The following is a 115,343-nucleotide window of genomic DNA, read 5'->3' on the forward strand; positions in this document are numbered from 1 at the left end:
AAAATCTCGCGATTCTATTACTCTTATTCTTTTGTTCTAACATCTCTGTTAAAACGGCTGTCAATTCAATATGTCTAGGAACGTGTTCTTATCTTATTTCTCGCCTCGTTAGCATGTTAAACATGTTTCTCGAAGCGGGTGCAAAAGTAATAAACTCTTTTAATTACCACAAGCTTTTTTTGAAAATAATTTGAAAATAAATTTTCAACTCTTTTCGTATTGCTTGCCATCATGTAAAGAACTTATGCGCTGTTGCGGGTGCAAAAGTAGGTAGTTTAAACCGATAAACAATACTTTTAAATCACTTATTTTTGACATTTGTTCAACCCCAGCTTTAACTCACTGGAAATGCAAACTTTGTGAATTAGTCTTTTTTAAAGTTTTTAATAATTGTAGGAATTGTCGATATTATTAGCGCTCCATTTATTCTGTACCCGCCGTCTTCAGCGCTTCTATTAAATGTATTTACTCGTAAAAGCTTTTTCTATAACTGCTCTTGGATTAGGAGCGCCATATAAAGTTGCCCAATTCCTTAAACAATGGGATTTCTTCGATTTGTAAATGACAAAGTATGGATCAATCCCTTAGTCCTTATATATAGGTATCAAAATCACATCTCCTACTCTACTACATTAGCCCTGATAGCAGCGGCATCCTCTAGTGGCGGGGTTCGCCACTAGAGATACAGCGGAGAGCAGGAAATAGCTCCTGAAATTTATTATTGAACTATCCTTATATATAGGTACGGATTAATTTACTCTTTATAGACTAAGCTAAATAATAATGAAACAATCCTAACATATATATTGGATGTGCTTTTGTAATGGTTTATATTTGCATTCTTAAATTAACAAACAATGATTAAGATTACTTTGCCCGATGGGTCAGTTAGAGAGTATGCACAAGACGTTACTCCGATGGATGTTGCTAAAAGTATTAGCGAAGGTTTTGCTAGAAATGTAATTTCGGCATCATTTAACGGGACAACCGTTGAAACAAGCACTCCTTTGACAACGGATGGTAGTCTTATATTATTTACATGGAATGACGAAGGTGGTAAAAAAGCTTTTTGGCATTCAACTTCGCACGTCATGGCACAAGTTCTTGAGGAAATGTACCCTGGTATTAAATTGACTCTTGGACCTGCAATTGCTAATGGATTTTATTACGATGTAGATTTTGAAGATCATAAAATTACAGAAGCCGACTTTAAGAAGATTGAAGATCGTGTTCTTGAAATATCAAGAGGAAAACACGAGTTTAAATTACGTCCAGTTACGAAAGCAGAAGCTTTAGATATTTACAAGGACAATGTTTATAAAACAGAGATGATCACTAATCTTGAAGACGGAACGATTACGTTTTGCGATCACGATACTTTTACCGACTTATGCCGAGGTGGTCACATTCCAAATACAGGAATTATTAAGGCTATGAAAGTCATGAGTGTTGCCGGTGCGTACTGGAGAGGTGATGAAAAAAACAAGCAGTTAACACGTGTTTACGGAACATCATTCCCTAAACAAAAAGACCTAACTGAATATTTACTTTTGCTAGAAGAAGCAAAACGTAGAGACCATAGAAAACTAGGTAAGGAACTAGAATTATTTGCTTTTTCTCAAAAAGTTGGTCAAGGTCTACCATTATGGTTACCTAAAGGAGCCGCTTTAAGAGAACGCTTAGAGCAATTCCTTAAAAAAGCACAAAAGAAAGCAGGTTACGAACAAGTAGTTACACCACATATTGGTCAGAAAGAATTGTATGTGACTTCTGGACATTATGCTAAATATGGTGCAGATAGCTTCCAACCGATTAGTACACCGCATGAAGGTGAAGAGTTTTTATTGAAACCAATGAATTGCCCTCATCACTGTGAAATCTATAATGTAAGACCGTGGTCATACAAAGATTTACCTAAGCGTTATGCTGAATTTGGTACCGTATACCGATACGAGCAAAGTGGAGAATTACATGGTTTGACCCGTGTACGTGGATTTACACAAGACGATGCGCATATTTTTTGTACTCCAGAACAGCTAGATGAAGAGTTCAAAAAAGTAATTGACTTGGTACTTTATGTATTTGGTTCATTAGGATTCGAAAATTTTACCGCTCAAATTTCGTTAAGAGACAAAGAGAATAGAGAAAAGTACATTGGTACAGATGAAAACTGGGAAAAAGCGGAGAATGCAATTATTAACGCTGCAGCCGATAAAGGATTAAACACCGTAATAGAATATGGTGAAGCTGCTTTCTATGGTCCAAAATTGGATTTCATGGTTAAGGATGCTTTAGGAAGACAATGGCAATTAGGAACGATACAGGTAGATTACAATTTACCAGAACGTTTTGATTTAACATACAAAGGATCTGACAATGAACTACACAGACCTGTGATGATTCATAGAGCACCATTTGGTTCTATGGAACGCTTCATTGCTATCTTACTAGAACACACTGCAGGAAATTTCCCACTGTGGTTAATGCCTGAACAGGCTATAATCTTGTCTTTAAGCGAGAAATATGAAATTTATGCCAAAAAAGTTTTAGATTTGCTAGAAAATCACGAAATTCGCGCATTAATAGACAACCGAAACGAGACAATTGGTAAGAAAATCAGGGATGCAGAGATGCAAAAAATTCCTTTTATGATTATTGTAGGAGAAGAGGAGGAGAAAAACGGAACTATTTCTATACGTCGTCATGGACAAGAAGGTAAAGGTAATATCACTATATCGATAGAAGAATTTGCTGCTATTGTTGACGAAGAGATTAAAAAAACATTAAAAGTATTTACAGTTTAACTTAAATTATAAAGTCATAGCAATAAGAAGCAACAGAGGTTACCAACCTCGCGTAGAAAAAAAGGATGCCCACAGAATAAATAATCATATTCGTGGTATACAAGAGGTACGTCTTGTAGGTGAAAACATTGAGCCTGGAGTTTTTAAACTTTCAGAAGCACTACGTTTAGCGGATCAATTTGAACTAGATCTAGTTGAAATTTCACCAAATGCTGAGCCGCCAGTGTGTAAAATCATGGATTACAAGAAATTTGTTTACGAGCAAAAGAAACGTGATAAGGTTTTAAAGGCAAAATCAACACAAGTAACTGTGAAAGAAATTCGTTTTGGTCCTCAAACAGATGAGCATGACTACGAATTTAAAAGAAAGAACGCAGAAAAATTCTTGAAAGAAGGTGCTAAGCTAAAAGCTTTTGTATTCTTCAAAGGACGTTCTATTATTTATAAAGATCAAGGTCAAATCTTATTATTAAGATTAGCTACAGATCTTGAAGAGTATGGTAAAGTCGAAGCGATGCCGGTCCTTGAAGGAAAAAGAATGATTATGTTCATTGCTCCTAAGAAAAAAAAATAGTTAATAGGCAAAAGTCAGAAGGCAGTAGTGTAAAACTATTGGCAAGTGACTAATGGCTAATTACTCAAAATAAGTAAGTAAGAATAAATTAAAACACTAGGAAAAAATGCCTAAAATGAAAACCAAATCTAGCGCCAAGAAACGTTTCAAAGTTACTGGTTCTGGAAAGATTAAAAGAAAGCATGCTTTTAAAAGTCACATCTTGACTAAAAAGTCTAAAAAACGTAAATTAGCTTTGACACACTCAGCGTTAGTTCACAAAACAGATATGAAAAGTATCAAACAACAATTAAGAATTATCTAGGAAGCCATTAGTAAAAAGACATTAGCTATTAGTTTGCAAAACTTATGCCTATCGCCTTTTAACTTTTGCCTAGATAATCTTGAGGTTAAAACAATTTAAAATAACCTTGGAGTATGGCCATTAAGTGCTTTTGATTTAATTCAAGCCGCCTGCTACAAAAACACATAAAAATTATGCCAAGATCGGTAAATTCAGTTGCTAAAAGAGCAAGAAGAAAAAAAATAATGAAGCAAGCCAAAGGTTTCTTTGGTAGACGTAAAAACGTTTGGACAGTTGCTAAGAATGCGGTAGAGAAAGCAATGTGCTACGCTTACCGTGATAGAAAAGTGAATAAAAGAAATTTCCGTGCATTGTGGATTCAACGTATCAACGCTGGAGCTAGATTGGAAGGAATGTCTTATTCTCAATTCATGGGTAAAGTGAAAAAGAACAATATCGAATTGAACCGTAAAGTTCTTGCAGATTTGGCTATGAACCACCCAGAAGCTTTCAAAGCAATACTTAATAAAGTAAAATAAACGTTTTATCAACTCAATTTAAGACTACTTACTTATATAAAAGCCCTAATCGAAAGATTAGGGCTTTTTTTATATACGGTATTAGATATTAGTTACCCTTTTAAGATACCTCATAGCTCAATCGATACGTTACAATTTCATCAAATCACACTCCTGCATCACTTCGAGCTATTCTATAATGTTAAGTCACATGGACTCGTTTAGAGTTATCGAAACAATTGCAATCTACACTTTACTTCAACTGAAACTTTTGGTTCTTATAGAGCACTCTATCACAATCTACAGGCACGTTATTTATATAAGCAGCGATAAAACCTACCAACGTTATGTTTAGCTAGACTCACATTTAAACTGTTTGTAGATTAATTTGCGAAAAGGAATAATCACAGTTATGTATTTCACTCTTTACCACAATTTTACCTAACTACAGGCTAAGAGATAAGTAAACTGTTTACGGCAAATAAACCTTTAAAAGTGATAAGTATACAGCCAACTAACATTTAACCATAAAAACTATTGCAGCACTTAAACAAGTACTAAAGTGTATATATTCATATTCAATACGTCTAGCACTAGCGTTAGATTAGATAAAATTGACTCAAAAAAAAAAGGACTGTCAAAATTGACAGTCCTTTTAATATATAATGTAATTTAGATTTAAGCGATTTCTTCTTCATGTAACTTTTCAACACGGTCTTTATCAGCTTGTGATATAGTATCCACTAATACTGGAGTCGCAATAAATAAAGATGAATATGTTCCTACTACAATACCTACTAACATCGCAAAGATGAATCCTCTAATTGATTCTCCACCAAAAATGAACATGATTAATAAAACCACGATCATTGTCAATGATGTATTAATTGTTCTAGACATTGTAGTATTAATAGACTGGTTTACAATATCAGCAAAATTCCCTTTAGTTTTACCAGCTAAGAACTCACGAACTCTATCAAATACAATTACAGTATCATTCATAGAGTACCCGATCACTGTTAGAATTGCAGCAATAAAATGCTGGTCAATCTCCATTCCAAATGGCATAAATTTATAGCATAAAGAGTAGATTCCTAATACAAAAATAACATCATGCGCAACAGCAGCAATTGCTCCTAAACTATATTGCCATTTTCTAAAACTGATCATCAAGTACAAGAACACTAATAACATAGCCCCTAATACAGCCCAGTAAGCATTAGTTTTAATATCCTGTGCAACAGATGGACCTACTTTTGAAGCTTGAACAATACCAATAGTTTTACCATCGTAAGCGTTTACAAACTTTTCATAAGTCAATCCAGCACTATAATGATGCTTAAGAGTTTCAAACAATAGTTTATTAACTTCTCCATCAACTTTTACTCCGTGATCTTTAACTTTGTACTTCGTAGTAATTTTTAATTGGTTATTATCACCAAAAACTTTTACTTCTGCACTTCCATCAAAAACTTTAGACAATTCTTCTTTTACAACATCTGTTTCAATTGGTTTTTCGAAACGAATTTGGAATGTTCTTCCTCCCACAAAATCAACTCCTTCATCAAGACCATTAGTTGACAATGAAATAATACTTACAACAATTACAATACTTGAGAACAAATACGTCCATTTTTTCATTCCTAAGAAATTGAAGTGGAAATTGTTAAATATCTTTTTAGAAAAATTAGTTACAAATGTTAGATCATTTTTAGTTTTCAAGTTTCTATCTAAGAAAATTCTAGCGATAAAAATAGAAGTAAATAATGACGTAGCGATACCAATTAATAAAGTAGTAGCAAAACCTTTAATTGGTCCTGAACCAAAAATAAACAACACAGCACCAGTTAAAACGTGTGTTACATTAGCATCTGTAATAGATGACATTGCACCTCTCCAGCTATACGATGTTTTGATTGCTTCTTCTAATGTTTTACCAGCGCGCAACTCTTCTTTAGCTCTTTCATAGATAATGATGTTAGCATCTACCGCAGTACCCATTGTTAAAACGATACCAGCAATACCAGGCAAAGTCAATACAGCACCTAAACTTGCTAAAATTCCAAAAAGGAACAGTAAGTTAACCGCTAATGCAATATTAGAATACCAACCTGCTTTACCGTAGTAAACCATCATCCATAACGATACAATAAGTAAACCTACAATAGCAGAATTAGTTCCATTATCAATAGCTTCTTGACCTAATGATGGCCCTACCACTTCTGATTGTACAATATCTGCAGCAGCAGGAAGTTTACCAGCTCTTAATACGTTAGCTAAATCTTTAGTTTCTGTAACATCAAATGCACCTGAAATCTCTGATCTACCACCAGCAATAGGTCCACTAGAAACACCTGGAGCAGAGTAAACAATATCATCAAGAACGATAGCGATATTACTTTTTTGAGTATATGCCTTTCCTGTTAATTCTTCCCATGCCTTAGCACCTTGTCCGTTCATTTGCATAGAAACAGATGGCTTACCAGATTGATCAAATGAATCTTTAGCGTCAGTTACAACTCCACCACCCATAGCAGCAATATTGTCTCTATTTCCTTTTAAAGCGTATAATTCTACAACTTCTACATCTTTATCTTTAGCATCTTTAATTGTAGTTGTTTTACCCCATACAAATTTAGCATAACGCTGCTCTGCAGGAAGCAATATTTTAATATCAGCTCTTTTAAAATATCCATTTACAACAGCGGTATCCTTAGGTGAAAACATACCTAAAACTGGACCACCACCTTGAGCAAGGATTTTATCAAATAAAGGATTATTTCCTTTTTTTACAGCAGCAGTATCTTTAACATCACTTAGTAAAGCACTCAATGAATCCTTAACAACTGTATTTGTTTCAACTTTGTTAATTTCAGTTTTCTTCAATGCTTCGTTTGCAGAAACTAAAAAGTTACCTATTTCGTCAATTTTATAAGTTTCCCAAAATTCTAACTGAGCAGTACTTTGTAATAACTTCTTAATTCTATCAACGTCTTTAGCTCCGGGAAGTTCAACAAGAATTTTTCCAGACTCTCCTAATTTTTGAATATTAGGTTGCGTTACACCAAATTTATCGATACGTTTTCTAAGTACTCCAAAAGCACTTTCTACAGACTCGTCTACTTTTCTTTTAATGATCTTTTGAACTTGAGAATCGGTCATTTGATAATCAATACCATCTTCACCTTGCAAACTTCTGTTTGCAAAAATTTCAGGTGATGCTAATTTCACTGTACCTTTTGAGTTTGCGTCAAATGCTTCAAAGAAAGCATCAATATACGTTTGATTTCCTCTTTGATTAGCAGTAGCATCAGCTAATGATTTGTTGAAAACTGGATTTTTAGAATTATTAGATAATCCTTTCAAGATATCCTTTACAGATATTTGAAGCGTAACGTTAATTCCACCTTCTAAGTCAAGACCCTTGTTTATTTGCTTGTCACTTACTTCATTAAATGTGAAGTCTGTAAATCCAAGATCAAAAACTTTTTCTTTACCAATAGAATCTAAATACTTAGCTTCTTTGTCAGGATTCCCACCTGCAAATGCTTTCGCATCGTTTTTGACTTTGCTTGCAACAAATGTGAATGATAGTTGGTAAATACTTACCAATGCAAATAGAATTGCGAAAAATTTAATGAGTCCTTTATTCTGCATTATTACTAAAAATTAATTATTTTATATTTATTTATTCTTGTTTTTAACTCTTTTTAAATAAGTTGTAATCCTAAATTATTTCCATAAAAACAATCGAAATCAATCTCCTGTTTTTTATAAACCGAGCAAATATATAATTAAGGTTAAGATTAACCAATTTATTTATTAATTAATCTCAAAAAAAAGACTGCAATTGTGCAGTCTTCTTTGTTCTATAACACTTATACTAAGCTAAAATCGATTTTAAAGCGTCATTCATGTTCCTAACAGCATCTGCGCTCTTAGCAAACAAAGCCTTTTCAGCATCATTCAATTCAATCTCAACGATTTCTTCAACACCGTTTTTCCCGATAATACAAGGAACACCAATACAAATATCGCTTTGACCATATTCTCCATCAACCATAACAGAACAGGCAATCATCTTCTTTTGATCATTTAAGATACTGTCAACTAAAAATGCAACAGACGCACCAGGTGCATACCATGCAGATGTACCTAATAAACCAGTTAATGTCGCTCCTCCAACCATTGTACTTGCTGCAACTTTATCTAATGCTTCTTGAGATAAGAACTGAGAAACCGGAATACCATTATAAGAAGCTAATCTTGTTAAAGGAATCATCGTAGTATCGCCATGCCCTCCTATAACCATAGCAGCAACATCGTTAGCTGGCTTGTCTAATGCCATAGATAAATAGGTTCTAAAACGAGAACTATCTAATGCACCACCCATACCTATAATTCTATTTTTAGGTAAACCAGTAGCCTTCAATGCTAAGTAAGTCATAGTATCCATAGGATTAGATACAACAACAATTACAGCCTCTGGAGAAAATTCCAATACACTCTCTGCAACGCTTTTAACAATTCCTGCATTAATACCTATTAATTCCTCTCTAGTCATTCCTGGTTTTCTAGGAATTCCCGACGTAATAACGACTACATCACTATTTGCTGTCTTAGAATAATCATTAGTAACCCCTGAAACCTTAGTATTAAAACCTGTGTTTGTAGCACATTGCATAATATCAAGAGCTTTACCTTCAGCAAATCCTTCTTTTATGTCTAGTAACACTACCTCACTTGCAATTCCTCTATAAGAAATAACGTCCGCACAAGTGGCTCCTACATTTCCTGCTCCTACAATAGTAACTTTCATATTTTTGAGTTTATTTCGGTTAATCGTTAACGGTTATTTTTAATTATTCGATGCTCTAATTCGCACCATTTCTTCCGCCTTTACTTAAGCGTCAATATTTGCATACACTGCATTTTTCTCAATGAATTCTCTTCTCGGTGGTACTTCATCACCCATCAACATAGAGAAAACTCTATCTGCCTCAGCTAAGCTATCGATAGTTACTTGACGTAAAGTTCTAAATCCAGGATCCATTGTAGTTTCCCACAATTGTTCAGCATTCATTTCTCCAAGACCTTTATAACGTTGAATCGCAGCACTACCGCCCATTCTTTCATTAGCTTGATCACGCTGAACGTCATTCCAAGCATATTCTTTCTTTTGACCTTTTTTAACCAAATATAATGGAGGTGCAGCAATGTAAATATGACCTTGCTCAATTAGTTCCTTCATAAATCTGAAAAAGAACGTTAAGATTAAAGTAGAAATGTGACTACCATCGACATCGGCATCACACATAATAATTACTTTATGGTAACGTAACTTAGAAATATTCAAAGCTTTACTATCCTCTTCAGTACCTACCGTAACCCCTAGAGCTGTAAATATGTTACGAATCTCTTCATTTTCGAATACCTTATGATGCATTGCTTTTTCAACATTCAAAATCTTACCACGTAATGGTAAAATAGCTTGAAAAGCACGGTCACGACCTTGTTTAGCCGTTCCCCCTGCCGAATCTCCCTCAACAAGATACACTTCACATTTTGCTGGATCTTGCTCTGAACAGTCAGAAAGTTTTCCTGGTAATCCACCACCACCCATTACGGTTTTGCGCTGCACCATTTCACGTGCTTTTTTAGCCGCGTGACGTGCTTGAGCTGCAAGAATTACTTTTTGAACAATGATTCTAGCGTCATTAGGATTTTCCTCTAAATAAGCTTCAATCATATCTCCTACAGCTTGACTCACTGGCGAAACTACTTCTCTATTTCCAAGTTTCGTTTTCGTTTGCCCCTCAAACTGTGGCTCTGCAACTTTTACAGATATAATTGCTGTTAATCCTTCACGGAAATCATCTCCCGAGATATCAAATTTCAATTTATCTAACATTCCAGAAGCATCAGCATATTTCTTTAATGAACGCGTAAGACCCGTTCTAAAACCTTGCAAGTGCGTTCCTCCTTCATGTGTATTAATATTATTCACATAAGAAAAAATATTCTCTGTATAACTTGTGTTGTAAATCAACGCAACCTCAACAGGAATTTCTCCTTTATCATTATCCATAGAGATTACATGACCAATAATTGGCTCACGATTACCATCTAAATAACGAATATATTCTTTAAGACCTTCTGTCGAATGAAAAACTTCACCAACAAAATTCCCGTCTTTATCTTTTTCTCTTCTATCAGTAAAAGTGATCGAAATCCCTTTATTCAAAAAAGACAATTCACGCATACGTGCCGACAAAGTATCGTATGAATACTCAATAGTCTGCGTAAAAATACTTGGATCTGGATAAAAAGTTACAATCGTACCTCTCTTTGTCGTTTCTCCAATTTGTTTTACTGGATAAAGCGCCTTCCCTTTTTCATATTCTTGCTCGTAAATCTTTCCATCACTACTATGAACGGTAGCTCTTAAGTGATTAGAAAGCGCATTTACTACAGAAACCCCAACACCGTGAAGCCCTCCAGAAACCTTATAAGAATCTTTATCAAATTTTCCACCAGCACCAATCTTGGTCATAACAACTTCTAGAGCCGAAACTCCTTCTTTTTTATGAATTCCTACCGGAATACCACGACCGTTATCTTCTACCGAAATGGAACCATCTTCATTTATATCAACTATAATGGTATCACAGTGACCCCCCATAGCCTCATCGATAGAGTTATCGACAACTTCATAAACTAAATGGTGTAGACCTCTTACACCTACATCTCCAATATACATCGACGGACGCATTCTTACATGCTCCATTCCTTCTAATGCTTGAATACTATCCGCTGAATAATTGCTCTTGTTGATTTCTTCGCTCATATAATTTATTCTAAAATGTAATTTTGTCTAACACGCAAATATATAAAAATGTAAACTATTGTACCGTTAAATTCCCTATTTAAGCGGTTAAGTTATTAACATATTAGCCACAATAACTGATAAAAAAATGAGAAAGCAGCTATTTAGTCCGCTATTTTTTTTAATTATTTACACAAGCATTATTTCTTAAACAAAAACTTCCCTTCAAACATATTATTTCTGTTCGATTTTTATTCGAAAAAAAATATTTCTGAAGCCTAAAAAATAGCGGTTTTAATCGAGTACCCAAACTAACGAATTAAAAAAAAAGCAAACGCTAACTCTACCTCTTGTAAAATTAGCGTTTGCTTTAAAAAAAAACCTTATTCAATTATAAACTAATAAATTAAACACTTTTTTGAACAGAAATTATAACTGTTTTTGATGTTGGTTGATTGCTTATTCTAGCCACACTTTTCAACGGTACTAATACATTTGCCTCTGGAAAATAAGTAGCTGTACAACCACGAGGAATACTATATGGAATGACAATGAATTTCTCAGCTAAACGCTCTTGCCCTTCAAAATGGCTAATCAAGTCCACCACGTCGTCTTTTTTAAGACCGGCCTCATCAACATCTTGTGGGTTCATAAATACCACTCTTCGTTCATTCAAAATCCCTCTATAACGATCGTTCAAACCGTAGATAGTTGTATTGTACTGGTCGTGTGTTCGTATCGACATCATCAAGTATTGCCCTTCCTCAAGCACAATATCACTTAATTCATTAATCGTGAAATTTGCTTTCCCAGTATGTGTAGGTGTAAAATCATTATCTCGTGCATTATTAGGTAAATAAAATCCTCCTGGCACTCTCACACGCTCATTATACTTAGCAAAACCCGGTATTGTAGCCTCAACAGCATCCCTTATTAAATCATAATTACCAGCTAGTGCATCCCAATCTACCTTAGAATTTTTTAATGTGGCTTTAGCAATTCCCGCAACAATGGCAGTTTCACTTTTTAAGTATTCAGATAACGGAGTTAGATGCCCCACAGACTGTGCAATCACACCCATAGAATTTTCTGTCGTTACAAATTGCTCACCTGACGCTTGCTTATCTACCTCAGTACGGCCTAAACAAGGTAGTATTAATGCCTCTTTACCATGTACTAAATGACTTCTATTAATTTTTGTAGAAATATGAACTGTCAAATCACAATTGCGTAATGCTTCAGCAGTAAACTCGGTATCTGGAGTAGCAGAGTTAAAATTCCCTCCCATTCCTAGAAAAAAACGAGCTTCTTTTTTATGCATGGCATCTATCGCTTTAACTACATCATAACCATGTTTTCTAGGCGACTTAAAATCAAAATACGCATCTAAACCGTCTAAGAATTCTTCTGGCATTTTCTCCCAAATTCCCATTGTGCGGTCTCCTTGCACATTTGAATGCCCACGCACAGGACAAGTTCCTGCACCAACTTTACCAATACTTCCTTTCAATAAAAGTAAGTTGACCACTTCACGTATGTTATCAACTCCATTTTTGTGTTGGGTTAACCCCATTGCCCAGCAAACGATAATTTTCTTATTATTTGCGATCATCTCAGCTGCTTCTGCGATTTCATTGTACTGCAATCCTGTTTGAGCAACTAAGTCGTTTAAGTCATAATTTTGTATGTCGTTTATAAAATCCTCATAACCTGCCGTTTGTTCTGCAATAAATTTATGATCAAATACAGTTCCTGGATTGGTTGTTTCTTTTTCGAGCAAGAGCAGTAAAATAGCTTTTAGCAGAGCTACATCACCATTTATTTTTACTTGCAAAAATAAATCTGATAATTCAGTTCCACTACCCAACCATTTTAAGGGATTTTGTGGTTCGATGAAGTTTTTCAAACCTACCTCTGGTAATGGATTTACACTAATTATTTTTCCGCCATTTGCCTTAGTTTCCCCCAGAGCAGTTAACATTCTTGGATGATTTGTTCCTGGGTTTTGTCCCATTACAATAACCAAATCGGCGTGTTTAAAATCATCTAATATTACAGAACCTTTCCCTATTCCTACGGTTTCTGAAAGTGCTGAACCACTTGACTCATGACACATATTTGAGCAGTCAGGTAAATTGTTTGTTCCATATTGCCTAGCGAATAATTGGTACAAGTAAGCCGCCTCGTTACTGGTACGCCCTGAAGTATAAAATACGGCCTCATCTGGAGAATCTAATCCATTGAGGGTTTTACCAATTAATTTAAAAGCATCATCCCAGCTAATTTCTTCATAATGACTAGCTCCTTCTTTTAAATACATTGGATTTGTAATACGTCCTTTCTTCCCTAATTCATAATCAGAGAGCGTTCCTAAGTCAGCTACACTATTTAGCGCAAAAAACATAGGAGAGACACGCATTTTAGTAGCTTCCTCGGCAACTGCCTTTGCACCATTCTCACAATACTCGGCTAGAAAAGAACGCTTTTCATCAGGGTCTGGCCAAGCACAACCCGGACAGTCAAATCCATCTTTTTGATTTAATTTGGCTAAAAGCCCTACTCCTTTCACGATTCCAACTTCCTCGGCAATATGCGTTAATGCTGATTTAATCGCTTTAAAACCTACTGCAGAATGCGGTATCTCAGTTTCCTCAATACCTGTAAATTTTTCTGGTGGTTGTGCTATTGTTTTCTTTATCATTGTACTCTTATATTTTGAAGTAAAAAAAATATTTTCTACTATTATGGATTTGAATATATTGTGGCTTTACTTTCTCTAGAGAAACCAATTAAGCAAATGCCGAACTCCTTAGCATAATCTACCGCTAATGATGAACAGGCAGAAACAGCAACGATTGTACCTATTTTAGCAAAAAATGCTTTAGTAATAATTTCGTACGACACTCTTCCGCTAACTAGTAAAAAAGTTCCTTCCTTAATTTTTTTATTCTGGATTAGATCACCCACACATTTATCAACTGCATTGTGCCTCCCTATATCTTCTCTAATGGTTAGCATATCGTAATGGGTGTTAAAAATTGCTGCTGCATGGGATCCACCGGTCAAACTAAATGTTTTTTGGTTCTCTCTCATTTGTTTAAAAAGCTCTGGCAACTTGTTTAAGTTAATCGATTGTTGCTTTTCTAATTTAGCTTTAGGACTATCAAAGTCTTCTAGTTGTTGCTTACCACAGATGCCACAAGAAGAAACTGAAAGCAGCGACCTTTTATTGAGATAACCTACCCCAATTAAGTTTTCGGGGATAGTTACTTCCACTTTTGTAAAAGCGTTTTCAGTATGCGATAGCACTTGCATCTCGAGATCATCTAGACTTCGATAGATATCTTCTACGTAAAGTAATCCTCTTATTAAATCAAAATCATTCCCAGGTGTGCGCATCACGACAGTAAATGGCGTTTCATTAATACTGATTTCGAGTGGCGCTTCAACTACAAGATGATCGGTAATCAACTCCTTGCCGTCTGCATTTTTCTTGATCCCTTCGTAGGTGACAGTTTGCATTTATTGTTGTTTTATACTTGTAAAGTTAGCTAAAAAAGAAAAAATGAGGGTTTAAGCAATTGCTAAATAAAGCATAAAAATATTTTTATTCGAATACTTTAAAGATAAGAACATTATAGTTATTTTACTAGCAACAGGCACTAAAACAGGGGCTTTTGTACTCTTTTCTAAATCTATATGATAAAATAAAAAAGCAAGAAAACCATTATTACATGACTTTCTTGCTCTTAATTATTATAAACCGTAGTAGGTTACACAGTGACTTTTGCTCTTGAAATAGCTGTATCTGCTTTTAAATGTGCATCGTTTGCTCTACCGCTTGGGTCAAGGTTATCTTGCCATTTTGGTATCCACTTTCTAACAGTTTGCGCAGCGCTCAATTGCGGATAAAATTTTTGAAAGATTGAGCGGTATAAATACGCCTCCTTAGTAGTTGGAGAATTATAAGGGAATTCTATTGCCGCACCTTCTAACTGATCATCTGTAACTTGCGTCGCACAATAGGAGATTAATTCATCAATCCAACTGTAACCCACACCATCTGAAAATTGTTCTTTCTGTCTCCATAAAATCGCCTCTGGTAAATAAGGGTCATCTGGCGTGTCAAATGCTTTTCTTAAAATGTATTTCTCTTTACCATCATGATTTTTCGGTTGTTTCTCTTCAGGTTTTATTCGAATAGCTACATCTAAAAATTCTTGATCTAAAAAGGGTACTCTAGCTTCTAAACCGTGTGCCATAGTCGATTTGTCTGCACGAAGCAAATCGGCAGTAAACAGTTTTTGAACTCGTTCAATGGTTTCTTTTTGGAATTCCTCTGCTGTAGGAGCATTATTAAAATACAAATATCCTCCAAATATTTCATCGGCGCCTTCACCTGATAAAACTACTTTTATACCTAAATCTGTAATTGCTTTAGATAGAAAATACATAGGCACACTTGCCCGCACCGAAATCACATCGTAAGTCTCGATTTGCCAGATCAATTTTTCTAAAATAGCAATACCGTCTTGCACATTGAAAAACACTTCATGATGTTCTGCACCTAAAAAATCAGCAACTTGTCTAGCAGCAACTACATCTGGTGCATCGGCATCTAATCCTATCGAAAAGGAATGCAGTTTCTTCCCTTCTTCTTTTAATAATCTCGCAGCTATTGAGCTAGTTAAAGAAGAATCTAAACCTCCTGAAAGCAAAACCCCAATAGGCACATCAGACATTAATCTTTTTTTTGTCGCCGCGGTTAACGACGATCTAATCAATTCGTAATCTACTTGTTGATCTGCCTTAGCGTAATATTCATATTCGGGCCTGTAATACTTTACAAAACCTGTTTTTGCTGTGTAATAATGTCCAGGAGGAAAAGTAGAAAATGTTTTGCATTGATCAGCGATTGCTTTCATCTCTGAAGCAAAGTAGATTCTCCCTCTCTCGTCTAGACCATAATATAATGGTTTAACTCCTAGCGGGTCTCTTGCCGCCATGTAGTCATCACCGTCGATAATCACAAAAGCAAAATCACCATCTAATTTATTGCAAAAATCATAACCAAACTCTTCATATAAATGTACGATAACCTCAGAATCTGATTTGGTTTTAAAAGTATGCTCTTTTAATACTCCTGTGCGAAGTTCTTTATGATTGTAGATTTCACCGTTATGTATCATATAAGCCGATGCACTACCTTTTATTGGTTGCTTCCCCGAATTCAAATCTATAATCGAAAGTCTTTCATGACTTAAAAAATGCCCTTTGTTTGTACTATGTAAATCATTTTCATCTGGACCACGATGCGCCATTCTCTTTGACAGCTCTCGCACCAACTGCTCTTCTTTTCCTTTTCCTATAATTGCTAATATCCCGCACATAATTTTAATTTTATCTTAACCGTATTCTAATAATCAAACAAATATGCGATATCGCCAACATTCTTAAAATAAAAACACAGCATCACATTATAAATTAAATCAAAAGCACCATTTCTTCCATAAATAGCGAACTATAATACTACTTTTACATTACAATTTGAAACATTTAAGCACATTCTCTATTAGAATTTTTACTTCACCTTGGCTCCTTTAATATACGTACTTACTGGTTTTAAATCTAGCAGATCACTCTCTCTAATTTTCATAATGTCTTTATCGTAGATTACAAAATCAGCTCTTTTCCCAACTTCCAGACTTCCTTTTTCTTTTTCTTCGAAGTTAGAATAGGCAGCCCAAATTGTCATGCCGCGCAATGTTTCTTCTCTACTTAGTGCATTCTCTTTCTGAAAACCGCCGTTAGGATATCCCTTACTATCCTTACGCGCTACTGCAGCATGAAATGTAAGCATGGGATCTACTTGCTCAACAGGAAAATCAGTTCCTAGTGCCACTATCCCAGCCTTATCTAGTAATTTTTTATAAGCATAGGCATTTTTCAAACGCTCTTTTCCTATCCTTTTCCCGGCCCAATACATATCCGAAGTAGCGTGTGTAGGTTGAACAGATGGTATTATTCCTGACTTGAAATAATCAAAATCTTGCTCTCTCATTATTTGAGCATGTTCGATTTTCCATCTACGGTCTTTTTTGCCTGCCAGTACTTCTTTGTATATCTTTAATAAAACCGTATTAGCAGAGTCTCCAATCGCATGAGAATTCAATTGGAAATCAGAATTAGCAATTTGCTGTGCTATAGCTTTTAATTTTTCTGGAGTCGAAAGCAAAGCCCCAAACTGCTGTGGCATATCAGAATATTCTTTGTGCAGACAAGCACCACGAGACCCTAAAGCGCCATCACCATACAATTTAAAAGACCTAACATTTAAATTCTCTGATTTATAAATCCCTTTTTTAAGATATAAATCTATGTTCTTTTGGCTTGCAGAGACCATAGCATAAATATTCAATCGCAACGCTTTAGCCTTTTGTAAACTATCCATTAACTGTATAATATCAGGGTCTAGTCCCGCATCGTTTATTGTCGTCAAGCCATAATCAAACATAACTTTCTCTGCATCTAGCAACGCAGCGATTTGTGTTTTCCTAGATGGCTTAGGGATAATATTCAGAACTAATTTCATAGGATTATCAACTAAAATCCCCGTAGGTTTCCCATCTTTGATTTCGATTTGCCCTCCCTCAACAGGGGTGTCCTTTGTAATACCGGCAAGAGCCAGCACTTTACTATTAACAACAATGGCGTGACCATCGACACGATGTAAAACAACGGGAGTGTCAGGGAAATATTTATCTAAAATCTCTTTACTAGGATACTCTTTTACCTTCCAGTCGTTTTGATCCCAGCCATTACCAATAATAAAACTACTCTTTTTCTCTTTTTGAAATTTCTGAATTCGTTGTATAACCTCCTCCATACTATTAGTACCTCTCAAATTAACCTGCTGCAATGTGAGTCCGTATTCATAATAATGGCAGTGCGCATCAATAAGTCCCGGGTAAATAAACTTCCCTTGAGCGTGTACTGTTTTCTCTGATTGATAATCATTAGTAATTGAACTATTTGACCCAATTGCGATAATTTTACCATCAGTAATAGCAATAGCAGCAGCTTTATCAAAGTTTTTGTCTACCTGATAAATGGTTGCATCGGTAATAATCAAATCTACAGTCGTTTTATTCTTTTTTAAACATGAGCTTAGTAGCATTAAACCCAAAAACAATATACAGCGTTTCATAATTTTTCATTTGATAGGCTAATATAGTTAAACAACCGCAATATAAAAATAGCCTGTTACTATAAAAATAAGGCATAAAAAAAGGCGCCAACAAATTGTAGCGCCTTTAATATGCAATAATACTATACTATGCTTTTACGTAAGCATCATCGTGAACACTAGCCACTGCTCTACCAGATGGATCATTCATGTTTTTAAAAGCTTCGTCCCATTCTAGCGCAATTTGTGTACTACAAGCTACACTTGCTTCTTGAGGCACGCATAAAGCTGCTGCATCGCTTGGGAAATGTTCTGCAAAGATCGAGCGGTAATAGTACTCCTCTTTTGATGTAGGTGTTTGTAAAGGGAATTTGTATTTAGCGTTAGCTAATTGCTCGTCTGAAACCTCTACGGCAACTACTTCTTTTAATTTATCAATCCAGCCATACCCTACACCATCGCTAAACTGTTCTTTTTGTCTCCATGCAACACTTGGTGGCAACATGTCTTCAAAAGCTTTACGCACAACCCATTTTTCCATTGGGTGTTCTTTGTTAATCATTTTATCTTGCGGGTTGATGCGCATGGCCACATCCATAAACTCTTTATCTAAGAACGGCACACGCCCTTCAATTCCCCAAGCAGCTAAACTCTTGTTTGCTCTCAAGCAATCGTACATGTGTAATTTACTCAATTTACGTACGTTCTCTTCATGAAACTCTTGTGCGTTTGGCGCTTTATGAAAGTATAAGTACCCTCCAAATAACTCATCTGCACCTTCACCAGACAATACCATTTTTATTCCCATTGATTTAATAACTCTCGCCATTAACCACATAGGAGTCGATGCTCTAATTGTAGTCACATCATACGTCTCCAAGTTGTAGATTACATCCTTAACTGCATCTAATCCTTCTTGAATAGTAAATTTGATTTCGTGATGAATCGTTCCAATGTGATCTGCTACAATTTGTGCTGCAGCTAAATCTGGAGAACCCTCTAATCCCACAGAAAATGAGTGTAATTGCGGGTACCATGCATCTGCGGTGTCCCCTGACTCAATTCGTTTTTGAGCATATTTTTTGGCTACAGCCGAAGTAATTGAAGAATCCAATCCTCCAGATAGTAACACTCCGTAAGGAACATCACTCATTAATTGTCTGTGAACTGCCGCCTCTAAGGCTACTTTAATATCTTCAATGTGTGTTTCGTTATCTTTTACGTTGTCATATTCAGTCCAATCTCTTTTGTACCATTGAACAAATTCTCCATCTTTACTAGTCATATAGTGTCCAGGGGGGAATAATTGAATTTTAGTACAATATCCTTCTAAGGCTTTTAATTCAGAAGCTACATAGAATGTTCCGTGTTGATCCCAACCTATATATAAAGGAATAATTCCCATGTGATCACGTGCGATAAAATATTCATCTTTTTCTACATCGTAAATCGCAAACCCAAAGATTCCGTTCATTTCGTCTACAAAGTGTGGCCCTTTTTCTTGATACAATGCTAGGATAACTTCACAATCACTCTCTGTTTGAAACTTATATTTCCCTTCAAATTGTTTGCGTAATTCTCTATGGTTGTATATCTCGCCATTTGCAGCTAGCACAAATTTACCATCTTCACTAAACAATGGTTGTTTTCCTGATGCAGGGTCTACAATAGCTAGACGTTCATGCGACATGATTGCCTTCTCATTACTATAGATTCCGCTCCAATCTGGTCCGCGATGACGGATTATTTTAGACATTTCTAATACTTGAGGTCTTAAGGCTTCCGCTTTTTGTTTTAGGTCAAAGGCACATACTATTCCACACATAACGATATATTTTTAACTGTTTATTTAATTTGATAAAGCAAAGATGCAATAACAGTTACAATCCAAAAACACAAAAGCAAAATATAGTTACATTTGACAACTAAAAATTAATATTTAAGCAAATACTGTAATAAAATAGATGTTGTTTTTACTAAAAACTTTCAAATAGAAAATTCAAGCTTATAATTTGTAAGCTTAATTTACTGGATCTCTTCTATAGTATAGGTTGTAGTGTTGATTGCAAAAGTAAATCCTACCTTGTTTCCCATCAATTTACTTCCTAAAGGAGACTGAGGAGAAAGCGCAATTATATTAATACCATCGATTGTAATTTTTGGCAAAGCCAAAGAGAGATACAGGAAAATTCCGTTTGCTTTTACTAAGCTGCCTCTTATAATAGTTTCTGAAACTACATTGGGATCCATTTTTTCAAGAACAGCATGTTGATCTAACACTTCTTTTAACTTAGTATTTAATTTCTCTTGCTCCAGATGCATCATTGATAGTGCAGTTTCATGCTTATCACCAGCCGAGCCCTTGGCATCGTTTTTAGAATCTTCTGTAAGCGCGCTAATCATGTCTCTAAAAACATCTACTCTATCTTGAACGAGTAATTTATAACGACTGTATATTTGGTTTTTGAAAGTCATATTTATCAAAATTTAAAAAAGTAAAGTATATTTATACACATGATTTTATCTCATGAAAGAGGCCAAAGTTAGCCTTTTATTATAGCTGGCTACCAGAATCTTTTCTAAAATTTAACACCCTTTGTGATAATTTTAAAGTCACAATTGATAATTTGCGATCAAATTAATTTAAAACCAACTTATGAAAAAATCAACACTTGTTGCCGCAATGGCTTTTAGCATGACTACTTTACTGTCTATTAGTGCTACAGCTCAAAAATTTCCTGACTTAGACAAGAGTCCTATGGATGTTGCAGCATACCCAAATGACTACAAAGACGCTGCAAAATTAGCTAAAGTAACTTACAGCCGTCCACAATTAAAAGGACGCAGCCTAGAAGAATTAGCACCATCAGGAAAAGTATGGAGAACTGGAGCAAATGAAGCTGCAGAAATTACTCTTTATAAAGACATGAAATTAGGTGACACAAAAGTAAAAGCGGGAACATATACAATGTATGCTATTCCTGAAAAAGATACTTATACTATTATATTGAGTAAAGATCTTAATGTATGGGGTTCTTATTTCTATAAAGAAGAAAATGATGTCGCTCGTTTAAAAGTACCTGCAACACAAGCAGCAGATTCACTAGAGAATTTCTCAATGGTTTTCACAAAAGCCGACAAAGGAATTGTACTTAACTTAGGTTGGGACAAAACTAGAGTTGCTGTTCCTTTTACAGAATAATTCTATTTCTAGACGATATAAAAAATGGCTTCCTAAATTTAGGAAGCCATTTTTTTATGCTGTCGTTTTGGCTTAAAGCCAAATTAAAAATCAAATTTATAATTTGCTCCTACCATAATCTGGAAACTTTGAACCTCGTAGTTCAACCATTTTTGATACGCTTGACTACCTATGTTGTTTGCTCTCACAAAAGCAGTTAAACGGTCATTGTATTTATAACCTACATGCGCATTTGCATCAAAATAACTTTCTAGAGTAATAGGTGTATTGTTAACTACAAAACGAGTATTTGATTGAAGATCTTTACGTTCTCCCACATAAAATACAGTAGCTCCAGCATACCATTTTGGTGTAATATTGAAATCAACGTTTGCATTTAATTGAATCTCTGGCAAGTTCCATGCTTCTTGTTGAACATCATTAGTATAACTATTAAAAGTTCCTCCTATTCCCACACTAACATTTTCTGAAAAAGCAGCTTTTAAATCTCCTGTTAGACTCAAAGTTCTCATATCATCGTAAACCACCTGGAAAGAATTCCCAAAACCGTACGCACTATTACTTGCGTTCTCACTGTAGTCATTGCTTTTAAACAACGCTTTGTTTCTTTCGTTTTTATAAGATCCTTTTACATTATAACTCACATTATTTGTAAGTCTACCTTTTAAACCCGCAAATACATCATATTGTTTGTCTGTAGGTTTGATTCCTAATGTAGGAGATAAAAAAGTATTTTGATTAGCAAAATCACTGTATGAATTTTGCTGTAAACCACCTTCTGCTCCAGCATAAAAAATCATTAAATCACCAACAACTTTGTAAGAAGCATTGATTTGTGGATAAACAAAAAATTGATTATCGCTATTCTCTTTATCTATACTATAATACAATCCTGCTCCTATATTTAAAGTCCAATCATCTTGCTGTACTACAAAACTTGGTTCAACACCTAGGTTTGTATAACCATACTTAAGTTCAGTAAGATTGTTATTTGTGTAATTATTTTGGAAACTACCACCCACATAATCAACGATGAAATTCGTTTTCACAAACTGATCAAAAGCATCAAATTGCAAAGTTGGTTTTACATAAAATCTATTTTCTACAGAACCAAATGAGTCTGAAAAGTGATTGAATTTTACCGAAGCTTTATTTAAAATCCCCTCTGTAAAAGCAATTTTACCTCCCGCAGAAAAATTATTGTACGTATGCTGCGGATCAATTGAGCTAATTAAATTAGCGCGGTCATTACTAGATAAGCTATTCCCAAATTCCGCTGGAAGACCGTACCAGTTGTAAATTTGGTTTTGATACCCTAAATCTACGTTCCACGACAGGTCTTTATAATTTGAACCGTACGTTAAGTCAATACTTGTGTCGTAAAATTTATCGTCTAACTCAACTCCTGAGATTCCTCCTTGAGAAGACAAATGACGAAACATTCCGCCCACGTAATCGTTATCACCTAATTCTTGATTTACAAAAAGTTCTCCGTTTACTGTACCGTAACTTCCAAAACCTAATGTTGCGTAATTATTAAACATACGTGCTTTTTTTGTACGCTCTACTCCTTCAGCTTTTCCTTTTGAAGGTGTGAATGTCGAAGCAACTGGAAAAGAAAATATAGTGTATTTTACATTTTCTTTTTTTGCGTTTCCTTCATCATCAAGTACAGCTGTCTCAGGCACTTTAAAAGCATCTGAAATTGTAGCGGTATATGGTTTTACTACGTTAACCACTTCAGACCCTATGGTTTCCTCTTTCTTTTGAGCAATCGTAAATTGAAAAGCCATCAAAAGTCCCCCTAGGATAATCTTATTTTGAAAATTAAAATTCATGTTTATTTTTTTTATTATACTAAACGCTCGTTGTATGTTGCCAGCCAACTTCGCATTTTACATTTACTTATTGTATTGCTAATTATTTCTTTATTACACTTCCCATTCGCCTTGAGCGATATACTTTGTACTACCACCTATATTGATGTCATACACTTCATTTTCTAAATGACCATCAAAATGAATTTGAGAACTACGATTTATGAATTCCCCTTGATTATTAATCAAATTAATTGAACTGCTATGATACTTTAATAAAAAGGCTTGTAAACAAGTACTCGCACTTCCTGTTGCAGCATCCTCTATTAGCTGGTCATTTTCAATGCACATCATGCGACTCGTTAATTCGCTTTCTTCGAGACAAAAAAAGTACAAGGCTTTATGGGCCGTTTTACAATTTTCTTCTAGCCATTTTAACGTCTTTTCTTTATCGATTTTAATACGCCTTAAAACTGCCTTATTTTTTACAGGAACCATTACAAAGGCGCTTCCTGTAGTTACCTCTTGTATTTCAAATCGATGATCAAAGTCGGCTATTGCCAAGTTACTAAAATGTGTAAACTCCTCTTTTTTCAAAACTTCAAAAAACTCAGGTTGTGCCGCTTTTAACCAAATCAATTCTTCTCTTCGTGAGACTTTAATTCCGCCAATAGCTACTTGTAATTCTAGAATATCTGCTTTTTTTTCGAAAATCTTATTTAGTAAAACCCAAGACGTTCCTATGATAGGATGTCCTGCAAATTTCATTTCGTGAGCAGGAGTAAAAATTCTCATTGCCGCAGTATTATTTACGGCATCTACTGCCGTGATAAAAGTGCTCTCAGCAAAATTAATCTCTCTTGCAATTTCCTGCATTTGACTTGTTGTAAGAGAAGCAGCATTCTTAAAAACAGCTAATTGATTTCCAGCATATTTTGTATTTGTGAACACGTCGACAATATAAAACGGAATAGTCATTTATAATGTATTTTAAATTCGGTTTCTTAAAAGTGTTGCAATCGCTAGCTTATTATCTTCCAATAGATGAATTTGTTTTTGCCTCTTCTGCTTTAATCATTGTCAATTCCTTTTGTGCTTCGGCAGTGACATCTTGATAATCACTGAAGTTTTTAATGACGTTGTCTAATATATAAGTCGCTTGAAAACTATCTTTTAACCCGTAGAAATTCTTTGCCATTACCACTAGCCCTTTTGCACCGTAATATCTATAACTAGAATAGTTTTTAGCTATTTTTTGCACTACAGCATTCGATAGTTCAAATTTTCCGTCTTTATTTTTAAAGTAAGCGTCATAGTATAATGCTTCTGCCGCTAACTCTCCTTTTGCAATTGTAAGAACTTTTGCATATCCTGCTCTAGCCTTAGCCTCGTCACCCGTTTTAATTGCAGATCTTGCTATGATAATTTGAGCATCACTCTTGATGTTATCATCAATTTTTGGACTATTCAATACTTTTTCAGCATAGATTACTGAGTTAGAATAATCTTTATTATCGTAATACAATTTCATCATATTAGACTGAGCAAAAACTTTGTTTTGAGCAAAGTTTGCTTCATTTTCTAATCTTGCTAAAACAGGAATCGCTGCCGATTTATCATTACCGTCTAATAAAATTTGAGACAAACGAGCTAGTGCTTGTTCAGTAAATTCACTTCTAGGTTCGTTAATTACAAACTGGTAATTAGGAATTGCTTTGTTCTTTTGTCCTTCTGAAAAATAGGCTTGAGCCAAATAGAAGTTTGCTTTAAGCGAGTTAATTCCTCTTGGAAAACTAGAAATATATCCTGAGAATCCTGAAATCGCTTGTTTGAAATTATTTTGTTCAAATTGCTTCACTGCAGATTCATACGTGTCGTTATCTAAATCAGCATCTGTAACAGCAACAAAATCTAATGTACGTACCCAACTTGCATATTCATCTACACGACCACCATCAACATAAATCAACCTAGCCGAAGAAACTGCTTCAAGCGCTTCAGGTGTTTTAGGATAAGAGGCAGCGACCTTTTTAAATTTGGCTAAAGCCAACTCATTTTTATCTCCATTGTAATACACTAAACCTTGACGCAAAATTGATTTTGCGGTATAGGTTCCGTTTTTACTCTCGGCAATTAAGCGGTCAAATGTTTTTAAAGCTAAGTCTTGCTTGTTACTCGCAACATAGGTATTTGCTAATTCATACATGGCGTCATCACGGTAATTAGACTTAGGATACAATTGTAAATAATTGTTCAGCTCTGTGATTTTAGTATCATTTCGAGAAACAAAACCATAGCAAAGTGCTTTTTGATAATAAGCATAATCAGCATCGACAGACTTAGCATCAATCACCTTATTATATGCCTCCATTGCAGGCCAGTATTTTGACGTCACAAAATAACTATCAGCTAAACGTAAATACGCATCATTTTTTCGATCAGTATCTAGTTTCCCTCCATCAATTTGTTTTTGGAAGTAAGCAGCAGCTTGCTCGTAATCTTTTAATTTAAAATAGGCGTACGCAATATTATAGTTGCTATTTTTATATTCAGGTGTGCTTGCCGCACTTGGGGCAACTACAAATTGTTTGTAACTCGATAAAGCAGTTTTAAAATCTTGTAAAACATACTCTGTCTCTGCTTTCCAAAAAAGTGCTCTAGCTGTAAAAGTCGCATCTGTAGCTCCTTCTAGCGAACTCTTGAACATCGTAGCTGCTTCAGTATAGTTTCTACTCGTGTATAATTCTAAACCTCTATAAAAAGTAACTTTCTGGTAAGCTAATTTATTTTCTGGCCCTTTGTTTTTTTCTAAAAGCACTAATGCCTCCTTATAATTCTTTGACGAAATATAAGAGTCAATCAACAACCTTTCAACATCAGGACGACTTGGATTATTAGGGTATTTTTTAACAAATCCCAATAAAATTTCAGGCACTGTTTGATACGAGTTTCCTATCTCGTAACTCAACTTAGCATAATTCAAACTTGCATCTTCTTGAATTGATGCGTCAAAAGTCATTTCTGAAGCATTTTTAAAAGCATTCAAAGCTTGCTGCTTTTTGTCTACATTTAAATAACTTTCTCCAAGGTGATAGTACGCATTTTGCGCTACATAATCATTCCCGTTAATTATTTTATTAAATTGAGAGATCGCATTACCGTAATCTTTCTGCTTGTAATAAGCGTATCCCAACTGGTAAAAATCTGTATTATTCCATTTTCCTTGTTTTCCTTTATACTGCGACAAATAAGGAATTGCTTTATCATATTCCTTCAAGTTAAAGTAACTCTCCCCTATGATTTTATTTAATTCAGATTTTTCTACAGGATTTGATTTTGCCATGGCTTTTTGCCCTAGCTCAATTGCTTTTTGAAAACTTCCTAGTTTAAAGTTCATGTCGGCTTGATAGTACGACAATTTCTCTTTGTATTTTTCTTCACTAGACACCTCGTCAAAATAACGGGTTGCTTCCTTATAATTATCACCTTCATAAGCCATGAAACCTAAATAATATTTGGCTTGAGAACCAAACTCTTTAGAATTAACTACCTTATTGAAGTAGGTTGTCGCTTCTTTTTTATCTTTCGAATTAAAAAAAGCATACCCTTTTTGGAAATTAAATTTATCTCTATCAGCAGCACTTAGTTGGTTTTCATCCACTCGATTAAACCATTCTAATGATTTGACATAATCACCTTGCTCAAAATAATAATGAGCAACTTCAATGTACGCTTGATTACTTCTTGCACTTGTAGGGTAGTCTTGAACAAACTTTTCCATCAGTACATCAGCGTTTGCTTGCCCTATTCTAATGGCACAATTTGCCTCATAATAAGCACAATCAGATTTTACTTCCTCATTAATAGTATCCTCTTTTACCTTATCAAATAAGATTTGTGCTGATGCGTATTGCTGCTCTTTGAATAAGTAAACTGCTCTATCAAAGTCTTTTAACTCATGTGTATATATTATCGATTTTTGCGCTGACATAGAAAATGAACCAGCTAAAAACAGGGAATAGTAGAACCAGGAAAATTTATGCATTTTGTTTTTGATTTTTTTAATATTCAAATGTATTATAATCTATTGTTTATAACGAAATTCTTGGGCTTTTTATTATCAAAAATATGGAAGAAGCATTTTTTATTTAATTCCTTTTATTCTTATCGAGTAATTATAATCCGTTGCGCTTAATTTCCAGCGAGAAACAATTATTATAATGATGAAATTTATTTTGAATACAAGCGTTAACTTACTACTTTTACAACTTAAATAAATGCAAATTATGTCTCAACCAGTACTGTCTTTAAAAGGCGCAACCATATATCAAGAAGATAGAGTAATTTTATCTAACATTAATTTGGAAGTCAACCACGGTGAATTTTTATACATCATTGGAAAAACAGGTTCTGGAAAAAGTAGTTTAATGAAGACTCTTTATGCAGATATGCCATTAACCGAAGGTGAAGGTCATGTTGTAGAATTTGATTTAGGAACTTTAAAAGAAAATGACATTCCCTATTTAAGAAGAAAAATAGGTATTGTATTTCAAGACTTTAAATTGCTACCAGACCGTACTATTAAAGACAATATGTTATTTGTTTTAAAAGCAACTGGCTGGACAGATAAAATTGATATGGACCGCAAGATTGACGAAGTTCTTGATAAAGTAGGGATGAAAGTCTACGCTTCAAAGATGCCGCATCAAATTTCAGGAGGAGAGCAACAACGTGTCGCTATTGCAAGAGCACTACTTAATGATCCTGAATTAATCCTTGCTGATGAGCCTACAGGAAACTTAGACCCGCAAACAAGTGCTGAAGTAATCGAAGTTTTAAGAAACATCAACGCAAACGGTAAAACAATCATCATGGCAACGCACGATTATGCTTTGCTAATGAAATACCCATCTAAAACCTTAAAATGTGAGGATGCTAAAATATTTGAAGTTGTTCAAAGAACAGTTTAAAATACACCCACAAGTACAATAATTTTCAGGCTTTCGCCAAAGTAAAACTGCTTTAAAAATTAGGTTCTCTAGTCAACTAGAAAGCATGATTTTTAAAGCAGTTTTTTTTTTCGAAAGAAAATACTATTTGTGTTCTAATGTTGGTAAATACCATTTCCATTTTACAGCCATCAAGCGCACCGAAATAATAACAATCGAAGTGATTAAATACAGTACATCGCTATCTAGATTAAAGCGTCTAAGTATAAAAAATACTGCACCTCCCAGAATACAAATGGTAGCATAAATCTCTTTCCTAAAAATTACTGGAATTTCGTTGCATAAAATATCTCTCGTAACCCCACCAAAACAGGCTGTCATTGTACCTAATGCTATACATATAATAGGATGTAATCCCACATTGATTCCCTTTTCAAGTCCGATTAGTGTAAAAACACCCAATCCAATGGTATCAAATAAAAATAAAGACGTACGAAGTTGATCAAATCTTTTTCTGAACAATAAGGCTAAGACGAAACCTATCGAAATCATAAAGACATACTCTAGATCTACCATCCACCCCACGGGAGTTCTACCTATTAATATGTCTCGCAAAGTTCCGCCACCCACGGCAGTTACAAAAGCAATGATGTAAACCCCAAATGGGTCCATCCTTTTACTCATAGCCGTTAAAGCTCCTGACATTGCAAATGCCAATGTACCAATGATATCTAATAAATGAAACATGATTTTTTAATTAGGAAGTAGCGCGTTGCCACGTACTGCAGCAGCAAGTTTGCAAAACTATAAAAAATACTTCTTTTAAAGGGATGTTATAGTATTTATTAACGATTGTGTTTGTAAAACTTAAATATTGTAGCCCAAATTTATAAAACTGCATTTTCTCTATGTATCTTTGCCTCTTACAGTACTAACTAAATTTTAGAGTCCCTTGAAACAAATTTCATCCGTTCAAAATCCTTTTATAAAGTCACTTGTATTATTGCAAGAAAAAGCTAAAAACCGCAAGCAAACCGGAACATTTTTAATGGAAGGCCAACGCGAAATAACACTGGCTTTAAAAGGAGGATATATCTTAGAAACCGTTTTATTCTATCCTGAAATTTGCACAGAAATTGAAGCTAAGAAAATTGCTCCTAATACTGCTTTGATCGAAATCAACAAAGAGGTCTTTCAAAAATTAGCTTACCGAGATACTACCGAAGGAATTCTGGCTGTAGCCAAAACAAAATCAATGCAGTTAACCGACTTAAAACTGTCTGACAATCCTTTAATTTTAATCGCCGAAGCTCCTGAAAAACCAGGAAATATAGGCGCACTACTACGTACTGCCGATGCTGCAAATTTAGACGCCGTAATTATAGCTAACCCCAAGAGTGATTTATACAACCCTAATATTGTGCGCTCTAGTGTAGGCTGCCTTTTTACTAACCAAATTGCATCTGGAACTACTGATGAAATTATTAGCTACTTAAAAAAACAGCAGATAAATTTTTACTGTGCTACCTTACAAAATTCAACTTCTTACCATACGCAAGACTACACTACTCCTACCGCGCTTGTTGTAGGAACCGAAGCAACGGGCCTAACACAAGAATGGCGCGATGCTGCTACTCAAAATATCATAATCCCCATGCAAGGTGAAATAGACAGCATGAACGTATCTGTTGCTGCTGCAATTTTAATATTCGAAGCAAAAAGACAAAGAGGTTTCTAATTACTTTATCTAAAAAAATCAAAATATTTAAACATCACAATTATGAAAAATAGCTTTTTTGTTGCCCTAAGTTTCCTAACTACAACGCTTAGCTTTGCTCAAATAACCGCCCCCGAAGTAGACAAATTAGTCAATAGAACTTTGACCGCTTTCAATGTACCGGGAATTGCTGTTGCCATTGTAAAAGACGGTAAAGTAGTTCTAGCAGAAGGATATGGAGTAAAATCTATTGCAAGTAAAGAGAAAGTAGATGCAAATACGCTTTTTGGGATTGCTTCAAATAGTAAAGCTTTTACTAGCGCAGCACTAGCTATGCTTGTCGATGAAGGTAAAATAAAATGGGATGACAAAGTAGTGAAGTACCTTCCTAATTTTAAAATGTATAATGATTATGTTACTCAAGAATTTACTATTCGTGATTTATTAACACATAGAAGTGGCTTGGGTCTTGGCGCAGGAGATTTAATGATATGGCCTGACGGTAGTGACTTCACAGCGCAAGATATTATTGTGAATTTACAGTATTTAAAACCCGTTTCGGCTTTTAGAACAAAGTACGATTATGATAATTTATTGTACATCGTGGCCGGCGAAGTGATTCACGTAGTTAGCGGAAAAAGCTGGGCCGCCTTTATTGAACAACGCATCATGCACCCACTCCAAATGAACAATAGTGCAGCTTCATTTGTGCGACTTAAAGATTCTACCAATATCATCGCACCACACGTGCCTATTGACGGAAAATTAAAAGTGATTAAAAGATACCAAAACCAACTCTTTGATGCCGCTGCCGGAATTTATTCTAGCGTAAATGACTTGAGTAAATGGGCGATCATGCAAATGAACAATGGAAAATATGGTACTGAAAACAAACAATTATTTTCAGAAAAACAGCACGACGAAATGTGGCAGTTACAAACCATCATACCTACAAAAACAAGAGCGCCGTACAACACCCATTTTAACGGCTATGGTTTAGGGTGGTTTTTAAGTGATGTTAAAGGCTACAAACAAGTAACGCATACGGGAGGATTAGAAGGTATCGTAACCCAAACAACCTATATTCCTGAGTTACAATTAGGAATTATTGTATTGACTAATCAGCAATCAGGAGCTGCTTTTAATGCCATTACAAACACGATAAAGGACAGCTATTTAGGAATCACCTCTGATGACTACGTGACTACTTATAGCAACCAAATGAAAGCGCATGCAGCATCAGCTGACAAAGTAACTGAAGAGGTATGGGCGGTAGTTGCTCAGAACCAGAAGGACAAAATTAAAGGCGACTATAAAGCAATTGTGGGAACTTACAGAGACAATTGGTTTGGAGACGTCGTAATTTCTGAGAAAAAAGGCCGTGTTTACTTTGCTTCAAAACGCTCTTCACAATTAAAAGGAGAGGTTTTCTTTTATAAAAAAGGAAATTATGTAGTGAAGTGGGACAACGCTTATTTTCATGCTGACGCTCATCTTTTATTCGAAACAAATGATGCTGAAATAGTTAGCGGATTAAAAATGAACGCCATCTCTGAACTAACTGACTTTAGTTACGATTTTCAAGATTTAGACTTTAAAAAATTGGCATTATAATAGTGGTATAAACGTGCTATTAGCACTGCTTAATTCGAGTAATTTAGAGCTTGCATATATGCAAACTTATCGTTATTTTTAGAAAATGAACCCTGCTGCCATGACAGAAATAGATATAGAAAAAGAAAATAAAGCAATTGCACAAGAGTACAAAGAATTGCTTCGTATTAGTTATCAAACGCTTTCTACAGAGGATAAGAAACTCATTAGAAAAGCTTTTGATGTTGCAGTAGACGCGCACAAAGACCAACGTAGAAAATCTGGAGAAGCTTACATATTCCATCCCATTGCTGTCGCTAAAATTGTTGCTTCAGAGATTGGTTTGGGAGCGACTTCTATCGCAGCTGCTTTGATGCATGATGTAGTTGAAGACACTCCTACAACTGTGAAGGATATTGAGCGCATGTTTAATCCTAAGGTAGCACAACTTGTTGAAGGGCTTACAAAAATATCTTTAGTACAAAAAGATATGAATGTATCGATGCAAGCAGAGAATTTTAGAAAAATGCTACTGACTCTTAACGATGACGTACGTGTAATTTTAATTAAAATTGCTGACCGCTTGCACAACATGCAAACCATGGAATCTATGGTAGACTATAAGCAGGTAAAAATAGCTTCAGAAACACTGTATATTTACGCGCCTCTAGCCCACCGTTTGGGATTATATAATATTAAAAACAAACTTGAAGACTTAGGTTTAAAATATACTGAACCGGCTATATACAATGATATTGTAAGTAAAATTAGAGAGACTAAAGAACAACAAGATGCCTACATTAAAGACATCTCTGACATTATAAAAGCATCACTTGATATAGAGAATATCGACTATGTAATTAAAGGAAGGCCTAAATCTATTTACTCTATACGTAGAAAAATGAAAGCTCAAAATGTAACCTTTGATGAAGTTTATGATAAGTTTGCTTTGCGTATTGTTTACAAATCGCCTCCTAACGAAGAGAAATTTGTCGCTTGGAAAATCTATTCGATCGTTACAGACCATTACAGACCAAGTCCTAGCCGATTAAGAGACTGGATTTCGTCTCCTAAATCTACAGGTTATGAAGCCTTGCACATTACTGTTATGGGACCTAAAGGGCGCTGGGTAGAAATTCAAGTGCGTAGTGAACGTATGGACGAAATAGCCGAAAAGGGTTATGCTGCACACTACAAATATAAAAATGGCGCTACCGAAGAAAGCGGACTCGATGTATGGCTGAATTTACTAAAGGAAGCCCTTGAAAACTCTGAAACTAGTGCGGTAGACTTTGTTGAAGATTTCAAAATGAATTTGTATTCGAAAGAAATCTACATTTTTACCCCAAAAGGAGATATCAAGTCCTTGCCTAAAGGAGCGACCTCATTAGATTTTGCTTTTAGTATTCACTCAGAAATTGGAATTAAAACGCGAGGAACACGTGTCAACGGAAAGCTAGTTCCTTTAAATTACGAACTAAAAAGTGGTGACCAAGTTGAGATCATTACCTCTGCAAATCAAAAACCAACGATCAACTGGCTTGACTACGTAACGACATCGCGCGCAAAAAATAAAATACGTAACGTATTAAATGAAAATACTAAGAAAATAGCCGAGGAAGGAAAAGAAATCCTGACACGTAAATTAAAGCACCTTAAGATTACTGTTAACGAATCGGTAGTGAATGAATTAGTTAATTTCTTTCAGTTAAAAACAAGTTTAGATTTATTTTACCGTGTAGGTGTAGGTTCAATTGAGAATCAACAACTAAAAGATTATGCTGCTCAAAAAAGCAATACATTAATCAATTTCTTCAAAAATAAAATGAAACGTAGCGGACAAACTGCTGACGTAGACATTCACAAGCCTGTTCTAAGCAATAACTTTGACATGCTTGTTTTTGGTAAAGATGAGGACAAATTAGATTATAAATTATCTACTTGTTGTAATCCCATTCCAGGAGATCAAGTTTTTGGGTTTGTTACTATTAATGAAGGAATAAAAGTGCATAAAAAAGATTGTCCTAATGCGATTTCGATGCAATCAAATTATGCCTATCGCATTATGCAAGCAAAATGGGTAGATTCATCACAGCAAGAGTTCAAAGCAATTTTGAATATTACTGGAATGGATACTTTAGGATTGACAAATCAGTTAACAAAGGTTATTTCAAACAACATGCACGTGAACATTCAAAGTATCTCCTTGAGTGGAGACGCTGGATTATTCAAAGGACAAGTGATTGTTGTAGTTCAAAACATTACAATTCTTAAAAAATTGATAGAAAACATCAAGAAAATTGACGGAGTAGACAAAGTGTCGCGAGTTTACAAGAAATAATCATAACTAACAATTGGTGTGCTTATTGCTATCTAATAGTAGTAGGAATGGCATGCTGCAGTGAGCTCCAAATTATATTTGTTTAAAAACTCACAAATTTATCTTGTTATACCTATTTAAACTTGAAAACTATTAAAATAAAAATTTATCTTTGCCAGATATGACACTCATTTCCACAGATAACAACAAAAACCAAGAAATTGTAAAAAATGTTTTTACAATGTATCTTGAGAATAAAGGCCATAGAAAGACTCCTGAGCGCTATTCTATCCTTCAGGAAATTTACGAAAGCGAAGAACATTTTGATATAGAAAACCTTTATATCAAGATGAAAAACAAGAACTATCGTGTAAGTAGAGCCACGCTTTACAATACGATAGAATTACTTTTGGACTGCGGTCTAGTTAGAAAACACCAGTTTGGTCAAAACCAAGCGCACTATGAGAAATCATATTTTGACAAGCAGCACGATCACATTATCATGACAGATACTGGTGAAGTAATTGAATTTTGTGACCCTCGTATTCAAACAATAAAGAAAACAATCGAAGAAATTTTTGATATTGAAATCACAAATCACTCCTTGTATTTTTATGGCGTAAAAAAAGGCGAAAAGCCAGAATTACCAGCAGAAGAATAAATAATTGTCCTTTTATTAAAAGGCAATAACACAAATAATAAGTAACTATTTTGACAGCTTAAAAACTGTCGCAACAACAATAAATAATAATTTAGAATGGCTGTAGATTTATTACTAGGATTACAATGGGGAGATGAGGGAAAAGGAAAAATAGTTGATGTACTTACATCAAACTATGACATTATCGCTCGTTTTCAAGGAGGACCAAATGCAGGACATACGTTAGAATTTGACGGAATCAAACACGTTCTTAGAACAATTCCTTCAGGTATTTTTCATAAAACTGCTGTAAATGTAATTGGTAACGGAGTCGTAATCGATCCTGTAGTTTTTCAAAAAGAGATCGAAGGTCTTGAAAAATTCAATTTAGACATTAAAAGTAAATTAATAATTTCAAGAAAAGCACACTTAATCTTACCTACACACCGTTTATTAGATGCTGCATCTGAGGCGTCAAAAGGGAAAGCTAAGATTGGTTCTACTCTTAAAGGTATTGGTCCAACATACATGGACAAAACCGGAAGAAACGGAATACGTGTGGGAGATATTGAATTAGAAGATTTCAAAGAAAGATATAGAGCACTTGCTGATAAGCATGAAGCGATGATTGCATTTCACGATGTAAACATTCAATATAACTTAGCTGAACTTGAAAGAGAATTTTTTGAATCGATCGAAGAACTTAAAAAATTAGATTTTATTGACAGTGAAGAATACATGCACCAAGCTCAAAAGAATGGTAAAACTATTCTTTGTGAAGGAGCTCAAGGATCTTTATTAGATGTAGATTTTGGAACTTATCCATTTGTAACATCTTCTAATACTACTGCTGCCGGTGCTTGTACTGGTTTAGGAATTGCTCCTAACAAGATCAAAGAAGTATATGGAATTTTCAAAGCTTACGTAACACGTGTAGGTAGCGGACCATTCCCAACAGAACTTTTTGACGAAGATGGAACTACAATGGCAAGAGTAGGAAACGAATTTGGATCTGTTACAGGAAGACAAAGACGTTGTGGTTGGTTAGACCTTGTCGCTCTTAAATATGCTGTTCAAGTAAATGGTGTAACACAATTAATGATGATGAAAGGTGATGTTCTTTCAGGATTTGAAACTTTAAAAGTATGTACTGAATATACTTATAAAGGAAAAAACATTGCTCACTTCCCTTATAACATCGAACCAGAAAATGTTACTCCTGTTTACCAAGAGTTCAAAGGATGGAAAGCTGACTTAACTGGAATGACTACTTACGAGGAGTTACCAGCTGAATTAACAGCTTACATCGAGTTCATTGAAAAAGAGTTAGAAGTGCCTATTAAAATTGTTTCTGTAGGACCAGATAGAAAACAAACTATCCTTAAATAATATTCACTAACGCTCTGAGAAATCAGGGCGTTTTTTATTATACCCACTAATTAATAATCATGCACATTCCTGAAATAAAAATTAAAGAGAACCAAGTTCTATCTGATAACTGGTACTTATTGAACAAAGTCACTTTTGACTTTAAAAAAAACGACAACAGTTGGATTACTCAAAAAAGAGAAGTTTATGACCGCGGAAACGGAGCTGCTATCTTACTTTACAATAAAGAAAATAAAACCGTAATTCTAACCCGTCAATTTAGATTACCTACCTATCTAAACGGAAATAAAACTGGAATGCTTATCGAAGTTTGCGCCGGTTTGTTAGACCAAGATAATCCTGAGCAATGCATCATTAGAGAGACTGAAGAGGAAACAGGTTATCGCTTAACAACAGTAAACAAAGTAATGGAAACCTACATGTCTCCTGGCGCAGTAACTGAAATCTTATACCTTTTTACTGGAGAATACGATCAAAGTATGCAAGTAAGTGAAGGCGGCGGACTAGAAGAGGAACAAGAAAATATTGAAGTACTCGAAATGACTTTTGATGAGGCTTATGCTATGATTGCTTCTGGCGAAATCAAAGATGCCAAAACAATCATGCTATTGCAACACGCAAAAATTCAAGGACTAATCTAGCATATGCTTTATTTGGCTGCCTAATCAGGCTATACATTGCAAGTACGCAGCCTGCTTTATAAAAACATAATCCCCATAACGAGCTTCCGATGGTCGCTGTTTGGGGATTTGTTTTTTAATAAAGCAGGCTTTGCGCGCTTTCCATTGCTATCCTTGGCAGAAAGAAAGATAGTGCCAATTAGCTATTTTATGTGGAATCGAAATTATATTGAAACGATATTATATTTTGCTCATGATTAAATCACAGAGTGCCATCGTCAAGATATTTTGAGAACCATCATTTTCTATAGAAAGCAAATCAGATAAGCTCTTTTTAAAATGAGCTAACTCACCTACAAAACCTCTCAAATATAAATCCCTGACACTTCCTGACATAGGTGTCATGGAGGGTGTATGTATTTCATCTGACTCTGTTAATGAGGCAAAAGAAGCACCACTATCTTTCTTTGATCGATGTACTATTACTTTATTTATTTCCTCAACTTGTACAAATCCATCATCAAAAGTGACCGTTAAGTTTTCACTTTCTCTAGACCAAGCAGACATGCTAGATAAATTAAAACTTCCTACTACCCCACTTTTAGCTCTAACAGCAATTGCAAGATTAACCGAAGCTCCATTAGAGTTATTCATTACCTCTACATGATCGATAGGGCCAAATAAATAGATTGCTAAATCTAGGACATGAATGGCAGCCAACTTAAGAAAAGCTTCTTCATCTGGACAAAAAGGCGTACCATCTACACAAAAGTTTAAATAGAAACTTCGTACTTCCCCTAGTTCTTTAGTATGAATTAATTCTTTTACTTTAAGGTAACTAGGCGCAAAGCGCTTCATAAAACCTACCGCTACCTTAACATTATTTGCTATTGCTGCTTGCTGTATTAAAACTGCTTCCTTCTCATTCCAGCCCAAAGGTTTTTCGACAAATATATGTTTACCTCTTTTCAAGCAAGATAAAGCAATTTCATATTGATCTTTTGGTTGTGCCACAATTATAACACCCTCAATAGTCTGTTCTTGCAACATCACATTATAATCTCCGTAAGCAGCACCGTTACTTCCAAGACGCGTTAAAGCATCTTGCGACTTCTCAATATTTCTTGTCGCTAATGCTGTTACTGTAATACCCGCTTCTATTGCTGCTGGAAAAATATTAGTTGTAGCTTGAAAGCCTGCGCCTATAAAGGCAATGTTATTTCTTTTCATAATTATTATATAGGATAAAAATAGGAACGAATGAGATGAACTCTACTAGTAAACTTTACTATACTACTTGCTCACTTAGAAGTACAAATATCAACATTTATTACGGGGTATTAAACCGTTATAGTGTAACAATATTTCTTAAAGAGGCTGATTAAATCATCATTGTAAAATAAAAACGTGCTAAATAGCCCTGATGGAAGTGGAAATCCCGAACACTGGCGTCGTAGAAAGCCAGAGTGAGGATTGTAGTGCACAGCAGGACGACTATTTCTTAGAAAGCAACTATGTACTGCTCCAAAATAAAAGAACCAGCATTATTCAATTTAAACCATCAAAAATTTTCAGTGATTTATTATAATTATATAAATCCTTTAAAGAATTCTATAACTAACTAAAAAGTAAAATATTAGATATTTGTAACAGTAACAAAAACAACAAACATCATGAAATCACAATATGCAAAAGTAGGAAAATCTTACGCTAAGAACCCAGGATCAGTAAGCAATCAAGAAGCAGAAGAAAAGGCAGAAAGAAGCAGCAAACAAGTATTAATCAATGATCTTTTTCTATATAATAATTTTATTTATGGAAAAACTAACTGATAAAGTAGCTGGAATGGGTGCTATAGTAGCTCAAGATGCTACCACCTATAGAGTTTGGGCTCCTAATGCCGACCGCGTTTTTGTAGCAGGAACATTTAATGACTGGAACAAATCAGCGCACGAACTCGAACAAGAGGAAAATGGATATTGGTCTGCAGCAATTGCTGAGGCAAAAGCAGGCGACGAATATAAATATCGCATTCATAACGGCGACCTTATCTTAGATCGTAATGATCCGTATGCTAAAGAAATGACCAATAGTAATGGGAATTCTATAGTTACAAAATTAGATTTTGAATGGGAAGATCAGGATTTTAAAATGAAATCGTGGAACTCACTCGTAATATATGAACTACATGTAGGAACTTTTAATCGTAAAAATGATGATGAAGTGGGCACATTCCAGTCCATCATTGATAAAATACCTTACTTACAATCAATTGGCGTGAACTGCGTCGAACTCTTACCTATCGCCGAATTTGCTGGAGGTATTTCATGGGGTTACAACCCGTCTTACCCTTTTGCAATTGAAAGAGATTATGGAGGAGCAGCCGAATTTGCCAAAATGGTAAACGAATTTCATAAAGCAGATATTGCTGTTATTCTAGATGTGGTGTACAACCACTTTGGACCATCAGATATGGATTTATGGCAATTTGACGGATGGTCAGATAATGATAAAGGTGGTGTCTACTTTTATAACGACCACCGTTCAAGCACACCTTGGGGTGATACGAGACCTGATTATGGTAGACCCGAAGTGCGACAGTACATAAGAGACAATGCTTTTATGTGGATCGAAGAATATCACTGTGACGGTTTGCGTATGGATGCAACATCTTACATACGCTATGAAGGTGGCGGCCTAGGAGATGACACTGAAATTCCAGAAGGCAATCTATTAATGCGCGAGATTAATGCCGAGATTCAAGCAAAATATCCCGGAAAACTAACCATAGCCGAAGACTTAAAAGGGCATACGCTAGTGACTGAAAGTACTGAAAATGGCGGAATAGGATATGGATCACAATGGGATATGAATTTTGTTCACCCTGTTAGAAAGGCTTTGATCGAACAAGGCGATGAATACCGCGACTTGCAAGCTTTAACAGATGCTATTTTATTTCAATACAATAACGACGTATTTCAACGTGTGATCTATACCGAGTCTCATGATGAAGTAGCTAACGGAAAAGCGCGTGTTCCCGAAGAAATTGAACCAGGACAAGCCGATAGTTTCTTTGGAAAAAAAAGAGCACTACTCGGAATTGCAATTACACTGACTTCTCCAGGAATCCCTATGCTTTTTCAAGGTCAAGAATTCATTGAAGATGAATACTTTAAAGATGACGAGCCCTTAGACTGGAACCAATTGAAAAAACATACTGGAATCACCAGAATGGTGAGTGATTTAATTAAGATACGCACAGCTGACTCCTATGAAAGTGAAGGATTAAGAGGACAATATACTAAGATTATTCACTTTAATGAAGCTAATAAAGTGCTTGCTTATGCACGATCCACAGCAGAAGATTTTTCTAACGCCACGATTGTATTAATCAATCTTTCAAATACTTCCTTTACAGATTATTCTTTTGGACTCCCATATGCAAAGCAGTACAACCTTGCTTTTAATAGCGACTGGTCAGGATATGATGAAGACTTTACTGACATGGATGTAGATCCCATTACAATAAAAGAAACAGCATGTGATGCAGAAACACATACTGGTATCACCAACTTACCCGCTTACGCTACACTCTTATTTCTACCCAAAAACGAGTAGTAGCTCTACATATAAAAAGGCGCAGTATAAAATTTTATACTGCGCCTTTCTCATTTTATATAACCAAAAAACTATTTGTTAGGCTGAGGCGTCATTCTTAAATAAGGTTTTATACCTGTAAATCCTTTAGGGAATTTAGCGGGTATATCAGCATCTTTAATTGATGGCGAAATCACCACATCTTGGCCGTCTTTCCAGTTTGCTGGAGTAGCCACACTATAATCTGCTGTCAATTGTAAACTATCAATTACACGCAATAACTCATCGAAATTTCTACCTGTAGAGGCTGGATAAGTTAAGATCAGTTTAATTTTTTTATCTGGTGAGATGATAAATACAGAACGAACCGTAAAGGTATCGTCAGCATTAGGATGAATCATGTCGTATAAATTAGCTACTTCTTTAGATTCATCAGCGATTATAGGATATTGAAGCGTTACGTTTTGCGTTTCTTCGATATCTTTTATCCATCTGTGGTGAGATTCTAGTCCGTCTACACTCAGTGCAATAACCTTAGTATTTCGCTTTTGGAATTCAGGAAAATAATTTGCTACCGTTCCTAATTCTGTTGTACAAACTGGAGTAAAATCTGATGGGTGAGAAAATAAAACACCCCAAGAATCGCCTAGCCAATCGTAAAATTTTATATGTCCTAAAGTAGTTTCTGCTTCAAAATTGGGAGCTGAATCTCCTAGTCTTAATGTTGCCATAATTGTAATTTTTAATTCCTATTAAAATTACTAATAATATTCCGTAGTAAGGGTGCGACAACTCATAAATAAAACTAAAAATAGTGCTGCATCAATGCACGATAAAGTACCAAAAAATCAAACTTATAAAAGATGCAGGAATTCCAAAACCAATCATCATACTGCTCAATCGCGGTTTTAAACCGTGATCAGAAGCCAATATGCAAGCGGTAATCATAGGTGCCATTCCAGCTTCAAGAATTGCAACTTCGATAATTTGAGATTTTTGATCTAATACTACAACATACAAAATATAGATTATTGCCGGAGTTAAAATCAATTTGTAAAGTAAGCCAAGTCCAAGAAACTTCCAATGTTGGCTTCTCGTTTCAAAGCGCAATTGCAACCCTACCGATATTAAAGCTAATGGGGTAACGCCACTTCCTAAAAGTTTTAAACTACTTTGCACTAATTGTTCAAAATCGAATCCTGACACATTCATAACACAGGCAACTCCGAAAGATAAAAATGGTGGAAAGAGTAAAATTTTCTTAGCTATTTCCCCAGCATTTTGGTTCCCTTTAGAATACAAAGTAGCTACCAAAATCCCTAAGGTAGACAATACTACAAAAGAGCCTGGTTGATCCACTAATATGGCCGTTTTCATTCCTTCCTCACCGTATAGTGCCTGAATTATAGGATATCCTAAAAATGAAGTGTTACCCAGTCCTGCCGTAATAATTAAACAGCCTATCAATTTTTTTGACCAACCGTACCGTTTACCCAAGATTTGAAATAGCAGGTAAGAACCCACAAATGCAATCCAAGCCACACTTATAGGGTACAGCAATTTATTATCCCAATGTATTTTTGGGATATAAAATAACGCAAGCGCAGGCAAACAAATATAGATTACTATTTTGTTTAGTTTTTTGTACAACTTGGTTACAGGTACTGCCTTGAGCCTTTGTAATACTAAACCAATTGCCAAATATAAAAATATGAGAAGAATATTATTCATGATATCTTATTACAACAAAAATACTGTTTTAAAAGATAAGATAATTGACAATATGTACTACTAAATATCCGTTGGCTCAGAAAGCTTTGATAGTTTTTAAAGTTGGTTTTTGAAACTGTTTTGGTTTTCATTACTTTTACTTCTCAATACGACTACTTTGAACGATAAAAACAAATCTACCTCTGCCCTAAGTGAAAAAGCTGGAATTACGGCTCCTGAAATCATCAGTGCTGCTGTGGTGCATACTATTCAAAAATTTAGAAAGGTACAACCATCAGCTACCGATCTGGTCAACGGAATATTAGCAGGAAACATTAGTGACTTAAGTAGAGCAATCACCTTAGTAGAAAGCACAAATCCTGCACATTTAGCCAAAGCAAACGATATAATTAATGCCTGCTTATTGCATGCTAATAAATCTATAAGAATAGGAATTACAGGCGTTCCCGGTGTAGGGAAAAGTACTTTTATTGAAGCGTTTGGAAAACACTTAACGAGTTTAGGAAAAAAAGTAGCCGTACTTGCTGTAGATCCAAGTAGTACTATTTCACACGGAAGCATCCTAGGAGACAAAACCCGCATGGAAGAATTAGTAAAAGATCCCAATGCGTATATTCGTCCATCTGCTTCAGGAGATACTTTGGGTGGCGTGGCTAGAAAAACTCGGGAGACAATTACATTGTGTGAAGCTTGCGGCTTTGATACTATAATTATCGAAACTGTAGGCGTGGGACAAAGTGAAACTGCAGTGCACAGCATGGTAGACTTCTTTCTATTATTAAAAATTGCTGGTGCTGGAGATGAATTACAAGGTATAAAACGGGGAATAATGGAAATGGCAGATGCCATAGTCATCAATAAAGCTGATGGTGATAATGTTAGGAAAGCCAAATTAGCGAAAACTGAATTCGATAGAGCCTTGCATTTATTTCCTGCCAAAAAATCAGGTTGGACACCTACTACTGCTACTTGTAGCGCCGTAACCGCTGATGGAATTCCCGAAGTATGGGAAACGATTTCTGAATTTATCCAACTCACCACTGGCAATGATTACTTTAATACCAAGCGAGCGGAGCAAAATGAATACTGGTTACTTGAAACTATTAATGAGCGTTTAAAATTAAATTTTTACAACAATCCTGAAATTGAAGCTTTGCTAGCATCAACTAAAAAAGCGGTGCAAAAAGATAAAATATCACCTTTTGCAGCCGCTCAAATATTGTTAGAAAAGTACTTTAAATAAGTTACTCTTTCTCGTAAAGTTCCATTTCTCTGTCGTAGAAAGCATTTGCCGCTTCGATCAAACCTTCCATTTCAGTATTTAATTCTGCCTCATCAAGATCCTCAGCTTCTTCAATAAATTCTACCTCATCATCTTTTAAGTTGATGATAAATCTAGGATAATCAAGGTGAATGATGAAGATATCATCTGGAAAATCAGTATTATCTCCAAGTAAAAATTTAGGTAATTCCATTTTGTATTAGTTATAAGTTGATGTCTTCTATTTTTATTTTTTATTCGAAAGTCAAATAAAAACAAAGAACCGAATAAAGTTTTAAAAAATCTATTTCTACATTCGAATAATTGCCTTTATAATTTTAGTGTCAGCTTTTGTACGAATTTAAAGTACGTACTCATCTGCTAGCGTTTGCGGTGCTGGATTTTCGATAATTAATCTCTTTGTTAATTTATTAAATCGAATATATAAAAACACTGCTGCAGTTGTCAAGCCCGCTAGCAAACCAATCCAGATACCTGTTGCTCCTAGAGTGGTATAAATGCCTAGATAAATCGAAGTAGGAAATCCAACTACCCAGTACGCAATGAAGGTAATGTACATAGGGATTTTCACATCTTGTAAACCACGCAATGCACCCAGGAATACCACTTGAATTCCATCTGAAATTTGGAAAACTGCCGCAACTACTAGTAACTGCGCTGCAATCGCTACCACCTCAGTATTAGCTGCTAAATCTTTGACATTATTCATATCTATAAATAAAGCTGGTAATTGTTTATGGAACAGTATAAAGATAAGCGCAAACAGTGTCTCGAGCAAAATAGCGACAAGAAAAACCGAAATAGCTACTACGCGTAACTGCTTATAATCTCCTAATCCTTTTTGGTTCCCTACTCTAATGGTCGCTGCAACACTCAATCCCATAGCAAACATGAAAGTGAACGAAGCCAAGCTCAACGCAATTTGGTTCGCTGCCTGATTGGTGATTCCCAACCTTCCAGACAACCATACTGCGGCTGTAAACAATCCTACTTCAAAAAACATTTGCATTGCAGATGGCGCTCCTAAACTTATAATTTTAAGATTAACCTCTTTCTTTATCTTTTTTATCGAAAACCCTTCAAAGAAAGGATGAAATTTGGTCATATTTTTCATTTGGAAATGCATGTATCCAAGCATTACAAAACGAGAAACAATGGTACCTATTGCAGCGCCTACAATTCCTAATTCGGGAAAAATCCAGATACCATAAATAAATAGGTAATTTAAAAACACATTAACAACATTCCCTAATATGGTAGCCCACATAGAGATTTTAGTTTCACTCATACCGTCAGCAAACTGCTTATAACCCTGAAAGATTATTAAAGGAATAAGCGAGAACGCTACAATATCTAGGTACGGCTTTGCTAAGTCAACAACATTCTCAGGTTGGCCCATAAAACTAATCACAGGTTTAGACAAAAAGATTACTGCAAATAAAACGACTCCTAATATAGTACACAAATACAAACCATGATGAAAGGCACTGCGACCATCGGCTATACTTTTTCGACCATCAGCCTGAGCTGCTAGTGGTGTAATAGCGGTTGAAAAACCTATCCCTAATGACATTGCAATAAAAACGAAGCTATTTCCTAGAGAGACTGCCGCTAATTCAGTAGGCCCTAATTTACCTACCATAATATTGTCGACAATACCCACGATGGTATGTCCTAACATTCCTAATATTATAGGATAGGCTAGCTTTAAATTATATGAAAACTCTTTTGTATAAGTATCTAAGTTCACTTTGATGTTTTTTTGGGTACAAATATAATTAGAAGGTTTTGATTACCCTATATAATAATGACTAAGCTATTATTGACGGCTAGTATAAGTAATATTCTATAACAAATGTGCATAATACTATAACAATTAAAATGCGCTATCGTTCTAAATTTGTCCCTGTCACCACGGCAATATAAACGTTCAATTGGGACACACAATTAAAACAAACAAAAAATTAATTTACATGAGAACTACAACAAAAATCAAAGCACTTTTAGTATTAGCTGTTTCAGCATTTTTCTCTAATGTATCTTCTGCACAAGATACTTCATCAAATTATGATCAAGGATTTCGTTTGGGAGTTGGAGCTAACGTAGGTTACGCTGTTAACGATCCTTATAAATTAGCAGTAGGTGGTGATGTTAGATTACAATATGACTTGTCAAAAAAATACTCTCTAACATTAACTACAGGATATACTAACTTATTTGTAAGTAAAGGTGATGCATTCCCAGGTGAAACTGAAGGAAAAGATTTAGGATTTATTCCTGCAAAAGCTGGTTTTAAAGCTTTCGTACTAGGTGATTCATTCTATGTAATGGGTGAAGCTGGAGCTGCATTTGCTGTGTCTAATGGATACCACCAAACTTCATTATTATTATCTCCAAGTATTGGATATGCTACTAAATATGTTGACGTATCAGTTCATTACGAGCACTACAACGATTTTAGAAAAATGAACAATGGTTTATCAGACGGTAGAGGTGTTGGACAAGTAGGTGTACGTTTAGCTTACGGATTCAAACTATAAAACATATTCTAGGTAATTGATTTTACCTACTATTTAAATGGCAGTATTAAGAGCAATCTTAATACTGCTTTTTTATTGTTTAAAAACCAAAACAGCACGCTAATTTACACACCACTACTACAACCGTACTTCGTTAACAAACAGATTATTAAACCGAAAAATATTACAATAATTCTGTAAACTATTTCGTCGTTATCTTGCTAATTTTACGCAGAGCAAGCAGAAAACTTTATCGAATTTGAAGGTTTTCAGATTAGTATTCATTCTAATAAACAACCTTCTGTATTGCAATCTAACACAAGGTTGTAGCTACTAGTTCAACAGTAAATAATTCTTGCCTCGATATAAAACATAGCACACCAATCTATAGTAATGGAAAAAATATTTAAAATAGGCTGTTCGAGTTTCTACAATAAAAAATGGGCTCCTGCTTTTTATCCCGAAGAACTGCCATCAAAAGAATGGTTCAAATACTATAGTAAACACTTTGACACCTTCGAAATCAACGCTACATTTTATAAATTTCCAACCATCAAGGTCATGGGAAACTGGTACAATAGGAGTCCGAGTCATTTTATATACTCAGTAAAAGCACCCAAAGAGATTACTCACCTTAAAAAACTTAAAGATTGTGAGGAACGCATTAGTGAATTTTATACAATTTGCAAAGAAGGATTAAAAGAGAAACTAGGGTGTATCTTATTTCAATTCCCTCCTAGTTATACTTTTACTACTGAAAATCTATACAGTGTACTTCGAAATCTCGACAGTAGCTTTGATAACGTAGTTGAATTTCGTCATGAAAGTTGGTGGAACGACGAGGTGATTCACAAATTAACAAGCAGAAATATTTCGTTTTGCAGCGTGAGCCACCCTACGCTACCCCAGCATATTGTAACACAATCGCCCATTCAATACATTCGTCTTCACGGAAACAAGCAATTATTTTATTCGAAATATACTCAAAAGGATATTGATTTTATAAAATACCAACTAGAGCTCCACGAAAACAAGAAAAAGGCCTTTATCTATTTTAATAACACAGCCAGTGAAGCAGGAATTGTGAATGCACAAATGATGCAGCATCTTGTTGACGATAGAAACTGAACATTACACAATAATACCCACTAGAACAAAACAATAAAACAAACTATCATGAAAGACAAAGCAAACAAACCACAAGAATCGACTAATGCCAAATTAGAAGATTTAAAAAGAAACACCACCGAGTCTACTGATCAATTGATGAACACTGACCAAGGTTTACTGATCAATGACGACACAAATTCCCTTAAAGCAGGAAGCAGAGGACCGTCATTATTAGAAGATTTTATTTTAAGAGAAAAGATTACGCACTTTGATCATGAACGCATTCCAGAACGAATTGTTCATGCTAGAGGTTCAGCTGCACATGGTTACTTTGAAGTGTACGAATCTATGGAGAAATACACAAAAGCAGGTTTCTTACAAGATCCAAAGATTAAAACGCCGGTTTTTACTCGTTTCTCTACGGTAGCAGGATCGAGAGGTTCGACTGATTTGGCGCGAGATGTTCGTGGTTTCTCAGTGAAGTTTTATACTAAAGAAGGTAATTACGATCTAGTAGGAAACAACATGCCTGTTTTCTTTATCCAAGATGCGATTAAATTCCCCGATCTTATCCACGCAGTAAAACCAGAACCGCACAACGAAATTCCGCAAGCTGCTTCAGCACACGATACTTTTTGGGATTTTATCTCCTTGATGCCAGAGTCAATGCATCAAGTTATGTGGACCATGTCTGACCGTGCTATTCCTAGAAGTTTGCGTATGATGGAAGGTTTTGGAGTGCACACTTTTCGTTTTATAAATGCGAAGAATGAATCACACTTTGTAAAATTTCATTGGAAACCTAAATTAGGAATCCACGGAGTCTTATGGGACGAAGCACAAAAAATCTCTGGTAAAAACTCTGATTTTCACCGTCAAGATTTATGGGAAGCTATTGACAATGGAAACTTTCCTGAATGGGAATTAGGTGTACAATTAATCCCAGAGACTGACGAGCATAAATTTGATTTTGATTTATTAGATCCTACAAAATTAGTTCCTGAAGAATTAGTTCCAGTGATGAAAATTGGTCGTATGGTTCTCAATAGAAACCCAGACAACTTTTTTGCCGAAACAGAACAAGTGGCTTTTCATCCAGGACACATTGTTCTTGGAATCGATTTTACAAACGACCCATTGTTACAAGGCCGTTTGTTCTCTTACACCGATACACAGCTGTCAAGATTAGGAAGTCCTAATTTTCACGAAATACCAATTAATAGATCGACTAACGAAATCCACAACAACCAGCGTGATGGGCACATGCGCCAGCAAATTAATCCTGGTCGTGTGAGCTATCATCCCAACTCTCTAGGAGGCGGTTGCCCATTTCAAGCAAAAGCTGATCAAGGTGGTTTTGAAAGTTTTAACGAGCGAATAGATGCGCACAAAGTGAGAGAAAGAAGTAAAAGTTTCTCTGATCACTTTAGTCAAGCAACTCTTTTCTTTAACAGTATGACTGCTGTAGAACAAAATCACATCATCAAAGCATTCCGTTTTGAGTTAGGAAAAGTAGAAACGGAAGAAATACGTGTGCGAATGTTAGGGTTCTTATCTATTGTTGATGAGACTTTAGCTAAAAAAGTAGCAGAAGGTTTGGGAATGGAAGTACCAAAAACACTTCAAAAACCCTTGAACCAAGGCGTAGGTGCAGATCCAAATCCGGATCAAGAAAGTATTATTAAAAAACCAAGCGTAGCAACGTCTGATGCTTTAAGCATGTTGAAAAGTAAAGAAAACAACGATACGATTGAAACAAGACAAGTTGCATTTATTTGTACAGATGGTGTAAATGAGGCATCATTAAATGGCATGAAAAAAGCACTTGAAGACAAAGGCGCTATGGTAAAAATTATAGCACCTCATCTAGGAACCATTAAAACAGACAAGGGAACCGAAATCCCTGTGGATCAAAGTCTGTTAATTGCCGCTTCGGTATTATTTGACAGTGTTTACATTCCAGCTAATGCCAAATTTGATTTTAAAGACAATACGCCCGATGTAATCGAATTTATCAATGAAGCATACAAACATTGTAAGGTAATTGGTTTTGGAGAAAACATCAAAGACTTTATCAAGGACACTATGATTCCATTGGATGATAAGAAAAATAAAGACAACGGAATTATCATCAGTAAAGAGGATAATAGCAATGCACAAGAGTATATTTCTGCATTAGCACAACACCGTTTTTGGAAACGTGAACCAAAAGCATAATCTTAAAAACTATAAAGGCTCTGAAAATTTCAGAGCCTTTTTTATTTGAGCAAAAATACTTATTTTATATCAGTGAGTGTTTTCATGAAAGCAACCAACTGCTTTTTCTCTAAATCACTTAAATTTAGTTTGTCTGTGGGTAATGTTTGATTATCGAGATTAAACCCCAAACCTGCTCCTCCTCCTTCTTCATAAAAATCAACAACTTCTTCCAGTGTTTTGTACACACCATTATGCATGTAAGGCGCAGTCAAAGTGATGTTTCTAATGGTGGGTGTTTTAAAAGAGTTTTTATGAAGTGGCGCATTCGAAATTAAATATTTCCCTAAATCGCCATCTAGTTTACCACTCTTATCCGGAACCCCTAATACTTCACTTTCAGAACGGTCATAATGTGGAGGTGCCGTACCGTTTGTCAAAGGAATAAAATGACAGCTGGCACATTTAGCTTTACCTGCAAATAGATTAAAACCTGCTTTCTCATCTGCTGTAAAAGTGGTTTCGGCACGCATGTAGCGATCAAACTTAGCGTCGTAATTACTTAGTGATCGTATGTAAGAAGCCAATGCATTTTTAATCTCAAAAGCACTGATCTCTTTCTCAGGAAACGCCTTTTTGAATTGAGCTACATACTCTTTATTTTTCTTGATTTCGATTGCGGCGGCATCCATGTCACCATGCATTTCTTCTTTGTTTGTAATGACCGCAACCGCTTGGTCTTCGAGATAATTCACTCTAGAATCACTAAAAAAGGCTCTTTGAAAAGCAATATTGCTTAATGTAGGTGTATTTCTTTTTACATAAGTTTTTCCGTTAAAGGATGTTGCTTTTTCGAGTCCGTCAGTGAAGGCTTTATCCTCATGATGGCATGAACCACACGACCTGCTGTTGTCTCCAGATAATACAGGATCGTTGAATAACATTTTCCCTAAAGCGATTTTGTCAGCAGTTGTTTTATAATCTGGAAAGCCCGAAAATGCTTCCGCATCAAATGCATTTTTATCGAATAAGGTAGCAGCATTAGTCTTTAAACCACGTACCTCATCAAAAACAGGAATACCCAATCTTAATTGCGACTCATACAAACCGCGACTTAAAGGGTTTCCTACGTTCAAGATAAAAGCGGCACGATCGAATTTATCAAAGGGTATTTTAGCTGACGTTTGTTTTATTCCTTCGTTGATTAATTGTATTAAATTTTTAGCCTCTTCACTTTCACTATCATAAACAGCTAAGTAACGTTTTAGCGTCTGTAGCGCTGGAATGACCTCTGGAATAGAATTTTTAGCCAAAGGTGAATCAAATCCAGTGATCCCTAGTGTAATTATTCTAAAAACTTCTAATCGCATGGCGTCAAAAACATGGGAATCTGTCAGCGTATTGGTCTTCGCTAACGAAGCAATACGTTTCAAATTTGCCGTCACAATTCCTATTTGTTTTAGAAGTACTTCCTTTGATTGTACATCATACTCCGGAAACAACAATTCTTCTATGACTTGAAAGCCTTCGGGAGCAATTACTTTTCCATCGTTTTCTTCGTACTCTGGAATTGCAGGTCCGTTTACTGCTTTTGTAACTGATGGAAAATAATACTCACTTAACATTTCAATCTTTTTGTACTGCTCGTGCGTCTTTAAAAATTGTTGTTGTAATTTTTGTGCGTCTTGATTGGACTCGATTCCCTTTTGCAATAGCGAAACTTCCTTAAAGACTAACGCAACATCAGCTTTAAACAAGTCATTTACTTGTACCGCCTTTTCTTTTTTCTGACAGCCAATTAAAACAAGAAACAACAGGAATGGGATAATTTTTTTCATAATAAATAGTGCTACTAGAAAATTTTATATAAACCAAAAGCCCCAGTTTCAATTAAGAAACCGCAGGCTTTAGTTTATAGTATAAAAATGTTTATCTCGCTAGTCCTTTGATTAAAACAATTTGACTTGCTTGGTTTTCGTTAGGACGGCCTTTTCCACCATCTACTCCTTTGTATTTGTCACCTGTCCAGGTATGTGGTTGCACACTCAATAAGAAGGTGTCATCGATTCCTAATTGTTCTGACACATCGATTAAAGCACCATATTCCCATTCTCCAAAACCTGATGTTCCACCTACATTGTATTTTGCAGCATCAGTAGCTGTACGACGGTGGTCTAACTCAACTACTACTTTTAGTTGTTTTGTAGCAATGTTGTATTGATAAATATAACCATCGTGTGTTTCATCACCATAACCGTTAGCATCTTCTTGTACATAAACGTAGTTTTTAGTCACACATATATTGTCAGGATTCTGGAATTTACCTGCAATTCCTGTGCGGTCGTCTCCGTCTAATAAAACTTGTAAAGTCCCTTTAAGAGGATTAGTAGCGTCTAAATTTAACTTATACACTCTACCGTATTTTGTTCTAGAAGCATCTGCATTATTCCCAGTAGTATTTTGACCGGTTACATTAAAATAGATTTCGCGATCAGCATCTTTACCACCTTTGCGATAATCTAGATCCTCTACACGACCAAATTTAATTGCTTTCAACGTATTTACTGAGGCGTTAATTTGTGCTCCCGTAAGCGTAGTATGATCTACAATTTTTACAAAAGAAACGTCGTAGTTTTGATTAGCAACCATATCTTTTTCTCTCTGGTTATCGTCATTTCTTTTCATCATGTACAGCGATCCATTAGCAAGATCTCCTACTTTATCAGCAACATACATGAACAATTGCCCTCCATAAGTTCCAGAGTCATCATCCCCAATTACAATTACTGTTTTACCGGCAAAGGCAGTAGCTTTTAACGGCACTGCATTTTCAGCACTTAAACGTCCTAAACCTGGTAATTCTCTTGAAACGCTACTTGTTCCAGCATCTGCATAAGGATCTAAACCGTGTGTACGTGACTCTTGTCCTGACTCTCCACAAGTTAAATACAAAGGACCAAAACCGTGCTCAGCAGGAGTTGCCATCGTAGCACCACAAAGCCTCCACGTTGCACCATCTGAGTTTAATAAATATTCTCCTTTTACAGGCTTAAATGTTTTGTCTAGCGTAATTCTTGATACAGAGTAGTTGTCTTCGTTGTTTACTAAAAAAGTAAAAGTGCCATCAGCATTTTTCAGTAATCCAGATCCATCTGCTGATCCCCCAAAAACAAATTTAGGGCTCGCTGGTAAAACGTCATCTGAACTAATCAAAGAGAATAATTCTAAATTTTCAAAACCTGCTTGTTTTTTCAACAATACAGGAGTTGTAGATTGTTCTGCAAGTACAACATCGGTTTTTGCTGTTGCATCTTCATTGTTACATGCACTTAACGCAGCTATAAAAAGCAACGGAAGAATAATTTTTTTCATTTAGTTTGTTTATTTGTTCGAGGCAAAGAAACAAACCCACCTTTAACAAGAAACAAACAACAGATTACTAAAATGTAAAGAATTTAATGCAAATTCAGTCAATCAAAATATTTTCTTAACCTTACCTTATTCTTCTTTCTCTAATTGCGCTTTATATTCTTCAATATTCTTTTTTACCTTCTCATCTAGTTCTGGCTCTTGAATATCAGTATACTGTTTCATTTCTTGCCAGATAATTTCGGCAACAATGTATCGCGCCATATCCTTATCATCGGCTGGAATAATATACCACGGCGCATTCTCTGTTGCTGTTTTATTGATTGCCTCTTCGTAGTACTTCATATATTCGTCCCAGAACCCTCTTTCTTTTAAATCTCCAGTCGAGAACTTCCAGTTGTGCTCCTCTTTTTCTAATCTTCGCAACAGGCGTTTGCGCTGCTCATTTTTACTTAGATGGAAATAAAATTTCATTACAATGGTGCCATTTTGAGTAATGTGCTTCTCAAAATTATTCATTTGCTCCATTCTGTTTTCCCAAAACTGAGGTGTAATATCAGCCACACTCTCTATACCCGGCAGGTTTTCGTTCAAGATATATTCAGGATGTACACGAGTTACTAATACATTCTCATAATGCGTTCGATTAAAAATAGCAAATTTCCCCTTCTCTGGTAAAGCCAGGTAATGCCTCCATAAATAATCGTGCTCGAGCTCAGTAGAATTGGGTGTTTTAAAACTACTCACCACCACACCACGCGGGTTAAATTCCTTAAACACCTCGCGTATTAAACTATCCTTACCCGAAGTATCCATTCCCTGCAAACAAATTAAAACGCCGTAACGATTGTGTGCATACATCACATCTTGCAATTCACTTAATTTTTCACGTACACCGTCTAATTTATCCTCCTTAGCATCATCGCTAGCATCTACATCTAGTTGCGTGGGAATATCAGCTAAACGAATGGGTGCAACAACCTTAAAATTCTTTGGATCTATTGATTTCATAGTATATAAATTATTAATTAAAGTAAATATAGTATTTTTGTGTAGCAATTTCCAGCTTTACATTGCAATAGATTTTTGTATAATAGCTATTTTATTAGCCACTGCAGGAGCTTCTTTTAGTCGCTCTGCATTAGCTATAAAAAAGGCCATTTTACTGCAATCTATTTTCATTTCAATCTGGGCTAAACAGCCTGCTCGCAACAACAATTTCTCATGAAAAAATTCACACTCGAACTAGTATTTCACATTATTGGTATTGGCTCTGCCTCAGGATTATTTTATCAAAATGATTTACTATACCTTATAAGTGACAACAGTAGTTACTTATATGAGTACAATATAAAAATAGAACATCTTGAAAAATATCCCTTGTATCACAATCCGTCAGAGAATATTTTAAAAATAGACAAACCTGATTTTGAATCGATTACTCACTTTCAAGATAGCTTATATATTTTTGGGTCAGGATCAACTGCTAATCGCAACCGCATGATTGAATTTAGCATTCCTCAAAAAGAAAAAATTCAAACAAACAACATGGTCGATATCTATGCCATCATGCAAAGTTTTGCGAGTATCAAGGAAACCGACTTTAATCTAGAAGGCGCTAGTTACGACGGTGAGTTTTGGTATTTCTTCAATCGAGCTACAAATGATTCTAATAAAAACACCGTTCTTACCTTAAAAGCTAAAAAACTAGATCAAGAATTTGCCTTATTATCTAATGATTACAAACTACCTAAACTTAAAGGCGTTAGAACCTCTTTTACTGATGGAGTACTTGTAGGCAACAAACTTTATTTTTTAGCTGCTGCTGAAAACACCAAATCAACTTATGAAGATGGTGAAATATTAGGGAGCATTATAGGCCGTATCGATATCGAATCGATGAAAATTGACTTTACTAAAACAATTTCTACAACCAATAAATTTGAAGGTCTTACTGTTTACAAACAACAGGGAAACCAAATCACTTTTCTACTATGTGAAGACAAGGATAATGATGAAAGTAATAGTGCTATTTTCAAACTAACGCTTGACTTAAAATAAAATATTTTAAAAAAAACACAGGCCCTTCCCAACCTTTTTATCTTTTTTGCTCTCTTTACTATTAAAGACCTTATTGTGATAAACGAAAATCTAATAATAGCTTGCAAAAAAATGCAACGAGATGCCCAGCGTCAAGTGTATGAAGATATGGCGCCTAAACTCTACCGTACCTGCAAACGGTATTTAAAAAAAGAAGAAGAAATTGAAGAGGTGCTTGCTGATGCATTTTATACTATTTTCACAAAACTTGACCAACTTAAAGAAGTAGGCGCTTTTGAAGCTTGGGCTAGAAAAATCACAGTAAACCACTGTCTGGCGAGTATAAAAAAGAACACTAATTTCAATATGTATCTTGATGATATCGCATCAATTTCACAACCATTTACTAATGAAGTAACCGATCTTGAAGAAGAGGACTTACTTAATTTACTAAACCACATTCCAGAGGGTTGCAAAACCATTTTTAACCTATTTGTTATAGAAGGTTATGGCCATAAGGAAATAGCCCTCATGCTCAACATTTCTGAAGGTACTTCAAAATCACAATTGAATGCCGCAAAAACAAAGTTGAAGGATTTAGTAAATAATTTGTATTACCAAAAACTGAAATAGTCATGGACAATCAAGATAAAATATTCGATAAAATAAAAACTGCTTCCCAAAAAGCAGAAGCCATGGATTTTCCAGGAATGGAAAAAGTATGGGCAAGAGTTGACGAGAAACTAGATAAAAAAGCATTAAAGACTAAAAGTAAACTTTGGAAAAAAATAGCCATTGCAGCATCTGTATTATTACTAATATCTGTAGCATACCAAGTTACTCAACCAATAAACGAACTTCAATCTGTCAAAAATAATATTGTCATTATAGACAGTATCATAAAGAAAAAACCGCAACCTAATGTGCCTGCAGTCGCTAATGCTACTATTGACACCGTAAAAATCAATAGCGTTCTTAAAAACACCCGCATTGTTTCCAATCAGCTTAGTATACCTCAAAAAAATGAGGCCATTGTCATGGAAGAAGTTAGTGCTCCTAAAGCAGCTCCACAAGCGATTCCACAAGTAGAAGACAGTAAACCTTACAAGAAAGAAAGCCTTAAAAAAGAGGGTAGTCAGTTTCGCTCCGGAGCCATATATGACGCTAGAGTTGTTAGCCATGCAGCTGCAAACAATCAAAGTTCATTGCAATCAGATTTAGTCCAGTCACGAGCTGCTGCATCACCATTAGTAGTTATTAATGGACAAGCCTTGACAGCTAAAAAAAGTAAAGCCCTAGGCAGCACAGGAGCTGAGGTAGCTTCTAATTTAGAAAAAGACACTGTCGAATCTATATTTGTTTTAAAAGAACCATTGTATATTATCAATGATGTTGAATATAGTGAAGAGGAATTATTTGGAGCTAATCCTACAAGTCCATACGCGCCGCTAAACAAACAAGAAATTAAAACCATTAATATCCTTCAAAACGATGAAGCCATTACTATATATGGTGACAAAGGAAAAAAAGGAGTTGTTATTATTACCACTAAAAACCGAAAACCAGTAGGTAAGTAACGCCAAAAAATCATTTCTAACATTTTAAATATTACGATCATGAAAAGTCAAAAACTTATTTCATTAGCCATTGCTATGCTTTTTTCTATCCTAAGTTTTGGACAAGAAAAAACAATCACAGGAATTGTAACCGATGGAACAGCACCTCTAGCAGCTGTACGCATCTTAGTAAAAAACACAACACAAGAAACGCAAACAAATTTTGATGGAAAATATTCTATCCTAGCTAAAAAAGGCGACCAACTCGTCTTTAGCTATATTGGCATGGAAACGAAAACGGTTAAAGTTGGTAACTCAAATACTATCAATATAGTATTAAACAGTCAATCAGCAAACTTAGCTGAAATTGTAGTCGTAGGATACGGGAATAGAAAACAAAAAGCGACAGCTGCTGCTGTTTATAGCATGAACAGTCCTAATGCAAATTATATAAGTTCAAATAATACAGGACTTCAAGGTACAGTAGCTGGAATCCAGATTAGCCCATCAAATAATTACGCAAACACTACCATTAGAGGCATCGCATCACTTTCTAACAACGATCCGTTATATATCTTAGATGGTGTCCCTGTAAATAAAGAAGTCATAGATCAATTAGACTCTAAAACCATTAAAAATGTTACAGTAAAAAAAGGAAGCACGGCAACTGCTGTTTACGGAGCAAAAGCTAGCGGTGGCGTTATCATTATGATCACTAATAACGGTGTACAGCAAAATCTTTCTAAAAAAGAACTTGAGGAAAAAATAGCGCTACTAAATATAAGACAACAGCAACCAATAGCAGTGGATCAAGAAGATTACGAGAACTTTATCGAAAATCAATTTGAAACACCTAAAGCAGCTCCACTATCTACATTTTCTATTGATGTTGACAATGCTTCCTACACTAATATTAGACGTTTTATAAACAATGGTCAAACCGTACCTAAAGATGCTGTGCGTATTGAGGAAATGATGAACTTTTTTAAATACAACTACCCACAGCCAAAGGACAATAATCCATTTTCCATCACTACAGAATACAGTGATTGTCCCTGGAATACGAAACATCAATTATTGAAAATTGGTTTACAGGGAAAAATCATACCTACTGATGATTTGCCTGCATCAAACATGGTTTTTTTAATAGATGTGTCTGGATCTATGGGGCAAAGCAATAAATTACCATTGTTAAAGCAATCCCTAAAAATTCTAGTAAACGAACTAAGAAAAGAAGATAAAGTAGCTATTGTTGTATATGCTGGAGCAGCTGGTTTAGTGCTCCCTCCTACTTCTGGTGATGACAAGACGACTATTATAAACGCATTAGAGAACCTGAACGCTGGCGGAAGCACTGCTGGTGGTGCTGGAATAGAATTAGCCTATAAAATTGCTCAAGAAAACTTTATAAAAGACGGAAACAACAGAGTCATTCTAGCCACTGACGGTGATTTTAATGTAGGTAGCTCTGCTAATACTGATATGCAAACCTTGATTGAAGAGAAAAGAAAAACAGGAGTATTCTTAACTTGTTTAGGGTACGGAATGGGGAATTACAAGGACAGTAAAATGGAAATACTAGCTAACAAAGGAAACGGAAACTATGCTTATATCGATAACATGCAAGTAGCAAATCGTTTTTTAAGTAAAGAATTTAAAGGGTCGATGTTTGCTATAGCCAAAGATGTAAAAATCCAAATAGAATTCAACCCAAAACACGTGCAATCATACCGATTAATAGGGTATGAAAACAGAAAACTACGCCCTGAAGATTTTAAAAACGATGCCATTGATGCAGGAGAACTGGGAAGTGGTCATACGGTAACAGCTTTATACGAAATCATTCCTACCGGAGTAGAAAGTGACTTTAGCGCGCCTGAATTAAAATACACAGCTGTAAAGAATGACACGAGTGCTTATAGTGATGAATTAGCTACTATCAAATTTAGGTATAAAAAACCTGATGGAGACAATAGTATTGAGATGGCACAAGTTATAGCAAACAAAACAACAGCCATACAACTAGCTTCTGATGATTTAAAGTTTAGTGCAGCAGTAGCTTGGTTCGGTTTAAAATTGAGGGATTCAAAATTGATTTCGAATAAAGCTACTAAAGACATTATTACACTTGCTAGTCAAGGATTATCAAAAGATCCTGAAGGTTACAAAGCTGAATTTATTAGATTAGTAGAAGCGGTTAAATAGAAGCTAACCTACTAGATTACTGAACATAAAAAAACTCCTTTTTTCAAAGGAGTTTTTCTTGTAAATTATTTTGATTGACTTTCAAATGTCATTCTATTTTTTTGTTCTTTAATGATACTTGCCATGAAAGGAGTTACAATTTTATCCATTTCATCCTCAGTAATAGCTAAAGCCTTTGGTGACTTAACCACTTGTAGCCATGGTTTTTTTCCGTCAAAATCATAGGTTCCAAAAACTACTACCGGAGTTCCTTTTACTTTCACCGTTTCTTTGTCGGCTAGTTCCCATTGATCTGCAAATTCGTATAAGTACTTGGCATCACGTTCTTGTAATCTCAGGCAAGAGTGAGAGGCTGGATAACCTGGCAAACTATATTGGTGAAAACCAACACCTAATTTATTTTCGATATTAAAATTCCATTTTAGATCCCACTCATCATTAAAAGTACTTGTTGTTTCCTCTGCTTTCCAGTTAGTAAAAAATAAACCTGTAGGCGTTGGATCTTTTTTTCTACCCATATTTGTAGGACCAGTGTGCATTAAATGTCCGTTTGCGTAAGCAGCAAAAGTTTGCGTAGGATACGAGAAGAAAATAATTTTTTTAACGTCCTTTAAACTCGCTACTTCTAGTGGAAAAGGCATGTAATATGCTAAATCTCCTGCAGCATCATCTGTGACTACAATTGAATCTAAGCTTTTTAAATTAGCAGCATCCGTTCTATTAAGTGCATAGGCTACTCGCAATTGCAAACTGTCTTTTTGGATTTTTTTAAGCCATTCGGTCGTTTTTACCATGCGATAAGAAACCACTTTTGGTTCTACTCTCTTAGGAGCTTCCACTTCTTTTGTAGTTGTAGCATCAGCTGTAATCACTTTATCTGTCTCTTTAGCCTCTTTACAAGAAGTCATTAAGGCAACAATTAAAATATTTAAAATAAGGATTGATTTTTTCATAATGGGTGTTTTTCTATGTTGTAAAATTCACTTATTTGATGCTAATAGTACTTACACGATTTTATGAAAAAGTTGCTATTTTAAAAGATATATGCATTTCAATGCATGGAGATATTATAGAATCGCAACAGGAAACAATTTTGATTTACTTGATCTCAATTTATCCTATAGTCATCTAAATATTTATTATTAATTTCACTTTTGAATGGCAGCTAAAAAAATCTAAAATGCTAACTTTGTTTCTTACAATTCAAATAAAACAACATGAACCACTTAAAAAATAAAAACGCATTAATAACAGGAGCTGGTAAAGGTATTGGTAAAGCAATTGCATTAGCCTTAGCTAAAGAAGGTGTAAACGTAATTCTAGTTGCACGTACAGCTGATGATATTGAAAAATTAGCAACTAAAATAAGATCGCTGCGTGTGAAAGCACTAGCTGTCACAGCTGACGTCTCTGATATCGAATCTATCAATCAAGCAGTAGCAAAGGGTATGGAAGAATTTGGTTCTATCGATATCCTAATTAATAACGCTGGTATAGCTGCTTTTGGAAAATTCCTAGAATTAGAACCAACAGAGTGGGAACGCATTATCAAGGTGAACTTAATGGGAACTTATTATGCAACTCGTGCTGTATTACCTAATATGATCGAAAGACAAACGGGTGACATCATCAATATTTCATCTACTGCAGGACAAAGAGGAAACGCTTTGACAAGTGCTTATAGTGCTTCTAAATTTGCTGTTCTTGGTTTAACCGAATCATTGATGCAAGAAGTTAGAAAACACAACATACGTGTAACTGCCTTGACACCAAGTACTGTAGCTACTGAAATGGCTAAAGATTTAAAATTAACTGATGGAAACCCTGATAATGTAATGCAAGCTGAAGATGTTGCTGAATTAGTTATCGCACAATTAAAATTGAACCGTCGCGTGTTTATTAAAGAATCTGGTATATGGTCTACAAATCCATAAGACTAGCGTAAGTTTTTTAGGAATACAAACCACAAAAAATAAAAACCATTAAGAGATTAGGATCACTAAGTATTGCACTTAATTTTCTAAATCTTCTAATGGTTTTACTATTTGTAACTTAGATACCGAGTTGCTTCATTGTTTGAAGGTAACTGCTCGATTACTATACTCGAAGTGTTATTGCTTGTCTTCGATTACGGTCTCTTCAATTTCTTCAGGTTGAATCCCTTTTTTTGCTTTTGCTGCGGCACGAGCTGCTTTCTCTGCTTTTGCTACTTCTTTTTCAGCTTTTCTCTGTGCTTTCTCTGCAGACGCTTGTGCTTTCTCAGCAGATGCTTGCGCTTTTTGAGCAGATATCGCTGCTTTCTCTGATCTAGCTGCTAGTTTAGCGGCATTCTTTTCTGCTTTAATAGCGGCTTTTGCAGCACGCTCTTCCTGAGATTTTCTACGCTTTTCGGCTTTAAGCTCCTTTTTCATAGCAGCAGCTTCGGCTTTTGTAGGCTCTGCTACTTTATCAGTAAGTAATAATTGGCTCTCTTTTTTCGGACTCTCTTGAGCAACTGTTGTTGCGCTAAAAGCCATTGATAAAAATAATACTGCAATACAACTTGATAATAAATTTTTCATTTTGGTTTCTTGTTTGTTTAGTTAAAGATAGCGAATATCATACCATACTGGCGCTATTGTGTAATTAATTGGAGAAATAGTATTATTTTCGAAAGTGCAAATAACACCCCAAAAAAAAGTCTCACAAAACATTGCAGCTTGTGAGACTTCTTTTAAAAGACTATTTAGACTATGACTTACAACTTAGACTAGCGCTTCTATAAATTCTAAACGTACACTTCCGTCTTCATCAATTTTAGTCAAATTAATAGGATGTAATGTATTTACTAACTCGGGATTCCATGGTGTCTTCACTTTTACATAATTTTCTGTAAATCCGTGAATGTAACCTTCTTTATTTTCGCTTTCGAATAAAACAGTTCTATTAGTTCCTAACTGGCTTTCATAAAAAGCACGGCGTTTTTTAACAGATAGACTACGCATCATTTTACTACGCTTAGCACGCACATTTCCAGGAACGACTCCATCCATATTTGCGGCCTCGGTATTGTCTCTTTCAGAGTATGTGAATACATGTAAATAAGAAATGTCCATATCATTTAAAAAATGATAGGTCTCTAGAAAATGCTCATCGGTTTCACCAGGAAAACCCACAATTACATCCACACCTATACAAGCATGTGGCATTACCTCTCTAATTTTGTTCACACGTTCTGTATATACTTCGCGCTGGTAACGACGCTTCATTAACTTTAATATGTCATTGCTCCCAGATTGTAAAGGAATATGAAAGTGCGGAACAAACGTTCTGCTTGTTGAAACAAATTCAATCGTTTCATTTTTCAACAAATTAGGTTCGATTGACGAAATTCGTAATCGTTCGATACCTTCTACTTTATCTAATGCTTGTACTAATTCAAGAAAAGTGTGTTCGTGTTTTTTATTTCCGAATTCCCCTTTTCCATAATCACCAATATTCACACCCGTAAGCACGATTTCCTTAATATCTTGTTTAGAAATATCAGATGCATTTTTCAATACATTTTCAAGTTCGTCACTTCTAGAAATTCCTCTAGCTAATGGTATCGTACAGTAGGTACATTTATAATCACAACCGTCTTGTACTTTCAAGAAAGCACGTGTACGGTCTCCTATTGAGTACGAACCAACATAGAAATCGGCATCTGCAATTTCGCATGAATGTACTTCACCCATATCGTTTTTGCTAAGATCATTAATATAATCTGTGATTTTGAATTTCTCAGTAGCACCAAGAACTAAATCAACACCATCAACTGCTGCTAACTCTTCAGGCTTTAACTGCGCGTAGCATCCTACTGCCGCGACAAAAGCTTGGTTATTTAATTTCATTGCTTTCTTAACCACTTGTTTGAACTGCTTATCAGCATTTTCAGTAACGGAGCACGTATTGATTACATACATATCAGCAACTTCTTCAAAATCAACACGGTCAAAACCTTCGTCCTGAAAATTACGGGCAATAGTAGATGTTTCTGAAAAATTCAGTTTGCATCCAAGCGTATAAAAGGCAACTTTTTTTCTGTTTTCCATAGGGATAAACTACGTTTTAAGTAGTAACTTATTATATTTACATCTTTGTAAAAAGAGTTTGCAAATTTACATACAATATTCTTTATAATGAAATCAATAAGCAGCTATCTATCAGTAATTTGTATTGTATTAACATTTGTCTCTTGCGGAAAAGACCGCGAGCAAATTGATGATAAGCTAGTTTTTAAATACAATGAAAGTTCGAACATCACTTCTCTTGATCCCGCCTTTTCAAAAGTGCAATCGAATATTTGGGCTTGTAACCATCTCTACAATGGCTTAGTACAACTTGACGACAGCTTGCACATTATACCAGATATCGCTAAAAAGTGGACAATCAGTGAAGATGCCATGACCTATACTTTTACTCTTCGCAAAGATGTTTACTTCCAAAAAAACAGTTTGTTTGGTAAAGATAGTACGCGAACAGTGAGAGCTCAAGATTTTGAATATAGTCTCAATAGATTAAAAGATGAAAAAGTAGCTTCCCCCGGAGGTTGGGTTTTACAGAATGTTTCCAGTTTTAAAGCGACTACAGACAGTACATTCGAAATAAAATTAATAAAACCATTTCCAGCATTTTTAGGTTTGATGACTATGAAATATGCATCTGTAGTTCCTAGAGAAGTGGTTGAACATTATGGCACTGATTTTAGATCGCATCCGGTAGGCACTGGTCCGTTCCAATTTAAATTATGGGAGGAAAACGTAAAATTAGTTCTTCGTAAAAATCCCTTGTACTTTGAGAAAGACAGCAGTGGAAATCGATTGCCGCATCTTGAAGCTGTTGCCATTACTTTTCTACCTGATAAACAAAGTGGGTTTCTACAATTTATTCAAGGCAAACTTGACTTTACCTCAGGGCTAGACCCATCTTACAAAGACGAAATCTTAACACAAATGGGTGAATTACAACCAAAGTATAAAGACGATGTAAATTTAATCACGGGACCATACTTAAACACAGAGTATTTGGGATTTAGAATGGATGGCACCAATAAAGCAGTGCTTGACAAACGCATACGACAAGCAATGAACTATGGTTTTGATCGTCAAAAAATGATTACTTATCTACGCAATAATATGGGAACTGCAGCTGTAAACGGAATGATCCCAATGGGGTTACCTAGTTTTAATAATGCAGTAGGATATTCTTATGATGTTCAAAAAGCAAAGGCTTTAATAGCTGAATATAAAAAATCAACTGGAGATAAAAAGCCGCTAATTCAACTGAGTACAAATGCCTCATATGTTGATATTGGAGAATTCTTGCAACGAGAGTGGCAAAAAATAGGATTAGATGTGCAGGTAGATATTAGTCCGCCATCGACATTAAGACAATCGATTGCTACAGGAAAAGTGGCTTTCTTTAGAGCTAGCTGGATTGCAGATTATCCAGATGCAGAGAATTATCTGTCGTTATTTTATAGTAAAAACTTTGCCCCTGAAGGCCCTAATTATACGCACTTTAAAAGTGCAGAATTTGATCGCCTGTACGAGCAAGCTTTTAAAGAAACTGAAAACGAGAAACGCTACTTACTGTATCAAAAAATGGATGCTATTATTATTAATGAAGCACCCGTAATTCCTTTATTCTACGATAAGGTTGCCCGATTTACTCGAAAGAACATTTCAGGTTTGGGTATGAATCCGCTCAATTTACTGCAATTAAAAAATGTGGTAAAACATTAAAAAAAAGACGCTCTTTATCTCTTCACATTATGAGATTAAGAGCGTTTTTTTATTACTATTCTTGATTCAAGATAAATCGTTCAATGACCTCAGCAACACCATCGTCATTATTTGAAGCCACAATAACATTCCCTTTGTCTCGCAACTCTGGTGTTACGTTATCGACCCACACGCCTAGACCGGCATATTCAATCATCGTTAAATCATTACCTGCATTTCCTACAGCAATAATTTCACTTTGTAAAACACCCAACTTTTCAGCTAATATTTTAATACTTGCTGCTTTGTCAATTCCGTGTTGTGCTACTTCAAGAAAGAAAGGTTTAGACATACTTACACTTAAATGCGGCATCGTTTCCTTTAAATCTTTTTCTAAAGTTTTCAAATAATCAGGATCTTCAAGTAAAATACACTTTACCGCTGGCGAGTTTACTGTTTCTTTAAAGTTCGCTACTTTATTAAACGGCATTCCTGTAATGTTCAATTCGATATCGATATACTGAGAACTACTCTCACTTACCACAGCTCCATCCACATAGGTAATAATAGCTGTTTTTCTTTGAACACTATAATCGTATAGTTCGTGAATTTGCTCCTTAGTTAGCATTTGTTCAAAGATGATTTGGTTCTCTTTCAAGTTAGTGATCACTGCACCGTTGTAAGAAATAATATAGGACTCCCCTAAATTTAAATCGGTGGCATATTGCGTCATTGCAGGCGTAGGTCTTCCAGAAGCTAAGATTATATGAACACCTTTTTCTTGTGCCTTTTTAAGCATTTCTCTATTTTTACTAGATACCGTATGATCGTTTTTAAGCAACGTGTCATCCATATCTAGCACTAGCATTTTATATTTCATAAGTAGATTTTAGATATAAATAAAAACCCTGCGTCACTAGTGATGATGTCAGGGTTTAAATATAATTAGGCTATTGTTGTCTTAGATACTTAATCTAAATTCTTCGATTATTGGGTGTACTTTACCATAATCTGTTTCTTGAACAAACAACTCAACTGCAGAACCCGAAGTTCCAAAACCAGCTAAGCGTCCTGATTGAATATTGTCTTTCATTAAAACATCTATATTAATCGCTTCAATTTTTTCTTTTAAGGCTAAAGCCAAAATTTCACTTCCAGAAAATACTTTCATTAATCCCATGGCGTTCTTATTTATTATTATATTTTACTTATTCTTTTTCTATTCCTGCTTCCTCTCCCTCGTCAGTATCCTCTTCTTCTTCAAAATCTTCTTGTTCAAAATCAAATTCAAACGGTTCGTCTAGCATTTTATCTGCAAGTGACTCCACACGTTCTGTAAGGTCTGTTGCAAATATGATGCGTTGCGTTTTGACAATACTGTTAGAAATACGCATGATTCTCGTTTCGTGACGCAGTTTTAAAATAGGATCTGCATCATCTACAATAAACATTTTTAAACGGTTTACATTGTAACCAGCGGTAGTAAACATTTCGCTTAACTTTCCAGGAGTACCTACAAGCACATCAATTCCACCAGAGATAAAGTTCTTATCGTATTCCATATCCCCTTTTTCATGAACACCAAATACGGTTAAATCAGTATGCTTACCATATTTTTCAAACATGGATATCATCTCAAGTACTTTGTCTTTATCTTGAACAACGATCAAAGCCCTAGGAGATTGCTCCCCTTCTTTTACTAATTGCTGGATCACGTTAATCACAATAGTTGTCGTTTTCCCACTCCCTACAGGTGCTAATATCAAACAATCAGCTCCACTTTTTATAGTCGAAAAAGTATCTTGTTGTAAAATATTTGCCGCTGTCAAACCGTTGTTAATCAACGAATCCTTTAAACCTTCGTTTAATTTTTTTAATTTCATTTCTATTTGATTCCGATGCAAAAACTTAAAATAACGAAGTACACTTCCTCTTATTAAGATTTTTCATCATTATGTTTATTTTATTTTGATGCAAATAATTTCACGTCACTTTCTGATATTTCGCTTCCGCCAAGAATAATTAATCGCTCGACTACGTTGCGCAGTTCTCTGATATTTCCTGTCCAGTCGTATTCTTGCAATAGTTTGACAGCGTCTTTTGTAAATTTCTTTACTGAAGTTCCCTGCTCAGATGCTATTTTATTTGTAAAATGGGTGATTAGTAGTGGAATATCATCTCTTCGCTCATTAAGTGAAGGAACTTTAATTAAAATTACTGCTAATCTATGGTATAAATCTTCACGAAAACGGCCTTCGGCAATTTCCACTTTTAAATCTTTATTTGTAGCTGCTACAACTCGCACATCTACTTTGATATCCTTGTCTGCTCCTACTCTAGTAATCATATTTTCTTGTAGCGCACGTAATACTTTAGCTTGAGCCGAAAGACTCATATCTCCAATTTCATCTAAGAAAATCGTTCCTTTATCTGCCGCTTCAAATTTTCCTGCACGGTCTTTCACTGCAGATGTAAAAGCACCTTTAACGTGACCAAACAATTCACTCTCTATCAATTCACTAGGTATGGCAGCACAATTTACTTCGATCAAAGGAAAATTTGCACGTTCACTTTTTTCATGTAATTGGTGCGCAACAAGCTCTTTTCCTGTTCCGTTAGGCCCAGTAATTAAGACTCTAGCTTCTGTCTCAGCAACTTTATCAATCATTACTTTTATAAGATTGATAGCGTCACTTTCCCCTATCATTTCGTAGTTTTTACTTACCTTTTTCTTCAGTATTTTATTCTCTACTACTAGTTGCTTTTTGTCTAATGCGTTTCTAACTGTGTTTAATAAACGGTTTAAATCTGGTGGTTTTGAGATATAGTCAAAAGCCCCCATACGCATCGTATTAATTGCTGTTTCCATATCGCCGTGACCAGAGATCATTACCATAGGAATTTCGGGTTTGATTTTTTTAACGGCTTCTAATAATTCGACACCATCCATCTTTGGCATTTTGATGTCGCATAGCACCAAATCATAATCGTTATTTTTAATTTTTTCAAAACCAATAATACCATCTTCAGCATCTTCTACTTCGTAGGTGTCATTTTCTTCAGATAAGATTTTACCTAACACTCTTCGGATTGCTGCTTCGTCTTCTATGATTAATATTTTTGGCATGTTTCTTTAAATTAATTGGTTGTAATTATTAGCTATTTATTTTATCACCGAAAGAAAAATGAAGGCAAAAAAGCCAATTTTCTCCTCTTTAGCCCTGATGGAAGCGGCATCCTCGAAGCCCCGATTTTTAGGGACGTAGAGATACAGCGTACAGCAGGTACTATGTTTACTGACAAAAATCAAGCCATTCGCTCCTACTTCTTAGTTATACAAAATGCAATTTCTTTTTATCGAAAGTACAGTTTAGCTTTTTATCCAGTATATTTCAACCAACGATAAAGCTCTTTCCAACTTGGTTTTTTTCCATACATTAAAATACCTACACGGTAAATTTTTGCTGCAAACCAAACCACTGCAAAAAATGTAACAAATAACAAAGTCACTGATATCGCGATTTGCCACAAAGGTACGCCAAATGGAATACGCATAAGCATTACAATAGGAGAAGTAAGCGGAATCATAGAGAAAACTACAGCAACGGTCCCGTGCGGATCATTAATTACACTAAAAAAACCAACATACACACTCAACATAAGTGGCATGATGATAGGAATTAAAAATTGTTGTGAATCTGTTTGATTGTCGACTGCTGCACCAATGGCTGCGTAAAACGAACTGTATAAAAAATAACCTCCTATAAAATACACTACAAATCCTATGAGAATAGCCGCAATAGGCAAGTTCCATAATTCAGTAATGTATAATTGTGCGGTATTAGTGATTTGCATTTGTGCCTCACTCATTAATTCAGGTGGCATTTTTGTGGCTGAACCCACATTTACTCCAAAGAACATTGAAGCAGCAAACATGATAGATAGACCAATAATAGCCCAGATAAAAAACTGGAGGATACCTGCTAAAGATGTTCCTATAATTTTACCAATCATTAATTGAAACGGTTTTACCGACGAAATGATGATTTCGATAATACGGTTTGTTTTCTCTTCGATTACACTGCGCATCACCATATTACCATATATGATAATGAACATCATAATCAAGTAACCAAATCCACCACCTATGGCGATTTTGATTTCGTTTATTCCCTTTATACTTTGTTCCCCAGACGCTTTTGCTAGGCTTATATTTACTTTTGATTGTGCATTTTGAATGGCTAGCGTATCTAAATTAGCTTTATGTAAATTAATTTTTGTAATCTTATCTGCCACCGTTTTTTGAACTTGTTCAATAAAAACAATGCTAGGACTATTATTAGACACAAATTGAATCTTTGTTTCTAAATCACTCACATTTTTAGACTGCGGAATAATTAAAAGTCCCTCGTAGCGCTCCTTAGTGATACTATCTTTTAAGGCTGCAGTTGCAGTGGTAGAGAGATCGATGTATTTATAGGCATCGTCCTTCTTATTTTTTGTAGTGAACTCCTTGACAAACAAGCCCGACTCATCGTGAACCGCAATTTCCTTTGTATCTGCTTTCATCGAACTTAAATACGTGATAAATGCGATGATAGCAACAAACAATAACGGACTCAAAAAAGTCATTACTATGAAGGATTTGTTGCGCACTTTGGCTACAAATTCTCTTTTTATAATTAATGATATAATACTCATTTACTAATGTATTTTTAAATATTTAAAATAGAAATTACTGACTAACTGCCTGTATGAAAATATCATTAACTGTTGGGATCTTCTCTACAAAGTGCGTTACCTGTCCTTGCTGTGTGAGAATATTTAACAACTCATTAGGTGTAGCATTCCCTATCTGTACCGCTAATTTAAGTTCGTTATTTAACGACTTAAAGTTGGCTGGACTTACTGTAAATTTTTGAGTAAGCGCATACATCAACTGTTCCACATTTGACGATAGAATCCCTACTTCAAAACTATTGGTTTTATATTGTCTCTTCACTGTATCTAACTCCCCTTCAATAAGTTTATTAGATTTATGAATTAGTGCAATATGGTCACAAAGTTCTTCAACACTTTCCATACGATGCGTTGAAAATATGATTGTAGCACCATCCTCTCTTAGCGCTAGAATTTCGTCTTTGATCACATTAGCATTAACGGGATCAAAACCAGAGAAAGGTTCGTCAAAAATCAATAATTTAGGTTTGTGTAAAACACAAACAACAAACTGAATTTTTTGAGCCATCCCCTTAGAGAGTTCTTGGATTTTTTTATTCCACCATCCCTGTATTCCTAGACGGTCAAACCAGTAATTTAATTGTTTAGTTGCTTCTGCCTTAGACAAACCCTTCATTTGAGCTAAGTACAAACATTGCTCCCCTACCTTCATACTAGTATAAAGTCCGCGTTCCTCTGGAAGATACCCTATATATTGTACATGTTTAGGCTGCAATGGTTCACCATCGAGAATTATTTGGCCGCTATCAGGTAATGTGATTTGGTTTATTATTCGAATAAGAGACGTCTTTCCAGCGCCATTAGGACCAAGTAAGCCGTAAATACTGCCCTTAGGGACAGTCAAAGAAACTTCGTTAAGCGCCACGTAATCACCGTACTGCTTTACTACCTTATTAACTTCAAGTAAGTTACTCATGTAAAAGTTGAATTTATATGCACAGCATGACTATCAAAAAACTGTGACTGTGTAAAAGTAAATAATTAGTATCGAAATCTTTAGGATTGTTACATAAAAAAACCCACCCTCGCATTACACAAGGATGGGAAATATAGTATACTATACACTACTGCAATAGTAGCATTAGTATTGTTTCTTTAACTTAAGAAAACATATCTTTTACTTTTTCAAAAAATGATTTGTCTGACTTTTCAGGATTAGGAACAAAATTTTCATCTTCTAGATTTTTCTCGAAAAATTGTTTTTGTTCTTTGTTCAAGGTTTTAGGTGTCCATACGTTAACATGTACTAATAAATCACCGCTTCCGTATCCATTGATACTTGGAATTCCTTTCCCTTTTAATCTTAAAATCTTACCTGATTGAATTCCTTCTTCAAGCTTGATTCTTACTTTACCGTTGATTGCTTCGATATCTTTAGAAACTCCTAAAACAGCCTCAGCAAAACCAATGTATAAATCGTAGTGCAAGTTTTCAGCTTCACGCTTTAAAAACTCATGTTCAAGTTCTTCAATCGCCACGATTAAATCTCCAGGAACGCTGTTTCCAGGTGCATCGTTTCCTTTATTAGAAACTTTTAATTGCATACCATCAACAACACCTGCAGGAATTTTTATTGAAACTGTTTCATCTTCTAGAATCATACCTTGAGCATCTGCCTCAGCAGGTTTTTTATCTAAAATTTGACCCGAACCACCACAAGTAGGACAAGTAGAAGCAGATTGCATTCTACCTAAAATTGTGTTTGTAACACGCATCACTTGACCTTGACCGTGACAAGTACCACATGTTTTATAAGATACTCCTGGCGCTTGAATTTTACGTTTTACTTTAACCTTCTTTTCTACACCATTAGCAATTTCTTCTAATGTCAATTTTACTTTGATACGTAGGTTGCTACCTTTAGTTCTACGTTGACCTCCGCCACCGCCACCAAAGCCGCCACCGCCACCAAAAGCACTTCCAAAGATGTCTCCAAATTGGCTAAAGATATCATCCATGTTCATGCCGCCTTGACCGCCGCCACCAAATCCTCCTGAACCATCAAATGCTTGATGACCATATTGATCATACTTTGCTTTCTTACCTGGATCACTTAAAACTTCGTATGCCTCAGCCGCAACCTTAAACTTTTCCTCTGCCTCTTTGTCGCCAGGATTCTTGTCAGGATGATACTCTAATGCTTTTTTTCTGTAAGCTTTCTTAATAGCTGCAGCATCTGCACCTTTAGAAATACCTAATATCTCGTAAAAATCTTGTTTCATTTTAATTTGTATTTTATTGAATACTAGTATGCACTAGCCTCCTTTTTTTAGATATACTATTAAAGACAATTATTTTATCTTCAAGTGCTTTCTCTATTGCCCGATTACTACTTTAGGAAAACGGATAATTTTGTCTCCTAATTTGTACCCTTTTTCAAGAACATCAACAATTTTCCCTTTCATCTTGTCAGAAGGAGCTGGTATTTGTGTAATTGCTTCAGCAAAATCAGCATCAAATGCGTCTCCAGCTTTTACATCTACAACCTCTAATCCTTTAGTAACTAAAGTGTTTTTTAATTTCTCATGAATTAATTCAACCCCTTTTGTCATAAGCTCATCTTCAGACTTAGAGATTTCAATCATCGCTCTATCAAAATCATCAAGAACTGGCAACATCGCTAATAAAACTTCTTGATTTGCTGTTTTAAACAATTCAATACGTTCTTTTGTAGTACGTCTTTTATAATTTTCAAACTCAGCAAACAGTCTTAAAAACTTATCTTTCTCTTGTGTTAAGTCTCTCGTTAATTGCTCTTCAACAGTTAATTCTTCGGTCACAACTTGCTCTTCATTAGCGTTGTTCTCAATCGTTACATCTTCTACTTTCTGATCGATTTCTGTGTTTTCAGCTGCCATATTACTAGTATTTTTAAATATATTCTTAAACTTCATTTTTGCACTTTTCTTTGGATGGCAAAAGTACTGCCAAAACTTAAAAAATGTCAAATTGTCACTTTTCATTTTTAAGCTTAAAACACGTCATAAACCACCATTTTGATTAAATAACGTCACTAAAATTAAAATTTAATATAATTTTAAGACAATTATCACTATTTTTTGATAAGTTTGTTTCTGATACGAAGAAAAACTGAGACGGAGACGTCTGACATAAAAGGTGTTTTTTCGATTCGCTAAATTATTAATTCGCGCTTACCCTATACTAAAAAAAGCTTTGTTCTATCAACAAAGCTTTTTTTATATCCCTACCTCAACACTTTTTTTATAGCAAAGCAGCCTTAAGTTCTTCAAGGCTAAGATTCACTTGCTCACCAGTACTAAGGTTTTTTAAGGCATAGTTATTTGTTGCCATCTCTGTTTCGCCGGCAATTACTGCAAAAGGAATACTACGTCTATCTGCATGCTGGAACTGTTTCGCCATTTTGGCACTATCAGGGTACAACTCTACTTTAATTCCTGCTCCACGCAAATCTTTAATTGCTTGCATTGCATACAGCGCCTCGGTATCACCATAATTGATAAAAAGAGCTTTTGTAGCAGCAGTCACTGTTTCAGGAAAAAGATTTAGTTCTTCTACTACAAGATAAATTCTATCAAGTCCAAAAGAGATTCCTACACCACTCATATTTTTTAGTCCAAAAATACCAGTAAGATCGTCATATCTTCCTCCTCCACCAATAGACCCCATAGCAACGGTCTTAGGCGCAGCAACTTCAAAAATTGCTCCTGTATAATAATTCAATCCTCTTGCAAGTGTTACATCTAGGTCTAATACTGCAGTTGCCAAACCTAAGCTTGTTACATTATCACAGATAAAACGAAGTTCAGCCACCCCTTTCATTCCCTCTTCAGAAGAAGCTAATAGTTGTGATAATTTTTCGATCTTCTCTGTAATTGATCCCGTAAAATTGAATAAAGGCTGTACTTTTTCAATTGCTGCAGCATCGATTCCTTTTTCGATCATTTCTTTTTTAACACCGTCTTCTCCTATTTTATCTAGCTTATCTAAAGCAACAGTAAAATCAATTAATTTATCTGATGCACCAATAACCTCAGCAATACCTGATAAAATTTTTCTATTGTTGATTTTGATTGTTACACCTTCTAATCCTAAAGCCGTAAAAACAGTATCATATAACTGCACTAATTCTACTTCTTGCCATAAAGATGTTGATCCCACAACATCTGCATCACACTGAAAAAATTCTCTAAACCTACCTTTTTGTGGACGGTCTGCTCTCCAGACTGGTTGAATTTGATACCTCTTAAAAGGAAATTCAATTTCGTTCTGGTGCTGTACCACATAACGTGCAAACGGCACTGTTAAGTCGTAGCGCAGTGCTTTCTCAGAGATGCTTGCTGTTAATTTAGTGCTATCTTTAGCTTCTAAATGCGCTGCATTGGCTTTAGCCAAATAATCCCCTGAATTTAATATTTTAAAAATTAAACGATCTCCTTCTTCACCGTATTTCCCCATCAAGGTGTCTGAATTTTCAAACGATGGTGTTTCTATAGGTTGGAAACCAAATTTCTCAAAATTACTTCTGATAATTTGCATGATGTATTGACGCTTTGCCACCTCTGTAGGTGAAAAATCTCTCGTTCCTTTAGGTATACTTGGTTTTGATGCCATTATTTTATTTTTAAAATTTACAACATTAGAAAAGTAGCTTAGCACATATGAAAAGCTGCCGCTTCTAAATTAGGTTGCAAATATCTTATTTTTAAAATAAAAAAATTTAGAAATTACCTATAATCTCAAATTCCTTCTTTTTATCTTTATTTAACGAAACTTTTTTCAAAAAAAATCTTAAGTCTGTTGTTAGGGGTAGCTGATTTTGATTATCCCAAAAGTTAGCCAAATAAGGAAATTTAGCCTTGAATATATCCCTATCAACAGGAAAATTAGATTCAACTTTATCATTAGTTATTGTATTTGTTATAAAGTAGTCCATTGCAAAATCTACATAAACTGGTTTGATATCTTTTTTATTTCTCAAAACTTTTAGCTGCGTATTGAGTTTTGAACTTTTTAAATAATATTTATTTAGAATTTCATCTTTACCATAAATAGTAAATCGCTCGTAGCTAGTGGTTTTATATTGCGTATTCGATAATGTAAATTTTATATAAGGTATTAAATCAGGTTGGTCATAAAGCGATATAAAATGCTCCACGATCGCATAGTCATTTTTGTTGATGATAAAATAACCTTTCACCGTTTGCCCCCATGCACTTTTTTCTTTTCCTTCAAATACTATTTTTCGAAAAGTAGCATCATTATATATTACCTCTTTGAAATTTGTTTTCTCTCTAACAGGCATTGGTGGGCTAAAAAACTGATTAAAGTCTGGTAACGTAAAATCGATCGCGTTCTTCTTTTCGAACATACTAGTCTTTCTCATGTTTAGGACTTCGATATCATAAGGATTTTTTGAGTTATCATTTTTACTTCTCTTACCTTGAATATCTTGCAGAATAGTAATGCTATCCTCACTTTTCAAAACGCTTCTTAAAAAGAAATTAGCCGTGTATTCTTTGATGAAATTTTCGCTCATTTTATCATACACTTTTTTCATAAAAGGTTCAACATTAGAAACAAGCACTTCATCTAATATAAAAGCTTTAGATTCCATAAAAATAGTATCCTTTTTTGCTATAGCATCGAAAATGCTTTTTATAGAATTGTAACCTAATAACTTAAAATTAATTTCATTTGTACTGGAATTAAAAATAAAAAAACCTTCATGATTTGTTGAAGAGTTATCAACGTCATTAGAAATGCTAACATTTTCCAAAGGTAGTTTTGTCTCCTGATCAACAATCAATTTGCTAACTTTTAAAATTTGTGAGCTTCCTACACTACTCATAAAAAGGACGCAATATAGCGTAAAGAAGGTGTTTTTCATTTTTAATCTTTATAAATTAAATTTCTGACAATCAAACAAATATGCGATTTTAAAACAGCAAATAACTTATTTTTAAAATAAATAATACTTCTTCTAAAACAAACTTGTAACAAAAATTGTATTTTCGTGTCAAACAAGTATGATGCTAAATTTATTTAAGGAAAACGTACGAATTGCGGTGGGTTCTATACGAACTCAAATGTTAAGAACTGTTCTTACCGTAATTATTATTGCTATAGGAATCACTGCACTTGTGGGAATTCTAACCGTGGTGTCGGCATTAGAGAATACCATCTCATCTGACTTTGCTTCTATGGGAGCCAACACTTTTAATATTAAGCAATACGAAAACGTGACGAGAAGACGTGGCGGAGACGAGCGCGAAGTAATCAATCCTATTATTTCGTATCCTGAAGCCGTTGCTTTTAAAAACAAATACAAATATCCTTTTACAGATACTTCAATTTCATTTACAGCCACAAGTACGGCTGAAGTAAAATATGAAGCCGATAAAACAGATCCAGAAATCTCTGTAGTAGGTGTAGACGAATTTTTCTTAACAAATTCAGGTCTCAAAACTGATCTAGGACGTAATTTTACCAATTTTGACATTAGCAATAATACCTATTCTTGTATCGTAGGATCTGATTTTGGAAAAGGTCTTTTTAAAGATATTAATCCTATTGATAAAATAATTTCGATACGCGGTGCCCGCTTCAAAGTTATAGGAATGCTCGAAGAAAAGGGTTCCACCTTTGGTAACAGTCAAGATTTACGTGTTTTAATTCCCATTCAAGTTGCACGATCCTTGTTTACAGCCCTTAACATTAATTACACGATGAGTGTTATGGTGGAGAAAAAAGAACTGTTAGATCAAGCGATTGATAATGCTAACAACACTATGAGACGTGTTAGAAAATTAAGCCCTATTAAAGACAACAACTTTGGAGTCGTTCGTTCTGATGATTTAATCAATCGTATTTTGAGCATTACGCAGTATCTAGGAGTAGCTTCCTGGTTCATTGGGATTATCACCATTTTAGGATCTTCTATCGCTTTAATGAATATCATGTTTGTATCTGTGACTGATAGAACGAGAGAAATTGGAGTTAGAAAAGCATTAGGAGCCAAACGTACTACAATTGCCTATCAATTTTTTATAGAGACATTAATCATTGGCCAACTAGGAGGAATTGTGGGAATTATTTTTGGTGTACTAATAGGTTTTGGAATCGCAACAGCCATGGATTTTGTATTTGTAATTCCGTGGATGGCGATTATTGCCGCTTTCATTACTAGTTTTATTGTCGCTATCATTTCAGGTCTATATCCTGCACTTAAAGCCTCTAAACTAGACCCTGTAGAATCATTGCGATACGAATAAATCGCTTTACTTTTGACTTTTTGTCATTCGATCATTACCGTAAATATCTTTTTGTAACGCTATGTTTTTAAATGCGAATTCTTCTAGTAAAGAAATGGTTTCTTTACCTAGATATTGATTGATTTCATAGTATAAATAGCCCCCGTTCACCAAGTGTTGCTGGGCTAATGCGGCTATTTTTCGATAAAAAATCAAAGCATTATCATCAGCTACAAAGAGCGCTAAGTGAGGTTCGTACTCTAAAACATTCTTTTTGATCTCCACTTTTTCTAAGTTTCGAATGTAAGGTGGATTAGAAACGATAATGTCAAATTCTTGCTGTAGCTTTTCTGTATTCAATATATCTGCTAGTATAAATGTCACGTTAACACCATTCTTTTCAGCATTTTTTTTGGCTGTAGCCAAAGCTTGCTTAGAAACATCAATAGCAAAAACCTCAACATTAGAAATGTTTTTTGCTAATGCAATAGCGATACAACCACTACCGGTACCTATATCTAAAATTTTCAATGGTTTTGTGGCTAGACTATTTTTACAATCTGAAACAATCCAGTCTACTAATTCCTCTGTCTCTGACCTAGGAATTAAAACATTTTCATTAACATTAAATTCCATTCCGTAAAAATGTGCATTTCCTAAAAGATATTGCACCGGAATTTCTAGCTTTAATTGCTGCAGTAAATCATTGTAATACTCTATTTCTATTGGCGTAAAACCAAGATCAAGGTGTAGCGCTAAATCAATTCTACGAAGTTTGTTTTTCTCCTCCAGTATCAAGTAAAAGAAGCTCTCTGCTTCGTCTGCACCATGAATTGGCGTAAGTTCTTGAATAAAATGATCGCGGTATTGTTTAATAGTCATAAGCGTAAAATTCCTTGAAATGTAATGCTAAGTTTTTATAATTTTTTCAACATCCAGATTGGACACGAAGTATGACCCGTGCTTCCCATAGGCTGATCGATGTATTCAAATCCTGATTTTTTATACAGTTTTTGAGCACCATGCATAAAAGGCATTGTTTCTAGATAACAATTTAAATAGTTAAACTCCCGTGCTGTTTGCATACAAGTTTCCATCATTTTTGCCCCTAGCCCCAAACCTCTAGTTGCTGGCGCAAAATACATTTTTTGTAATTCACACAAACTTTCGGCCTCATTTTCTAAAGGTGCAACTCCAGCACATCCCACTATTTTACCTTCCATTTCTAGAACAAAATATGCAGCTCTAGGCTTGCTGTATTCTTCAAACATTAAATCTAAATAGGGATCTTCATACGCCGTTCCTACTTTTGGAATCTCCATCTCATCAAAAACCGCACGTATTAAAGCCGCAACAGCAGGATTGTCTTTTTTCTCAATCTTTCTAATGATTCCGTTTTCCATTTTTACAAAGCTAAATTAGTATGGTGCAAAAATAGAAATACTTTACGGCAATTCATCGTGCTTTCAAAACTAATGTTAATCCTTCGGCTTGAGCCTAAAAATAATTACTTTTGCATAGTGAACATACATGAAAAATATATCCAGCGTTGCATAACCCTAGCCAAAAATGGCTTAGGAACGACTTACCCTAATCCTATGGTAGGTAGTGTTATTGTTTATGACAACAAAATAATAGGAGAAGGTTGGCATAAAATGTCTGGCGAAGGCCATGCCGAAGTAAATGCCATTAACTCCGTAAAAGATAAATCGCTACTTAAAAAGGCAACAATATACGTGAGTTTAGAACCGTGCAGCCATTTTGGCCGTACGCCACCTTGCTGTGAATTGATCATAAAACATGAAATTCCATACGTTGTAGTAGGAACTGTTGATCCTAACATTCAAGTAGCAGGAAACGGAATCAAGAGATTGGTTGCGGCTGGAGCCAAAGTTACTGTAGGTATCCTAGAAAAAGAATGCATCTCCTTGAACAAGCGTTTTTTTACTTACCACTTAAAAAAACGTCCGTACATTATATTAAAATGGGCAGAAAGCCGCGATGGTTTTATAGCACCGGAAAGTAAAGACGAACAGCAGCCCGTTTGGATTACAAATACATATTCGAGACAATTAGTCCATAAATGGCGCAGTGAAGAGCAAGCCATTCTTGTAGGCACAAAAACCGTCCTTGATGACAACCCTAAACTCGATGTTAGAGATTGGTCAGGGTCAAATCCTGTGAGAGTGGTACTAGACCTTCACAATCGAATTCCAGAGTCACTTCATGTAAAGGATGGAAAAGTCAAAACGATTTTCATCACCACAGTAGCAAAAGAAGGAACAGCTATGGTTGTTTATGAAAAAGTAAATACTAGCGAAGAACTGGCAAAGCAAATTACCGCAATTCTATACCGCCATCAATTACAGTCAGTTATTATTGAAGGAGGACAGCAAACGATTCAAACTTTCATTGATGCTAATCTATGGGATGAAGCACGCATTTTTAAAGGTAATTCCGTTTTTACAACAGGGACTGCCGCTCCAACAATTCAAGGAAAGGAATTTGAAAAGCACCATATAATGACTGATGAATACATGAAAATTTACAACCATGATTGATGCCATTATATTTGACTTTGGAGATGTTTTTATCAATTTAGATAGAAAACTCACTGAAGAAAGTTTTAAAAAACTAGGTCTCGATAGCTGGACAAATGATTTAGAAGCTTTAAATTTTCAGTTTGAAATAGGCGCAATCACAGAAAACGATTTTCTCGAAGGCATTCAATCTAAAATCCCAAATAGTACTATAAATGAGATCAAAGCAGCTTGGAACACGGTCTTAGCCGATTTCCCAAGTTATAGATTAGACTTTCTAAAAAAACTATCTAAGCAATACCGTCTCTTTTTACTAAGTAATACTGATGCTATACATATCACTAATTTCGAACAAAATATAGGGAAAGCCTATTATGAGGAGTTTTATTCTTGCTTCGAAAAAGTATATTTTTCATTTGAATTAGGAATGCGCAAACCAGATGCCGCTATCTATAATCACGTTTTGATCGAACAGCAATTAAAACCAGAAAACACTTTATTTGTAGACGATAAAAAGGAAAATACAGTTGCTGCAGCTGCATTAGGAATTAAAGTATGGCAATTACATGTAGGTCAAGAAGACGTCATTGATCTCTATAGTAAAAACGTAATCTAAAAGTACATTTGGAAATTAAAGACACTTATAATACCATTGCCATTGCTTCAGAAGAAATATTGTTCAAGGAAAAGAACAGTAAATTCTTTGGCTACGCCTTTCCTATAACTTCAGAGGAAGAGTTGAAGCCTATTATTGAAGTCTTACGAAAGAAACACCCACATGCAGGTCATTTTTGCTATGCCTATCAAATAGGGACCGATCCAATAAGCTATCGCGCTAATGACGATGGAGAACCTAGCAATAGCGCTGGCATGCCTATCTACGGTCAATTACAATCCTTTGATGTTACCAATACTGTTGTGATCGTCGCTAGATTGTTTGGGGGAACTAAACTAGGTGTAGGTGGTTTAATATCTGCCTATAAAACAGCAGCTCAACTAGCATTAGAAAGTTGTGAGATCATCGAGAAAACGATTGACATTCATTATGTCATCTCATTCGATTATAAAAACATGAATAAAGTCATGCGCGTAATTAAAGAGAAAAACCTTGACATTGTAGATCAAGGAATGGAAATGAATGCTGAAAACGGACTTCCAGTTGGGATTATCGAAATCAAAATAAGAAAAAAAAATGCCGAACAAATAGCCGACATTTTTAATTCGCTTTATGAAATTGATATTCAAATTAAAGAATAATCAGTTTCTTAATCTAAAACTTTTATAAATGTAAAAGTTTCTCTTTTACATACTCAGGAGGAGCCGTTGGTCTACCCGTTTTCATATCCACAAAAACCAAAATAGAATTGGCAATTGTTAATAACTCCGATTGCTCGTTGTAAATCTCATAGTCAAATTCAATCTTAACTGAACTTTGACTTTTCAAGATTGTTTTTATTGTTAGCAAATCATCATAGCGGGCAGGTTTTTTATAATTCATATTAAGAGAAACTACCGGAAGCATGATTCCGTTTTCTTCCATCCATTTATACGAAACCCCCAGGTTTCTAAGCCATTCCACGCGACCCATCTCAAAATATTGTGCGTAATTCCCGTGATAAACGACCCCCATCTGGTCTGTTTCTGAGTACCTAACTCGTACTTTTAACTCGTGTTCTTTCATAATTATTTTATACTTTTATAGCTTTATATTTCATCAACTTTACCTTACTTACAACAATATTAGTTCAAATTCAACCACTAATAATTTTTTTTTATAGAATTTTGTTCACATATTTGTTACCCCGAAAAAAACGGAAATATCAGCCTTATTTTTCAACAAATACAACGCTTACTTAATACAATAATTTAACAGAATTTATGAACAAAACTGCTCAATCAGTATGGGAAAACTGTCTGTCTTTTATCAAAGACAACATTCAAGACCAAGCCTATAAAACATGGTTTGAGCCTATCAAGTCAGTTGAACTTACCGATAACGCATTGTATATTCAAGTTCCAAGTAAATTCTTTTATGAATGGTTAGAAGAGCACTATGTTAAACTTCTAAAAGTAGCACTTACTAAGGAGCTTGGTAAAAATGCTAAGTTACTTTATAAAATTAAGATGGAGAACACTTATGGTAATAAACAACCGTTCACAGAACAGTTGCCTAGTGCCAATAGAGCTCCTATGAAACCGCAAAACGTTGATGCTCCTTTTAAGAATCTAGATCCTGAATTAAAGAATCCATTTGTGATTCCTGGAATTAGAAATTTAAAAATAGAATCACAACTTAATCCTAACTATAGTTTTGATAACTTCCTCGAGGGAGATTCAAATAGATTAGCGCGTTCTGCAGGTATGGCTGTTGCCAATAAACCAGGTGGAACTTCGTTTAATCCATTACTTATTTTTGGTGGTGTAGGTTTAGGAAAAACACACTTAGCTCATGCTATAGGTGTTGAAATTAAAGACAAATACCCAGAGAAAACGGTACTATATATTTCAGCAGAAATTTTCACACAACAATATATTGACTCTGTAAAAAAGAACAATAGAAATGACTTTATTCACTTCTATCAACTTATAGATGTCTTAATAATTGACGACGTGCAGTTCCTTTCTGGTAAGTCAGGTACACAGGATGTGTTTTTTCACATTTTTAACTACTTGCATCAAAATGGTAAACAAGTAATCCTAACTTCAGATAAAGCGCCTGTTGATATGCAAGATATCGAACAACGCTTGTTATCTCGATTTAAATGGGGATTATCAGCCGAGTTACACCAACCAGATTACGAAACTAGAATTTCGATCTTAAAAAATATTCTGTATCGTGATGGTGTTGAAATTCCAGAAGATATTATAGAATACGTAGCTAGTAATATTAAGTCAAATGTACGTGAACTTGAAGGAGCTATAATCTCTTTGATTGCACAATCTTCTTTCAATAAAAAAGAAGTAACAATTGATCTAGCAAAAAGCGTAGTTGAAAAATTTGTTAAGAATGTAAAACGCGAAATCTCGATTGACTACATCCAGAAAATTGTTTCGGACTATTTTCAATTAGACTTAGAAATTCTACAATCAAAAACAAGAAAAAGACACGTTGTACAAGCCAGACAATTAGCCATGTTTTTTGCTAAAAAATACACAAAGGCTTCGCTTGCTAATATTGGCTCGCAAATTGGTGATCGTGATCATGCCACTGTATTACATGCTTGTAAAACAGTAGATAACTTAGTTGCTACAGACAAACAATTTAAAAAGTTTGTTGACGACATTCAAAAAAAATTAACGCTTTAGAACTACCATGCCAACGAAAATTTTGATGGTTTGTTTAGGGAATATTTGCCGGTCACCATTGGCCGAAGGAATACTTGCATCTAAACTTCCAACAGATAACTTTACTGTAGATTCTGCAGGAACAGGTTCGTGGCACGTGGATCAGTCTCCTGATAAACGATCTATCGCTGTCGCAAAAAAGCATCACTTAGACATTTCGAAACAAAAAGGACGACAGTTTAAAAAGGCTGACTTTACTACTTTTGATTATATCTTCGTTATGGATAAATCAAATTACAACGATGTACTTGCCTTAACTGACAACCAACAGCAAAGAGATAAAGTAAAACTAATTCTTAACGAGCTCCATACTGACAAAAACCTAGATGTTCCTGATCCTTATTTTGGAATCGAAAATGGTTTTGAAAAGGTATACAGCATGCTTGATGAAGCCTGTACTATTATCGCTGACAAATTGCTTCGCCAACAAAAATAAGCCAATCCCTTCCCTATTATTTTTAATAGATTCCTTTATTATATTCTCATATTAATGCCGTTCTTTGCGGTATTCAATTAGTGTAAATAATAAATCTATATTCATGAAGTCACCAACTCTTTTAGGAAAACTGTACTTAATTCCAACTACAATGGGCGAATGCGATCCTATGGATGTATTACCTCAAACCGTAAAAAGAACCATTGATTTCATAGACCATTATATCGTCGAGAACGAGAAAACAGCTCGAAAATCTATCAAAGAAGTACATCCTGATAAGAAACAATCTGATTTGATCTTATTTACATTGAACAAGCGTACAGAAGTAAAAGAACACCTTGAGTTTATACAACCTTTACTAGAGGGAAAAAATGTAGGCTTGATGAGCGAAGCAGGTTGCCCTGGTGTAGCTGATCCTGGTGCTGTTATTGTAAAATTAGCTCATGACAAAGGCATTCAAGTGGTTCCCTTAGTTGGACCATCTTCAATATTACTAGCTATGATGGCTTCAGGAATGAACGGTCAAAGCTTTACTTTTCATGGTTATTTACCTATCGAAAAAGACGAAAAGAAAGCAAGCTTTAAAAGTTTAGAACGCATTTCATTTGAAAAAAATCAATCTCAAATTTTCATTGAAACACCGTACCGCAACAATAAATTATTCGAAGACTTAATACAGACTTTAAATCCTGAAACCCATTTATGTATCGCTACCGATATTACACTACCTACAGAATATATAAAGACCAAGAAAATTGCAGCTTGGAAAAAAGAAACCATCGATTTACACAAACGACCTACTATTTTCATCATTCATAAAATGTAATTTTAAAACTACATTTAGAATCTTTTATTACATTTGATCTATTAACCAAACTAAAATTTACCAAGATGAAAATAAACAATAAAGATCTTAAAATATTTGTGTTAGGAATGGTTGCGTTGTTCACCATACAAACAGTTTACGACTGGAAACAAGTCAAAGAGGATATCACAAGAGGATGGAATGATGGATCGAATCAAAGCATTAAATAAACTTAAATAATTTAGAATTCGTTCACAAGCTAAATCTTTAAATCTCGTTATAAAAGGCTATTTTTATAATGAGATTTAAAGATTTTTTTTTATGAGCAAACTACCCAATGTAAAGACCAGTATATTTTCGATAATGTCAAAAATGGCCGCTGAATACAATGCCATTAATTTATCGCAAGGATTCCCAAATTTTCCAGTAGATAAAAAACTAACTACTATCGTTGAAAAACTAGCTAGTGAAAATGTACATCAATATGTACCTATGGCGGGCTATCCTCCTCTTCTAGATAAAATAGCGCATCTAACTAAAAATTCCTACAATAGAAGTGTTTCTTCAGATATCGAAATTCTAGTAACAGCAGGTGCTACTCAAGGAATTTTTACAGCAATACAAGCATTGGTAAATAGTAATGAGGAAGTAATCATTTTAGATCCAAGTTATGATTGCTATGAAGCACCTATACTTCTATGCAACGCAAAGCCAGTACGCATTCCCTTAAACGATGATTACACCGTAAACTGGCAAACTGTAAAAGAGGCTTGTTCGAATAAAACAAGAATGATCATTATCAATAATCCGCACAATCCCACAGGAAAAACGCTTAATCAAGCTGATTTTGCTTCTTTAATAAAAATTATGGATGCATTCCCAGATATAATTTTGCTATCTGACGAGGTTTATGAATACATTACTTTCGAAGAAAAGCATTTATCTGCCCATTTACAACCCACATTAGCAAATCGTGCTATTGTTGTTTCATCCTTTGGAAAGTCATTACATATCACAGGCTGGAAAATTGGCTACCTTATTGCTCCAGAACACTTAATGATCGAAATTAAAAAAGTACATCAGTATTTAGTTTTTAGCGTGAATAGTATATGTCAAGTTGCCATCAGCCAATATCTAGATGTAGTCTCAATCGAAAACATTCGCGAAAGCTATCAACAAAAAAGAGACTTATTTAGATCTTTATTAAAATCGAGTCGTTTTGAACTATTGCCATGTGAAGGCACCTATTTTCAAGTAGCCTCTTACACAAAGATTAGCAATGAAAATGATGTCGATTTCTGCAAACGCTTAATTACAGAACACGGAGTTGCTGCCATACCTATTTCAAGCTTTTATGAAAACGGAACAGACTTAAAATTAATTCGTTTTTGTTTTGCAAAAGATGATGAAACACTTAGAACTGCTGCTATAAAGTTATGCCAAGTATAATTCTTAATTAATTTACTATGCATGCCTATTAAACTAAATCGTTATATTTACTATAAAAACTATAGACCATGAATTATACTGCAAAAATGTTGCGCGACGACGCCCTTAGAGATAAAGTGATTGTTGTCACTGGTGGAGGTAGCGGATTAGGTAAAGCGATGACCAAATATTTCTTAGAGCTTGGAGCAAAAGTTGCCATTACTTCTAGAGACCTTGAAAAACTTAAAAAAACAGCTCAAGAATTATCCACTGAAACATCTGGAACTTGCCTGCCGCTTCAATGTGATGTGCGCCATTATGATCAGGTAGAAAATATGCTACAACAAGTACTAAAGGAATTTGGAAAAGTAGATGTCTTACTCAACAATGCAGCAGGTAATTTCATTTCCCCTACAGAGCGCTTATCAGCAAATGCATTTGATACTGTAATAGATATTGTTTTAAAAGGAACTAAAAACTGTACACTCGCTTTTGGTAAGCACTGGATTGACACTAAGCAAACCTCCGCTACAGTTTTAAATATTGTCACAACATATGCATGGACAGGATCTGCTTATGTCGTTCCTAGCGCCACTGCAAAAGCGGGCGTACTTGCTATGACTAGAAGCTTAGCGGTAGAATGGGCAAAATATGGTATTCGTACAAACGCCATTGCCCCAGGACCATTCCCTACTAAAGGCGCTTGGGATAGATTACTACCAGGAGACCTTGCCGAAAAGTTTGATATGGCAAAAAAAGTTCCGCTTCAGCGAGTGGGAGACCATCAAGAATTAGCCAACTTAGCAGCGTACTTAGTTTCTGACTTTTCAGCTTATGTAAACGGAGAAGTTATTGTCATCGACGGTGGTGAGTGGTTAAAAGGTGCAGGACAATTCAATATGCTCGAAGCTATTCCAGAGGAAATTTGGGATCAGCTAGAAGCGATGATCAAGGCAAAAAAATCAAAATAAAGGACTTTATATAAAGCGTATCTATTAAAAGATGCGCCTTTTTTTAATAGGTAGTAGCATCAGTAAATAAATAATTTCTTCTGTTTATCTAAGCGTTAAGGCGTAAAAAGGCAACGATTTAGCAACTAATATAGTTAAAACGCTAGCATTGTTCAAAATAATCGATTATTCATAATTCTAATTTAGCAATTCCCTATTTTACATCTATTATTTGCTATTTTTGCACCCAATTAAACAAAACTCAAACACAGTATGCTAATTATAGGAATCGCCGGAGGAACAGGGAGTGGGAAAACAACTGTAGTTCATCAAATTATGAATGAATTACCAGAAGCAGAAGTAGGTATTATTTCGCAAGATTCTTATTATAAAGAGAACCATAACCTTAGTTTTGACGAGCGTGCTTTGATAAATTTTGACCATCCTCGAGCTATCGATTTTGAACTTTTAGTGACGCATTTAAAGCAGTTAAAAGAAAATCAAACCATTCAACAACCCGTATATTCTTTTGTAACACACAATAGAACTGAAGACACTATTACTACTCATCCTAGAAAAGTGATGATTGTTGAAGGGATTCTAATACTAGCAAATCCAGAATTAAGAGACTTATTTGACGTAAAAATTTACGTTCACGCTGACTCTGACGAACGATTAATTCGCCGTTTAAAAAGAGATATCGCTGATCGCGGTCGCGATATGGACGAGGTATTAAACCGTTATCAAAACACCTTAAAACCTATGCATCAGCAGTTTATAGAACCTACTAAAGCCTTTGCTGACATCATTATTCCTAACGATAAATACAATACGGTGGCAATTGATGTAGTTCGTGCTGTAATTAATCAAAGAATTCTATAAATTTATTGTAATTTTATAACTGTATATTTTAATAATTAAGAGCTATTTCCTGCTGTACACTATATCTTAGCTGCCAAACACTGGCAACTAAGGATGCCGTTTCCATCAGGGCTAAAAACCAACCTAATGATCAATCCTTATAAAAATAGTACCTGGTTTAAATGTGTTAGCAATAAATACATCTGGGTCTTACTCTTTTTTACTGTCTGGATGGTATTTTTAGACAATTACTCTTACTTTGATCACCGTTTTCTCGATGACCAAATTGGTGAACTTGAGGACAATAAAGAATACTACCAAGAAGAGATTAACAAGGATGAAGAGCAAATCAAACAGCTTAAAAATCCAGAACAAATCGAGAAATATGCTCGTGAGAAATACTATATGAAAAAAGAAAACGAAGATATATATCTTATCGAATTCGAAAGTGATAGTATTGAAAACAGCATGAAATAAATCCTAGAATTTCTTAAACAAAAATAGATGGCTACTAATTATTTTGAAGACTTTGACGCTGTATCTTCCAAGCAATGGAAACAAAAAATACAGTTTGAATTAAATGGTGGCGATTACAACGACACCTTAATTTGGAATTCTCCTGAAGATATCAAGGTAAAACCTTTTTACCACAAAGATGATTTTTCAAAAATTGGTACAATTGGTACAAAAGCATCTGCATTTAAAATAGTTCAAGACATCTTCGTTTTTGATTTAGAAAAATCAACTGAACGCGCCTTAGACACCATAAGTCGTGGTGCCGAAAGTTTGCGTTTTACTATTGAAAACGATACAATAGCAATAGAAAATGTCTTAAATAAATTACCTTTAAACGACATTACCGTTTATTTTGATATGCGCTTTTTATCAATCGATTTCGTAAAAAGATTAGAGAGTATTGCTAGCAGTTTTAATACGCAATTTTTCTACAATTTAGATCCTATTGGGCATCTAGCCAAAGACGGAAATTGGTACACTACTGCTGACAAAACTAATTTTGACACGTTAAACGCAATAACATCTGCTGTTACAAAAAATACGGTAGTAAGCATTGATGCTACTTTGTATCAAAATGCAGGAGCTAATATGGTTCAGCAAATTGCCTATGCTGTAGCACACGCAAACGAATATTTTAATAGAATGCCTATCCTTAAACAGCAACTCGTTATTAATGTTGCCGTAGGAACAAATTACTTCTTTGAAATTGCAAAACTTAGAGCCATCCGCTTATTATATAAAGCAGTAGCAAAAGAATACAATCACGATTTAGATTGCCATATTTTTGCTGTGCCTACAAAGCGCAATAAAACATTATACGATTACAACGTTAATATGTTGCGAACTACCACAGAGTGCATGTCAGCTATTATTGGAGGTGCTGACGCTGTTTCAAATTTACCTTATGATGCCTTATATCACAAGGACAACGAGTTTGGCGATCGTATTGCTAGAAACCAACTCTTGATTTTAAAAAAAGAAAGCTACTTTGATAAAGTTGATAACCCTGCTGATGGATCGTACTACATTGACACATTGACAAGTCAGCTTGCTGAAAAAGCATTGTTGCTTTTTAAAAATATCGAAGAGAACGGTGGCTTTTTAAAACAGCTTAATGAAGGTATAATTAAGAGAAAAATACAAGAAAGTGCAGACAAGGAACAGCAGTTATTTGATTCTGGTAAAGAGGTATTATTAGGGACTAACAAATATCCTAACAAATTAGACCGAATGAAAGACGACCTAGAGTTATTCCCTTTTGTAAAAGTCAATCCTAGAAAAACATTGATTACTCCTATTATCGAAAAAAGATTAGCAGAGAAAGCAGAACAGGAGCGATTAGCTACTGAATAACCGCAACGTTTACTCTCCTATTATTTAACAGTGAAAATTACGCGCATCCTATGATACGAAACGACCTTAAAAATATTCAGCTCGACTATTCACATACTGATAGTAAAAGTACCTCTACTAAAAAAGAAGGTTTTTTTACCGCAGAAAATATTGAATTAAAGGAAACATACAGTCCAGAAGATACTGCAGCATTAACCCATCTCGATTTTGGAGCTGGTTTTGCACCTAACTTACGTGGACCTTATACAACTATGTATGTACGTAGACCATGGACCATACGTCAATATGCTGGCTTTTCAACCGCAGAAGAAAGCAACGCATTTTACAGAAGGAACTTAGCCGCTGGACAAAAAGGATTATCTATTGCCTTTGATTTACCCACACATAGAGGCTACGACTCAGATCATGAGCGCGTAGTAGGAGATGTAGGTAAAGCCGGAGTTGCCATAGACTCTGTAGAAGACATGAAAGTACTTTTTGACCAAATACCTTTAGATCAAATGTCGGTTTCAATGACTATGAATGGAGCCGTTTTACCGATCATGGCTTTTTATATTGTCGCTGCCGAAGAACAAGGAGTTGCAACAAACCTACTTTCAGGAACGATACAAAATGATATCCTGAAAGAGTTCATGGTTAGAAATACCTACATCTATCCGCCTACTCCTTCGATGAAAATTATAGCTGATATTTTTGAATATACCAGTAAAAAAATGCCCAAATTTAATTCGATATCGATCTCAGGATACCACATGCAAGAAGCAGGTGCTACCGCAGATATTGAATTAGCATACACACTAGCCGACGGATTAGAATATATAAAAACCGGATTAGCAACAGGAATGAAAATCGATGAGTTTGCTCCTCGCCTATCGTTTTTCTGGGCCATTGGTATGAACCACTTTATGGAGATTGCAAAAATGCGTGCCGGACGAATGATTTGGGCAAAATTAGTAAAGCAATTTAATCCTGAAGACGAGAAATCACTAGCATTAAGAACACACTGCCAAACTAGCGGATGGAGCTTAACAGAGCAAGACCCTTTTAACAATGTAGCTCGAACATGTATCGAAGCAACTGCAGCAGTTTTTGGTGGAACACAATCGCTACACACTAATGCCTTAGATGAAGCGATCGCTTTACCTACAGATTTCTCAGCAAGAATAGCACGTAACACTCAGATTTTTTTACAAGAAGAAACCAAGGTTACTAAAACTGTTGACCCCTGGGCAGGTAGTTATTATGTAGAATCACTAACAGACCAAATTGCACAAAGCGCTTGGAAATTAATTGAGGAAGTAGAAGAGCTAGGCGGCATGACAAAAGCCATCGAAGCTGGTATCCCAAAATTAAGAATTGAAGAAGCTGCAGCTAGAAAGCAAGCAAGAATAGATAGTGGCCAAGATATTATTGTAGGCGTTAACAAATACCGTTTAGATAAAGAAGATCCGTTGCAAATTCTGGATGTAGATAATCAAATGGTACGCAAGCAACAACTAGAGCAATTGGATAAAATTAAAGCAACTCGTAATACTGCAAAAGTTGAGGAGTCATTGCAAAAGTTAATTGCCTGTGCTAAAACTGGGGAAGGTAATTTACTCGAAATTGCCGTAGAAGCAGCACGCCATAGAACTACTTTGGGTGAGATTAGCGATGCTCTTGAAACTGTATTTGGACGTTATAAAGCACAAATTAAATCATTTAGCGGTGTGTACAGCAAAGAGATTAAAGATGACAAAAGTTTTGAACAAGCTAAGCAGTTAGCAAACAGTTTTGCCAAACAAGAAGGTAGACGTCCTAGAATTATGATTGCTAAGATGGGTCAAGATGGACATGACAGAGGTGCAAAAGTAGTTGCTACAGGATATGCCGATGTAGGTTTTGATGTAGATATAGGTCCGTTATTTCAAACACCTGCCGAAGCAGCAAAACAAGCCGTGGAGAACGATGTGCATATTTTAGGAGTATCGTCTCTAGCTGCAGGACATAAAACATTAGTACCTCAAGTAATTGAAGAATTAAAGAAATATGGCCGAGAAGATATTATGGTTATTGTAGGTGGTGTTATTCCAGCTCAAGATTACCAATACTTATTTGATGCGGGGGCAGTAGCAGTGTTTGGTCCCGGTACAAAAATTGGTGAAGCAGCAATTAAAATTCTAGAAATTTTAATTGACTAATACCTTAAAATTTAAAGCATAAAAAAAGCGGTTCAACTCAGTTGAACCGCTTTTTTTTATCTTAAACTTACTCTTGCGTTAATATTAGCAGCGATAAAGGAAGTATCATAACCTCCAAATGCTTCCATATAACTCCGTATAGAGGTTCCGTATGCGTCTTTTATGTACTTCTTACCGTTATTCTTGAAATATCTTTTAACTGATCCTGCACCTCCTAAATGAGCCGCAGCTAAAATACCTGATTCAGTCACTAAAATTCCATTCACAACTGTTCCTTGATAGCGTGCAATTACATCTTGTAATATAGCTTTGTTTTTTGACAACAATGCCACAAAGGCACGCTCTTGAATTTTAGGGCTTCTTAAAAAGAGAAGACTGTCTCTAACTCCTACTGATTTTAAAGTTTCAACTCCAAATTGATATTTTCCTAAATACCCAAGTGAATTGATTTTTTTGTATTTACCCTGAGATTCTTTATACCCTAAAGCTTCTTTAAAGCCTATGAATAAATTCCCTGTAAAAGGAATGTTCATACTGGTATAACTTTCCTCTTCTAAAGATGGATACAAGTATTGTTTTCCATCTATATTTTTTACTAGAAACCACTTATTCTTGTCTAATTTAAGGGGTTTAAAACCGGCGCTTAAAAAGGCTACAATAATTGCTAAACTCGCATAAAAATACCACTTCTTTACCATAAATTGTTTTTCTTCAAAACGCTGTCCCGTCATGAAATTTCTGCGGGCAAAGATACAACATTTTTTATAATACTGAATATCAAGTTGTTAATCTTGTCTAAAAAGCAAAATTTGAAACTTTAATTCCCTCATTACCCGAGTATTCTAGACTGCTAACACGATTATTAAATATTTACAATCCGCTTAATTTACAATGTAAAAGTAGGTTTAAACCATGCCGTTTTGTCGAGCAAAACCGTTTTATGGCAAAAAAACGACTTTAAAAAGCTATGTAAAACAACAAAAAAAGTAAGGTAAATATTATTTTTGAGCGTCTGCTTTTTCTAAGTGTATGTGTTCAATTTTGTTCTTTCGAATATAAATGCTACCGTGATGATAACCAATTCTAATTATTGATACAGTATGCAGCAGCATCTATTTAAATGTGTTTGCCACAAGCTTGTCTTTACAGCATTAAAAAAGGCGTTAAAAAATGCCCTATAGCTATCTTTTAACACCTAATTAAATTTATTGTATTCGATAAAATATTACCTTTTTACTCCTTGGCTATTGATCCAATCAGCATACTTTTTAGCATTTTTATTATGCTCGGGTAAAGTTGCAGCAAATTCGTGATAACCAAATCGGTCAATACTCGCACAAAAATAGATGTAATCATTTTGCTCTGGACTTAACACTGCTTCCAGCGCGGTAATATCAGGCATGGCAATAGGTCCTGGTGGCAATCCTATATTCACATAAGTGTTGTAAGGAGACGACATCGTTAAGTCATTGTAAAAAACGCGTTTAATAACTTGGTTGAAGTCATTGTCTCTTTTCTTCATGGCGAAAATCACTGTTGGATCTGCTTGCAATGGCATGCCTATTCTCAAACGATTTAAATACACACCAGCAATACGGGGGCGTTCGTCTTTTTTTACAGATTCCTTGTGTACGATTGAAGCGAGTATCGTTGCTTCAATAGGGGTAAGTCCTTGTTTCTCTGCTTTAGCCAAACGATCTGCGTTCCAGAAATTGCGGTATTCCTTGATCATCTTATCTCTAAACTTTAACGCAGACGTATTCCAGTAAAACTCATAAGTATTAGGTATAAACATTACAAATACATTGTCTTCATTAAAACCATTTTCCTTTAAAAATATAGAATCCTTAAAAGAAGTCAATAACGACGTACTATCTGCCTCTATTTGTGCGCCTACTCTACCAGCAAGATTTTCTACTCTTTCTTGATTGTTAAACGCTAGACTTACTGGAACATTTGAACGTAAACTTTGTACTAACTCATAACTATTCATCCCTTTTTTAAGCAAGAATCTTCCTGATTTAAAAGTCTCTGGATAACTTCTTTTTTGAGCTACAAGATCAAAGCGTTCCATATCGTCAACATACTGTGAGATAATTTTTTCGGCATCAGGATAGCTTGCGTCTGTAGGGATGTGAACGTACACTTCCTTCTCGCTAAACTTAGTATTTTCAGAGAAAATTTGTCTCATTAATATAAAACCATATATTAATAATGCAGATACTACTACAATCGAAACGATTGATATAATTTTTTTTAATGTCAAAATCTATAATTTAAAATTGTTTGTTTATCAATTGGTACATATTCTCGTCGCTGTAACTGCCGTTTGTCAATATCCAATCTTTTTTTGTCCCGATATATTCGAAACCAAATTTAATAAAAAGCGCTATACTCGCTACATTTTTTATGTCAATATTAGCATAAAGTTGGTGCAAATTTAAATGATAAAAACTGTACTCAATTAGTAAGCTAAGTGCCTCAGAACCTATATTTTGTCCTCTACTACTTTTTTCATGTATCACGATACCTACACCTGCTCTATTATTTCTAGGATCAAAATCAAATAAATCAATCAGTCCTACAGCAGGAAAGTCTTCGTCTTGACAAATAGCCAAGCGTAATTGTTTGGCTTCATATATGTCTTGATGCGCGTTTTCTAGGTATTGTTTCACCAGAAACCTACTGTATGGCGTTTGGGTGTTACTTACACTCCATATTGATTCATCATTTTCTATGGCATAGATAAACTCTAAATCATTGGGTTCAAGAGCTCGAATATATATATTATCTCCTTTTAAGGTCATCATGTAATTTTGTGGTTATGTGTAAAACTCGGAAAGGTATTAGACCATGAATGTTCCTTCAAAAACAAACACTGCAGGTCCAATTAGAAACACATTCGAATACCCATTTTCTGTTTTATCAAATTTAACCGCCAGCTTTCCGCCTTCTAGATTTACATTTACAGTGGTCGCTGTAGTCAAGCCATCATTATGCATAGCGATTGCAACAGCTGTAGCGCCAGTTCCGCAGGCTAATGTTTCGTCTTCAACACCTCTCTCATACGTTCTTAATGCAAAAGTGTCCTCGCTAAGCTTGCTAACAAAATTAATATTACTTCCTTCTGCACCATATAATGTACCATATCGCAAAGCTGCACCAGCTACCTTTACATTGTACTCTTTAAGATCGTTCACGATTTGAACATGATGCGGCGATCCTGTATTTAAAAACGAATATTCTTTTTGCTTAGTGATAGTTGAAACATCAATCATTTGTAAAGAGACAATTCCATCCTCTTGAATTGTTGCGTGATGCAAACCATCAATCGCGTTAAAACTAGTATGATTATCGATTACAGCCATTTTTTTGGCGAAAGCTACTAGACATCTCCCTCCATTTCCACACATAGTACTTTGATTTCCATCTGAATTGAAATAGACCATTTTAAAATCAGAATTTTCATCATTCTCTAATAGAATAAGTCCGTCGCCACCAATACCAAAACGGCGGTCGCAAAGATGCGCAATAAGTTTTGTGTTTTCTTTAGGGAAATCCTGTAAACGATTGTCTATCATTACAAAATCATTTCCTGTCCCTTGATATTTATAGAATTTAAGTTGCATTTGTAGTAGTATTATGAACCGTAAAAGTACGATTATTAATGAAATGTTAATCGGTGTTAAATACAGTTAAACAATATTTTAACAGTCAGAATAAGTTTTAAATTTACATTACAAATAACGTAAAACGAAATATATTATGAAACAATTTTCCAAGCTGTTCTTAGTTTCATTGTTAAGTGGAGCTGTTACACTAAGTGCTTACAAATTATTATTTGACAACAATGGCTACTTTGCATCACGACAAGGTACTCTAACGACAACTGCAAATGATTCTTATGCTAAAAAAGTAGGCTTATCATCTGAATTATTAGATTTTACAGAAGCTGCAGAAAACACGATACATACTGTCGTTCACGTGAAAAACGTTTCTTACAAAACTATTTCTAACCCTATGCTTGAGTACTTTTATGGTTACAAAGGTGGTCAATCACAAGAACAAGTAGGTACGGGATCTGGAGTAATTATCTCTGCAGATGGATATATTGTCACAAACAATCACGTTATAAAAGACGCCTCAGAAATAGAGATAACGCTCAATAATAAGAAATCGTATAAAGCTAAACTGATTGGAACGGATTCAAAAATGGATATTGCACTTTTAAAAATAGATGCAGATGAGAAATTGCCGTATTCTAGTTTTGGGAACAGTGATGCTGTAAAAGTAGGTGAATGGGTTCTTGCGGTAGGAAATCCCTATAACTTAACCTCAACAGTTACAGCAGGTATTGTTTCGGCGAAAGCCAGAAATTTAGGCACCAATGGAATCCAATCTTTTATACAAACAGATGCAGCTGTAAATCCAGGAAATAGCGGTGGTGCCTTAGTGAACACTAGAGGTGATTTAATAGGAATAAATACGATGATTTCTTCAATGACAGGATCTTATGTAGGCTATTCATTTGCTGTACCTTCTAATATTGCTCGAAAAATTATCGAAGACATCATGGAATATGGTAACGTACAACGCGGAATATTAGGGGTTGAAGGAGGAGAACTAAATGCAATGGCCTCAAAAGAGCTAGGCGTAGCAGAAACGGAAGGATTTTACATTAATAAGGTGACAAAAAATTCTGGTGCAGAAAAATCTGGTCTTAAAAAAGGAGACGTGATTGTTAAGTTAGACAATCAAACCATTGCTACTTTTGCCGATCTTTCAGGATATATTAATACTAAGCGACCAAACGACAAAGTTGCGGTGACTATTAATAGAGATGGAACCTTAAAAACGATCCCTGTTGCACTGAGTAAAAACGAATTTTTTACCACCGAGTTCAAGGGAATTGAATTAGAAAACATAGATGCTGGAGACAAGAAAAAATTCAAAATTGACTATGGCGTTAAAATTAGAGCCATTACTAATGAGAATTTAATGCAGTATGATAATGAACTGCGTGGCAATATTATTCTAAGCATAGATAATGTAAAAGCAAAAGATATTGAAACGGTTTCTAAGCTTTTAAATGATAAAGAGGAGAATAAAAGCATGCGATTAGAAATGATTAATAAAAATGGGGAATTGATTAGAATAATAATTTAATCTCACACAATTATAAAATCAAAGCCAACCTGAAAAAATTTGGGTTGGCTTTTTTATTTGAAAATAAATACGAAAATAGTTTACGAAATCGATTGAAATCGGTACTTTTGCGCCAAATTCAAAAAATAACTACTCAACAATTACAAATTTTCATTTATGAAAAACACAGCTTTGTACCAAAAAGAAGTTTCCTTTCAAGTCGACAGACGTCGCGCCGGAGTCGAATTAATTAAGATCATTAGTGATTTGTGGTATGATAAATCCATAGAACTGGTTTTATTTAAAAATCAATTATTAGACAAGAATGTAAGTGACATAATCAACTTGCATCAATATGCTGGTGAATTTGTAGGTAAGCCTATGACGATTTTTGATTCGGTTGAAATTGCAAAAGTCGTTGGAGAATTAGATTTACCACCTTCTAAATTAGATTTAGGTAAACTGACATACGAATACCTTTTAGAAAATGAAAAATATCCAGACGCAAGGCATTTTGTTTTAGACAAATTAAAAGCGGCAAAATCATCTGAGGAAATACAACCAAAGGATGTTGTGCTTTACGGTTTTGGTCGAATAGGACGTTTGCTTGCGAGAGAATTAATGTCTAAAACTGGAAAAGGAAATCAATTGCGATTAAGAGCGATTGTAACTAGAGATAAAAATGATGCAGCTACTTTAGAAAAAAGAGCTTCATTATTACGTTATGATTCTGTTCATGGTGATTTTCTGGGATCAGTAATTGCTGATGTTGAAAATAACGCATTAATTATAAACGGAACAACAGTTCATATCATTACAGCAAATGCACCTGAAGATATTGACTACACTATTTATGATATTGACCATGCGCTAATCATCGATAACACAGGAGCCTTTACTAATGAAGAAGCTTTAAGTAGACATTTAATTTCAAAAGGAGCTCAAAAAGTATTGCTTACAGCGCCTGGAAAAGGTGTTCCTAATATTGTACATGGCGTAAATCAAAATGAATATGACGTTGATGCAATTAATATATTCTCAGCAGCTTCTTGTACAACTAATGCTATTACACCTATTCTTAAAGCTGTCGAAGACACTTTAGGGGTTGTAAAAGGGCATTTAGAAACTATACACTCGTATACCAATGACCAGAATTTAGTAGACAATATGCACAAAAAATACCGTCGTGGTAGAGCAGCAGCACTAAACATGGTTATTACAGAAACTGGAGCAGGAACAGCTGTTGCAAAGGCGTTACCGTCATTAGCAGGAAAATTAACCTCTAATGCGATACGTGTACCAGTTCCTAACGGATCACTAGTTGTATTAAATTTAGAGGTTGAAAAAGAAACTTCTATTGAAGGAATAAACGCCATCATGAAAAAATATGCTCTTGAGGGAGAACTTGTAGAGCAAATTAAATATTCGACAAATAATGAATTAGTTTCTTCGGATATTGTGGGAACTTCAGCACCATCTATTTATGATAGTAATGCGACGATTGTTTCTAATGATGGAAAAAATATTGTGTTGTACATTTGGTACGATAATGAATATGGTTACAGTCATCAAGTTATTAGACTAGCAAAATATATTGCTAAAGTAAGACGTTTTACGTATTACTAGCTAGCAGCATACGGGTTGGCAATGGTTACTATATTTTTAGTTTTTAGTTTTTAGTTCAAGTTTTAGATTAGATTTTATAACCACCAACCTGTATTTTATAAAAAATCCGTTTCAGTATACTGAAACGGATTTTTTTTTACTTCTACTATTTGTACGTAGCTATTTTACTTTTTAACATTCATTTTAGTCATATAATATACTGGAATTCCTAGCAACATAATCAGCACACCCCAACCACAGGTACTTGTTTTAGTGTATAATAAAGCAAGACATATTGCACTAGCAATAATTATAAAAACTGCTGGTAATACAGGGTAACCAAAAGCTTTATACGAACGCTCAGCATCAGGCATTTTCTTACGCAATATAAATATACCCATGATTGTTAGTATATAAAATATCAACACGATGATTACAACAAAATCTAAGAGGTCACCATATTTTCCCGTTAAACACAGTGCAGAAGCCCAAATACATTGCGCCCAGATCGACCATGCAGGAACCTTAGCTTCATTTAGCATAGCTGCCTTTTTAAAGAAAACACCGTCTTGTGCCATAGTATAATACACACGTGCACCCGCCATTATGAGTCCGTTATTACATGCAAAGGTTGAAATCATAATCATCACTGCAATAATTAATGTACCAATAGGACCAAAAATATATTGCGATGCAACCACTGCTACTCTATCAGATTCAGCTGTTGCAATTTCTTGCAAAGGAACCACTGCCAAGTACATTACGTTAGCCAAGATATAGATTACACCCACTATAAACGTCCCTAAAAACAAACTCAATCCCACATTGCGTTTTGGATTTTTTATTTCAGCTGCTATAAAAGTAACTCCTTCCCAGGCAACACTAGAGAACATTGAACCTACTAATGCCGCAGATATACCAGACAACAAAGCAGTTCCACTTATAGGCATCCATGTTAATGTAGTAGTATCAAGCGTTTGTGATGTCCAAGCATTAGCCCAGTTAGCATCCCAAACTTCGGCTTTAGCTGCAAAAAAACCAAAGAGTATCAATCCAGCAAGTGATAGAATTTTAATAACAGTTAGTACTGTCTGCAACATTTTAGAGTTTTTTACTCCCCTACTATTAAGATAACTTAAAAATATAATGGTTACAATAGAAACAATTTGTGCGGCATTTAGTTGAAAACTGCCAATTTCATACAAAATATTCTTATCACTAAAGGAGGGAATGAGGTAGGCAGTAAACTTAGAAAAAGCGACTCCCACTGCTGCAATAGTTCCTGTTTGAATAACAGCAAAAAAACTCCAACCGTATAAAAAGCCTATTAGCCGCCCGTAAGCTTCTTTAATATATACATACTGTCCTCCAGCTTTAGGAAATAAGGCGCTTAACTCCCCATAACTTACGGCTGCTATCACCGTTATTGTTCCGGTAAGAACCCACATAGCAATTAGCCATCCGGCAGATCCCAATTGCCGAACCATATCTGAACTTACAATAAATATTCCTGAACCTATCATAGAGCCCACGACTAACATTGTTCCGTCGAGTAGGCCTAGCTCCCTTTTAAAATCATCTTTGGTTTCTTCTTGCATGGTGGTATTTGAATTTTGGTTGGTGTTAAAGATATACTTTTTTATTAAATCTTAAAATTTAATACTGTACGCTGAAGAACCCTCAAGCAAATGATATCATAATCACATTACTGCTATTATAATTTGAACTGAACTGATTGTAATGGTGCTAAAAAAACACTTTGGCCGCAGCCACACCAATTAAACTAAATTTACTAAATAAAATAAAAATTTTAAATAACTGACAAAGAGTGTGTTAAATATTATTTATGAATTATTTGTATTTATTTTAAGTTTTTGTAAAACCGCAATTATTTATATCTCGTAAATGCTCTTAACAGTAAAACTAACAATATAATATTATGATTAAAAAACAATTACTATTCATTCTAGCTGTAACAACATTTGGATATGTTAACACAGCTCAGGCTCAAAGTCCAATCAGTGGATTCATGCAAGGAAAAGGAAAAGGAAACGTATCTATTTCTTTCAGCTCAGAAAAATACGATGAAGTATATTTCATCCCAGAAAAAGTTGATGGCGTTCCCGTATTTAATGAAACTAAAATAACAAGTACATCTCTTTATGCTACTTATGGTATTAGCGACCAGGTTGATGTTGTTGTTGTGCTACCTTATGTAAAAGCTAAAGGTAACGCTACACAAGAAGTACTTACAAATTTAGATTTAGAAAACGAAAGAAAAGGTCTTCAAGATGTATCTGTATTTATTAAGTACAGTCCTTTCAACTTTAATTTTGCTTCTTCTTCTTTACGTTTAATTGGAGCATTAGGATTAAAAACACCTTTAAGCAACTATAAGGTTGAAGAAGGATTTCAATCGATCATTGCTATTGGAAATAGAAGTACTACCATTAGTACAACTGGATTAGCTATGTTTAAAATGAACTCGGGAGCTTTTGCTTCGGGACAAATTGCTGGAAATTTTGCGAATAACGATGTTCCAAATTCAGTGACAACAGAATTGAAAGTGGGTTATGCAGCAAAGTCTTTTTATGGAGATGCTTATGTAGCAAATCAAAAATCTACAGGTGGTGTTGATATTTTTGGAGAAGGATTTGCTGGACTTTTTCCAGTAACAAAAGTGAACTACACAAAAATTGGTGTGAATTTATATGCACCTATTTACAAAGAGTTAGGAGTTTCAGTAGGAGCTAGCACATTAGTAGCAGGAAGAAACATTGGTAAATCATCAGGATACTACGGTGGATTAGTTTACAAATTTTAATACCTAAAACAAACAAAATGAAAAATCTAAATATAAAAAGTGCTGTATTAGCATTGACTCTATTAACAACAATCGTTTCTTGCGATACTGATTACAAAGACGAAACACCTAGTATTGCAGGTATTGCTGTGGCAAACCCTAATTTTAGCACACTAGAAGGAGCTGCTGTTCAAGGTGGTTTAGTAGGAGTATTAAGCAATAGTAACCCTAACGACCCATCTGGTCACTATACTGTATTTGCACCTACAAATGATGCTTTTGCAAGATTAGGACTAGTAGACGCAGGGACTTTAGGTGGATTGCAAAATACTTTTTTGACAAACACTTTATTGTACCATACATCTAACGGAGATTTACCTTCTGCTAACATTAAAAATGGAGGAACTTCTGCTTCTGCACTTTCAGTAAACAGACGTTTTATTAGTAGAGGTGCTGATTTATACATCAACGGTTCAAAAATTATTTTAACTGATGTAGCTGCTAGTAACGGTACCGTTCACGCTATTGATAAAGTAATGATCGCTACAGGTGTAAACATCGTAGAATCTGCACTTTTATTAAAAGATGCTAAAGTTTTCAAAGCGCCAGAACTTACTTTTTTAGTTCAAGCTGTGATCTCTTCTGGATTAGCCCCAGTTTTAGCTGATGCAAATAATAATTTCACAATCTATGCTCCAACAGATGCTGCGTTTAAAGCAGCAGGTTTTGCAACTCTTGATGACGTGAAAAACACTCCAGCTGCAACATTAAAAGCGGTGTTATTGAACCATGCTATCGTAGGTGGAAAATTCACATCTGAGCAAACTGCAACTACTGCTGTAACAGCAGGTGGTGGAACATTAACTTATAGCCCTTTTTTAAACGGTGTATTCACTGTTAAAAGTAATGGTATAACTACAGCTGCAAGCATGGTAATTCCAGACATACAATGTACTAATGGAATCGTTCACGTTATTGATAAAGTTTTATTACCATAATAATTATTGTTTGTTTTTTTTAATTAAGGTCTCGCATTTTTGTGAGGCCTTTTTTATTGTACCTATATAACTGTTTTAGTTTGAATACTAGATTTACAAAAGTCTTAAAACTATTTGGCTGTAGTTCTCATTTTTTCTAACTTTAATTTATAAGACCGATTTATAAGTCAATTTAAAAATTATTTTTAAAAGTTATATCATGGAAAATTCTAAAGACACTCCTACAAAAAGCAGCTATACTCGTTTCTACTTGATGTTAATTTGTTCGTTTATTGCTATGTATTGCACAATGTACTTAAACACATACAGTATAGACCATGTCTATTTCTCGCTAACACGATTTTATATGTCCTGTTTAGGAATTTCAACTATGGCAGTGATTATGCTTTTATTCATGCTGAAAATGTATACCGATAAAAAGAAAAATATAGGAATTATGCTGGGAAGCACATTGTTGTTTCTTTCTGCTTTGTTTTTAGTTCGAACACAAAAACCATTTGTGGGTGATTTGCTTTGGTTGCGCGCTATGATTCCCCATCATTCGATCGCAATATTAACAAGTGAACGCGCTGCAATTGAAGATCCCGAAGTCAAAGCATTAGCAGAAGATATCATTATAGCTCAAAAGAAAGAAATCGAAGAAATGAAAATTATGATTGACCGACTTGAAAACGAGAAATAAAAAAAAGCTGCATTCAAAATAATAGAGTGCAGCTTTTTTTACAAATTCAAACTAATATTATTTAGTTTTCATAGGTGGCAAGTTGAAAGCAACTGATTCATGTTCGAATCCGTTTCTATGTGAACCATCGCAAAAAGGTTTGTTTGCTGATAAACCACATCTACATAATCCTAAGGTAGTCCTACCTTCTAATCCGTACACGGTACCGTCTGCAGCAACAATTTCAAATTCCCCATCGATCTTTATTGACCCATTATTATTGATAACTAATTTTGTCTTACCCATTTTATTCTTAATTTTAATTTGCTCAAAGGTCATCAATAATCCTTCATCAAATAGCATTATTCAACCAAATTAAGCCGCGAGAAAGCTAATTTACATTAAGTCTAATTTGGAATAAACGCAAGTACAGCACTAATCTTAAAGCGACAAATAGTGTGAAAATTTAGGAAAACTATAAGTATTGCAAGAGCAAGGAATCAAAATTAAGAACTAATTTAGTTACCATAATAACCATATACAATTAGTACCGAACAATTAAAAGCACACTATAAAATGAATACATTAAAAATAGGATGGATAGGCCTTGGAAACATGGGGAATCCAATGGTGAAAAATTTATTAAAGGCAAATTTCGAAGTTATTGTATATAATCGTACAAAGGAAAAAGAGGCCGATTTAATAGCTGCGGGAGCAAAATCAGCTACTTCTCCAGCCTCGTTGTTAGATTCTTGTGATATCGTAATTACAATGTTATCAAATGATGATGCGGTATTGGCAGTTTTTAATGGCGAAGATGGCCTCGCTTCATCACAAATTTCCGGAAAAACGATCATTAATATGAGTACGGTGTCGCCTGAAACTTCGAGAAAGTTAGCAGCGATATGTGCAGACAAAGATTTAAAATTTATTGATGCACCAGTATCCGGAAGTGTAAAACCTGCACAAGACGGTGCCTTAGTGATATTAGTAGGTGCAAATGAATCTGATTTTAAGTACGCCAAGCCAGTATTTGACGTGTTAGGAAAAATCGCTATTAATGTAGGGTTAGCAGGTGTTGGTAGCTCTGCAAAGCTGGCTATAAACTATCTCCTAGGATTAAATTTACAAGGCTTAGCAGAAACCGTATTATTTGCTGAGAAAAATGGTGTTAGTAAAGAAGATATGCTTACAATAATTAATCAAGGTGCATGCGCTAACGGAATCACAAACATTAAGGCGCCCTCAATTTTAAATGATTCCTACCCTGCAGCTTTTGCACTTAAACATTTAGTTAAAGACCTACGCTTAGCTAAGGAAGCTGGTTTAGATGCACCGCTGATTGATCCACTTTATAATAGTTTTAGTAAAGCTCAAGCAGAAGGTTTAGGCGATCAAGATGTCATGGCGATTATCACTAGTTTAAACAACAAATAATTTATATAAGATGGGACTATTTTCAGCACTTTTAGGTAACGCCGGTTCAGTAAGTCAAGAGCAACTATTTAAAGAATATGGACAATTATTGATCGAAGGTGAACAAATAGAATTAGGATTCAAACTAATTAGAGATACCTTCCTCTTTACTACAAAAAGATTAATCTTAGTAGACAAACAAGGTCTGACAGCTAGTAAAACAGAATACAAATCAATAGCTTATAAAAGCATCACTAGATTTAGCATTGAAACTGCCGGAACATTTGATTTAGATGCCGAATTAAAAATATGGGTATCTAGTGAACTGCAGCCTAGTATTCGAAAACAATTCAATAAATCAGTGAATGTATATGAAGTTCAAAAAATACTTGCCTACCATGTACTGTAAGGAATTTTAAAAACTTAGTATTCGAAATAACAGCATTATTGAAGCCACCATTAACCAATGGTGGCTTTTTAATTTTACTAAATAAAAGTGAGATGCAATTCACTCACTACTCTATTGAAAATATGGATAATGCATAAACTTTTGTAAAAATCCCGTAATATTAAAATTCAAGAAAAGAGTCATCTTTGTACAACAATTAGAGAAGAACTCAAATTAAAATGCGGGTATGATGGATGATATAAAAACTATTGGATTATTGAATAATCTAATCTTAGTAAATAATGATCGAATAGAAGGCTATGAGATGGCAATACATGAGACAGACGAGAATGACCTAAAATTATTGTTCTCACAGTTTATACAAACAAGCGTAAAATGTAAATCAGAATTATTATCTGAAGTTAAAAGACTAGAAGCGGAAGCCTTTATCAGTAATCGAACAAAAGCTTCATTTTTTAAAACTTGGGATTCTGTAAAAACGGCACTAAATACAAAGGACAGAAAAGTAATTTTAGACGCATGCGAAGAAGGAGAAGGTCTTGTCAAAAAAAATTATGAAGATACCATTAGAGAACATGGAACGGATTTATCACTAAATGAATTAGCGATGCTTAAAAATCAATATATGAACTTAAAGAATGATCACGATCGCGTTGAAGCTATGGGACAATCAGTAGTTTTTTAAGTGCTTCTAGTAAAGTTAGAGTAAAAAAAATGCTCCGGAGAGCATTTTAAGAATTTTATATTAAAGAACGCGATTAAATTGCGATACCTTTTTACTGTAGTATTTCTCTTTTACAGAAGATATAATTACACCTTCACTAACTGACGCATGAATAAATTTAATATCCCCATCGCTAGTATCTACAATCATACCTACGTGATTGATACGATTTCTTCGACTAGTTTTAAAAAAGATAAGATCTCCTTTTTTAGCTTCGTCACTGTTAATAACCGTTCCGTATTGAGATTGTTCTATTGAAGTCCTAGGAAGTTGAATATCAAAATTGCTAAAAGTAGTACACATTAGTGCTGAGCAATCGATTCCGTTTTTGGTAGTACCACCATAACGGTAGCGTATTCCCAAATTTTCTGAGGCTGCGCTCACTAAATTATCAAGAAATTCTTCGTCTCTTGTATTTATACTATGCTTTTTATCGGTATTCTCTTTCTCTTCTGTACTAGCAATCGCCTCAGTTATAGGAGCTGTTTCAACTTTCTTAGTACTTGTAATATTTAATTTGTAACCTACTGGTAATCCTGATCTAACTTTAGGGTTTTGATTTACTAACTCTTTAGCAGTAATTCCGTATTCTTTAGCAATTCCATAGATTGTTTCTCTAGCTAGTACCTCACGAACAACGGTATATTCAGGCACAATCTCTTCGAGTTTTTCAGCTTTTATAGCTTGAATTTCTGGTTTTTTAATTTCTTTCCCTTTTACAACATCTACTGCAGCAACCGCAACTTGCAGCTGCTCCTCTTTCTTGACAGGCATTGCAATAGTTTGGACCGCAACGCTAGTATTGTTTTTTACCGGAATGATAATTTTTTGACCTACTTTCAAACCTTCCGATTCTAAAATAGGATTGGCTTTATCAAGATCAGCAACGGTAATACCATATTCTCTTGCTATTGCATATTTAGTTTCTGTTGCTTGAATTTCTCTAACTATAGTTCCATCAGTTGCTGCAATTGTTTTAGCAGTTGTATTTTCGATAGGAATTAATTGAGGTTTACTTTGAGTCTCTGTATTAGCTACTCTTTCTACGGTAGCAGTAGTATTGGGAACGTTAATTTGCTGTCCGTTTTTTAATCCAGTAGCTTTCAAGCCAGGATTCAATTGGTATAGGTCACTAACTGTAATCCCATATTTTTTAGCGATGCTGTAAAGTGTTTCTTTAGGATATGCTTTGTAACTTTTTGTCGCTACTACATTTTTAACAGGATCTACCTTAACATCAGCAGCTTTAGGAATAAGCAAAGTAGATTTTAATTTTATCCCCTTACGTGAATCTGGATTTAACGTATAAATTTCACTAGGTTTTACATTATATTGCTGTGCAATTTTAGAGATTGTCTCTCCTTTTGCTACGGTGTGTTCTGTATATTTTTGTTGAGAAAATCCACTAAATCCACCAATTAAAAAGAGTCCTAAAATCCAACCAGAATACTTCATAAACGTTTTTTTTGATTCAATAATAATTTTAAATACGACTATTAATAATTGCACAAACAAGTACAATTTATTTGCAGTTTTGTAATCCAACGCTAAAATAGCGATAAAAGTATTTTAAAAGCGAATTTAATTCATAATTTGAACAATAAAAATTATTGTCAAACTTTTATACACACTTTAACAAAATAATAGCGTAAAAAAAAACGTCAAGCAATTGCTTGACGTTTTAGTATTCTATAATAAAAGTTTAATTATGCTTCAGCAGCAATTAAATTTAATGCTGACCCAGCAACATACCATCCAATCTGACCTGCATTATAAGTATGGTTAGCTAAGATTAAATCTTTGCTTCCATCAGCATGAACAAATTCTATTGTAAGTGGTTTTCCTGGAGCAAAATCAACTAAATCAATAATGTTTATAGTATCATCCTCTTGAATTAGATCGTAATCAGCTTCGTTTGCAAACGTCAATCCTAACAATCCTTGTTTTTTAAGGTTTGTTTCGTGAATACGAGCAAAAGATTTCACTAAAACAGCTTTCACACCTAAGAAACGAGGCTCCATTGCAGCATGTTCACGAGAAGATCCTTCACCGTAATTGTGGTCACCCACAACAATAGAAGGAATTCCAGCAGCTTTATACGCACGCGCTACAGCAGGAACTGCATCGTAAGATCCAGTCAATTGATTTTTTACTGAATTTGTATTTTGAGTAAAAGCATTTACTGCTCCTATCAACATATTATTAGAAATATTATCTAAATGTCCACGGAAACGCAACCATGGTCCAGCCATAGAGATATGGTCTGTAGTACATTTTCCAAAAGCTTTAATTAATAATTTAGCTCCAGTAATATTTTTACCATCCCATGCATCAAAAGGCGCTAATAATTGCAATCTATCAGAAGTCTCACTAACAGCAATTTTAACTGAAGATCCATCAGCAGCTGGCGCTTGGAATCCATTGTCATCTACATCAAAACCTCTTTTAGGCAACTCATCTCCATAAGGAGCAGTCAACATAACCTCTTCTCCTTTATCATTCAATAAAGTATCAGTAAGTGGGTTAAAATCTAGTCTTCCAGAAATTGCTAAAGCAGCAACCATCTCTGGTGAAGTAACAAAGGCATGTGTATTTGGGTTACCATCTGCTCTTTTAGAAAAGTTACGGTTGAAAGAGTGTACAATAGTATTTTTCTCTCCTTTTTCAGCACCTGCTCTATCCCATTGACCAATACATGGTCCACAAGCATTAGTAAATACTTTTGTTCCCATTTTTTCAAAAGTAGCGATAATTCCGTCTCTTTCGATTGTATATCTAATTTGCTCAGAACCTGGATTAATTCCAAATTCAGCTTTAGGTGTAATTCCGTGTTCAACAGCTTGATTAACGATAGACGCTGCACGAGCCATATCTTCATAAGAAGAGTTTGTACAAGAACCAATTAATCCCCATTCTACTTTTAATGGCCATTCGTTAGCAGCAGCTTCAGCTTTCATTTCAGAAACTGGTGTACCTCTATCTGGTGTAAATGGTCCGTTAATGTGTGGCTCTAACTCTGATAAGTTAATTTCGATAACTTGATCAAAATATTGCTCAGGGTTTGCATAAACTTCTGGATCTCCAGTTAAATAACTAGCCACTTCATCAGCTGCATCTACAACGTCTTGACGTCCTGTAGCAGATAAATATCTACGCATAGAATCATCATATCCAAAAGTAGAAGTAGTTGCTCCAATTTCTGCTCCCATATTACAAATTGTACCTTTACCAGTACATGACATATTTGTAGCTCCTTCACCAAAATATTCAACAATAGCACCTGTACCACCTTTTACAGTTAAGATATCAGCTACTTTTAAAATAACATCTTTTGGTGCAGTCCAACCAGATAATTTTCCAGTTAATTTTACTCCAATTAATTTAGGAAACTTTAATTCCCATGACATTCCTGACATTACATCAACAGCATCAGCTCCACCTACTCCAATTGCTAGCATACCTAAACCACCTGCATTTACAGTATGTGAGTCAGTACCTATCATCATTCCACCAGGAAATGCGTAGTTCTCTAAAACAATTTGGTGAATAATTCCTGATCCTGGTTTCCAGAATCCAATTCCGTATTTATTAGAAACAGATGAAAGGAAGTCAAAAACTTCACTTGACTGTTGTTTTGCAAATGCTAAATCTTTCTCAGCACCTACCTTAGCTAGAATTAAGTGATCACAATGTACTGTAGTTGGCACAGCAACTGTTTTCTTTCCTGCATGCATGAATTGCAACAAAGCCATTTGAGCCGTCGCATCTTGACAAGCTACTCTATCTGGAGCAAAATCTACATAATCAACACCTCTTGAAAAAGCTTGATTCGCTTTTCCTTCCCACAAGTGGTTGTACAAGATTTTTTCAGTCAAAGTCAATGGACGTCCAACAACTTCACGTGCTGCATCAACACGAGTAGTCATGTTTGCATACACTTTTTTAATCATATCAATATCAAAAGCCATAATATATAGGTGTTTTTTATTTATTCGTCTTGCAAATTTAAGGATTATTGGTGAGATTTAAAAAAAATTTAATGGAACTAGGCTTTTGAAAAATTATTATTGCAAAATAAGAGCTTACATTGAATAAAATTAACAAAAAAGCATATTTTTAACTTAATACTACATTATTGCTAATTTAAGAAGCAAATATTGTTGATTCGAGAATTGCTTCTCAACAAGGAATTTTCTTGATAAGTAAAAAGAGATTAGCCATCAAAAACAATCTGTTTTATATAAAAAGGGACTATCTAAAACAAGATAGCCCCCTTTAGTAAAAAAAAATACTATTTATTATGTATGTTTAACACTCAAACTTCTTACAGCGACCAAGCCAAAAGAACCATCGTAACTTAATCCTTTTACTGACTGTAAATAATTACCAACTTTAAAATAATTCCCTTCGGTTGAAGTATTCATTTTTTGGCTAAATACCAATGTAGAACCGTTATACAAATAAACAGTACTAGACGTATACTTAATTGTAAATGTATATTGAGTACCTAGTTCGTATCCCTCAAAAGTTTTACTACCTCCAAGCACTTTTTCAGTAATATACCCGCTAACCTTCAATTTAACAGCACCTGATTTTTGATTCGCTGAACCCAAGAATTGCACTCTAATAATATCGTCTACTTCAACACCTTTAACATTTTTCTCTGGACCATGAACTTGTCCAAAACATAGCACTCCTGTTTTGCCATCCTCCCCTTTAGGAAGTTGGGTTACTTTAACTGTCCAAGTCATCGTGTGTGTACCTTGAGAACCATCCCATTTTGCTTCCTTTCCATTAGTCATTTCTCTCAACTCAACTCTTGGATTACTAGATGAACTTGACGTTTTTAAACCTCTCCAAGTCTTAAACCAAGTCCAATATGATCCACTATATAGATAATTGTTATCTTTATATGTAGCATAAGATACACCTGAATCTGTAATATCATCCCAATACTTACTATTGGAAGGGCTACCCGTATGCGAATTAATCTTCCAAGTACTGGCTGAAATTCCTAATTGAGCTGCTGGGTAAAACGTTTTGGCCGTTAGTGATGCATCAGAAACTGATTCTGTATCAGCAACTGATACAACTGAAGCAACAGCAGATTCTTCAACATCATCTTTATCACATGATAAAAGAGATAGCATTGTAAGTCCTAAGAAAAGTACTTTTCCTTTCTTGAAAGTCAAGTCGCTTAGACCTGAAGTAATTTGGTTTGTTTTCATAAATTAGTTTTAAATAAATTGGTTTGTTAGATTGGTTTACCAATTAGTCGAGCCAAATATATATAAAAATTATTTATGTTTTGAAAATTAAATACGAATACATCAAGTAATATGTTAATAATTAAACACTATTCTTTACACACACACGAACGCAGATCTTTATCCGAAGTAAACTCGCAATTAATAAAAAAATAGCTTGTTTAAATTATAAGTAGCATTCCGTTAATACTAACCACTATATTCTGTGAGTACAAAACTAATTTCTTGTACATAAAAAAAGCCTCAAGTAGGAACTTGAAGCTTCTTAATTATGCATTAAATGTTGTATTTATAAAAGTTTATTTATGATAGATTCTTCTGTTAATCCCTCAGCCTCTGCTTTATAGTTCTTAATAATACGATGCCTTAGAATACCAACTGCAACTGCCTTAACGTCTTCAATATCTGGAGAAAATTTACCTTTGAATGCAGCATTAGCTTTTGCCGCCAGGATTAAATTCTGCGAAGCCCTTGGACCTGCACCCCAATCTAAATAATTCTTCACAAAGTCGGTCGCTGAACTGCTTGCTGGTCTCGTTTTCCCTACAAGAGTAACGGCATATTCTATCACATTATCTGCAATAGGAATTCTACGAATTAGCTGTTGGAATCCTATTATCTCATCAAAAGTAAATAAAGAGTTTACGCTTTCCTCACCATCAATAGTTGTTCTTTTTACTATCTCGACTTCCTCCTCATAAGAAGGATATTCTAATTTAATAGCAAACATAAAGCGGTCTAATTGCGCTTCTGGCAGCGGATAGGTTCCCTCTTGCTCAATAGGATTTTGCGTAGCTAAAACAAAGTAAGGCAAATCTAGCCCATAACGCTCCCCTGCAATAGTTACTGAGCGCTCTTGCATAGCTTCTAACAAAGCAGCTTGCGTTTTAGGCGGTGTTCTATTAATCTCATCTGCTAAGATTATATTAGAAAACACAGGACCTTTAATAAATTTAAACCGTCTATTTTCATCTAGAATTTCACTTCCTAATATATCCGAAGGCATCAAATCTGGCGTAAATTGAATACGTTTAAAATCTAAGCCTAAGGCTTTCGCCAAAGTGTTTACTAGTAATGTTTTGGCTAAACCAGGAACCCCCACTAGCAAGGCATGTCCGCCACTAAAGACACAAATCAATATTTGATCGATGACATCTTCTTGACCTACAATAACTTTTGCGATTTCATTTTTGAGTTGGATACGCTTTTGAACCAAATTATTTATTGCTGCTACATCAGACATTTTCAAATGTATTTAAATTAAAAAAGAGTTAGCTTATGATATCATAAAACTAACTCTTTTTTATTAACTATTAGAAATATTATTTCTTTAACCAGTTATTTGTAAATTCACAATCTCTATATTCACCTAAAACTTTAATATAAGTTTCTTTTATTTTCTCATTAAACCACTTCCCTACTGCTTTGATTTGTTTCTCTTTTAAGGCTAATTCTTTAATCTTAATGTAATCTGTAGCATAATCAGCAGTATGCTCATTAATTCTATTAGTAACAGTGATTAGTTTGTAAGTCTTCTTATCATTCTCACCAGTCTCAAAAATAGGCTGAGAGATTTCGTCATCTTTTAAATTAGAAACTTGACTGTATAAACTAGGGTCCATTTTTGTCAATTCAAAACGCGTATCTTGCGTCTTTGGATTAATCAAGACACCACCGTTAGCTCTAGTTTCTTTTTGATCAGATTCTGTTCTTGCAGCATCAGCAAAACTAATTTCCTTATTAACAATTTTATTTCGAATAAGAGTGATTTTTTCTTTTGCAACCTGTATTGCATCTTCTGATACAGACGGAGTCAATAAAATATGTCTTAATTCTACTTCCTGCCCTTTAATCTTGTCTACCATTATAATATGATATCCAAATTCAGTTTCAAAAGGCTCTGATATTTCCCCCTCTTGTAAACTAAAAGCAACCTCCTTAAACTCCTTTACAAAAGGTGTTTTTCTATTCATTTTATAATAACCTCCGTTAGGAACCGAAGCTTTATCTTGAGAATACAAAACTGCTTTAGTCGCAAAACTAGAGCCTTCTTCAACCTCACGTTTAAACATCTTTAAACGATCAATTACTTTTTGTTTTTCAGCATCAGAAATCTTAGGTGTAACAACAATTTGTGCTACTTCCATTTCTGCACCAAATTGTGGTAATTCATCCTTAGGGATCGATTTAAAGAAATTGCGCACCTCCTCAGGAGTAATTTCAACTTCCTCAACAATTTTTTTAGTCATCTCAGAGCTTAACTTTTGCTCCTTCAAAATATCAAAAAAGTAACTCTTGAATTCCTCTTCTGAATCTTTTTTGTAATACGCAACTACTTTTTCAATAGAGCCAATTTGGCCAACCATGTAATTAATACGCTCATCCATCATTCCTTTAACTTCAGCATCAGTAACTTTGATACTATCTTGAACGGCTTGATGTGCATAAAGCTTATCTTCCATCAATTTCCCTAACATTTGACATCTTGTAATATCTTTGATAGATCCTCCTTGACCTGAAATTTCTAAATATGATTTATCAATATCTGAATCTAAAATGATGTAGTCTCCTACAGTAGCAATAATACCATCAATTTTCTGTCTCCCACCAGTCGACTGTACTTTTTTAACAGGAGCAACAACGCTATCCTTGATTATTTCCTGCGCTTGCATAACCGTTGTTGAAAATAGAAAAAGCACAAAAGCAATAGTAATATTAACAGACTTCATTTGTATTGTTTTTAATAGCATTATATGATTTATATTTTAATTTATATTGTTTTTATTACCGTACTATTTTATAAAATTATTTATTTGAGTCCAAATATACACCATTACAGTTAACAAATGAAAATGTACTTACAATGAGTTTTCTAATATTAAGGCGGACAAAAATAACAATTCGATTACATATTACAACTTATGCTCATAGTATTAACAAAATATTATACAGATCGAAGTTAATATCTACATAATACTGCTAGTATACCTATAATTCAACATATCCACACTCCCTCTCGTCTAGTATATTAAAAGTATTTTTTACTACGAACAGTTCAGGACACTATAAAATCACAAATCTAAATGCAGCAACAAAAAACCTAATTGATGTTCCTTATTATTCGAATAAAAAACAACTTTATCTATCCCTAAACTTTACCACTAGTTAGTCAACTTAGCGTCAATTTTAGCTTTTTTACATTCGAAAATAAATATTTAAGAAAAAATAATTCATCAGTAGCACAATTTTAGTCCACCTAGATTTAAAAGAAAGTCTCATTTTTTTTAAATGGCGTTTATAAATAGTACTTTTGCAAACTATTTACAATAATATGAGCTTTTTAAAAGAAATACAACGTCGTAGAACGTTCGGAATTATATCGCATCCCGATGCTGGTAAAACTACATTGACTGAAAAACTGTTACTTTTTGGAGGGGCAATTCAAGAAGCTGGTGCGGTAAAGAATAATAAAATAAAAAAAGGAGCGACTAGTGACTTTATGGAGATTGAACGTCAAAGAGGAATCTCTGTGTCAACCTCTGTCCTAGCCTTTAATTACCAAGACAAGAAAATCAATATTCTAGATACACCTGGACACAAGGATTTTGCAGAAGACACTTTTAGAACATTAACAGCTGTTGACAGTGTTATTGTGGTAATTGATGTTGCAAAAGGAGTTGAGGAACAAACAGAGAAATTAGTATCTGTGTGTAGAATGAGAAAGATTCCTATTATCGTTTTCATTAATAAAATGGACCGTGAAGGAAAAGATGCGTTTGATTTAATGGACGAAGTGGAGCAAAAATTAGGCTTAACTGTAACTCCGTTGAGTTTCCCTATAGGTATGGGTTATGATTTTCAAGGAATCTACAACTTATGGGAACAAAACATTAACTTATTTAGCGGGGATAACCGTAAAAATATCGAGGAAACAATCGCTTTCTCTGATGTTCAAAATCCTGAATTAGAAAAAATTATTGGCCAAAAGCCAGCAGATACTTTACGTGAAGAGTTAGAATTAATTGATGAAGTATACCCTAAATTTGATCGTCAAGATTATCTAGATGGTAAATTACAACCTGTATTTTTTGGTTCAGCTTTAAATAATTTTGGTGTTAGAGAATTATTAGATTGTTTTGTATCTATTGCACCTTCACCGCGCCCAAAGGAATCAGAGACAAGACTTGTAGATCCTACAGAGGAAAAAATGTCAGGATTTGTATTTAAGATTCATGCAAATATGGATCCTAAACACCGTGATAGATTAGCTTTTATCAAAATTGTATCTGGAACATTTGAACGTAACAAACCCTATTATCATGTACGTTTAAAGAAAAATCTTAAATTCTCTAGTCCTAATGCGTTCTTCGCAGAAAAGAAAGAGATTGTAGACATTTCATACCCTGGCGATATTGTAGGATTACATGACACAGGTAATTTCAAGATTGGAGATACTTTGACTGAAGGAGAAATCATGAGTTTCAAAGGTATTCCAAGTTTCTCTCCAGAACATTTTAGATACATCAATAATGCTGATCCTCTTAAAGCTAAACAACTTGACAAAGGAGTAGACCAATTGATGGATGAAGGAGTAGCACAGTTGTTTACATTAGAAATGAACAACCGTAAAATAATTGGTACGGTAGGTGCGCTTCAATACGAAGTAATTCAATACCGTTTAGAGCATGAATATGGAGCTAAATGTACTTATGAAAACTTCCCGGTACACAAGGCTTGTTGGGTTAAACCTAACGATCCTAAAAACGAAGAGTTTAAAGAATTCAAACGTATTAAACAGAAATTTCTAGCTAAAGACAAATACGGTCAACTAGTATTCTTAGCCGATTCTGATTTTACAATTCAAATGACTCAGAACAAATACCCTTCAGTGAAATTATTCTTCACTTCAGAGTTTGAGTAATTTTCATAGCATTTTACTGTAATAGTAATACCTTATAAGAAAGTCGGAGTGGTTTTAAACTACTCCGACTTTTTTGTGTTTTCGAATAAAATAAAACCAATAGGATTTTAATACCATCTAATAAGTAGCGCTGTATACTAGTACTACAATACATTTTAGCGCAAAAAAAAACGCTGATCAATTACGATCAACGTTAAACATACAACTAAAATTATAATTAATATTATGACAAAGCAGTTTCATAATTAACTGCTTTTTTTAAGAAAGCTTTTATTAGAACTCTATTTGGAGCAATCCCAGAAGTCATAATTTGCTTTTTTGTATTGATTCCTTCAGTAGAGATTGTAGAATTAGGATTTTGTTTTGATCCCATAAACCATTGAACAAACTCCATGTTAGCATTTGCTTTAGAATTATCTGCTTTAATTTCTTTAGTAATAGTTCCTTCATTTGTTGAAGAAGCTAATTCTGACCCTACTGCACTTTGACTATAACCAGAAAAACTGAACATCAAAGCACAAACAAATACTGATAAAATTGTTACCAAGTTTTTTGAATTGTTTTGTGTATTTGTAGTGTTCATTGGGATTTGTTTTTATATGTGGTTAGCTATCAGTGCTAATTCTTGTACAAAGATACAACCGCAATAGGCCTATATAAAATATTTACGATGAACAGCTAGAATACTCGTTAACAAACAAACCAAGTGCAGAACACAGATTAAATAAGCACTTCATCCGATTATAATATCCGGAAAAGTCCCCATCAATCCGTGTAAATTCTAAAGCAAAAAAAAAGGCTCCGTGATGGAGCCTTTTATATTGTATTTGATTATGCTTGTCCCGCAGGACCAAAGTTAAGCGGTATAGGAGGTTGTTCAGTCTCTTTGATTTCGCCATGAGCGGCTTCAAAGCGGTGGATATTCTCTGATAAAGCTTTTACCAATCTTTTTGCATGTTGTGGTGTCAAGACAATTCTTGATTTCACTTTAGCTTTAGGAATACCCGGCATGATACTTACAAAGTCAAGCACAAATTCTGATGAAGAATGATTTATAATAGCCAAATTAGAATAAATTCCTTCAGCCGTTTTTTCATCTAATTCGATATTGATCTGGTCTTGTTGTTCTTTCATGATTTAAGTAGTAAGGATTAGCAACTAAATGATAGCAAAAAGTGATTAGCCCTGAGACTAATCACTAATTACTATGGACTTATTACT

97 protein-coding genes are annotated in these 115,343 nt (G+C 34.8%); 47 read left to right on the forward strand and 50 right to left on the reverse strand.

Features of this window, described 5'->3' with window-relative positions; translation table 11 throughout:
- The first annotated feature begins 857 nt into the window (after positions 1 to 857).
- The 4 genes from thrS (at position 858) to rplT (ending at position 4,200) form a co-directional block, all read left to right on the forward strand.
- Positions 858 to 2,804 (forward strand): threonine--tRNA ligase, encoded by a 1,947-nt coding sequence (thrS, locus tag HNQ00_RS04425; RefSeq protein WP_173837129.1) that lies wholly within the window; start codon positions 858 to 860, stop codon positions 2,802 to 2,804.
- A gap of 16 nt (positions 2,805 to 2,820) precedes the next feature.
- Positions 2,821 to 3,378 (forward strand): translation initiation factor IF-3, encoded by a 558-nt coding sequence (gene infC, locus HNQ00_RS04430; RefSeq protein WP_371738901.1) that lies wholly within the window; start codon positions 2,821 to 2,823, stop codon positions 3,376 to 3,378.
- A 106-nt stretch (positions 3,379 to 3,484) separates the two neighbouring features.
- Entirely contained in the window at positions 3,485 to 3,682 is a 198-nt protein-coding gene (gene rpmI, locus HNQ00_RS04435; protein ID WP_022827375.1) for a 50S ribosomal protein L35, read from the forward strand.
- Positions 3,683 to 3,855: 173 nt separating this feature from the next.
- Positions 3,856 to 4,200 carry a 50S ribosomal protein L20 gene (rplT, locus tag HNQ00_RS04440; RefSeq protein ID WP_026708677.1) on the forward strand — a complete coding sequence of 115 codons (345 nt, stop codon included), beginning with the start codon at positions 3,856 to 3,858 and terminating at the stop codon, positions 4,198 to 4,200.
- Positions 4,201 to 4,857: 657 nt separating this feature from the next.
- Here the strand turns inward: rplT and secDF are convergent.
- The 9 genes from secDF to HNQ00_RS04485 all read right to left on the reverse strand — a co-directional run bounded on the left by secDF (position 4,858) and on the right by HNQ00_RS04485 (position 20,666).
- The gene (gene secDF / locus HNQ00_RS04445; RefSeq protein ID WP_173837130.1) at positions 4,858 to 7,836 is read right to left on the reverse strand and encodes a protein translocase subunit SecDF; all 2,979 of its coding nucleotides are present in this window, start codon (positions 7,834 to 7,836) and stop codon (positions 4,858 to 4,860) included.
- A 226-nt stretch (positions 7,837 to 8,062) separates the two neighbouring features.
- A complete protein-coding gene (mdh, locus tag HNQ00_RS04450; RefSeq protein ID WP_173837131.1) occupies positions 8,063 to 8,998 on the reverse strand; it encodes a malate dehydrogenase in 936 nt (311 codons plus the stop codon).
- 84 nt (positions 8,999 to 9,082) lie between these two features.
- A complete protein-coding gene (gene gyrB / locus HNQ00_RS04455; protein ID WP_173837132.1) occupies positions 9,083 to 11,026 on the reverse strand; it encodes a DNA topoisomerase (ATP-hydrolyzing) subunit B in 1,944 nt (647 codons plus the stop codon).
- A 385-nt stretch (positions 11,027 to 11,411) separates the two neighbouring features.
- Complete coding sequence (locus HNQ00_RS04460; RefSeq protein ID WP_173837133.1) at positions 11,412 to 13,706, reverse strand: FdhF/YdeP family oxidoreductase; 2,295 nt, start codon at positions 13,704 to 13,706, stop codon at positions 11,412 to 11,414.
- A 41-nt stretch (positions 13,707 to 13,747) separates the two neighbouring features.
- Positions 13,748 to 14,527: a formate dehydrogenase accessory sulfurtransferase FdhD gene (gene fdhD / locus HNQ00_RS04465; protein WP_173837134.1), complete on the reverse strand. Its 780-nt coding sequence runs from the start codon at positions 14,525 to 14,527 to the stop codon at positions 13,748 to 13,750.
- Between the two features lie 251 nt (positions 14,528 to 14,778).
- Positions 14,779 to 16,395: an asparagine synthase B gene (asnB, locus tag HNQ00_RS04470; RefSeq protein WP_173837135.1), complete on the reverse strand. Its 1,617-nt coding sequence runs from the start codon at positions 16,393 to 16,395 to the stop codon at positions 14,779 to 14,781.
- Positions 16,396 to 16,586: 191 nt separating this feature from the next.
- On the reverse strand, positions 16,587 to 18,212 hold the full coding sequence (locus HNQ00_RS04475) for an amidohydrolase (protein WP_173837136.1): 1,626 nt from the start codon (positions 18,210 to 18,212) through the stop codon (positions 16,587 to 16,589).
- A gap of 127 nt (positions 18,213 to 18,339) precedes the next feature.
- Positions 18,340 to 20,016, reverse strand: coding sequence for an asparagine synthase B (gene asnB, locus HNQ00_RS04480; RefSeq protein WP_173837137.1), 1,677 nt, complete (start codon positions 20,014 to 20,016; stop codon positions 18,340 to 18,342).
- Between the two features lie 200 nt (positions 20,017 to 20,216).
- On the reverse strand, positions 20,217 to 20,666 hold the full coding sequence (locus tag HNQ00_RS04485; RefSeq protein WP_173837138.1) for a hypothetical protein: 450 nt from the start codon (positions 20,664 to 20,666) through the stop codon (positions 20,217 to 20,219).
- Between the two features lie 181 nt (positions 20,667 to 20,847).
- Here HNQ00_RS04485 and HNQ00_RS04490 point away from each other — a divergent pair, with 181 nt between their 5' ends.
- Positions 20,848 to 21,393 carry a DUF2911 domain-containing protein gene (locus tag HNQ00_RS04490; RefSeq protein WP_173837139.1) on the forward strand — a complete coding sequence of 182 codons (546 nt, stop codon included), beginning with the start codon at positions 20,848 to 20,850 and terminating at the stop codon, positions 21,391 to 21,393.
- Positions 21,394 to 21,476: 83 nt separating this feature from the next.
- On the opposite strand, the gene HNQ00_RS04495 is transcribed toward HNQ00_RS04490, so the two are convergent.
- The 3 genes from HNQ00_RS04495 to HNQ00_RS04505 form a co-directional block, all read right to left on the reverse strand.
- Positions 21,477 to 23,231, reverse strand: coding sequence for a TonB-dependent receptor (locus HNQ00_RS04495; RefSeq protein WP_173837140.1), 1,755 nt, complete (start codon positions 23,229 to 23,231; stop codon positions 21,477 to 21,479).
- Between the two features lie 93 nt (positions 23,232 to 23,324).
- Entirely contained in the window at positions 23,325 to 24,188 is an 864-nt protein-coding gene (locus HNQ00_RS04500) for a PhzF family phenazine biosynthesis protein (protein WP_173837141.1), read from the reverse strand.
- A 52-nt stretch (positions 24,189 to 24,240) separates the two neighbouring features.
- Positions 24,241 to 27,255 (reverse strand): tetratricopeptide repeat protein, encoded by a 3,015-nt coding sequence (locus HNQ00_RS04505; RefSeq protein WP_173837142.1) that lies wholly within the window; start codon positions 27,253 to 27,255, stop codon positions 24,241 to 24,243.
- 241 nt (positions 27,256 to 27,496) lie between these two features.
- Between HNQ00_RS04505 and HNQ00_RS04510 the strand changes: the two genes are divergently transcribed.
- Positions 27,497 to 28,180 carry a cell division ATP-binding protein FtsE gene (locus tag HNQ00_RS04510; RefSeq protein ID WP_173837143.1) on the forward strand — a complete coding sequence of 228 codons (684 nt, stop codon included), beginning with the start codon at positions 27,497 to 27,499 and terminating at the stop codon, positions 28,178 to 28,180.
- Positions 28,181 to 28,303: 123 nt separating this feature from the next.
- Here HNQ00_RS04510 and HNQ00_RS04515 read toward each other — a convergent pair whose 3' ends face one another.
- Positions 28,304 to 28,906, reverse strand: coding sequence for a trimeric intracellular cation channel family protein (locus HNQ00_RS04515; RefSeq protein ID WP_173837144.1), 603 nt, complete (start codon positions 28,904 to 28,906; stop codon positions 28,304 to 28,306).
- A gap of 205 nt (positions 28,907 to 29,111) precedes the next feature.
- Here HNQ00_RS04515 and HNQ00_RS04520 point away from each other — a divergent pair, with 205 nt between their 5' ends.
- The 6 genes from HNQ00_RS04520 (at position 29,112) to nudK (ending at position 36,459) form a co-directional block, all read left to right on the forward strand.
- Positions 29,112 to 29,897 carry a TrmH family RNA methyltransferase gene (locus tag HNQ00_RS04520; RefSeq protein ID WP_173837145.1) on the forward strand — a complete coding sequence of 262 codons (786 nt, stop codon included), beginning with the start codon at positions 29,112 to 29,114 and terminating at the stop codon, positions 29,895 to 29,897.
- A 42-nt stretch (positions 29,898 to 29,939) separates the two neighbouring features.
- Entirely contained in the window at positions 29,940 to 31,490 is a 1,551-nt protein-coding gene (locus tag HNQ00_RS04525; RefSeq protein WP_173837146.1) for a serine hydrolase, read from the forward strand.
- Positions 31,491 to 31,590: 100 nt separating this feature from the next.
- On the forward strand, positions 31,591 to 33,810 hold the full coding sequence (locus tag HNQ00_RS04530; protein ID WP_173837147.1) for a RelA/SpoT family protein: 2,220 nt from the start codon (positions 31,591 to 31,593) through the stop codon (positions 33,808 to 33,810).
- A gap of 160 nt (positions 33,811 to 33,970) precedes the next feature.
- Positions 33,971 to 34,450, forward strand: a complete 480-nt coding sequence (locus HNQ00_RS04535) for a Fur family transcriptional regulator (RefSeq protein WP_173837148.1) — start codon at positions 33,971 to 33,973, stop codon at positions 34,448 to 34,450.
- A 96-nt stretch (positions 34,451 to 34,546) separates the two neighbouring features.
- Positions 34,547 to 35,818: an adenylosuccinate synthase gene (locus HNQ00_RS04540; RefSeq protein ID WP_173837149.1), complete on the forward strand. Its 1,272-nt coding sequence runs from the start codon at positions 34,547 to 34,549 to the stop codon at positions 35,816 to 35,818.
- A 59-nt stretch (positions 35,819 to 35,877) separates the two neighbouring features.
- Positions 35,878 to 36,459, forward strand: coding sequence for a GDP-mannose pyrophosphatase NudK (gene nudK / locus HNQ00_RS04545; protein WP_173837150.1), 582 nt, complete (start codon positions 35,878 to 35,880; stop codon positions 36,457 to 36,459).
- Between the two features lie 219 nt (positions 36,460 to 36,678).
- On the opposite strand, the gene HNQ00_RS04550 is transcribed toward nudK, so the two are convergent.
- The gene (locus HNQ00_RS04550; protein WP_173837151.1) at positions 36,679 to 37,668 is read right to left on the reverse strand and encodes a Gfo/Idh/MocA family protein; all 990 of its coding nucleotides are present in this window, start codon (positions 37,666 to 37,668) and stop codon (positions 36,679 to 36,681) included.
- 443 nt (positions 37,669 to 38,111) lie between these two features.
- Between HNQ00_RS04550 and HNQ00_RS04555 the strand changes: the two genes are divergently transcribed.
- Both HNQ00_RS04555 and HNQ00_RS04560 read left to right on the forward strand, forming a co-directional pair.
- Positions 38,112 to 38,270 (forward strand): hypothetical protein, encoded by a 159-nt coding sequence (locus tag HNQ00_RS04555; protein WP_173837152.1) that lies wholly within the window; start codon positions 38,112 to 38,114, stop codon positions 38,268 to 38,270.
- Entirely contained in the window at positions 38,254 to 40,056 is a 1,803-nt protein-coding gene (locus HNQ00_RS04560; RefSeq protein ID WP_173837153.1) for an alpha-amylase family glycosyl hydrolase, read from the forward strand. Before HNQ00_RS04555 ends, HNQ00_RS04560 begins: the two co-directional genes overlap by 17 nt.
- A 71-nt stretch (positions 40,057 to 40,127) precedes the next feature.
- Here the strand turns inward: HNQ00_RS04560 and HNQ00_RS04565 are convergent, their stop codons facing one another.
- Together HNQ00_RS04565 and HNQ00_RS04570 are read right to left on the reverse strand one after the other, a co-directional pair.
- The gene (locus tag HNQ00_RS04565; protein ID WP_173837154.1) at positions 40,128 to 40,766 is read right to left on the reverse strand and encodes a peroxiredoxin; all 639 of its coding nucleotides are present in this window, start codon (positions 40,764 to 40,766) and stop codon (positions 40,128 to 40,130) included.
- A gap of 91 nt (positions 40,767 to 40,857) precedes the next feature.
- On the reverse strand, positions 40,858 to 41,766 hold the full coding sequence (locus tag HNQ00_RS04570) for an AEC family transporter (protein ID WP_173837155.1): 909 nt from the start codon (positions 41,764 to 41,766) through the stop codon (positions 40,858 to 40,860).
- Positions 41,767 to 41,923: 157 nt separating this feature from the next.
- Between HNQ00_RS04570 and meaB the strand changes: the two genes are divergently transcribed.
- Positions 41,924 to 43,009 carry a methylmalonyl Co-A mutase-associated GTPase MeaB gene (gene meaB, locus HNQ00_RS04575; RefSeq protein WP_173837398.1) on the forward strand — a complete coding sequence of 362 codons (1,086 nt, stop codon included), beginning with the start codon at positions 41,924 to 41,926 and terminating at the stop codon, positions 43,007 to 43,009.
- A 1-nt stretch (position 43,010) separates the two neighbouring features.
- Here meaB and HNQ00_RS04580 read toward each other — a convergent pair whose 3' ends face one another.
- A complete protein-coding gene (locus HNQ00_RS04580; RefSeq protein ID WP_173837156.1) occupies positions 43,011 to 43,241 on the reverse strand; it encodes a hypothetical protein in 231 nt (76 codons plus the stop codon).
- A 147-nt stretch (positions 43,242 to 43,388) separates the two neighbouring features.
- Positions 43,389 to 44,798 (reverse strand): MATE family efflux transporter, encoded by a 1,410-nt coding sequence (locus HNQ00_RS04585; protein ID WP_173837157.1) that lies wholly within the window; start codon positions 44,796 to 44,798, stop codon positions 43,389 to 43,391.
- A gap of 223 nt (positions 44,799 to 45,021) precedes the next feature.
- On the opposite strand from HNQ00_RS04585, the gene HNQ00_RS04590 reads away from it, so the two are divergent.
- The 3 genes from HNQ00_RS04590 (at position 45,022) to HNQ00_RS04600 (ending at position 48,894) form a co-directional block, all read left to right on the forward strand.
- Positions 45,022 to 45,588 carry a hypothetical protein gene (locus HNQ00_RS04590; RefSeq protein ID WP_173837158.1) on the forward strand — a complete coding sequence of 189 codons (567 nt, stop codon included), beginning with the start codon at positions 45,022 to 45,024 and terminating at the stop codon, positions 45,586 to 45,588.
- A gap of 372 nt (positions 45,589 to 45,960) precedes the next feature.
- Positions 45,961 to 46,695 (forward strand): DUF72 domain-containing protein, encoded by a 735-nt coding sequence (locus HNQ00_RS04595; protein WP_173837159.1) that lies wholly within the window; start codon positions 45,961 to 45,963, stop codon positions 46,693 to 46,695.
- A 48-nt stretch (positions 46,696 to 46,743) separates the two neighbouring features.
- A complete protein-coding gene (locus HNQ00_RS04600; RefSeq protein WP_173837160.1) occupies positions 46,744 to 48,894 on the forward strand; it encodes a catalase in 2,151 nt (716 codons plus the stop codon).
- A 59-nt stretch (positions 48,895 to 48,953) separates the two neighbouring features.
- On the opposite strand, the gene HNQ00_RS04605 is transcribed toward HNQ00_RS04600, so the two are convergent.
- From HNQ00_RS04605 to HNQ00_RS04615, 3 genes are all read right to left on the reverse strand, one after another.
- The gene (locus tag HNQ00_RS04605) at positions 48,954 to 50,711 is read right to left on the reverse strand and encodes a cytochrome-c peroxidase (RefSeq protein ID WP_173837161.1); all 1,758 of its coding nucleotides are present in this window, start codon (positions 50,709 to 50,711) and stop codon (positions 48,954 to 48,956) included.
- 91 nt (positions 50,712 to 50,802) lie between these two features.
- Positions 50,803 to 52,245 carry a lipoprotein gene (locus HNQ00_RS04610; RefSeq protein ID WP_173837162.1) on the reverse strand — a complete coding sequence of 481 codons (1,443 nt, stop codon included), beginning with the start codon at positions 52,243 to 52,245 and terminating at the stop codon, positions 50,803 to 50,805.
- A 126-nt stretch (positions 52,246 to 52,371) separates the two neighbouring features.
- Complete coding sequence (locus HNQ00_RS04615; protein ID WP_173837163.1) at positions 52,372 to 53,253, reverse strand: PPK2 family polyphosphate kinase; 882 nt, start codon at positions 53,251 to 53,253, stop codon at positions 52,372 to 52,374.
- A 213-nt stretch (positions 53,254 to 53,466) separates the two neighbouring features.
- On the opposite strand from HNQ00_RS04615, the gene HNQ00_RS04620 reads away from it, so the two are divergent.
- From HNQ00_RS04620 to HNQ00_RS04635, 4 genes are all read left to right on the forward strand, one after another.
- On the forward strand, positions 53,467 to 54,303 hold the full coding sequence (locus HNQ00_RS04620; RefSeq protein WP_173837164.1) for a DUF6929 family protein: 837 nt from the start codon (positions 53,467 to 53,469) through the stop codon (positions 54,301 to 54,303).
- 111 nt (positions 54,304 to 54,414) lie between these two features.
- Positions 54,415 to 54,915, forward strand: coding sequence for an RNA polymerase sigma factor (locus tag HNQ00_RS04625; protein WP_173837165.1), 501 nt, complete (start codon positions 54,415 to 54,417; stop codon positions 54,913 to 54,915).
- A gap of 2 nt (positions 54,916 to 54,917) precedes the next feature.
- The gene (locus HNQ00_RS04630; RefSeq protein WP_173837166.1) at positions 54,918 to 55,859 is read left to right on the forward strand and encodes a hypothetical protein; all 942 of its coding nucleotides are present in this window, start codon (positions 54,918 to 54,920) and stop codon (positions 55,857 to 55,859) included.
- A gap of 39 nt (positions 55,860 to 55,898) precedes the next feature.
- The gene (locus HNQ00_RS04635; protein ID WP_173837167.1) at positions 55,899 to 58,043 is read left to right on the forward strand and encodes a vWA domain-containing protein; all 2,145 of its coding nucleotides are present in this window, start codon (positions 55,899 to 55,901) and stop codon (positions 58,041 to 58,043) included.
- Between the two features lie 65 nt (positions 58,044 to 58,108).
- Here HNQ00_RS04635 and HNQ00_RS04640 read toward each other — a convergent pair whose 3' ends face one another.
- A complete protein-coding gene (locus HNQ00_RS04640) occupies positions 58,109 to 58,996 on the reverse strand; it encodes a L,D-transpeptidase (protein WP_173837168.1) in 888 nt (295 codons plus the stop codon).
- 264 nt (positions 58,997 to 59,260) lie between these two features.
- Here HNQ00_RS04640 and HNQ00_RS04645 point away from each other — a divergent pair, with 264 nt between their 5' ends.
- The gene (locus HNQ00_RS04645) at positions 59,261 to 59,977 is read left to right on the forward strand and encodes a 3-ketoacyl-ACP reductase (RefSeq protein ID WP_173837169.1); all 717 of its coding nucleotides are present in this window, start codon (positions 59,261 to 59,263) and stop codon (positions 59,975 to 59,977) included.
- A 177-nt stretch (positions 59,978 to 60,154) separates the two neighbouring features.
- On the opposite strand, the gene HNQ00_RS04650 is transcribed toward HNQ00_RS04645, so the two are convergent.
- Together HNQ00_RS04650 and mtaB are read right to left on the reverse strand one after the other, a co-directional pair.
- A complete protein-coding gene (locus HNQ00_RS04650) occupies positions 60,155 to 60,604 on the reverse strand; it encodes a hypothetical protein (protein ID WP_173837170.1) in 450 nt (149 codons plus the stop codon).
- 183 nt (positions 60,605 to 60,787) lie between these two features.
- Positions 60,788 to 62,116 carry a tRNA (N(6)-L-threonylcarbamoyladenosine(37)-C(2))-methylthiotransferase MtaB gene (gene mtaB / locus HNQ00_RS04655; RefSeq protein ID WP_173837171.1) on the reverse strand — a complete coding sequence of 443 codons (1,329 nt, stop codon included), beginning with the start codon at positions 62,114 to 62,116 and terminating at the stop codon, positions 60,788 to 60,790.
- An 87-nt stretch (positions 62,117 to 62,203) separates the two neighbouring features.
- Between mtaB and HNQ00_RS04660 the strand changes: the two genes are divergently transcribed.
- Complete coding sequence (locus HNQ00_RS04660) at positions 62,204 to 63,808, forward strand: ABC transporter substrate-binding protein (RefSeq protein ID WP_173837172.1); 1,605 nt, start codon at positions 62,204 to 62,206, stop codon at positions 63,806 to 63,808.
- Positions 63,809 to 63,863: 55 nt separating this feature from the next.
- Here HNQ00_RS04660 and HNQ00_RS04665 read toward each other — a convergent pair whose 3' ends face one another.
- The 10 genes from HNQ00_RS04665 to HNQ00_RS04710 form a co-directional block, all read right to left on the reverse strand.
- A complete protein-coding gene (locus tag HNQ00_RS04665) occupies positions 63,864 to 64,667 on the reverse strand; it encodes a Cof-type HAD-IIB family hydrolase (protein ID WP_173837173.1) in 804 nt (267 codons plus the stop codon).
- An 81-nt stretch (positions 64,668 to 64,748) separates the two neighbouring features.
- Positions 64,749 to 64,967: a DUF2007 domain-containing protein gene (locus HNQ00_RS04670; protein WP_173837174.1), complete on the reverse strand. Its 219-nt coding sequence runs from the start codon at positions 64,965 to 64,967 to the stop codon at positions 64,749 to 64,751.
- A gap of 28 nt (positions 64,968 to 64,995) precedes the next feature.
- Positions 64,996 to 65,670, reverse strand: a complete 675-nt coding sequence (locus HNQ00_RS04675) for a DEAD/DEAH box helicase (protein WP_173837175.1) — start codon at positions 65,668 to 65,670, stop codon at positions 64,996 to 64,998.
- A gap of 80 nt (positions 65,671 to 65,750) precedes the next feature.
- Positions 65,751 to 66,914 carry a sigma-54-dependent transcriptional regulator gene (locus HNQ00_RS04680; protein WP_173837176.1) on the reverse strand — a complete coding sequence of 388 codons (1,164 nt, stop codon included), beginning with the start codon at positions 66,912 to 66,914 and terminating at the stop codon, positions 65,751 to 65,753.
- A gap of 251 nt (positions 66,915 to 67,165) precedes the next feature.
- Positions 67,166 to 68,488 carry an ABC transporter permease gene (locus tag HNQ00_RS04685; RefSeq protein WP_173837177.1) on the reverse strand — a complete coding sequence of 441 codons (1,323 nt, stop codon included), beginning with the start codon at positions 68,486 to 68,488 and terminating at the stop codon, positions 67,166 to 67,168.
- 34 nt (positions 68,489 to 68,522) lie between these two features.
- Positions 68,523 to 69,443, reverse strand: coding sequence for an ABC transporter ATP-binding protein (locus tag HNQ00_RS04690; RefSeq protein ID WP_173837178.1), 921 nt, complete (start codon positions 69,441 to 69,443; stop codon positions 68,523 to 68,525).
- Between the two features lie 184 nt (positions 69,444 to 69,627).
- Positions 69,628 to 70,749, reverse strand: a complete 1,122-nt coding sequence (gene dnaJ, locus HNQ00_RS04695) for a molecular chaperone DnaJ (RefSeq protein ID WP_173837179.1) — start codon at positions 70,747 to 70,749, stop codon at positions 69,628 to 69,630.
- Positions 70,750 to 70,842: 93 nt separating this feature from the next.
- Positions 70,843 to 71,421 carry a nucleotide exchange factor GrpE gene (locus tag HNQ00_RS04700; protein ID WP_173837399.1) on the reverse strand — a complete coding sequence of 193 codons (579 nt, stop codon included), beginning with the start codon at positions 71,419 to 71,421 and terminating at the stop codon, positions 70,843 to 70,845.
- Positions 71,422 to 71,749: 328 nt separating this feature from the next.
- Positions 71,750 to 73,120: a histidine--tRNA ligase gene (gene hisS, locus HNQ00_RS04705; RefSeq protein WP_173837180.1), complete on the reverse strand. Its 1,371-nt coding sequence runs from the start codon at positions 73,118 to 73,120 to the stop codon at positions 71,750 to 71,752.
- Positions 73,121 to 73,226: 106 nt separating this feature from the next.
- Positions 73,227 to 74,396: a hypothetical protein gene (locus tag HNQ00_RS04710; protein ID WP_173837181.1), complete on the reverse strand. Its 1,170-nt coding sequence runs from the start codon at positions 74,394 to 74,396 to the stop codon at positions 73,227 to 73,229.
- 139 nt (positions 74,397 to 74,535) lie between these two features.
- On the opposite strand from HNQ00_RS04710, the gene HNQ00_RS04715 reads away from it, so the two are divergent.
- Positions 74,536 to 75,780: an ABC transporter permease gene (locus tag HNQ00_RS04715; protein WP_173837182.1), complete on the forward strand. Its 1,245-nt coding sequence runs from the start codon at positions 74,536 to 74,538 to the stop codon at positions 75,778 to 75,780.
- A 6-nt stretch (positions 75,781 to 75,786) separates the two neighbouring features.
- Here the strand turns inward: HNQ00_RS04715 and prmC are convergent, their stop codons facing one another.
- Together prmC and HNQ00_RS04725 are read right to left on the reverse strand one after the other, a co-directional pair.
- The gene (prmC, locus tag HNQ00_RS04720; protein WP_173837183.1) at positions 75,787 to 76,641 is read right to left on the reverse strand and encodes a peptide chain release factor N(5)-glutamine methyltransferase; all 855 of its coding nucleotides are present in this window, start codon (positions 76,639 to 76,641) and stop codon (positions 75,787 to 75,789) included.
- 35 nt (positions 76,642 to 76,676) lie between these two features.
- Positions 76,677 to 77,162 carry a GNAT family N-acetyltransferase gene (locus tag HNQ00_RS04725; protein ID WP_173837184.1) on the reverse strand — a complete coding sequence of 162 codons (486 nt, stop codon included), beginning with the start codon at positions 77,160 to 77,162 and terminating at the stop codon, positions 76,677 to 76,679.
- A gap of 117 nt (positions 77,163 to 77,279) precedes the next feature.
- Here HNQ00_RS04725 and ribD point away from each other — a divergent pair, with 117 nt between their 5' ends.
- Genes ribD through HNQ00_RS04740 form a run of 3 tightly spaced genes read left to right on the forward strand, consistent with a single transcriptional unit; the run spans position 77,280 to position 79,556 of the window.
- Positions 77,280 to 78,320 (forward strand): bifunctional diaminohydroxyphosphoribosylaminopyrimidine deaminase/5-amino-6-(5-phosphoribosylamino)uracil reductase RibD, encoded by a 1,041-nt coding sequence (gene ribD / locus HNQ00_RS04730; protein WP_173837185.1) that lies wholly within the window; start codon positions 77,280 to 77,282, stop codon positions 78,318 to 78,320.
- Positions 78,313 to 78,915, forward strand: coding sequence for an HAD family hydrolase (locus HNQ00_RS04735; RefSeq protein WP_173837186.1), 603 nt, complete (start codon positions 78,313 to 78,315; stop codon positions 78,913 to 78,915). The genes ribD and HNQ00_RS04735 overlap by 8 nt, the downstream gene beginning before the upstream one ends.
- Positions 78,916 to 78,923: 8 nt before the next feature.
- Positions 78,924 to 79,556 carry an IMPACT family protein gene (locus HNQ00_RS04740; RefSeq protein ID WP_173837187.1) on the forward strand — a complete coding sequence of 211 codons (633 nt, stop codon included), beginning with the start codon at positions 78,924 to 78,926 and terminating at the stop codon, positions 79,554 to 79,556.
- 22 nt (positions 79,557 to 79,578) lie between these two features.
- On the opposite strand, the gene HNQ00_RS04745 is transcribed toward HNQ00_RS04740, so the two are convergent.
- Positions 79,579 to 79,980: an acyl-CoA thioesterase gene (locus HNQ00_RS04745; RefSeq protein ID WP_026708615.1), complete on the reverse strand. Its 402-nt coding sequence runs from the start codon at positions 79,978 to 79,980 to the stop codon at positions 79,579 to 79,581.
- Positions 79,981 to 80,177: 197 nt separating this feature from the next.
- Here HNQ00_RS04745 and dnaA point away from each other — a divergent pair, with 197 nt between their 5' ends.
- From dnaA to scpA, 10 genes are all read left to right on the forward strand, one after another.
- Positions 80,178 to 81,605, forward strand: coding sequence for a chromosomal replication initiator protein DnaA (dnaA, locus tag HNQ00_RS04750; protein ID WP_026708614.1), 1,428 nt, complete (start codon positions 80,178 to 80,180; stop codon positions 81,603 to 81,605).
- A 7-nt stretch (positions 81,606 to 81,612) separates the two neighbouring features.
- On the forward strand, positions 81,613 to 82,080 hold the full coding sequence (locus HNQ00_RS04755; protein ID WP_173837188.1) for a low molecular weight protein-tyrosine-phosphatase: 468 nt from the start codon (positions 81,613 to 81,615) through the stop codon (positions 82,078 to 82,080).
- Between the two features lie 103 nt (positions 82,081 to 82,183).
- A complete protein-coding gene (locus HNQ00_RS04760; protein WP_173837189.1) occupies positions 82,184 to 82,906 on the forward strand; it encodes an SAM-dependent methyltransferase in 723 nt (240 codons plus the stop codon).
- Positions 82,907 to 82,971: 65 nt separating this feature from the next.
- Entirely contained in the window at positions 82,972 to 83,115 is a 144-nt protein-coding gene (locus tag HNQ00_RS04765; protein ID WP_173837128.1) for a hypothetical protein, read from the forward strand.
- A gap of 91 nt (positions 83,116 to 83,206) precedes the next feature.
- Complete coding sequence (locus tag HNQ00_RS04770) at positions 83,207 to 84,334, forward strand: methionine aminotransferase (RefSeq protein WP_173837190.1); 1,128 nt, start codon at positions 83,207 to 83,209, stop codon at positions 84,332 to 84,334.
- Between the two features lie 68 nt (positions 84,335 to 84,402).
- Positions 84,403 to 85,284, forward strand: a complete 882-nt coding sequence (locus HNQ00_RS04775) for an SDR family oxidoreductase (RefSeq protein WP_173837191.1) — start codon at positions 84,403 to 84,405, stop codon at positions 85,282 to 85,284.
- A 252-nt stretch (positions 85,285 to 85,536) separates the two neighbouring features.
- Positions 85,537 to 86,145 (forward strand): uridine kinase, encoded by a 609-nt coding sequence (udk, locus tag HNQ00_RS04780; RefSeq protein ID WP_173837192.1) that lies wholly within the window; start codon positions 85,537 to 85,539, stop codon positions 86,143 to 86,145.
- Between the two features lie 126 nt (positions 86,146 to 86,271).
- The gene (locus tag HNQ00_RS04785) at positions 86,272 to 86,601 is read left to right on the forward strand and encodes an FtsB family cell division protein (RefSeq protein WP_173837193.1); all 330 of its coding nucleotides are present in this window, start codon (positions 86,272 to 86,274) and stop codon (positions 86,599 to 86,601) included.
- A gap of 27 nt (positions 86,602 to 86,628) precedes the next feature.
- On the forward strand, positions 86,629 to 87,993 hold the full coding sequence (locus tag HNQ00_RS04790; protein WP_173837194.1) for a methylmalonyl-CoA mutase subunit beta: 1,365 nt from the start codon (positions 86,629 to 86,631) through the stop codon (positions 87,991 to 87,993).
- A 50-nt stretch (positions 87,994 to 88,043) separates the two neighbouring features.
- Positions 88,044 to 90,173 (forward strand): methylmalonyl-CoA mutase, encoded by a 2,130-nt coding sequence (gene scpA, locus HNQ00_RS04795; RefSeq protein ID WP_173837195.1) that lies wholly within the window; start codon positions 88,044 to 88,046, stop codon positions 90,171 to 90,173.
- A gap of 56 nt (positions 90,174 to 90,229) precedes the next feature.
- On the opposite strand, the gene HNQ00_RS04800 is transcribed toward scpA, so the two are convergent.
- The 4 genes from HNQ00_RS04800 to dapF all read right to left on the reverse strand — a co-directional run bounded on the left by HNQ00_RS04800 (position 90,230) and on the right by dapF (position 93,802).
- A complete protein-coding gene (locus HNQ00_RS04800) occupies positions 90,230 to 90,871 on the reverse strand; it encodes a peptidoglycan-binding protein LysM (RefSeq protein WP_173837196.1) in 642 nt (213 codons plus the stop codon).
- 527 nt (positions 90,872 to 91,398) lie between these two features.
- On the reverse strand, positions 91,399 to 92,439 hold the full coding sequence (gene mltG, locus HNQ00_RS04805; RefSeq protein ID WP_173837197.1) for an endolytic transglycosylase MltG: 1,041 nt from the start codon (positions 92,437 to 92,439) through the stop codon (positions 91,399 to 91,401).
- A gap of 10 nt (positions 92,440 to 92,449) precedes the next feature.
- Entirely contained in the window at positions 92,450 to 92,983 is a 534-nt protein-coding gene (locus HNQ00_RS04810; RefSeq protein ID WP_173837198.1) for a GNAT family N-acetyltransferase, read from the reverse strand.
- A 36-nt stretch (positions 92,984 to 93,019) separates the two neighbouring features.
- A complete protein-coding gene (dapF, locus tag HNQ00_RS04815; RefSeq protein WP_173837199.1) occupies positions 93,020 to 93,802 on the reverse strand; it encodes a diaminopimelate epimerase in 783 nt (260 codons plus the stop codon).
- 136 nt (positions 93,803 to 93,938) lie between these two features.
- Between dapF and HNQ00_RS04820 the strand changes: the two genes are divergently transcribed.
- Both HNQ00_RS04820 and HNQ00_RS04825 read left to right on the forward strand, forming a co-directional pair.
- Positions 93,939 to 95,339 (forward strand): trypsin-like peptidase domain-containing protein, encoded by a 1,401-nt coding sequence (locus tag HNQ00_RS04820; protein ID WP_173837200.1) that lies wholly within the window; start codon positions 93,939 to 93,941, stop codon positions 95,337 to 95,339.
- A gap of 156 nt (positions 95,340 to 95,495) precedes the next feature.
- The gene (locus HNQ00_RS04825) at positions 95,496 to 96,944 is read left to right on the forward strand and encodes a glyceraldehyde-3-phosphate dehydrogenase (protein WP_173837201.1); all 1,449 of its coding nucleotides are present in this window, start codon (positions 95,496 to 95,498) and stop codon (positions 96,942 to 96,944) included.
- Positions 96,945 to 97,108: 164 nt separating this feature from the next.
- On the opposite strand, the gene HNQ00_RS04830 is transcribed toward HNQ00_RS04825, so the two are convergent.
- Entirely contained in the window at positions 97,109 to 98,521 is a 1,413-nt protein-coding gene (locus HNQ00_RS04830) for an APC family permease (protein WP_173837202.1), read from the reverse strand.
- Between the two features lie 341 nt (positions 98,522 to 98,862).
- On the opposite strand from HNQ00_RS04830, the gene HNQ00_RS04835 reads away from it, so the two are divergent.
- The 3 genes from HNQ00_RS04835 to HNQ00_RS04845 all read left to right on the forward strand — a co-directional run bounded on the left by HNQ00_RS04835 (position 98,863) and on the right by HNQ00_RS04845 (position 101,406).
- A complete protein-coding gene (locus tag HNQ00_RS04835) occupies positions 98,863 to 99,747 on the forward strand; it encodes a hypothetical protein (protein WP_173837203.1) in 885 nt (294 codons plus the stop codon).
- Positions 99,748 to 99,764: 17 nt separating this feature from the next.
- Positions 99,765 to 100,724 carry a fasciclin domain-containing protein gene (locus HNQ00_RS04840; protein WP_173837204.1) on the forward strand — a complete coding sequence of 320 codons (960 nt, stop codon included), beginning with the start codon at positions 99,765 to 99,767 and terminating at the stop codon, positions 100,722 to 100,724.
- Between the two features lie 199 nt (positions 100,725 to 100,923).
- The gene (locus HNQ00_RS04845) at positions 100,924 to 101,406 is read left to right on the forward strand and encodes a DUF305 domain-containing protein (protein WP_173837205.1); all 483 of its coding nucleotides are present in this window, start codon (positions 100,924 to 100,926) and stop codon (positions 101,404 to 101,406) included.
- A 57-nt stretch (positions 101,407 to 101,463) separates the two neighbouring features.
- Here the strand turns inward: HNQ00_RS04845 and HNQ00_RS04850 are convergent, their stop codons facing one another.
- The gene (locus tag HNQ00_RS04850; protein WP_026708593.1) at positions 101,464 to 101,691 is read right to left on the reverse strand and encodes a CDGSH iron-sulfur domain-containing protein; all 228 of its coding nucleotides are present in this window, start codon (positions 101,689 to 101,691) and stop codon (positions 101,464 to 101,466) included.
- 270 nt (positions 101,692 to 101,961) lie between these two features.
- On the opposite strand from HNQ00_RS04850, the gene HNQ00_RS04855 reads away from it, so the two are divergent.
- The 3 genes from HNQ00_RS04855 (at position 101,962) to HNQ00_RS04865 (ending at position 103,895) form a co-directional block, all read left to right on the forward strand.
- Positions 101,962 to 102,822, forward strand: coding sequence for an NAD(P)-dependent oxidoreductase (locus HNQ00_RS04855; protein ID WP_173837206.1), 861 nt, complete (start codon positions 101,962 to 101,964; stop codon positions 102,820 to 102,822).
- Between the two features lie 10 nt (positions 102,823 to 102,832).
- Entirely contained in the window at positions 102,833 to 103,210 is a 378-nt protein-coding gene (locus HNQ00_RS04860) for a PH domain-containing protein (protein ID WP_173837207.1), read from the forward strand.
- 226 nt (positions 103,211 to 103,436) lie between these two features.
- The gene (locus HNQ00_RS04865; protein ID WP_173837208.1) at positions 103,437 to 103,895 is read left to right on the forward strand and encodes a PA2169 family four-helix-bundle protein; all 459 of its coding nucleotides are present in this window, start codon (positions 103,437 to 103,439) and stop codon (positions 103,893 to 103,895) included.
- A gap of 60 nt (positions 103,896 to 103,955) precedes the next feature.
- On the opposite strand, the gene HNQ00_RS04870 is transcribed toward HNQ00_RS04865, so the two are convergent.
- The 5 genes from HNQ00_RS04870 to HNQ00_RS04890 all read right to left on the reverse strand — a co-directional run bounded on the left by HNQ00_RS04870 (position 103,956) and on the right by HNQ00_RS04890 (position 111,951).
- A complete protein-coding gene (locus HNQ00_RS04870; protein WP_173837209.1) occupies positions 103,956 to 105,389 on the reverse strand; it encodes a peptidoglycan endopeptidase in 1,434 nt (477 codons plus the stop codon).
- Positions 105,390 to 105,640: 251 nt separating this feature from the next.
- Positions 105,641 to 107,902, reverse strand: coding sequence for an aconitate hydratase (locus HNQ00_RS04875; protein WP_173837210.1), 2,262 nt, complete (start codon positions 107,900 to 107,902; stop codon positions 105,641 to 105,643).
- Between the two features lie 330 nt (positions 107,903 to 108,232).
- The gene (locus tag HNQ00_RS04880) at positions 108,233 to 109,162 is read right to left on the reverse strand and encodes a polysaccharide lyase family 7 protein (RefSeq protein ID WP_173837211.1); all 930 of its coding nucleotides are present in this window, start codon (positions 109,160 to 109,162) and stop codon (positions 108,233 to 108,235) included.
- 328 nt (positions 109,163 to 109,490) lie between these two features.
- Positions 109,491 to 110,444: an AAA family ATPase gene (locus HNQ00_RS04885; protein WP_173837212.1), complete on the reverse strand. Its 954-nt coding sequence runs from the start codon at positions 110,442 to 110,444 to the stop codon at positions 109,491 to 109,493.
- Positions 110,445 to 110,523: 79 nt separating this feature from the next.
- Positions 110,524 to 111,951 carry a peptidylprolyl isomerase gene (locus HNQ00_RS04890; RefSeq protein ID WP_173837213.1) on the reverse strand — a complete coding sequence of 476 codons (1,428 nt, stop codon included), beginning with the start codon at positions 111,949 to 111,951 and terminating at the stop codon, positions 110,524 to 110,526.
- 581 nt (positions 111,952 to 112,532) lie between these two features.
- Between HNQ00_RS04890 and HNQ00_RS04895 the strand changes: the two genes are divergently transcribed.
- Positions 112,533 to 114,122, forward strand: a complete 1,590-nt coding sequence (locus HNQ00_RS04895) for a peptide chain release factor 3 (RefSeq protein WP_173837214.1) — start codon at positions 112,533 to 112,535, stop codon at positions 114,120 to 114,122.
- 223 nt (positions 114,123 to 114,345) lie between these two features.
- Here the strand turns inward: HNQ00_RS04895 and HNQ00_RS04900 are convergent, their stop codons facing one another.
- Both HNQ00_RS04900 and HNQ00_RS04905 read right to left on the reverse strand, forming a co-directional pair.
- Positions 114,346 to 114,705, reverse strand: coding sequence for a hypothetical protein (locus tag HNQ00_RS04900; RefSeq protein ID WP_173837215.1), 360 nt, complete (start codon positions 114,703 to 114,705; stop codon positions 114,346 to 114,348).
- A gap of 248 nt (positions 114,706 to 114,953) precedes the next feature.
- Complete coding sequence (locus HNQ00_RS04905) at positions 114,954 to 115,256, reverse strand: DUF3467 domain-containing protein (protein ID WP_173837216.1); 303 nt, start codon at positions 115,254 to 115,256, stop codon at positions 114,954 to 114,956.
- Positions 115,257 to 115,343: the final 87 nt, after the last annotated feature.

The organism is Flavobacterium aeripolare, assembly GCF_013294025.1.
Taxonomy (GTDB): domain Bacteria; phylum Bacteroidota; class Bacteroidia; order Flavobacteriales; family Flavobacteriaceae; genus Flavobacterium.

Coding starts and splice junctions, on each gene's coding strand:
- HNQ00_RS04600 (WP_173837160.1), top strand. CDS start 46,744: ATGAAAGACAAAGCAAACAAACCACAAGAATCGACTAATGCCAAATTA.
- HNQ00_RS04660 (WP_173837172.1), top strand. CDS start 62,204: ATGAAATCAATAAGCAGCTATCTATCAGTAATTTGTATTGTATTAACA.
- thrS (WP_173837129.1), top strand. CDS start 858: ATGATTAAGATTACTTTGCCCGATGGGTCAGTTAGAGAGTATGCACAA.
- HNQ00_RS04845 (WP_173837205.1), top strand. CDS start 100,924: ATGGAAAATTCTAAAGACACTCCTACAAAAAGCAGCTATACTCGTTTC.
- HNQ00_RS04835 (WP_173837203.1), top strand. CDS start 98,863: ATGATTAAAAAACAATTACTATTCATTCTAGCTGTAACAACATTTGGA.
- HNQ00_RS04755 (WP_173837188.1), top strand. CDS start 81,613: ATGCCAACGAAAATTTTGATGGTTTGTTTAGGGAATATTTGCCGGTCA.
- HNQ00_RS04810 (WP_173837198.1), bottom strand. CDS start 92,983: ATGATGACCTTAAAAGGAGATAATATATATATTCGAGCTCTTGAACCC.
- HNQ00_RS04640 (WP_173837168.1), bottom strand. CDS start 58,996: ATGAAAAAATCAATCCTTATTTTAAATATTTTAATTGTTGCCTTAATG.
- HNQ00_RS04515 (WP_173837144.1), bottom strand. CDS start 28,906: ATGTTTCATTTATTAGATATCATTGGTACATTGGCATTTGCAATGTCA.
- HNQ00_RS04765 (WP_173837128.1), top strand. CDS start 82,972: ATGAAAATAAACAATAAAGATCTTAAAATATTTGTGTTAGGAATGGTT.
- nudK (WP_173837150.1), top strand. CDS start 35,878: ATGCACATTCCTGAAATAAAAATTAAAGAGAACCAAGTTCTATCTGAT.
- HNQ00_RS04800 (WP_173837196.1), bottom strand. CDS start 90,871: ATGGTAAAGAAGTGGTATTTTTATGCGAGTTTAGCAATTATTGTAGCC.
- mdh (WP_173837131.1), bottom strand. CDS start 8,998: ATGAAAGTTACTATTGTAGGAGCAGGAAATGTAGGAGCCACTTGTGCG.
- HNQ00_RS04495 (WP_173837140.1), bottom strand. CDS start 23,231: ATGAATTTTAATTTTCAAAATAAGATTATCCTAGGGGGACTTTTGATG.
- HNQ00_RS04830 (WP_173837202.1), bottom strand. CDS start 98,521: ATGCAAGAAGAAACCAAAGATGATTTTAAAAGGGAGCTAGGCCTACTC.
- HNQ00_RS04530 (WP_173837147.1), top strand. CDS start 31,591: ATGACAGAAATAGATATAGAAAAAGAAAATAAAGCAATTGCACAAGAG.
- HNQ00_RS04490 (WP_173837139.1), top strand. CDS start 20,848: ATGAAAAAATCAACACTTGTTGCCGCAATGGCTTTTAGCATGACTACT.
- HNQ00_RS04525 (WP_173837146.1), top strand. CDS start 29,940: ATGAAAAATAGCTTTTTTGTTGCCCTAAGTTTCCTAACTACAACGCTT.
- mtaB (WP_173837171.1), bottom strand. CDS start 62,116: ATGGAAAACAGAAAAAAAGTTGCCTTTTATACGCTTGGATGCAAACTG.
- HNQ00_RS04630 (WP_173837166.1), top strand. CDS start 54,918: ATGGACAATCAAGATAAAATATTCGATAAAATAAAAACTGCTTCCCAA.
- HNQ00_RS04605 (WP_173837161.1), bottom strand. CDS start 50,711: ATGAAAAAAATTATCCCATTCCTGTTGTTTCTTGTTTTAATTGGCTGT.
- HNQ00_RS04745 (WP_026708615.1), bottom strand. CDS start 79,980: ATGAAAGAACACGAGTTAAAAGTACGAGTTAGGTACTCAGAAACAGAC.
- HNQ00_RS04505 (WP_173837142.1), bottom strand. CDS start 27,255: ATGCATAAATTTTCCTGGTTCTACTATTCCCTGTTTTTAGCTGGTTCA.
- HNQ00_RS04665 (WP_173837173.1), bottom strand. CDS start 64,667: ATGAAATATAAAATGCTAGTGCTAGATATGGATGACACGTTGCTTAAA.
- HNQ00_RS04685 (WP_173837177.1), bottom strand. CDS start 68,488: ATGAGTATTATATCATTAATTATAAAAAGAGAATTTGTAGCCAAAGTG.
- dnaA (WP_026708614.1), top strand. CDS start 80,178: ATGAACAAAACTGCTCAATCAGTATGGGAAAACTGTCTGTCTTTTATC.
- HNQ00_RS04535 (WP_173837148.1), top strand. CDS start 33,971: ATGACACTCATTTCCACAGATAACAACAAAAACCAAGAAATTGTAAAA.
- dapF (WP_173837199.1), bottom strand. CDS start 93,802: ATGCAACTTAAATTCTATAAATATCAAGGGACAGGAAATGATTTTGTA.
- gyrB (WP_173837132.1), bottom strand. CDS start 11,026: ATGAGCGAAGAAATCAACAAGAGCAATTATTCAGCGGATAGTATTCAA.
- dnaJ (WP_173837179.1), bottom strand. CDS start 70,749: ATGAAACAAGATTTTTACGAGATATTAGGTATTTCTAAAGGTGCAGAT.
- HNQ00_RS04475 (WP_173837136.1), bottom strand. CDS start 18,212: ATGAAACGCTGTATATTGTTTTTGGGTTTAATGCTACTAAGCTCATGT.
- asnB (WP_173837135.1), bottom strand. CDS start 16,395: ATGTGCGGGATATTAGCAATTATAGGAAAAGGAAAAGAAGAGCAGTTG.
- HNQ00_RS04635 (WP_173837167.1), top strand. CDS start 55,899: ATGAAAAGTCAAAAACTTATTTCATTAGCCATTGCTATGCTTTTTTCT.
- HNQ00_RS04715 (WP_173837182.1), top strand. CDS start 74,536: ATGATGCTAAATTTATTTAAGGAAAACGTACGAATTGCGGTGGGTTCT.
- udk (WP_173837192.1), top strand. CDS start 85,537: ATGCTAATTATAGGAATCGCCGGAGGAACAGGGAGTGGGAAAACAACT.
- HNQ00_RS04850 (WP_026708593.1), bottom strand. CDS start 101,691: ATGGGTAAGACAAAATTAGTTATCAATAATAATGGGTCAATAAAGATC.
- HNQ00_RS04895 (WP_173837214.1), top strand. CDS start 112,533: ATGAGCTTTTTAAAAGAAATACAACGTCGTAGAACGTTCGGAATTATA.
- HNQ00_RS04760 (WP_173837189.1), top strand. CDS start 82,184: ATGAAGTCACCAACTCTTTTAGGAAAACTGTACTTAATTCCAACTACA.
- rplT (WP_026708677.1), top strand. CDS start 3,856: ATGCCAAGATCGGTAAATTCAGTTGCTAAAAGAGCAAGAAGAAAAAAA.
- HNQ00_RS04565 (WP_173837154.1), bottom strand. CDS start 40,766: ATGGCAACATTAAGACTAGGAGATTCAGCTCCCAATTTTGAAGCAGAA.
- HNQ00_RS04485 (WP_173837138.1), bottom strand. CDS start 20,666: ATGACTTTCAAAAACCAAATATACAGTCGTTATAAATTACTCGTTCAA.
- HNQ00_RS04735 (WP_173837186.1), top strand. CDS start 78,313: ATGATTGATGCCATTATATTTGACTTTGGAGATGTTTTTATCAATTTA.
- HNQ00_RS04550 (WP_173837151.1), bottom strand. CDS start 37,668: ATGAAAAGAAATAACATTGCCTTTATAGGCGCAGGCTTTCAAGCTACA.
- HNQ00_RS04840 (WP_173837204.1), top strand. CDS start 99,765: ATGAAAAATCTAAATATAAAAAGTGCTGTATTAGCATTGACTCTATTA.
- HNQ00_RS04580 (WP_173837156.1), bottom strand. CDS start 43,241: ATGGAATTACCTAAATTTTTACTTGGAGATAATACTGATTTTCCAGAT.
- HNQ00_RS04680 (WP_173837176.1), bottom strand. CDS start 66,914: ATGCCAAAAATATTAATCATAGAAGACGAAGCAGCAATCCGAAGAGTG.
- HNQ00_RS04625 (WP_173837165.1), top strand. CDS start 54,415: ATGCAACGAGATGCCCAGCGTCAAGTGTATGAAGATATGGCGCCTAAA.
- HNQ00_RS04540 (WP_173837149.1), top strand. CDS start 34,547: ATGGCTGTAGATTTATTACTAGGATTACAATGGGGAGATGAGGGAAAA.
- HNQ00_RS04900 (WP_173837215.1), bottom strand. CDS start 114,705: ATGAACACTACAAATACACAAAACAATTCAAAAAACTTGGTAACAATT.
- fdhD (WP_173837134.1), bottom strand. CDS start 14,527: ATGCAAACTGTCACCTACGAAGGGATCAAGAAAAATGCAGACGGCAAG.
- HNQ00_RS04620 (WP_173837164.1), top strand. CDS start 53,467: ATGAAAAAATTCACACTCGAACTAGTATTTCACATTATTGGTATTGGC.
- HNQ00_RS04820 (WP_173837200.1), top strand. CDS start 93,939: ATGAAACAATTTTCCAAGCTGTTCTTAGTTTCATTGTTAAGTGGAGCT.
- rpmI (WP_022827375.1), top strand. CDS start 3,485: ATGCCTAAAATGAAAACCAAATCTAGCGCCAAGAAACGTTTCAAAGTT.
- HNQ00_RS04890 (WP_173837213.1), bottom strand. CDS start 111,951: ATGCTATTAAAAACAATACAAATGAAGTCTGTTAATATTACTATTGCT.
- HNQ00_RS04555 (WP_173837152.1), top strand. CDS start 38,112: ATGAAATCACAATATGCAAAAGTAGGAAAATCTTACGCTAAGAACCCA.
- HNQ00_RS04650 (WP_173837170.1), bottom strand. CDS start 60,604: ATGAAAAATTTATTATCAAGTTGTATTGCAGTATTATTTTTATCAATG.
- HNQ00_RS04785 (WP_173837193.1), top strand. CDS start 86,272: ATGATCAATCCTTATAAAAATAGTACCTGGTTTAAATGTGTTAGCAAT.
- scpA (WP_173837195.1), top strand. CDS start 88,044: ATGATACGAAACGACCTTAAAAATATTCAGCTCGACTATTCACATACT.
- HNQ00_RS04870 (WP_173837209.1), bottom strand. CDS start 105,389: ATGAAGTATTCTGGTTGGATTTTAGGACTCTTTTTAATTGGTGGATTT.
- HNQ00_RS04865 (WP_173837208.1), top strand. CDS start 103,437: ATGATGGATGATATAAAAACTATTGGATTATTGAATAATCTAATCTTA.
- HNQ00_RS04670 (WP_173837174.1), bottom strand. CDS start 64,967: ATGGGATTAATGAAAGTATTTTCTGGAAGTGAAATTTTGGCTTTAGCC.
- HNQ00_RS04690 (WP_173837178.1), bottom strand. CDS start 69,443: ATGAGTAACTTACTTGAAGTTAATAAGGTAGTAAAGCAGTACGGTGAT.
- HNQ00_RS04790 (WP_173837194.1), top strand. CDS start 86,629: ATGGCTACTAATTATTTTGAAGACTTTGACGCTGTATCTTCCAAGCAA.
- HNQ00_RS04775 (WP_173837191.1), top strand. CDS start 84,403: ATGAATTATACTGCAAAAATGTTGCGCGACGACGCCCTTAGAGATAAA.
- HNQ00_RS04905 (WP_173837216.1), bottom strand. CDS start 115,256: ATGAAAGAACAACAAGACCAGATCAATATCGAATTAGATGAAAAAACG.
- HNQ00_RS04825 (WP_173837201.1), top strand. CDS start 95,496: ATGAAAAACACAGCTTTGTACCAAAAAGAAGTTTCCTTTCAAGTCGAC.
- hisS (WP_173837180.1), bottom strand. CDS start 73,120: ATGGCATCAAAACCAAGTATACCTAAAGGAACGAGAGATTTTTCACCT.
- HNQ00_RS04860 (WP_173837207.1), top strand. CDS start 102,833: ATGGGACTATTTTCAGCACTTTTAGGTAACGCCGGTTCAGTAAGTCAA.
- HNQ00_RS04770 (WP_173837190.1), top strand. CDS start 83,207: ATGAGCAAACTACCCAATGTAAAGACCAGTATATTTTCGATAATGTCA.
- HNQ00_RS04700 (WP_173837399.1), bottom strand. CDS start 71,421: ATGAAGTTTAAGAATATATTTAAAAATACTAGTAATATGGCAGCTGAA.
- HNQ00_RS04590 (WP_173837158.1), top strand. CDS start 45,022: ATGAGAACTACAACAAAAATCAAAGCACTTTTAGTATTAGCTGTTTCA.
- HNQ00_RS04610 (WP_173837162.1), bottom strand. CDS start 52,245: ATGAAAAAAATTATTCTTCCGTTGCTTTTTATAGCTGCGTTAAGTGCA.
- HNQ00_RS04855 (WP_173837206.1), top strand. CDS start 101,962: ATGAATACATTAAAAATAGGATGGATAGGCCTTGGAAACATGGGGAAT.
- HNQ00_RS04595 (WP_173837159.1), top strand. CDS start 45,961: ATGGAAAAAATATTTAAAATAGGCTGTTCGAGTTTCTACAATAAAAAA.
- HNQ00_RS04880 (WP_173837211.1), bottom strand. CDS start 109,162: ATGAAAACAAACCAAATTACTTCAGGTCTAAGCGACTTGACTTTCAAG.
- asnB (WP_173837137.1), bottom strand. CDS start 20,016: ATGTGTGGAATAGTATGTGCCTTTGACCTAAAACAAAAAGCGGAAGCC.
- HNQ00_RS04710 (WP_173837181.1), bottom strand. CDS start 74,396: ATGAAAAACACCTTCTTTACGCTATATTGCGTCCTTTTTATGAGTAGT.
- HNQ00_RS04500 (WP_173837141.1), bottom strand. CDS start 24,188: ATGACTATTCCGTTTTATATTGTCGACGTGTTCACAAATACAAAATAT.
- HNQ00_RS04645 (WP_173837169.1), top strand. CDS start 59,261: ATGAACCACTTAAAAAATAAAAACGCATTAATAACAGGAGCTGGTAAA.
- secDF (WP_173837130.1), bottom strand. CDS start 7,836: ATGCAGAATAAAGGACTCATTAAATTTTTCGCAATTCTATTTGCATTG.
- HNQ00_RS04560 (WP_173837153.1), top strand. CDS start 38,254: ATGGAAAAACTAACTGATAAAGTAGCTGGAATGGGTGCTATAGTAGCT.
- HNQ00_RS04570 (WP_173837155.1), bottom strand. CDS start 41,766: ATGAATAATATTCTTCTCATATTTTTATATTTGGCAATTGGTTTAGTA.
- HNQ00_RS04885 (WP_173837212.1), bottom strand. CDS start 110,444: ATGTCTGATGTAGCAGCAATAAATAATTTGGTTCAAAAGCGTATCCAA.
- HNQ00_RS04875 (WP_173837210.1), bottom strand. CDS start 107,902: ATGGCTTTTGATATTGATATGATTAAAAAAGTGTATGCAAACATGACT.
- HNQ00_RS04460 (WP_173837133.1), bottom strand. CDS start 13,706: ATGATAAAGAAAACAATAGCACAACCACCAGAAAAATTTACAGGTATT.
- HNQ00_RS04675 (WP_173837175.1), bottom strand. CDS start 65,670: ATGAAATTAAAAAAATTAAACGAAGGTTTAAAGGATTCGTTGATTAAC.
- prmC (WP_173837183.1), bottom strand. CDS start 76,641: ATGACTATTAAACAATACCGCGATCATTTTATTCAAGAACTTACGCCA.
- HNQ00_RS04725 (WP_173837184.1), bottom strand. CDS start 77,162: ATGGAAAACGGAATCATTAGAAAGATTGAGAAAAAAGACAATCCTGCT.
- HNQ00_RS04615 (WP_173837163.1), bottom strand. CDS start 53,253: ATGAAATCAATAGATCCAAAGAATTTTAAGGTTGTTGCACCCATTCGT.
- HNQ00_RS04510 (WP_173837143.1), top strand. CDS start 27,497: ATGTCTCAACCAGTACTGTCTTTAAAAGGCGCAACCATATATCAAGAA.